103 protein-coding genes, 1 tRNA gene, 2 pseudogenes and 1 CRISPR repeat array are annotated in these 92,172 nt (G+C 49.4%); of the genes and pseudogenes, 36 read left to right on the top strand and 70 right to left on the bottom strand.

Annotated features, from left to right (window positions below):
- Positions 1-185: 185 nt before the first annotated feature.
- A complete protein-coding gene (locus ACTHR2_RS09615) occupies positions 186-998 on the bottom strand; it encodes a cytochrome C assembly family protein (protein WP_003749434.1) in 813 nt (270 codons plus the stop codon).
- Positions 999-1,179: 181 nt separating this feature from the next.
- On the opposite strand from ACTHR2_RS09615, the gene ffh reads away from it, so the two are divergent.
- Positions 1,180-2,550 (top strand): signal recognition particle protein, encoded by a 1,371-nt coding sequence (gene ffh, locus ACTHR2_RS09610; RefSeq protein WP_003684000.1) that lies wholly within the window; start codon positions 1,180-1,182, stop codon positions 2,548-2,550.
- 172 nt (positions 2,551-2,722) lie between these two features.
- Here ffh and ACTHR2_RS09605 read toward each other — a convergent pair whose 3' ends face one another.
- From ACTHR2_RS09605 to ACTHR2_RS09545, 13 genes are all read right to left on the bottom strand, one after another.
- Entirely contained in the window at positions 2,723-3,418 is a 696-nt protein-coding gene (locus tag ACTHR2_RS09605; RefSeq protein ID WP_263338704.1) for a thiol:disulfide interchange protein DsbA/DsbL, read from the bottom strand.
- Between the two features lie 170 nt (positions 3,419-3,588).
- Positions 3,589-5,700, bottom strand: a complete 2,112-nt coding sequence (locus ACTHR2_RS09600; protein ID WP_263338706.1) for a TonB-dependent receptor — start codon at positions 5,698-5,700, stop codon at positions 3,589-3,591.
- Between the two features lie 160 nt (positions 5,701-5,860).
- Positions 5,861-6,394, bottom strand: a complete 534-nt coding sequence (locus tag ACTHR2_RS09595) for an alpha/beta hydrolase (protein ID WP_263338709.1) — start codon at positions 6,392-6,394, stop codon at positions 5,861-5,863.
- A 10-nt stretch (positions 6,395-6,404) separates the two neighbouring features.
- On the bottom strand, positions 6,405-6,749 hold the full coding sequence (locus tag ACTHR2_RS09590) for a hypothetical protein (RefSeq protein ID WP_440375671.1): 345 nt from the start codon (positions 6,747-6,749) through the stop codon (positions 6,405-6,407).
- Complete coding sequence (locus tag ACTHR2_RS09585; RefSeq protein ID WP_263338713.1) at positions 6,736-7,515, bottom strand: exodeoxyribonuclease III; 780 nt, start codon at positions 7,513-7,515, stop codon at positions 6,736-6,738. The genes ACTHR2_RS09590 and ACTHR2_RS09585 overlap by 14 nt, the downstream gene beginning before the upstream one ends.
- Positions 7,516-7,560: 45 nt before the next feature.
- Positions 7,561-8,874 (bottom strand): amino-acid N-acetyltransferase, encoded by a 1,314-nt coding sequence (gene argA, locus ACTHR2_RS09580; protein ID WP_440375670.1) that lies wholly within the window; start codon positions 8,872-8,874, stop codon positions 7,561-7,563.
- Positions 8,871-9,266 carry an MJ0042-type zinc finger domain-containing protein gene (locus ACTHR2_RS09575; protein WP_036493714.1) on the bottom strand — a complete coding sequence of 132 codons (396 nt, stop codon included), beginning with the start codon at positions 9,264-9,266 and terminating at the stop codon, positions 8,871-8,873. Before ACTHR2_RS09575 ends, argA begins: the two co-directional genes overlap by 4 nt.
- A gap of 100 nt (positions 9,267-9,366) precedes the next feature.
- Entirely contained in the window at positions 9,367-10,008 is a 642-nt protein-coding gene (pyrE, locus tag ACTHR2_RS09570) for an orotate phosphoribosyltransferase (RefSeq protein ID WP_003682682.1), read from the bottom strand.
- Positions 10,009-10,178: 170 nt separating this feature from the next.
- Positions 10,179-10,649, bottom strand: a complete 471-nt coding sequence (gene rlmH / locus ACTHR2_RS09565) for a 23S rRNA (pseudouridine(1915)-N(3))-methyltransferase RlmH (RefSeq protein ID WP_440375669.1) — start codon at positions 10,647-10,649, stop codon at positions 10,179-10,181.
- Between the two features lie 162 nt (positions 10,650-10,811).
- Entirely contained in the window at positions 10,812-11,531 is a 720-nt protein-coding gene (gene pyrH, locus ACTHR2_RS09560; RefSeq protein WP_003708812.1) for a UMP kinase, read from the bottom strand.
- 218 nt (positions 11,532-11,749) lie between these two features.
- Positions 11,750-12,604, bottom strand: a complete 855-nt coding sequence (gene tsf / locus ACTHR2_RS09555; protein ID WP_440375668.1) for a translation elongation factor Ts — start codon at positions 12,602-12,604, stop codon at positions 11,750-11,752.
- 123 nt (positions 12,605-12,727) lie between these two features.
- On the bottom strand, positions 12,728-13,456 hold the full coding sequence (gene rpsB / locus ACTHR2_RS09550; RefSeq protein ID WP_002230071.1) for a 30S ribosomal protein S2: 729 nt from the start codon (positions 13,454-13,456) through the stop codon (positions 12,728-12,730).
- Between the two features lie 177 nt (positions 13,457-13,633).
- Complete coding sequence (locus ACTHR2_RS09545; RefSeq protein WP_440375667.1) at positions 13,634-13,876, bottom strand: hypothetical protein; 243 nt, start codon at positions 13,874-13,876, stop codon at positions 13,634-13,636.
- A 78-nt stretch (positions 13,877-13,954) separates the two neighbouring features.
- On the opposite strand from ACTHR2_RS09545, the gene ACTHR2_RS09540 reads away from it, so the two are divergent.
- The gene (locus ACTHR2_RS09540; RefSeq protein WP_440375666.1) at positions 13,955-14,545 is read left to right on the top strand and encodes a 5-formyltetrahydrofolate cyclo-ligase; all 591 of its coding nucleotides are present in this window, start codon (positions 13,955-13,957) and stop codon (positions 14,543-14,545) included.
- A 95-nt stretch (positions 14,546-14,640) separates the two neighbouring features.
- The gene (locus ACTHR2_RS09535; protein ID WP_440375665.1) at positions 14,641-15,228 is read left to right on the top strand and encodes a GNAT family N-acetyltransferase; all 588 of its coding nucleotides are present in this window, start codon (positions 14,641-14,643) and stop codon (positions 15,226-15,228) included.
- 157 nt (positions 15,229-15,385) lie between these two features.
- Here the strand turns inward: ACTHR2_RS09535 and mnmG are convergent, their stop codons facing one another.
- Positions 15,386-17,281 (bottom strand): tRNA uridine-5-carboxymethylaminomethyl(34) synthesis enzyme MnmG, encoded by a 1,896-nt coding sequence (gene mnmG / locus ACTHR2_RS09530; protein ID WP_440375664.1) that lies wholly within the window; start codon positions 17,279-17,281, stop codon positions 15,386-15,388.
- A gap of 82 nt (positions 17,282-17,363) precedes the next feature.
- Positions 17,364-18,368 carry an N-acetylmuramate/N-acetylglucosamine kinase AmgK gene (gene amgK / locus ACTHR2_RS09525; protein ID WP_440375663.1) on the bottom strand — a complete coding sequence of 335 codons (1,005 nt, stop codon included), beginning with the start codon at positions 18,366-18,368 and terminating at the stop codon, positions 17,364-17,366.
- A 69-nt stretch (positions 18,369-18,437) separates the two neighbouring features.
- Here amgK and ACTHR2_RS09520 point away from each other — a divergent pair, with 69 nt between their 5' ends.
- The 3 genes from ACTHR2_RS09520 (at position 18,438) to ACTHR2_RS09510 (ending at position 22,741) form a co-directional block, all read left to right on the top strand.
- Positions 18,438-20,837, top strand: a complete 2,400-nt coding sequence (locus ACTHR2_RS09520) for an LPS-assembly protein LptD (RefSeq protein WP_440375662.1) — start codon at positions 18,438-18,440, stop codon at positions 20,835-20,837.
- A complete protein-coding gene (locus ACTHR2_RS09515) occupies positions 20,834-21,823 on the top strand; it encodes a peptidylprolyl isomerase (RefSeq protein ID WP_254321163.1) in 990 nt (329 codons plus the stop codon). The genes ACTHR2_RS09520 and ACTHR2_RS09515 overlap by 4 nt, the downstream gene beginning before the upstream one ends.
- Positions 21,824-21,931: 108 nt before the next feature.
- Entirely contained in the window at positions 21,932-22,741 is an 810-nt protein-coding gene (locus tag ACTHR2_RS09510) for an alpha/beta hydrolase (protein ID WP_263338745.1), read from the top strand.
- A gap of 156 nt (positions 22,742-22,897) precedes the next feature.
- Here the strand turns inward: ACTHR2_RS09510 and rsmI are convergent, their stop codons facing one another.
- Entirely contained in the window at positions 22,898-23,776 is an 879-nt protein-coding gene (gene rsmI, locus ACTHR2_RS09505) for a 16S rRNA (cytidine(1402)-2'-O)-methyltransferase (protein ID WP_128581356.1), read from the bottom strand.
- A 65-nt stretch (positions 23,777-23,841) separates the two neighbouring features.
- Here rsmI and ACTHR2_RS09500 point away from each other — a divergent pair, with 65 nt between their 5' ends.
- The 6 genes from ACTHR2_RS09500 to ACTHR2_RS09475 all read left to right on the top strand — a co-directional run bounded on the left by ACTHR2_RS09500 (position 23,842) and on the right by ACTHR2_RS09475 (position 27,687).
- Complete coding sequence (locus ACTHR2_RS09500) at positions 23,842-24,189, top strand: YraN family protein (protein ID WP_128581357.1); 348 nt, start codon at positions 23,842-23,844, stop codon at positions 24,187-24,189.
- Between the two features lie 4 nt (positions 24,190-24,193).
- Positions 24,194-24,787 (top strand): phosphoheptose isomerase, encoded by a 594-nt coding sequence (locus ACTHR2_RS09495; protein ID WP_107724192.1) that lies wholly within the window; start codon positions 24,194-24,196, stop codon positions 24,785-24,787.
- A gap of 73 nt (positions 24,788-24,860) precedes the next feature.
- Positions 24,861-25,472, top strand: a complete 612-nt coding sequence (locus tag ACTHR2_RS09490) for a BON domain-containing protein (RefSeq protein WP_039862284.1) — start codon at positions 24,861-24,863, stop codon at positions 25,470-25,472.
- A gap of 67 nt (positions 25,473-25,539) precedes the next feature.
- A complete protein-coding gene (locus tag ACTHR2_RS09485; protein ID WP_263338757.1) occupies positions 25,540-26,145 on the top strand; it encodes a hypothetical protein in 606 nt (201 codons plus the stop codon).
- Positions 26,146-26,187: 42 nt separating this feature from the next.
- Positions 26,188-26,988, top strand: a complete 801-nt coding sequence (gene map / locus ACTHR2_RS09480; protein ID WP_223168821.1) for a type I methionyl aminopeptidase — start codon at positions 26,188-26,190, stop codon at positions 26,986-26,988.
- A 405-nt stretch (positions 26,989-27,393) separates the two neighbouring features.
- Positions 27,394-27,687: a helix-turn-helix domain-containing protein gene (locus tag ACTHR2_RS09475; RefSeq protein ID WP_003684039.1), complete on the top strand. Its 294-nt coding sequence runs from the start codon at positions 27,394-27,396 to the stop codon at positions 27,685-27,687.
- Between the two features lie 95 nt (positions 27,688-27,782).
- Here the strand turns inward: ACTHR2_RS09475 and ACTHR2_RS09470 are convergent, their stop codons facing one another.
- Genes ACTHR2_RS09470 through ACTHR2_RS09460 form a run of 3 tightly spaced genes read right to left on the bottom strand, consistent with a single transcriptional unit; the run spans position 27,783 to position 30,172 of the window.
- Positions 27,783-28,733, bottom strand: a complete 951-nt coding sequence (locus ACTHR2_RS09470; RefSeq protein ID WP_440375661.1) for a YheT family hydrolase — start codon at positions 28,731-28,733, stop codon at positions 27,783-27,785.
- A gap of 12 nt (positions 28,734-28,745) precedes the next feature.
- Positions 28,746-29,372 carry a phosphatase PAP2 family protein gene (locus tag ACTHR2_RS09465; protein WP_440375660.1) on the bottom strand — a complete coding sequence of 209 codons (627 nt, stop codon included), beginning with the start codon at positions 29,370-29,372 and terminating at the stop codon, positions 28,746-28,748.
- Positions 29,372-30,172 (bottom strand): competence/damage-inducible protein A, encoded by an 801-nt coding sequence (locus tag ACTHR2_RS09460; RefSeq protein ID WP_440375659.1) that lies wholly within the window; start codon positions 30,170-30,172, stop codon positions 29,372-29,374. The genes ACTHR2_RS09465 and ACTHR2_RS09460 overlap by 1 nt, the downstream gene beginning before the upstream one ends.
- Before the next feature lie 110 nt (positions 30,173-30,282).
- On the opposite strand from ACTHR2_RS09460, the gene argG reads away from it, so the two are divergent.
- From argG to ACTHR2_RS09435, 5 genes and pseudogenes are all read left to right on the top strand, one after another.
- Positions 30,283-31,626, top strand: coding sequence for an argininosuccinate synthase (gene argG, locus ACTHR2_RS09455; RefSeq protein WP_440375658.1), 1,344 nt, complete (start codon positions 30,283-30,285; stop codon positions 31,624-31,626).
- Positions 31,627-31,671: 45 nt separating this feature from the next.
- Positions 31,672-31,887 carry a DUF4177 domain-containing protein gene (locus tag ACTHR2_RS09450; RefSeq protein WP_003749376.1) on the top strand — a complete coding sequence of 72 codons (216 nt, stop codon included), beginning with the start codon at positions 31,672-31,674 and terminating at the stop codon, positions 31,885-31,887.
- A pseudogene (locus ACTHR2_RS09445) lies at positions 31,880-32,096 on the top strand (hypothetical protein). Before ACTHR2_RS09450 ends, ACTHR2_RS09445 begins: the two are co-directional and overlap by 8 nt.
- A gap of 129 nt (positions 32,097-32,225) precedes the next feature.
- Positions 32,226-32,675 (top strand): DUF3290 domain-containing protein, encoded by a 450-nt coding sequence (locus ACTHR2_RS09440; RefSeq protein WP_049336847.1) that lies wholly within the window; start codon positions 32,226-32,228, stop codon positions 32,673-32,675.
- Positions 32,676-32,689: 14 nt separating this feature from the next.
- Positions 32,690-33,322 (top strand): DUF421 domain-containing protein, encoded by a 633-nt coding sequence (locus tag ACTHR2_RS09435; protein WP_049336846.1) that lies wholly within the window; start codon positions 32,690-32,692, stop codon positions 33,320-33,322.
- 72 nt (positions 33,323-33,394) lie between these two features.
- Here ACTHR2_RS09435 and ACTHR2_RS09430 read toward each other — a convergent pair whose 3' ends face one another.
- The 3 genes from ACTHR2_RS09430 to ACTHR2_RS09420 form a co-directional block, all read right to left on the bottom strand.
- Complete coding sequence (locus tag ACTHR2_RS09430) at positions 33,395-33,766, bottom strand: DUF488 domain-containing protein (RefSeq protein ID WP_440375657.1); 372 nt, start codon at positions 33,764-33,766, stop codon at positions 33,395-33,397.
- Positions 33,767-33,829: 63 nt separating this feature from the next.
- A complete protein-coding gene (gene trpC, locus ACTHR2_RS09425; RefSeq protein ID WP_440375656.1) occupies positions 33,830-34,612 on the bottom strand; it encodes an indole-3-glycerol phosphate synthase TrpC in 783 nt (260 codons plus the stop codon).
- 143 nt (positions 34,613-34,755) lie between these two features.
- Positions 34,756-36,228 (bottom strand): malate:quinone oxidoreductase, encoded by a 1,473-nt coding sequence (locus ACTHR2_RS09420; RefSeq protein ID WP_049329291.1) that lies wholly within the window; start codon positions 36,226-36,228, stop codon positions 34,756-34,758.
- Between the two features lie 430 nt (positions 36,229-36,658).
- On the opposite strand from ACTHR2_RS09420, the gene ACTHR2_RS09415 reads away from it, so the two are divergent.
- The 3 genes from ACTHR2_RS09415 (at position 36,659) to ACTHR2_RS09405 (ending at position 38,703) form a co-directional block, all read left to right on the top strand.
- Positions 36,659-37,153: a hypothetical protein gene (locus ACTHR2_RS09415; protein WP_070712209.1), complete on the top strand. Its 495-nt coding sequence runs from the start codon at positions 36,659-36,661 to the stop codon at positions 37,151-37,153.
- 82 nt (positions 37,154-37,235) lie between these two features.
- Positions 37,236-37,865, top strand: a complete 630-nt coding sequence (gene rsmG / locus ACTHR2_RS09410) for a 16S rRNA (guanine(527)-N(7))-methyltransferase RsmG (RefSeq protein WP_263338802.1) — start codon at positions 37,236-37,238, stop codon at positions 37,863-37,865.
- Between the two features lie 67 nt (positions 37,866-37,932).
- Positions 37,933-38,703 (top strand): ParA family protein, encoded by a 771-nt coding sequence (locus ACTHR2_RS09405; RefSeq protein ID WP_049336841.1) that lies wholly within the window; start codon positions 37,933-37,935, stop codon positions 38,701-38,703.
- Positions 38,704-38,868: 165 nt separating this feature from the next.
- Here ACTHR2_RS09405 and ACTHR2_RS09400 read toward each other — a convergent pair whose 3' ends face one another.
- The 7 genes from ACTHR2_RS09400 to ACTHR2_RS09370 all read right to left on the bottom strand — a co-directional run bounded on the left by ACTHR2_RS09400 (position 38,869) and on the right by ACTHR2_RS09370 (position 49,006).
- A complete protein-coding gene (locus ACTHR2_RS09400; protein ID WP_440375655.1) occupies positions 38,869-41,772 on the bottom strand; it encodes an RNA-directed DNA polymerase in 2,904 nt (967 codons plus the stop codon).
- A 12-nt stretch (positions 41,773-41,784) separates the two neighbouring features.
- A complete protein-coding gene (locus ACTHR2_RS09395; RefSeq protein WP_440375654.1) occupies positions 41,785-44,721 on the bottom strand; it encodes a DUF3418 domain-containing protein in 2,937 nt (978 codons plus the stop codon).
- Between the two features lie 179 nt (positions 44,722-44,900).
- A complete protein-coding gene (locus tag ACTHR2_RS09390; protein ID WP_263338826.1) occupies positions 44,901-45,716 on the bottom strand; it encodes a hypothetical protein in 816 nt (271 codons plus the stop codon).
- A gap of 133 nt (positions 45,717-45,849) precedes the next feature.
- Entirely contained in the window at positions 45,850-47,244 is a 1,395-nt protein-coding gene (gene hrpA, locus ACTHR2_RS09385) for an ATP-dependent RNA helicase HrpA (protein WP_440375653.1), read from the bottom strand.
- A gap of 108 nt (positions 47,245-47,352) precedes the next feature.
- On the bottom strand, positions 47,353-47,739 hold the full coding sequence (gene rsfS, locus ACTHR2_RS09380; RefSeq protein WP_440375652.1) for a ribosome silencing factor: 387 nt from the start codon (positions 47,737-47,739) through the stop codon (positions 47,353-47,355).
- Positions 47,740-47,797: 58 nt separating this feature from the next.
- Complete coding sequence (nadD, locus tag ACTHR2_RS09375; protein ID WP_440375651.1) at positions 47,798-48,403, bottom strand: nicotinate-nucleotide adenylyltransferase; 606 nt, start codon at positions 48,401-48,403, stop codon at positions 47,798-47,800.
- Between the two features lie 18 nt (positions 48,404-48,421).
- A complete protein-coding gene (locus tag ACTHR2_RS09370; protein WP_049336840.1) occupies positions 48,422-49,006 on the bottom strand; it encodes a beta-class carbonic anhydrase in 585 nt (194 codons plus the stop codon).
- Between the two features lie 120 nt (positions 49,007-49,126).
- Between ACTHR2_RS09370 and ACTHR2_RS09365 the strand changes: the two genes are divergently transcribed.
- On the top strand, positions 49,127-50,017 hold the full coding sequence (locus tag ACTHR2_RS09365) for an NUDIX domain-containing protein (protein ID WP_440375650.1): 891 nt from the start codon (positions 49,127-49,129) through the stop codon (positions 50,015-50,017).
- A 15-nt stretch (positions 50,018-50,032) separates the two neighbouring features.
- Positions 50,033-50,974: an ABC transporter ATP-binding protein gene (locus ACTHR2_RS09360; protein ID WP_440375649.1), complete on the top strand. Its 942-nt coding sequence runs from the start codon at positions 50,033-50,035 to the stop codon at positions 50,972-50,974.
- A gap of 74 nt (positions 50,975-51,048) precedes the next feature.
- On the opposite strand, the gene ACTHR2_RS09355 is transcribed toward ACTHR2_RS09360, so the two are convergent.
- The 8 genes from ACTHR2_RS09355 to ACTHR2_RS09320 all read right to left on the bottom strand — a co-directional run bounded on the left by ACTHR2_RS09355 (position 51,049) and on the right by ACTHR2_RS09320 (position 60,455).
- Positions 51,049-51,621: a hypothetical protein gene (locus ACTHR2_RS09355; RefSeq protein WP_440375648.1), complete on the bottom strand. Its 573-nt coding sequence runs from the start codon at positions 51,619-51,621 to the stop codon at positions 51,049-51,051.
- Positions 51,622-51,710: 89 nt separating this feature from the next.
- Complete coding sequence (locus tag ACTHR2_RS09350) at positions 51,711-52,175, bottom strand: hypothetical protein (RefSeq protein WP_440375647.1); 465 nt, start codon at positions 52,173-52,175, stop codon at positions 51,711-51,713.
- A 98-nt stretch (positions 52,176-52,273) separates the two neighbouring features.
- Positions 52,274-52,501 carry an enterochelin ABC transporter gene (locus ACTHR2_RS09345; RefSeq protein ID WP_070645656.1) on the bottom strand — a complete coding sequence of 76 codons (228 nt, stop codon included), beginning with the start codon at positions 52,499-52,501 and terminating at the stop codon, positions 52,274-52,276.
- Positions 52,502-52,576: 75 nt separating this feature from the next.
- Entirely contained in the window at positions 52,577-55,408 is a 2,832-nt protein-coding gene (locus ACTHR2_RS09340) for a valine--tRNA ligase (protein ID WP_440375646.1), read from the bottom strand.
- Positions 55,409-55,504: 96 nt separating this feature from the next.
- The gene (gene zupT, locus ACTHR2_RS09335; RefSeq protein WP_002220178.1) at positions 55,505-56,314 is read right to left on the bottom strand and encodes a zinc transporter ZupT; all 810 of its coding nucleotides are present in this window, start codon (positions 56,312-56,314) and stop codon (positions 55,505-55,507) included.
- A gap of 182 nt (positions 56,315-56,496) precedes the next feature.
- Positions 56,497-57,753: a D-amino acid dehydrogenase gene (locus tag ACTHR2_RS09330; protein ID WP_440375645.1), complete on the bottom strand. Its 1,257-nt coding sequence runs from the start codon at positions 57,751-57,753 to the stop codon at positions 56,497-56,499.
- An 83-nt stretch (positions 57,754-57,836) separates the two neighbouring features.
- Positions 57,837-59,228: an alanine/glycine:cation symporter family protein gene (locus ACTHR2_RS09325; RefSeq protein ID WP_440375644.1), complete on the bottom strand. Its 1,392-nt coding sequence runs from the start codon at positions 59,226-59,228 to the stop codon at positions 57,837-57,839.
- A gap of 369 nt (positions 59,229-59,597) precedes the next feature.
- Positions 59,598-60,455: an ATP-grasp domain-containing protein gene (locus ACTHR2_RS09320; RefSeq protein WP_440375643.1), complete on the bottom strand. Its 858-nt coding sequence runs from the start codon at positions 60,453-60,455 to the stop codon at positions 59,598-59,600.
- Positions 60,456-60,580: 125 nt separating this feature from the next.
- On the opposite strand from ACTHR2_RS09320, the gene ACTHR2_RS09315 reads away from it, so the two are divergent.
- The 5 genes from ACTHR2_RS09315 to ACTHR2_RS09295 all read left to right on the top strand — a co-directional run bounded on the left by ACTHR2_RS09315 (position 60,581) and on the right by ACTHR2_RS09295 (position 64,716).
- Positions 60,581-61,816 (top strand): FAD-binding domain-containing protein, encoded by a 1,236-nt coding sequence (locus tag ACTHR2_RS09315; protein WP_440375642.1) that lies wholly within the window; start codon positions 60,581-60,583, stop codon positions 61,814-61,816.
- A gap of 147 nt (positions 61,817-61,963) precedes the next feature.
- On the top strand, positions 61,964-62,683 hold the full coding sequence (minC, locus tag ACTHR2_RS09310; protein WP_263338865.1) for a septum site-determining protein MinC: 720 nt from the start codon (positions 61,964-61,966) through the stop codon (positions 62,681-62,683).
- 26 nt (positions 62,684-62,709) lie between these two features.
- Positions 62,710-63,525, top strand: coding sequence for a septum site-determining protein MinD (minD, locus tag ACTHR2_RS09305; protein ID WP_049348491.1), 816 nt, complete (start codon positions 62,710-62,712; stop codon positions 63,523-63,525).
- A 3-nt stretch (positions 63,526-63,528) separates the two neighbouring features.
- Positions 63,529-63,792 (top strand): cell division topological specificity factor MinE, encoded by a 264-nt coding sequence (gene minE / locus ACTHR2_RS09300; RefSeq protein ID WP_003680625.1) that lies wholly within the window; start codon positions 63,529-63,531, stop codon positions 63,790-63,792.
- A gap of 3 nt (positions 63,793-63,795) precedes the next feature.
- Complete coding sequence (locus tag ACTHR2_RS09295) at positions 63,796-64,716, top strand: hydrogen peroxide-inducible genes activator (protein WP_003749313.1); 921 nt, start codon at positions 63,796-63,798, stop codon at positions 64,714-64,716.
- A 63-nt stretch (positions 64,717-64,779) separates the two neighbouring features.
- Here ACTHR2_RS09295 and ACTHR2_RS09290 read toward each other — a convergent pair whose 3' ends face one another.
- Positions 64,780-64,992, bottom strand: a complete 213-nt coding sequence (locus ACTHR2_RS09290) for a glycine zipper 2TM domain-containing protein (RefSeq protein ID WP_003684747.1) — start codon at positions 64,990-64,992, stop codon at positions 64,780-64,782.
- A gap of 254 nt (positions 64,993-65,246) precedes the next feature.
- On the opposite strand from ACTHR2_RS09290, the gene ACTHR2_RS09285 reads away from it, so the two are divergent.
- Both ACTHR2_RS09285 and ACTHR2_RS09280 read left to right on the top strand, forming a co-directional pair.
- A complete protein-coding gene (locus ACTHR2_RS09285) occupies positions 65,247-65,696 on the top strand; it encodes a CopD family copper resistance protein (protein ID WP_263338876.1) in 450 nt (149 codons plus the stop codon).
- A gap of 33 nt (positions 65,697-65,729) precedes the next feature.
- Positions 65,730-66,704, top strand: a complete 975-nt coding sequence (locus ACTHR2_RS09280; protein WP_222571311.1) for a TerC family protein — start codon at positions 65,730-65,732, stop codon at positions 66,702-66,704.
- A 63-nt stretch (positions 66,705-66,767) separates the two neighbouring features.
- Here ACTHR2_RS09280 and ACTHR2_RS09275 read toward each other — a convergent pair whose 3' ends face one another.
- The gene (locus ACTHR2_RS09275) at positions 66,768-67,154 is read right to left on the bottom strand and encodes an Ag473 family lipoprotein (RefSeq protein WP_263338882.1); all 387 of its coding nucleotides are present in this window, start codon (positions 67,152-67,154) and stop codon (positions 66,768-66,770) included.
- Positions 67,155-67,336: 182 nt separating this feature from the next.
- Here ACTHR2_RS09275 and ACTHR2_RS09270 point away from each other — a divergent pair.
- The 7 genes from ACTHR2_RS09270 to cas2 all read left to right on the top strand — a co-directional run bounded on the left by ACTHR2_RS09270 (position 67,337) and on the right by cas2 (position 77,354).
- Positions 67,337-67,412: transfer RNA gene (locus tag ACTHR2_RS09270), tRNA-Lys, on the top strand.
- A gap of 300 nt (positions 67,413-67,712) precedes the next feature.
- Positions 67,713-69,155, top strand: coding sequence for an aldehyde dehydrogenase (aldA, locus tag ACTHR2_RS09265; RefSeq protein WP_263338885.1), 1,443 nt, complete (start codon positions 67,713-67,715; stop codon positions 69,153-69,155).
- Positions 69,156-69,334: 179 nt separating this feature from the next.
- Positions 69,335-70,846, top strand: a complete 1,512-nt coding sequence (lysS, locus tag ACTHR2_RS09260) for a lysine--tRNA ligase (protein ID WP_107858168.1) — start codon at positions 69,335-69,337, stop codon at positions 70,844-70,846.
- A gap of 265 nt (positions 70,847-71,111) precedes the next feature.
- On the top strand, positions 71,112-72,536 hold the full coding sequence (locus tag ACTHR2_RS09255; RefSeq protein ID WP_263338891.1) for an alanine/glycine:cation symporter family protein: 1,425 nt from the start codon (positions 71,112-71,114) through the stop codon (positions 72,534-72,536).
- A gap of 269 nt (positions 72,537-72,805) precedes the next feature.
- Positions 72,806-76,054 (top strand): type II CRISPR RNA-guided endonuclease Cas9, encoded by a 3,249-nt coding sequence (gene cas9, locus ACTHR2_RS09250; protein WP_263338894.1) that lies wholly within the window; start codon positions 72,806-72,808, stop codon positions 76,052-76,054.
- 66 nt (positions 76,055-76,120) lie between these two features.
- The gene (gene cas1 / locus ACTHR2_RS09245; RefSeq protein WP_263338897.1) at positions 76,121-77,035 is read left to right on the top strand and encodes a type II CRISPR-associated endonuclease Cas1; all 915 of its coding nucleotides are present in this window, start codon (positions 76,121-76,123) and stop codon (positions 77,033-77,035) included.
- A complete protein-coding gene (gene cas2, locus ACTHR2_RS09240) occupies positions 77,028-77,354 on the top strand; it encodes a CRISPR-associated endonuclease Cas2 (RefSeq protein WP_033912916.1) in 327 nt (108 codons plus the stop codon). The genes cas1 and cas2 overlap by 8 nt, the downstream gene beginning before the upstream one ends.
- Before the next feature lie 64 nt (positions 77,355-77,418).
- Positions 77,419-77,784: direct repeats of the CRISPR family, unit length 36 nt; unit sequence ATTGTAGCACTGCGAAATGAGAAAGGGAGCTACAAC.
- 49 nt (positions 77,785-77,833) lie between these two features.
- On the opposite strand, the gene rplQ is transcribed toward cas2, so the two are convergent.
- The 30 genes and pseudogenes from rplQ to ACTHR2_RS09090 all read right to left on the bottom strand — a co-directional run.
- Positions 77,834-78,208 carry a 50S ribosomal protein L17 gene (gene rplQ, locus ACTHR2_RS09235; RefSeq protein ID WP_003684792.1) on the bottom strand — a complete coding sequence of 125 codons (375 nt, stop codon included), beginning with the start codon at positions 78,206-78,208 and terminating at the stop codon, positions 77,834-77,836.
- Positions 78,209-78,232: 24 nt separating this feature from the next.
- On the bottom strand, positions 78,233-79,219 hold the full coding sequence (locus tag ACTHR2_RS09230; protein WP_263338905.1) for a DNA-directed RNA polymerase subunit alpha: 987 nt from the start codon (positions 79,217-79,219) through the stop codon (positions 78,233-78,235).
- A gap of 25 nt (positions 79,220-79,244) precedes the next feature.
- Positions 79,245-79,865 (bottom strand): 30S ribosomal protein S4, encoded by a 621-nt coding sequence (gene rpsD, locus ACTHR2_RS09225; protein ID WP_003749296.1) that lies wholly within the window; start codon positions 79,863-79,865, stop codon positions 79,245-79,247.
- A gap of 19 nt (positions 79,866-79,884) precedes the next feature.
- A complete protein-coding gene (rpsK, locus tag ACTHR2_RS09220; protein ID WP_002216249.1) occupies positions 79,885-80,280 on the bottom strand; it encodes a 30S ribosomal protein S11 in 396 nt (131 codons plus the stop codon).
- 19 nt (positions 80,281-80,299) lie between these two features.
- Positions 80,300-80,662 carry a 30S ribosomal protein S13 gene (gene rpsM / locus ACTHR2_RS09215; RefSeq protein WP_003749295.1) on the bottom strand — a complete coding sequence of 121 codons (363 nt, stop codon included), beginning with the start codon at positions 80,660-80,662 and terminating at the stop codon, positions 80,300-80,302.
- 67 nt (positions 80,663-80,729) lie between these two features.
- Positions 80,730-80,843 carry a 50S ribosomal protein L36 gene (gene rpmJ / locus ACTHR2_RS09210; protein ID WP_003697674.1) on the bottom strand — a complete coding sequence of 38 codons (114 nt, stop codon included), beginning with the start codon at positions 80,841-80,843 and terminating at the stop codon, positions 80,730-80,732.
- An 18-nt stretch (positions 80,844-80,861) separates the two neighbouring features.
- On the bottom strand, positions 80,862-81,080 hold the full coding sequence (infA, locus tag ACTHR2_RS09205; RefSeq protein WP_003684714.1) for a translation initiation factor IF-1: 219 nt from the start codon (positions 81,078-81,080) through the stop codon (positions 80,862-80,864).
- A 4-nt stretch (positions 81,081-81,084) separates the two neighbouring features.
- Positions 81,085-82,398 (bottom strand): preprotein translocase subunit SecY, encoded by a 1,314-nt coding sequence (gene secY / locus ACTHR2_RS09200; RefSeq protein ID WP_150537965.1) that lies wholly within the window; start codon positions 82,396-82,398, stop codon positions 81,085-81,087.
- A gap of 13 nt (positions 82,399-82,411) precedes the next feature.
- Positions 82,412-82,846, bottom strand: coding sequence for a 50S ribosomal protein L15 (gene rplO / locus ACTHR2_RS09195; protein ID WP_150537964.1), 435 nt, complete (start codon positions 82,844-82,846; stop codon positions 82,412-82,414).
- A gap of 1 nt (position 82,847) precedes the next feature.
- Entirely contained in the window at positions 82,848-83,033 is a 186-nt protein-coding gene (rpmD, locus tag ACTHR2_RS09190; RefSeq protein WP_003684808.1) for a 50S ribosomal protein L30, read from the bottom strand.
- Positions 83,026-83,544: a 30S ribosomal protein S5 gene (rpsE, locus tag ACTHR2_RS09185; RefSeq protein WP_003684704.1), complete on the bottom strand. Its 519-nt coding sequence runs from the start codon at positions 83,542-83,544 to the stop codon at positions 83,026-83,028. The genes rpmD and rpsE overlap by 8 nt, the downstream gene beginning before the upstream one ends.
- A gap of 17 nt (positions 83,545-83,561) precedes the next feature.
- Positions 83,562-83,915, bottom strand: a complete 354-nt coding sequence (rplR, locus tag ACTHR2_RS09180) for a 50S ribosomal protein L18 (protein WP_150537963.1) — start codon at positions 83,913-83,915, stop codon at positions 83,562-83,564.
- 13 nt (positions 83,916-83,928) lie between these two features.
- Positions 83,929-84,462, bottom strand: a complete 534-nt coding sequence (gene rplF / locus ACTHR2_RS09175) for a 50S ribosomal protein L6 (RefSeq protein ID WP_004464590.1) — start codon at positions 84,460-84,462, stop codon at positions 83,929-83,931.
- A gap of 13 nt (positions 84,463-84,475) precedes the next feature.
- A complete protein-coding gene (gene rpsH, locus ACTHR2_RS09170) occupies positions 84,476-84,868 on the bottom strand; it encodes a 30S ribosomal protein S8 (protein ID WP_003684738.1) in 393 nt (130 codons plus the stop codon).
- 14 nt (positions 84,869-84,882) lie between these two features.
- Positions 84,883-85,188, bottom strand: a complete 306-nt coding sequence (gene rpsN / locus ACTHR2_RS09165) for a 30S ribosomal protein S14 (protein WP_003684736.1) — start codon at positions 85,186-85,188, stop codon at positions 84,883-84,885.
- Positions 85,189-85,190: 2 nt separating this feature from the next.
- Complete coding sequence (gene rplE, locus ACTHR2_RS09160) at positions 85,191-85,730, bottom strand: 50S ribosomal protein L5 (RefSeq protein ID WP_003684750.1); 540 nt, start codon at positions 85,728-85,730, stop codon at positions 85,191-85,193.
- Positions 85,731-85,739: 9 nt separating this feature from the next.
- Positions 85,740-86,063 (bottom strand): 50S ribosomal protein L24, encoded by a 324-nt coding sequence (gene rplX / locus ACTHR2_RS09155; RefSeq protein ID WP_263338943.1) that lies wholly within the window; start codon positions 86,061-86,063, stop codon positions 85,740-85,742.
- Positions 86,064-86,074: 11 nt separating this feature from the next.
- Positions 86,075-86,443: a 50S ribosomal protein L14 gene (gene rplN, locus ACTHR2_RS09150; RefSeq protein WP_002215434.1), complete on the bottom strand. Its 369-nt coding sequence runs from the start codon at positions 86,441-86,443 to the stop codon at positions 86,075-86,077.
- Between the two features lie 227 nt (positions 86,444-86,670).
- Positions 86,671-86,934, bottom strand: a complete 264-nt coding sequence (gene rpsQ, locus ACTHR2_RS09145; protein ID WP_263338948.1) for a 30S ribosomal protein S17 — start codon at positions 86,932-86,934, stop codon at positions 86,671-86,673.
- Positions 86,934-87,125, bottom strand: a complete 192-nt coding sequence (gene rpmC / locus ACTHR2_RS09140) for a 50S ribosomal protein L29 (protein WP_003684705.1) — start codon at positions 87,123-87,125, stop codon at positions 86,934-86,936. The genes rpsQ and rpmC overlap by 1 nt, the downstream gene beginning before the upstream one ends.
- A complete protein-coding gene (gene rplP, locus ACTHR2_RS09135; RefSeq protein WP_003749279.1) occupies positions 87,125-87,541 on the bottom strand; it encodes a 50S ribosomal protein L16 in 417 nt (138 codons plus the stop codon). Before rplP ends, rpmC begins: the two co-directional genes overlap by 1 nt.
- Entirely contained in the window at positions 87,525-88,217 is a 693-nt protein-coding gene (rpsC, locus tag ACTHR2_RS09130) for a 30S ribosomal protein S3 (protein ID WP_003684753.1), read from the bottom strand. Before rpsC ends, rplP begins: the two co-directional genes overlap by 17 nt.
- A gap of 9 nt (positions 88,218-88,226) precedes the next feature.
- On the bottom strand, positions 88,227-88,556 hold the full coding sequence (gene rplV / locus ACTHR2_RS09125; RefSeq protein ID WP_003749277.1) for a 50S ribosomal protein L22: 330 nt from the start codon (positions 88,554-88,556) through the stop codon (positions 88,227-88,229).
- A gap of 8 nt (positions 88,557-88,564) precedes the next feature.
- Positions 88,565-88,843, bottom strand: coding sequence for a 30S ribosomal protein S19 (rpsS, locus tag ACTHR2_RS09120; RefSeq protein ID WP_002215422.1), 279 nt, complete (start codon positions 88,841-88,843; stop codon positions 88,565-88,567).
- Between the two features lie 5 nt (positions 88,844-88,848).
- Positions 88,849-89,682, bottom strand: a complete 834-nt coding sequence (gene rplB, locus ACTHR2_RS09115; protein ID WP_440375641.1) for a 50S ribosomal protein L2 — start codon at positions 89,680-89,682, stop codon at positions 88,849-88,851.
- Positions 89,683-89,687: 5 nt separating this feature from the next.
- A complete protein-coding gene (gene rplW / locus ACTHR2_RS09110; RefSeq protein ID WP_002243944.1) occupies positions 89,688-90,002 on the bottom strand; it encodes a 50S ribosomal protein L23 in 315 nt (104 codons plus the stop codon).
- Positions 89,999-90,619: a 50S ribosomal protein L4 gene (gene rplD / locus ACTHR2_RS09105; protein WP_049343704.1), complete on the bottom strand. Its 621-nt coding sequence runs from the start codon at positions 90,617-90,619 to the stop codon at positions 89,999-90,001. Before rplD ends, rplW begins: the two co-directional genes overlap by 4 nt.
- The gene (gene rplC / locus ACTHR2_RS09100; protein WP_004464584.1) at positions 90,619-91,263 is read right to left on the bottom strand and encodes a 50S ribosomal protein L3; all 645 of its coding nucleotides are present in this window, start codon (positions 91,261-91,263) and stop codon (positions 90,619-90,621) included. Before rplC ends, rplD begins: the two co-directional genes overlap by 1 nt.
- A 250-nt stretch (positions 91,264-91,513) precedes the next feature.
- Positions 91,514-91,825 carry a 30S ribosomal protein S10 gene (gene rpsJ, locus ACTHR2_RS09095; RefSeq protein WP_002642322.1) on the bottom strand — a complete coding sequence of 104 codons (312 nt, stop codon included), beginning with the start codon at positions 91,823-91,825 and terminating at the stop codon, positions 91,514-91,516.
- Positions 91,826-91,842: 17 nt separating this feature from the next.
- Positions 91,843-92,172: pseudogene (locus ACTHR2_RS09090) on the bottom strand (hypothetical protein); the annotation flags it as partial.

The following is a 92,172-nucleotide window of genomic DNA, read 5'->3' as shown; positions in this document are numbered from 1 at the left end:
ATAAAACCAGTCAACACCTTTCGCAAAATTATTTCTAGAAATTTAACCACCACCCTGTTTTAACAGGGTTTTTATTTTTCTAAAAACACCTCAGATCTTCCCTATTCTCTTTCCAAATCCAACCCTATTCAATACTAAGGCCGTCTGAAATTTTGGTTTCAGACGGCCTTTTTTATGTTTTCCATTTATCCAATACGGTGAAGGATAATTTCTAAGACAAATTTACTGCCTATATAGGCAAAAATCAGACTAACAAATCCGACAATAGTCCAAACAGCGGCTTTTTTACCCCGCCATGCGGTCATACTGTGTTTCAACAATAATGCGCCATAAATCAGCCACGACATAATACTGAAGATGGTTTTATGCGTGAAGGTCATGGGTTTGCCGAAAACGGCTTCGGCAAAAAACGTCCCGCTGATAACTGAATAGGTCAATAAAATGAAACCTGCCCAAATACCTTGGAACATGAGTTTCTCCAAACTTAATAAAGGTGGCAAGAAGCTGACCAATGCGGAAAAACGGCGTTTGTGCAAATTACGGTTGATTAAAAGGATTAGGATGGCAAATAAGGTAACGATGCCAAACAATCCGTATGCGAGCAATGATGATGCGATATGCGACAGCGGCAATAAGTCTACGATTTGACGGCCTGTGAAATCTCCCGGGAAAAGGAAACCCAGCAATAAGGTCAATGCGGCACAGGGATACAATAAGAGTTGCACACCGCGCAGACAATAAAAGAAGCTGCCTAAGCAGTACATCATCAGCATCAGCCAGACTATCAGGCTGAGCGAATAGCCAAAACCGGTAATCAATACCCTATCCTGCAATACAGGGAACATCAATGCTGCGCCATGTACCAATAATGCGCCGCTCAAAATCAGCAGCTCGGTTTTCAACGGGTAAGACTTATTATTGTGCTTTTTATGTTGCAACCAGGAAAATGCGCCCAATCCGGCATACACCAGCATAAGGCAGATTAAGACAATCGGCATAAATATCTTTCTCAATAGACGTGTGAACACTTGACGGACACCCGGCAGGGTTTCAGACGGCCTTGGTGTCGTGTTTGTGTTCTTGAAGCATAACTTCGGACTATCGTGTAAAATAATCCGAATTTTATTTTAACAAAGAATGCCCTGTATTGGGCAGCTATTCTCATTATCAAGGATAAGTATGTTAGACAACCTGACCAACCGCTTCAGCAAGGTACTTAAAAATATTCGCGGCCAATCAACGCTGACCGAAGACAATATTAAAGAAGCCTTGCGTGAGGTTCGTCTTGCCCTGCTGGAAGCCGACGTTGCATTGCCCGTCGTTAAAGAATTCGTCAACACAGTCAAAGAACAGGCCCTCGGTCAAGAAGTCGTCGGCAGCCTGACGCCTGACCAAGCCTTTATCGGCGTGGTCAACCAAGCCTTAGTCGAACTGATGGGCAAGGAAAACAAAACGCTGGACTTATCGGTTTCACCGCCTGCCATTGTTTTGATGGCTGGTTTGCAAGGTGCCGGTAAGACAACAACCGTCGGCAAACTTGCCCGCCTGCTGAAAAACGATCAGAAGAAAAAAGTTTTGGTGGTATCTGCCGACGTTTACCGCCCTGCTGCGATTGAACAGCTGCGCCTGTTAGCCGAACAGGTCGGCGTGGACTTTTTCCCGTCTGATACCAACCAAAAACCGGTTGAGATTGCAACTGCCGCCGTCGATTACGCCAAAAAACATTTTTACGATGTCTTGATGGTCGATACCGCCGGCCGCCTGGCAATCGATGAAGAAATGATGAACGAAATCAAAGCGCTTCATGCTGCGGTCAACCCGGTTGAAACTTTGTTCGTCATCGATGCCATGTTAGGTCAGGATGCTGTGAACACTGCTCAGGCATTTAATGAAGCCCTGCCGCTGACCGGTGTCGTATTGACCAAGATGGACGGCGACTCGCGCGGCGGTGCGGCATTGTCCGTACGCCATGTAACCGGCAAACCGATTAAATTTATCGGCGTCGGCGAAAAAATCAACGGCCTCGAACCTTTCCACCCCGACCGTCTTGCCAGCCGTATCCTCGGCATGGGCGACGTATTGACCCTGATTGAAGACGTTCAAAAAGGTATTGATGAAGAAGCCGCCGCCAAAATGGCGAAAAAGCTGCAAAAAGGCAAAGGCTTCGACCTCAACGACTTTAAAGAACAAATCCAACAGATGCGCAATATGGGCGGCTTGGAAAACCTGATGTCGAAAATGCCGGGCGAACTGGGGCAAATATCGAAACAAATCCCCGAAGGTACAGCTGAAAAAGCGATGGGCAAAGTGGAAGCCATCATCAACTCGATGACCCCTAAAGAACGCGCCAACCCCGCCCTGCTCAAAGCCAGCCGCAAACGCCGTATTGCAATGGGTGCGGGTACGACCGTGCAGGAAGTGAACAAATTGCTCAAACAGTTTGAACAAATGCAACAAATGATGAAGATGTTCAGCGGCAACGGCTTGGGCAAACTGATGCGTTTGGCCAAAGGCATGAAAGGAATGAAAGGCATGTTCCCGGGTTTGTAAGCTAATTTGACCGAAAACGCCGTCTGAAAAGTTTCAGACGGCGTTTTTGTTTTGTATTCAGATTTAAAATCATGAGGCCTTAAGCAACCATTTCTTCTATAACATCTAACTATCTATAAAAGGCCGTCTGAAATCCTATTTTCAGACGGCCTTTACTCATTCAACCTTCAACTTATTGTGGCTTTTTCTGCTCTTCGCGTACTTTGTCCACCAACTGGTCAATCGTGGTCATGCCGGACTGCCAGTCTTTAAATTCAACTTGATATTTGCCACCAACGATCACAGTCGGTGTGCCGCTGATTTGGAATTTATTGGTCAATTCTTCCATTTGGGCCGCACGTGCTTGGCTTTCGGGCGCTTCAAATGCAGCCAATACTTTTTTGCCGTCAAATGCAGTTTGCTCAGACAACCATTTTTTCAGGGTATCGGTATCGGCCAGATTGATTTTTTGATTAACCATCGCATCGAAAATATGGCTGTTGGCTTTATCTGATTCACCGGCCATTTCCACTGCGGCCGCCAAACGTGCCAAAGGTTTCATTTCATCACCCCAAACAACATGCTCCCGGCGCATATAGGTATCGTCTTTAAACGTTTTAATGTGTTCGCTCAAAACCGGCTCCAAATGGGCACAATGCGGGCAGAAGTAGCCGAAGAATTCCAATACTTCGATTTTGCCGGCCTGCTGTTGCGGAATCGGATTGGACAATACGGTGTAATTGACACCTTCGGTCAATGCGGCAGGGGCTGACGGAGCGGATGTGTTGCTTTGGGCGCTGTCTGCCGGAACGCTGGTTTCCGCCTGTTTGCCGCAAGCGGCCAATGCCAACAGGGTTAATGAGGTCAAGGCTAAGGTTTTCAGTTTCATAGGTATCTCTTTACATTCAAATCAATGGGCGGATTTTATGGCATTTTGTTGGAGGTGTGTTCGATTTGAGTGAAAAAATGTGTTTAGTTTTATTTCAACCTTTATAAAAGGCCGTCTGAAATATGGCTTAGATCATAGCCTTATTTTCAGACGGCCTTTGCCTGATTTTATCAGAAACGATAATTTACCCGGGCAGTATAGCCGCGCGGATTACCCGGCATGGCATCCGAACGCCAATATTTTTGATTGAGCAGATTGGCCGCGGCAAAGGTAACGTTGACGTTTTTATGGTTCCAGCCGAGCATGGCATCAACTCGGGCAAAGCCGGGAAGCGTAGTCACTTCTTTATTTCTTGAGTCGTAACCGTAGCGTTTGCCTGTACCGGTTACGCCGATTTCGCCATAGAGGTTTTCGGTTGGTGTGTAACGGAAAAACAGGTTGCCGGTAACGTTACTGGTGTTGTCCAAATGGATGCCCACGCGGTTGGGATTTTCCTTGTCCTCAACCACTTTCGCCTGCATCACGCCCAACGATCCTCGCAGGTAGAGTTTTTTGGGGATGATTTGCCCGATGGCGGACAATTCCACGCCACGCGAACGGTGTTTGCCGCTAACCGCATAAGTATAAGGGTCGTTTTTTGGATCGGGGCGGTAGCGGATATTGAAGCGTTCTATTTGGTAGGCAGACAACGTAGTGCTGAGGCGATCGTCCAGCCAACTGCTTTTCACGCCGGTTTCGTATTGGCGGGTGTACTCGGGGTCAGCGTTGAATACGGCAGAAGACGACGTATCGATGCTCAAATAGCCGCCGCGTCCGCCATAAGGCGCGAAACCTTTGTTATAAGAGGCGTAAAGTGTGTGGACGGGGTTGATGTTCCACACTGCGCCGATGTTGGGGCTGAACGAGTGGCCGCTGTACTGGCGGCTGCTGCCGGTAAGTTTGTTTTCGGAATTAAAGGTGTATTTGTCGTAACGGCCGCCGAGGACGAATTTCAAATCGGGGGTGGCGGAGAAGATGTTTTGCACGAAGATGCCGTAGGAATCGGCTTTGTGGCGGTTTTGGGTGAGGACGGGTTGCAGCCTGCCCGAAGCCGGCCAGCTTGCGCGGTCGTATGGATCGATGGAGGCGGAAAAGGCGCGGCTGTAACCCAATGTCGGGTTGCGGTGTTCGCGGCTGTAGTCCATGCCTACGGTCAGGTGGTTTTCAAAACGGCCGATGTTGTAGTCGCCGTTGAGCGTGAAGTTGGACGACAGGGTTTTGTTGTCGGTCTGTTGCCAGGCGTAGTTGCGTTTGATTAAGCTGCCATTTTCGCTGCCTGCATAGAAATGGTCGAAATCCTGTGCCGCCGTACGGTGGGCGAGCTGCCATTGGGCGCGCCATTTGTCGTTGAAGGCGTATTCAAGGTCGGAACGCCAAACTTGCAGCTTGTCTTTCACAAAATCGTTCGGGTGGGCAAAACCCATGCGATAAGGCAGTCCGAAGCGGTCGTACACAGACTTGGTTGGGCTACGGTCGGGTGTGCGCTCCACATTGTCGTAGGTGTATTGCCCCGTCCATTTCAAGCCGTTGTCGAGTTTGACGGTAATGCTGGGCGAAACCATGACATTTTTGCTGTCTATGCCGCTGCGGAACGAATTGGCGCGCCCGACTTCGCCGGTGAGGCGGATGGCGACGTTTTTGTTCAGCACTTCGTTGATGTCCATATTCAGGCTGCGGTTTGCCCACGAGCCGTAAACCGCACCGATATTGCGGTTTTGTTTGAAGTTGGCGTATTTGCTGACCATGTTGATGACGCCGCCGCCGTTGGTGCGGCCGTAAAGCACGGAAGACGGGCCTTTCAGGATTTCCACGCGCTCGATGTTGGCGGTACTGCGGCGCACTTGTCCACTTTCACGCACGCCGTCGCGGTAAATATCGGATGCATCGGCTTGAAAGCCGCGCAGGAAAATGCTTTCGCCGCGCATATCGTAGGCAGCATCAATGCCAGCATTGCCTTCGAGGATGGAACTCAAATCGTTCGTACCGTAATTTTTGTTTTTCTGGATATTGAGCGTATCGACGGTTTGCGGCGTTTCTTTGATGAGCTGTCCGTTGCGGGTAACGGCGGCTTCGTCGTAGTTGATGTAGCCTTTGAGTACACTGGTATCGGACTGTCCGACCACGGTAACGGTGGGCAGAGTGGCGGTGTAATGTTCACCATTGTCCTGCGTATCGGCGGCAGCGACAGGGAAGGAAGCGATAATCAGCGTGGGTAATAAAGCTAAATGAAATGGTATTTGCATTTTTATACTCAATTTAACGGAACAACCGAATTATATTGCCTCATAAAAGAAATGAGAATAGTTTTTTTTAATTATATTTAACATGATATTTGCAAACAAAGGCCGTCTGAAACTCATATCGGTTTCAGACGGCCTTCGTTTATTAATAGACACTTCTAAACTACTTACTCAACAGCATTTCCTGCATTAGCTTCATACCCCATTGCCAGCCGCCGAGTGCGCCGTTTAACCGGCCGGAATGCGGCGATTGAAGCAGGCGTGCATGCCAGCGGTCAGCCTGTTCTTGCGCCCAATCGCGTGGCGTGCCGTTTGTTTCAGCGATAACCAACGCTGTACGGCAAGGGCAGCGGACGCGTTGGAACGTATGGATTCCGTCCTCGGGAAAAGCTTCTGGACGCGGCGAGACCAAAATAATATTGGTCAGGCGTTTTTGCGTCAGGATGTCGGTTTGATACAGCCATGCCAAAAATGCGGACACGCCGGCACCATGAGCCACGACGGCAATATTTCTGCTGACGATATGGTCGAAGGCCGTCTGAATGGCGTGTTGCCATTCGGAAATGGTTTGCCGACTATCGGCTTCGGCAGTTTGAACAATCGGATAGCTGACCGCCCAGCGGTCTATCCACATTTCCGCTTCATCTGCATCACGTATCAGAAACAGTGCCATTTCTTCGAGTTCGAAGCTCTGCATTTCAGACGGCCTATTTGAGCAAGTCGTTGAGTGTAAATGCAATCAGCAATGCGGCTGGCACGCTGAGGATGGCACAAGTCGCCAGACAAAGTACGATGTTGGCCACCAGCCGCCAGCCCTTCCAAGCAAAGCATTTGGCCGCAATCAGCAGGCAAGGCAGGGAAAACAGCAGCCATACCAACGCCCATGTCGAATTGGCCTTGGTCGGGGCAACCCAGCCGGACATCCGTGCCAACATAAACACCGCCCACACCAGCATAGGCAATACAAATGCCGCCACGACCCACGCCGCGCCTACGCCGGTTTTGCCGTTTATATTCCAATCATATTTACCAAAAACCTTATTCGGCAACATAGTCATACTCCACAACTAAAGGGGCGTGATCCGAGAATTTCTCGTCTTTATAAACATGTGCGGAAACGGCTTTGGCGGCCAACTCCGGCGTCACCATCTGATAATCGATACGCCACCCGACATCTTTCGCATACGCTTGTCCGCGGTTGCTCCACCAGGTATAGCCCGGCACATCGGGATAAAGTGTGCGCCACATATCCGTCCAACCGAGCCTGTGAATGACTTTGCCTATCCATTCGCGTTCTTCAGGCAAGAAGCCCGAATTTTTCTGATTGCCCTTCCAGTTTTTCAAGTCGATGTTTTGGTGGGCAATATTCCAGTCGCCGCAGACGACGATGTCGCGTCCTTCGTTTTTCATGGCTTCGAGCATGGGATAAAACGCGTCTAAAAAGCGGTATTTCACTTGTTGGCGCTCTTCCGCGCTGCTGCCGCTGGGCAGATACAGCGAAATTACCGACAACTTGCCGAAATCGCAACGGACAAAACGGCCTTCTCTGTCAAATTCTTCAATGCCCATGCCGATTTGCACATTGTCGGGTTTGCGTTTGCTGTACACCGCCACGCCGCTGTAACCGCGCTTTTCGGCGCAATGCCAGTAGCCGTGCATACCGTGCGGATTTTTCATATCGTCTGACAGGTCGGCCTCTTGTGCCTTCAGTTCCTGCACGCAGACGATGTCGGCACCGGAAGCGGCGATGTATTCATAAAAACCTTTTTTATAGGCGGAGCGGATGCCGTTGACGTTGGCAGAGATAATTTTCAACATAAGATTTAAGTGATTTTTAAAAACGGATAATAGGATTGAAGTTTTTCAGACGGCCTGCAAGTCATAAACAAATACTTTAGAATTGCGGCCGTTGGCATTGTATTCCTGCCGGCGTTCGGCAGGCAGGTCATCGGCTGAGGCCGTCTGAAAGCCCCGTTCGACAAACCATTCGCCTGTATGTGTGGATAAGGCGAAAAGCGTTTTGATATTTAAGGCGCGTGCTTTCTGAAACAGATGTTCCAACAGCAATTCGCCGTAGCCGCCATCGCGTGCTTCGGGCGACACCACCAGACAGGCCAATTCGCCGCAATCAGGCTCGGAAAAGGTTTTCAACGCCACGCAGCCGTAAATGTTTTGATCGTGTTCCAATACGGAAAAACTGGAAATATGGTTTTCCAAATACTCGCGGCTACGGTGTAACAAGATGCCTTGTTCTGCCAAAGGACGGATTAAGGCGATGATGTGCGGAATGTCGTCGCTGCGTGCCTGACGGATGGAAACAAACGGCTCGCGCGCAATAGATGTACCGCTGCCCTCGCGGGTAAACAGCTCGCGCAACAGGCTGCCGTCTTCACGGCCGTTGAGAATCTGCACCCGCGATACGCCGTTTTCCAACGCGCCTACCGCCGCATGCAGCAAATCGGCCGGCGCATCGGGATTGTCGTGTATCAATTCCTGCACTTCGCCGACAGACAAAGTATTGGCCAACGAGCCGTCGGCACGACGAATACCGGCTTCTTCGGTCAAGAAAACCAGTTTCTCCGCCTGCAAAGCCATGGCCACTTCCTGCGCGGTTTCGCACATACTCAGATTGAAGGTTTTGCCGCTGTACGAATGCCCCAAAGGACTGATAAGCACCACCGCGCCACTGTCCAAGCGCAAACGGATTTCTTCCGCGTCGATTTTGCGGACGGTACCGGTATAGCCCATGTCCACGCCGTCGATAACACCCAACGGACGGGCGGTAATAAAGTTGCCGCACGCGATAACCGGCGGCTTGCTCCGTTGCGGTGCGGATACGCTGCTGAACAAGGCGGCTTCCACATCACTGCGGATAATCCCCGCTACCTGCTTCACTTCCATTAAAGTCGCTTCATCGGTAATCCGTCGGCTACCGCTGTATTTCGGAACAAAATCCCGGCCCGAAGCCAATTTGTCGAGCAAATGCCGCGAACCGTGTACCAAGACCAAACGCAAGCCCAAGCTGGCCAACAGGTTCAAATCTGCGGCCAAACGAATCAGGGTTTCGCCTTCCAACAGGCTGTCGGTTACGCCGACCACCATGGTTTTTCCGCGCAAATATTGGATATAGGGCGCGGCCTCGCGAAAGCTGGCGACAAAATGGACGATAGCACTCATAGCAGGGCAAGATAAAAGAGTTGCATAATCAAAACCGTCAGCGCAATCAGCGATGCCAACGTCCAGTTAAAACCGTCCTTGCGCGTTTTAACCGCTACCTGCTCTTCCGCCTTAGGCTCTTCCTTGAGTGCGCTGTTGAGCAAATCGGAAATTTCTTTGCGCGAGAGTTTGGAATGTTTGAGGATTTGCGCGCCGATGTTATGCACGAGGCGCACATCCGTTACCGCCACAGGCAGATGGGCCGGATCGGCCGGCAGGTTGCCCGACAGATAATCCTTGGCCTTAAACATCCCCGAACAACGCGTGCAGACCACGAAACCCTGCGCCACGTTCAACTGGGCATCTTTCACCCAATGCGGTGTTTTACAATGAGGACAAGAACAAGCAGGCATGAGTATTTCCGTAAGTGTATTGAATCAAAAATATATATTTTAGCCAATGCTTCAGGCCGTCTGAAAACTGTTTCAGACGACCTGAACATGATGTTATGGTTTAAACCGCGCCGTAACGTTCGCGATAGGCTTTGACCGGCTCGAAGAAGCCGCCAAATTCAGCATTGTTTTGCAAGAGCGTGAACAAGTCGTTCAGGTTGGCAATCGAAACCACCGGCAGGCCGTATTGTTTTTCAACTTCCTGCACCGCCGACAATTCGCCCGTGCCTTTTTCCATGCGGTCGAGCGCAATGGCCACTGCGGCAGGCGTTGCACCTTCGGCTTCAATCAATTTTACCGACTCGCGCACGGATGTCCCGGCGGAAATCACATCATCGATAATCAGCACGCGGCCTTTCAAAGGCGCGCCCACCAACACGCCGCCCTCGCCGTGGTCTTTGGCTTCTTTGCGGTTGTAGGCAAACGGTACGTTTACGCCTTTTTCCGCCAACATCATCGCTGTTGCCGCCGCCAAAATAATGCCTTTATAGGCTGGGCCGAACAACATATCGAACTTCACGCCGCTGGCAATAATGGCTTCGGCGTAAAACTTCGCCAGTTGCAAAGTCGATGCGCCGTCATTGAACAAACCGGCATTGAAAAAATAAGGCGACTGACGGCCGGCCTTGGTCGTAAATTCGCCGAATTTCAACACGTTTTGTGCCAAAGCGAATTTGAGGAAGTCTTGACGGAAATCGGACATTTGGGTTCTCCCGAAAGATGTTGATTTATCAAAGAAACGATTATAAAGGATTCATGCGGAAAAATCAGGCCGTCTGAAAGCAGGTTCAACCCCGCTTTAAACCGACTTGCCCTATTCCCTTTCAAACCGACAAGGCGGCATTGCCGTCTTATCCCGGCAATCAAAACAGATTATTCCCGATGATACGGATGGTTGTGCAAAATCGAAACGGCGCGATAAAGCTGCTCGGTCAATAAAACGCGCACCATGCCGTGTGGCAAAGTCAGGCTGGAAAGGCGCATCATCATGTTTGCCTGCTGTTTCAAACGGTCGGTCATGCCGTCTGCACCGCCGATAATAAAGCAGACGTGTTCGCCGTTTTGCTGCCAGCTTTTCAAATGTTGCGCCAATTCGACCGAAGTCAGCGCTTTGCCGCGTTCGTCCAATACCACCAAAAACGCGCCCTGCGGTATGGCTTCCAGCAGGCGTTTTTCTTCAGCCGCCATGCCCTGAGCCGCATTCACACCCGCGCCGCGTTTCTCTGGCTTGATTTCTTTCAGCGCATAATTGACATCGCGCCCGAAGCGTTTGGCGTACTCGCCGACGGCTTCATCCACCCAACGCGGCATTTTCGTGCCGACAGCCAAGACGGTGATATTCATGGGGTATCCTTTTATTATCAAATTGTCGGTTGGATATTATGGTCAAGCAAGCTCTTAACCTTTTCAAACCATGAGCCAATACCCACGCAACCGACTGAAAATAAAAGGCCGTCTGAAAGCCGAATGTATCCCGTTCGGCTGTTTCAGACGGCCTTTCAATGATTAGCAGTGAACCAGTGTACCTTCGTTTTCACCGGTTACTACGCGTTTGAGCGAGCCTTCTTTAGCAATTCCGAATACCACGATATTGAGTTTGCGTTCGCGGCAGAGGGCGAAAGCGGTGGCATCCATCACTTTGAGGTTTTTCAACAAGGCTTCGTCAAAAGTAATGGTTTCGTAGCGTGTTGCAGATGGGTCTTTTTTCGGGTCTGCGGTGTACACGCCGTCAACGTTGGTGGCTTTGAGCATCACGTCGCAGTTCATTTCCGCGCCGCGCAATGCAGCGGCAGTGTCGGTCGTGAAGAATGGGTTACCGGTACCGGCGGCAAAAATCACGACTTTGCCTTCTTCCAAATATTGAATGGCTTTAGGACGGGCGTAAGTTTCAGCGATTTGCTGCATAGACAGTGCGGATTGTACGCGCGCTTTGATGCCCAAAGTTTCAAATGCGTCTTTGAGTGCCAACGCGTTCATCACGGTTGCCATCATGCCCATGTAGTCGGCAGTGGCGCGGTCCATGCTGCCCGCTTGTGCAGATACGCCACGGAAAATGTTACCGCCGCCGACAACGATACCGACTTGCACGCCCATTCTCACGATTTCGGCAATTTCGCCGACAGTTTGAACGATGGTATCGTGATTGATGCCGAACGGATCGGAACCCATCAGGGATTCGCCGGAGAGTTTCAGTAATACGCGTTTGTATTTGATTTGCTGTGTCATGGGATACCTTGCTTTCTTGAATGTCGTCGGTCGGAGTTCGGGCCGTCTGAATTTTCAAACGGTCGGATTACAATGATATTGTGTGTCGTTCTATTATTGTTTTGTTTTCAGACGGCCTTTATATTCAGCCGTCTTAAAATAGGTACCGTAAACGGTTTTCTCAAAAAAAAGCACCCTGATTCGTTTGGAATCTAGGTGCTTTCTTTTTCATAAGTGCCTTACACTTTAGCAGCGGCAGCAACTTCGGCTGCGTAGTCAACAACAGCTTTCTCGATACCGTCGCCTACTTTGTAGCGTACGAAGCTGATCACTTCAGTGCCGTTTTCTTTAGCGAATTGGGCAACAGTTTGGTCAGGGTTCATCACGAACGCTTGGCCGTTCAGAGTGATTTCAGCCAAGAATTTGCGGATACGGCCTTCAACCATTTTAGCGGCGATGTCGGCAGGTTTGCCGGAAGCGATAGCTTGTTCGGTGTAGATGTGGCGTTCTTTTTCAACGGTTCCAGCATCTACTTCGGCTTCGCTTACGCATTGTGGTTTAGCGGCAACGATGTGCATACCGATTTTGCGTGCTACGTCTTCAGAGCCTTTATACTCAACCAATACGCCTTCGGTAGCCAAAGCACCGTGGATGTAGGCAACCAGTTGGTTGGCAGTGTCAATCACTTGGAAGCGGCGAACAGACATGTTCTCGCCCAATTTAGCGATGATGGCTTTGCGTTCTGCTTCAACCAGTTCGCTCAGTTCTTCAACAGAAGCCGGTTTTTTCTCAGCAGCAGTTTTAGCAACGAAGTTGGCAAATTCTACGAAGCCGGCGTCTTTAGCAACGAAGTCGGTTTCGCAGTTTACTTCAACCAATGCACCAACATTACCGTTGATTGCATAAGCCAATACGCCTTCGGCAGCAGTACGGCCAGCCAGTTTACCGGCTTTCGCACCAGATTTAATACGCAGGATTTCTTCGGCTTTGTCGAAGTTGCCTTCAGCTTCAACCAAGGCTTTTTTGCATTCCATCATGCCCAGGCCGGTAGCGGCGCGCAGGTCGGCAACCATTTTTGCAGTAATTTCTGCCATTTTGAATCTCCTAGATTTTTGGGAACACGGCCATTGCCGTGTTTGGAAATAGTGGCCGTCTGAAACGGATTTCAGAACGGGATTTGAGAAAAGGGGCATAACGCCCCTCTTCTGTGTACCGAATTACTCGGCAGCAGCTTCTTGGGCAGCGGCTACAGTTTCTTGCAGCGCTTGGTTTTTGCCTTCCAAAACTGCGTCAGCGATGCCGCGGCAGTACAGGCGGATAGCTTTAGCGGAGTCATCGTTACCAGGGATAACGTATTTCACGCCGTCAGGGCTGTTGTTGGTATCGACTACGGCGATAACAGGGATGCCCAATTTTTCAGCTTCAACCAGAGTACCTTTTTGGTAGCCGGTATCGATAACGAAAATCGCGTCAGGCAGGCCTTTCATGTTTTTGATACCGCCCAAAGAACGTTCCAGTTTTTCAACGTCGCGTTGCATTTCCAGAATTTCTTTTTTGTTGAAACCGCCTTCGGCAGCGTTTTCCAGGGCAGCAGTTTTTTCTTCCAAGCGTTTGATGGATTGCTTAACGGTTTTGTAGTTAGTCAGCATGCCACCCAACCAGCGGTAATCAACGAAAGGCATACCGGCACGGGTAGCTTCTTCGCGGATGATGTCGCGGGCTTGGCGTTTGGTACCTACGAACAATACTGTACCTTTGTTGGCAACCAGACGACGTACGGCTTCTTGCGCCTCTTGGAACATCGGCAGGGTTTTTTCCAAGTTTACGATATGGATTTTGTTGCGCGCACCGAAAATGTATTGAGCCATTTTCGGGTTCCAGAAACGGGTTTGGTGACCGAAGTGAACACCGGCTTCAATCATCTGACGCATAGTAATTTGAGACATGTTATTTCCTTGAAAGGGTTAAAGAGCACACATTCAATCGCATAGAACTTGATAGGCGGCGCCTATTGTCAAGCACCCTTCGGCGAAAGTGGGCATAAGTTTTAAAAAATAAAAGAGTGTTTCCGAAATGGAAAACTTATGGATTATAGCGGATAAGAGGCCGTCTGAAAAGGGATTTTATACCTTTCCGTCCTGTTTTTCATCCGCCTGTACCGCCTTTTGTCGGGCCGCCTCAAACTCCGCCTGCTCCTGCCGTTTCATCAGGCGGTTGCGGCGGCGGATGATCACGACAAAGACTGTGAACACAGTGGGCAACACCGCCCAAAAAAACAAATAAATCAACGCGCGCGCAATACTCGGCTGCGCGGCGGAAAACATCACGGCAACAAAAAGATAGCCGATGGCGACAATATGCCACATCGTGTGCGTCCTGTTTGAATGTTAACAAAATCGTTATAATCGCAACATTCTACCGCAATCCCGAAAGGCCGTCTGAAAATGAGGAATCCCGAAAAATCGGCATTACGCAAACAGTTCCGCCGCGCACGCGCCCAAATGAGCACAGACGAGCGAAACGCCGCCACCGAAACCATCAACCGCCTGCTCAAGCCCTACATCAAAAAAGGACGGAAAATCGGCGTGTATTGGCCGATGGGCAAGGAATTGCGATTGGACGGCTTTGTCCGTGCCGCACAAAAACGCGGCGCAAAACTCTACCTGCCCTATATCGAACCGAACACGCGGCGGATGTGGTTTACCCCCTACCCTGCCGACGGTGCCAAACAAGAACGCAAACGCGGCCGCGCCAAATTGAGCGTACCCCAATTTACCGGCAAAAAAATCCGCGTCCACCAACTCAGCCTACTGATTGTCCCCATCGTCGGCATCGACAAACGCGGCTACCGCCTCGGACAAGCCGGCGGCTATTACGACGCCACCCTCTCCGCCGTGAAATACCGCCTGCAAACCCAAACCCTGGGCGTAGGCTTCGGCTGCCAACTGACCGACACACTGCCGACCGAACCCCACGACCTGCCGCTGAACGGGTTTGTATCGGAGTCGGGCGTGCTGATGTTCAAACATCATTAATCAATAGCTTTCAGACGACCTCAGAGATGCCGTCCGTTAAGACACTATAAAAGGCCGTCTGAAAACTCAAACCATCAAATACAAAGGAAACCCCCATGACTGATTTCTCATCCACTCCCGTTTTATCCTTCGACCGCGTCCGTCTCGAACCTTTAACAACGGCACACGAAGCCGGTTTGCGCGAAGCAGTTTGCGACGGCGAAGTTTGGAAGCTGAACGTAACCACCGCGCCCGAACCCCACCAAGTAGCTGACTATATCCGCACCGCCATACAAACCCGCCTCGCCTTTGCCGTCATCGACGAAGACACGGGAAAAATTATCGGCTCGACTTCGCTTTACCACATCGACCCCACCATCCCACGCCTCTACATCGGTTTCACATGGTATGCCCTGTCGGCACGGCGCACGCGTATCAATACCGCCTGCAAAATCATGTTGCTCGACTACGTTTTCGACACTTTAAACTGCCGTTGCGTCTGCTGGCAGACCGACAACCTCAACACCGTCTCCCAACGCGCCATCGAACGCTTGGGCGCACACCAAGACGGCATCTTGCGCTGCCACAAGCTGCGGAAAGACGGCAGCGTGCGCGATACGGTTGAATACAGCCTGCTGCGTGAGGAATGGCCACAGGCAAGGGTAAAACTGCTCGAAAAAGCGGCAGCTTATGACGCGTCCTGAAAAAACGTTTTCTTCTTCATTTTTTCATCAGAACACGCCCATCTTGCTGACAATCCGAACTCTTTAAAAAATTAATGAAATAAGGTGCAACACCGTCAATCTCCTGATAAATAAAGGCCGTCTGAAACTTTCAGACGGCCTTTATTCGGATTAAACCTTACTTAGCATCTTTAAATCCGCGTTTCAAATGCACCATCAGCAATGCGACGGCGGCAGGCGTGACGCCGGAGATGCGGCTGGCTTGACCGACGGTTTCGGGTTTGTGCTGGTTGAGCTTTTGCTGCACTTCGGCGGACAAACCTTTAACTTTACTGTAATCGATATCCTCAGGCAGCTTTAAGGTTTCGATGTCGCGGCGGCTGTCGATTTCTTCGTTTTGGCGGTCGATATAGCCTTGGTATTTGACTTGGATTTCGACTTGTTCGACTACGCTGTCGGCAAGTGCGGCTTCAGGTTGGGCGTCGGGCAGGGTCATCAGCGCGGCGTAGTCGAGGTTCGGACGGCGCAGGAGGTCGTGCAGGTTGGCTTCGCGGCTGAGTTTTTGGCCGAATACGCGCAGCTGCTCTTCTTCGGCGAGTTTTTGCGGCGTGTACCACGTTGTTTTCAAACGTTGGATTTCGCGTTCGATGGCTTCGCGTTTTTCGTTGAACATACGCCATTGCTCTTCACCCACCAAGCCGATTTTGTAACCGTCTTCGGTCAGGCGCATATCGGCGTTGTCTTCCCTAAGTTGCAGGCGGTATTCGGCGCGGCTGGTGAACATTCGGTAAGGCTCGTTCACGCCTTTGGTGATGAGGTCGTCCACCAATACACCGAGATAGGCTTGTTCGCGGCGCAGCAGGAGTGGGTCTTGTTCGCGGATGTATTGCACGGCGTTTGCGCCTGCGAGCAGGCCTTGTGCGGCGGCTTCTTCGTAGCCGGTCGTGCCGTTGATTTGTCCGGCGAAAAAGAGGCCTTGGATGGTTTTGGTTTCGAGGCTGGCTTTGAGGTTGCGCGGGTCGAAGTAGTCGTATTCGATGGCGTAGCCTGGGCGCAGGATATGGGCGTTTTCGAGGCCTTTCATGCTGCGCACGAGGGCGATTTGGATGTCGAACGGCAGGCTGGTGGAGATACCGTTGGGGTAGTATTCGTGCGTGGTTAGGCCTTCGGGTTCGAGGAAAATCTGGTGGCTGTCTTTGTCGGCGAAGCGGTTGATTTTGTCTTCAATAGACGGACAATAACGCGGACCTACGCCTTCGATTTTGCCGGTAAACATCGGGCTGCGGTCGAAGCCTGAGCGGATGATGTCGTGGGTTTGCGTGTTGGTATGCGTAATCCAGCAGGACACTTGGCGAGGATGCATATCGGCGCTGCCGCGTACGGACATTACGGGAACGGGTGTGTCGCCGGGCTGTTCGGTCAGTTGGGAGAAGTCAATCGTGCGTCCGTCGATACGCGGTGGCGTGCCGGTTTTCAGACGGCCTTGCGGCAGGTTCAATTCACGCAAACGGCCGCCCAAGGATTTGGCGGCGGGATCACCGGCGCGGCCGCCTTCGTAGTTTTCCAAACCGATGTGGATTTTGCCGGACAAAAACGTGCCGGCGGTCAATACGACGGCGCGTGCTTTAAACTCCACGCCCATCGCGGTAACCACGCCGCTGATGCGTTCTCCATCGAGCGTGACGTCTTCGACGGCTTGTTGGAAAAGGTCGAGGTTTTCTTGGTTTTCCAACATTTCTCGGATGGCGGCTTTATATAGGATACGGTCAGCCTGCGCGCGCGTGGCTCGCACTGCCGCGCCTTTGCTGGCGTTCAAGCGGCGGAACTGGATACCGGATTTGTCGGTTGCCAATGCCATTGCGCCGCCGAGCGCGTCGAGTTCGCGTACGAGGTGGCCTTTGCCGATACCGCCGATGGAAGGGTTGCACGACATTTGGCCGAGGGTTTCGATGTTGTGTGAGAGCAGCAGGGTTTGCGCACCCATGCGTGCGGCGGCAAGCGCGGCTTCGGTACCGGCATGGCCGCCACCGACGACAATCACGTCGTAGGTTTTGGGGTAAATCATGTAAGTCATTTTTATGTGTTCTGTAAAGGTTTCAGACGGCCTTTTGTTGATCAGACCGTCTGAAAAGTGGAATCAAATCTTAAAACCAAGCTTAGAAGGTATAGCCTGTTTCCAATTCGTCATCGCCGACCAATTCGACCAGCAACGCATAAAGCGGCGCCAAATCGTTGTAACGGCGGGATACACGGCGCAAATAGTTCAAGAAGCGCGGGATTTCAGGGCGGTATTTGTCTTTGCCGTCGCGGTAGTACAGGCGGGCAAAAATACCGGCCACTTTCAAATGGCGTTGTACACCCATCCATTCAAACCAGCGGTAGAACTCGTCAAACTCGGCAGGTACAGGTAACTCGGCAGCGCGTGCTTTTTCCCAGTAACGGATGACCAAGTCCAATACAAATTCTTCTTCCCATTCGATAAATGCATCGCGCAGCAGCGACACCAAATCATAGGAAATCGGGCCGTAAAGCGCGTCTTGGAAGTCCAACACGCCCGGGCGGCCTTTTGCCAGCATCAGATTGCGGACGATAAAGTCGCGGTGAACATACACTTTGGGCTGAGCCAACAAGGGCGGCAGCAGCGTATCGACGGTTTGCTGCCACAACTGGCGTTGTTTGAAGGTCAGCTTGCGGCCCAATTCTTTGGCTACAAACCATTCGGGGAACAAGTTAATCTCGCGCAGCATGACTTCGCGGTCGTATTCCGGCAGTTTGCCGGGCTGACTGGCTTTTTGCAGTTCGATCAGTTCGTCGATGGCTTCGAGCAGCAGGGCTTTGTGGGCGGTTTCACTGTTTTCCTGATTCATGGCGGTCAGGAATGTGGTATTGCCCAAATCGTTCAACACCATAAAGCCCAACGCTTCATCCACATGAAGCACTTGCGGCACATTGACCATGTTAAACAGTTTTTGCACTTTCAAATAAGGCGCAACACTCATCTTCTCAGGAGGCGCATCCATACAGATAACGGTCTGTCCGTCTGAAAACGTTGCGCGGAAATAACGGCGGAAGTCGGCATCGGCTGCCGCAAAGCTCAATTCGAACGGCTGGTTCGGGTAAACAGACTCCAGCCAGTTTTGTAATTCGGTTTGTCGTTGCATAGCGGTATCGCAGAATTTCAGGTTACAATAACCGCTATTCTAACTGGCAAACCGATTTAAGGGGCGATTTTGGCTCGTTTATTTTCACTCAAACCCTTGGTACTCGCCTTAATTATGGGCTTTGGCGCAACAGCCGTGCGCGCGGAAGATGCTTCTGTTCCGCAGGCGGAAGACTATACCCCTGCCCACACTGCTGCATCCAAACCGGCAAAAACCAGCCAAAGCGAAGCCGATCCGCTTTCTTTGGGCAGCACTTGCCTGTTTTGCGACCACGAAGATGCCAAGCCGGCCGAAACCGCCGAAATCAAACGCAGCGGCGAGCCTGCCCTGCCTGCCGATTACACCCGCGTCAACGCCGATAAAATAGAAGGTCAGACCCAAGTCGGCGTCCGTGCCGAAGGCGACGTCATTGTCGAGCGCAATGCCGATGTTCTCAACGCCGATTGGGCGCAATACGACCAAGCCACCGACACCGTTACCGCCGGCGACCGCTTTACCCTGTATCAAAACGGTTCGACCGTATCCGGCGACCAATTGGTTTACAACCTCAAAGACCAAACCGGTTCCGGCACCGCCGTGCGCCTCAATACCGAACAAGGCGGCCGCCACCTTCAAAGTGTCAGTGAAAAAGCCGAACTCAAAGGCAAAGGCCTCTACAAACTCATCAATACCAAATTCAACACCTGTTCGCCCGGCGATGCCAGCTGGTATATCCAAGCGCAAAGCATTGAAGCCGATGAATCGACAGGTATCGGCGTGGCCAAACACGCTTCGCTGGTATTCGGCGGCGTCCCCGTCCTCTACACGCCTTGGGCGGACTTTCCCATCAACGGCAACCGCAAAAGCGGCCTGCTCGTTCCGACCATTGCCACGGGTTCAGACGGCCTTGAGCTGAGCCTGCCCTACTACTTCAACCTTGCCCCAAATTTGGATGCCACCATCCGCCCGGGCATCATCAGCAAACGCGGCGTGCAACTGGGCGGCCAAGTCCGTTATCTGCAACCGAATTACAGCGGCGAAGTCGATGGCGACTGGATGCCCAACGACCAAAAAAGCGTCCACAACAACCGCTACCAGTTTAAATGGAAACACCAGCAGCAGCTGAACAGCAAAATCAGCGGCGGCATCGACTACAACCAAGTTTCCGATGACGATTACTACCGCGACTTCTACGGCCGCGAAGACATTGCGCGCAACGTCAACCTTGACCGTCAGGCATGGCTCAATTACAGCGACAAACTGCTAGGCGGCAGCTTCGACGGCTCGTTGCGCGTACAAAAATACCAAACGCTTGCCAACCAAGACGGTTATAAAGACGAGCCTTATGCCATCATGCCCCGCCTGACCGGCCGTTGGCAAAGCCATATCGGCAAGGCGCAACTTAACGTATTAGGCCAATTCACCCGCTTTGACCACGATACCAAGCAAGACGGCAGCCGCGTAGTACTCTACCCGAGCGTCAAATGGGATTTCCACAACCAATGGGGCTACATCCGGCCTAAAGTCGGCGTACATGCCACTTATTACAGCCTCAACAGCTTCAATGGTCAAAGCGGCCGCAATGTCAGCCGCGTCCTGCCGATTATCAACGTCGACAGCGGCCTGACTTTCGAGCGCAGGGCCCAGCTCTTCGGCGGGGAATACCTGCAAACGCTTGAACCGCGCCTGTTTTACAACTACATTCCGACCAAGTCCCAAAACGACCTGCCTAATTTCGACAGCTCTGAAAACAGCTTTAGCTACTCGCAGCTGTTCCGCGAAAACCTGTATTCGGGCAACGACCGCATCAATTCGGCCAACAGCCTGACACTGGCCACACAAAGCCGTATCCTCAACCCCAATACCGGTGCGGAACTCTTCCGTGCAGGTATCGGCCAGAAGTTTTATTTCAAAAAAGACAGCGTCCTGCCTGACGGCAGCGTCAGCCGTTATCCGCGCAGCCAGTCCGACTGGGTAGCCTTTGCACACGGCAACATTACCCCGAGCATCCGCATCGACTTGGACATCCACTACAACCAAAACCAAAGCCGTGCCGAAAGCTACGCCGCAGGGATTGCCTACAACCCCGAACCCGGCAAAGTTTTAAGCGCGCGCTACAAATACGGACGCAACGAGCGCATCTATCTGCAAGCCAACGGCGACTATTTCTACGACAGGCTCAGCCAAATCGACCTTGCCGCCCAATGGCCGTTGAGTAAAAACCTGTACGCCGTTGCCCGTTACAACTACGAAATCGAAGCCAAAAAACCGCTGGAAATGCTCATCGGTGCAGAATACAAAAGCAACTGCGGCTGCTGGAGCGCAAGCTTGGTCGGCCAACGCTATGTTACCGGCGAAAACAGCCACAAAAACGCCGTATTCTTCAACCTCCAACTCAAAGACTTGAGCAATATCGGCAACAACCCATTCGAAAAACTCCGCTTAGCCATCCCCGGTTACAGCAAAACCAACGAGGTAGTCAAACAATGAACTTCAAACCCCTGATTCTCGTCGCCGCACTCACTCTCGCAGTAGGCGCACACGCCGCTCCTAAAGCCAAAGCGACCAAAGCGCGTGCCAATAAAACTCCAGTCGTCAGCGCCACCACCATGCCTGCCGTACAAAGCGGCGTACATCTTTCAGACGGCATTGCCGCGGTTGTCGACAACGAAGTCATTACCCACCGCCAAGTCGCACAAGCCGTAGCGCAAGCGCGTCAAACCATGCCTAAAGGCACGCAAATGGACGCCAACGAGCTGCGCCAACAGGTTTTGGCACAAATGATCAACCAATCCCTGATCCTCCAAGCAGGCAAACGCCGCAACATCCAAGCGACCGATAGCGAAATCGAAGCCGTTATCGCGCACAACCCCAACATCAAAAATCCGTCTGCCGCCGTCCGTCAAGACATCGCCGACAGCATTATTGTTGAAAAAGTGCGCCAACAAGCCATCATGCAAAACAGCCGCGTGAGCGACTCCGAAGTGGCACGCTACATCGAGCAGGCCAAACAACAAGGCGTCACCCTGCCTGAAGCAGACCCTGTGCGCCAATACCATGCCCAACACATCCTCATTAAAGCCGACAACGACAATGCCGCCGTCGGCGCAGAAAGCACCATCCGCAAAATCTACTCGCAAGCCCGCAGCGGCGCAGATTTCGGCGGTTTGGCACGCCAATACTCGCAAGACAGCAGCGCCGGCAATGGCGGCGATTTGGGCTGGTTTGCCGACGGCATGATGGTTGCCCCATTTGAAGAAGCTGTCCACAAACTTAAACCCGGCCAAATCAGCGCCCCTGTCCGCACCCAATTCGGCTGGCACATCATCAAGCTGAACGACGTCCGCGAAGCAGGTACGCCTGAAGAGCGCCAACAAAACGCCGTCCGCCAATACCTGTCCCAACAAAAAGCGCAACAGGCGACCACCAACCTCCTGCGCGAACTGCACAGCAGCTCCTACGTTGACGTACGCTAATCGCGCGTATTGTTAAAAAGGCAGAAATCCGTACAATAAGGCCATCTGAAATCCATTGTTCAGACGGCCTTTTTTCCTTAAGTAACCCATTGATTAAAGCACCCCATCATGCCCATCCGCCCCAACTGGCAAGCCGCCACCCTGCTGCAAGCCGAAGAAACCGCCCTTACTTCTGCCCACACCGGCCGCACCTACCGCATTCAAGCCGCGGCACTCGGCGAGCGTCCGACAAGCGGCTATCCCGTGCTGTATATTCTTGACGGGGATGCCTTTTTCCCCGCCATCCTCAATATGGCGCAATCCCTGCTCATCAACCCCATCACCAAAAGCCATGCCGCCTGTCTGATTGTCGGCATCGGCTACACCGGCGGCACCATCCGCGACTTAAGCCAACGCGCCCTCGACTACACGCCGCCGCTGCCCGACAACGCGCCCGAATCCGAACGCAAACAATACGGCCAAGCCGACCGCTTCAGCCGCTTTATCGACGACGAACTCTCCGCCCTGCTCAACAGCAAATACCGCATCGATACCCAAAACCAAGCCGTCTTCGGCCATTCGTTCGGCGCCTTGTACGGCCTCTATTCCCTGTTCACCTGCCCCGAACGATTCCGCTATTATTTGCTGGTTTCGCCGTCTATCTGGTGGCAAGACCGCCGTGTACTCGATTGGTTGCCCGGCACATTGCCGCAAGGAATCGGCATCCGCCTCGGTGCAGGCGAACATGAAGGCAGAAACAACCGCCCCGACCAAACCAGCCGTGGCATGGTTGCACAAGCCAAAATCCTTGCCGGCACTTTGCACCACCTCGGCGCGGATGTCCGCTTCACCCTCTACCCCAACGCCAATCACGGCAACGCCCCGTTTTACGCCCTGACCGACTGCATCGAATATTTGCGTAGCGCATGGCAGCGTTAAAACAGGTTTGCCAAACATTGAGGCCGTCTGAAACGCAAACACCAAAGCGTCTTGAACCTATTGGATCAGTTTTAAACCCTCTAAAGTCTAATCAAAAAAGGCCGTCTGAAATCTATTGTTCAGACGGCCTTTGATATACGGTTTGCCAATCAGCCATTACCCCTGCTTTTTCCATTCCAAAGCCAAATCATACAGCGCCTTTTTATTCTCACCGGTAATCTTGGCGGCAAGCTCGGCTGCTTGTTTGGTCGGCAACTCGGCCGCAAGGATTTTCATGGTATTTTGCGCCGCCTCGGGCAAATCGCTGTGCTTCTCTTTTACCGCAGGGTGCAACACCAGCACCATCTCGCCACGCGTTTGGTTGCTGTCGTTTTTAAGGGCGGCTTGGATTTCGGCAACCGTGCCGCTGAGGAAAGTTTCAAATGTTTTGGTGATTTCGCGCGCCAAAGTCAAACGGCGATCGGGGAACTGTGCAGCCATATCCGCAAGACTTGCTTCGATACGGTGCGGCGTTTCAAACATCACAATCGGAAAATCGGATTCCGCCCATTTGGCCAGCAGCTTTTGGCGTTCGCCGGCCTTAGGCGGCAGAAAACCATTGAAGTAAAAATCGGATTCCGTCACCCCGGCCACGCTCAACGCCCCCATGACCGCACTTGCGCCAACCACAGGCACCACTTTAAATCCGGCCTCGCGCACGCGGGCGGCAAGTTTCGCACCAGGATCGCAAACCGCAGGCGTACCCGCATCCGAAACTTGGGCGACGCTCAGGCCATCTGAAAGATGGGCGATGATTTTATCGGCCATTTGCTGCTCGTTGTGTTCGCGCACGCTCACGAGTTTACCCTGAATACCGTACGCACTCAAAAGCTGGGCGGTAACACGGGTGTCCTCGGCGCAGATCATGTCGGCCTTTTGCAGAACGGCCAGCGCGCGCAGCGTTATGTCGGCTAAATTGCCGATGGGTGTGGCGACAACGTATAATGTCTGTTTTTCGATGCTGTCGACGGCTTTTTGCAGGTGTTTTGTGTACATAGATTCAAGGCCGTCTGAAACGGCGTCTCTTTAAAAACAATGATTATATAACGGGTAAACTTTTCATGCGCTTAAACCACAAACAGGGGGCGGCGGCCGAAGATGCGGCGCTGGCATTCCTGCTGGGCAAAGGCTACTCGCTGCTGGCGCGGAACTGGCATTGCGCCTACGGCGAAATCGATTTAATCGTCAAAAACGGCAGTACGATTGTGTTTGTTGAAGTAAAATACCGCAAAAACCGAGGTTTCGGTGGTGCCGCATACAGCATCTCGCAGTCCAAATTATTGAAATTGCAACGAAGTGTAGAGTATTATCTGCAAAAGCACGGGTTAAACCATGCGCCCTGCCGCCTGGACGCGGTATTGATTGAGGGCGACGGCCCGCCCGAATGGATTCAAAATATTACAGGTTAACCTCATGACAACATTACAAGAACGCGTTTCCGCACATTTTGCCGAGAGCATCCGCTCCAAGCAAGAAGCCGAAAAAGTACTGGTCGAGCCGACCGCACAGGCCGCCGAGCTGATGCTGCAATGCCTGATGAACGACGGCAAAATCCTGGCTTGCGGCAACGGCGGTTCGGCTGCCGACGCGCAACACTTCGCCGCAGAAATGACCGGCCGTTTTGAAAAAGAACGCATGGAATTGGCCGCTGTCGCGCTGACGACAGACACTTCCGCCCTGACCGCCATCGGCAACGACTACGGTTTCGACCATGTATTCAGCAAACAAGTGCGCGCGCTCGGACGTGCAGGCGACGTATTGGTCGGCATCTCCACCTCCGGCAATTCCGCCAACGTCATCGAAGCCATCAAAGCGGCACACGAGCGCGATATGCACGTCATCGCCATGACCGGCCGCGACGGCGGAAAAATCGCCGCCATGCTCAAAGATACCGACGTTTTGCTCAACGTCCCTTATCCGCGCACTGCCCGCATTCAGGAAAACCATATTTTGCTGATTCACGCCATGTGCGACTGCATCGACTCCGTCCTGCTCGAAGGCATGTAACCCTTTCTTTTCAGACGGCCCATCCCTTAAAGGCCGTCTGAACGCCCAACCGTCCATACCCAAGGAAAAGGATATGAAGAATATCAAACGCTACGCCCTCCCCGTTCTGACCGCGACCCTCTTGAGCCTGAGTCTGAGCGGCTGCGTCGGCGCACTGATCGGCGGTGCTGCCGTCGGCACCAAATCCGCCGTCGACCGCCGCACCACAGGCGCGCAAACCGACGACAACGTTATGGCCTTGCGCGTCGAAACCACCGCACGCTCCTACCTGCGCCAAAACAACCAAGTCCAAGGCTACAAGCCCAAACTGAACGTTGTCGGCTACAACCGCCACCTGCTCCTGCTCGGCCAAGTGGCTACCGAAGGCGAAAAACAATTTGTTGAACGCATTGCCCGTTCCGAACAAGCCGCAGAAGGCGTGTACAACTACATCACTGTTGCCTCACAAGCGCGTTCGCTCGGTGATGTGACCAACGATACTTGGGGTACATCCAAAGTCCGCGCCACCCTGTTGGGCCTCAGCCCGGCCACCCAAGCACGCGTCAAAATCGTAACTTACGGCAACGTGACCTATGTGATGGGCATCCTCACGCCTGACGAACAAGCCCGCGTGACCCAAAAAGTCAGCACGACCGTCGGCGTACAAAAAGTCGTGACCCTCTATCAAAACTACGTTGCCAACTGATTCACAGGCAACCCGGGGCCGTCTGAACATTCAGACGGCCATTCCTCCAACGATTACCCGCCCCATCATGTCCAAGAATAATAAACCCCCTTTCCAACTTAAGCCCAAACACCTAATCCGCGCTTTATTCCTTGTCAGCTTTATCGCCGTCGCCGCCCTTGTCGCCGGCGTATTCAGCACCCTAAACTCCGGTAAAACCGACGTACCCGAAAAAAGCCCTGCCGAACAAACCGACACACGCATTGAAGTTTGGCGCCCCAACGGCACTGTCGAACCTGAAACCGTTCAGCCTACCAAAGACGGCGACGCAAAAACCGCCTCCGGCAATCCTGTCGTCCCACAAAACGAAAAAAGCGACAACGCCGAAGAAGGTGCAAAAAACGACCGTCCTGCCGCACACCGCGGCAAACGCACAGAAAACAAACGCGCCGAAGCCGACAAATCAGAAAACACACAATCCGACAACAGCAGTTCTGCCGCTCCAAACAAACCGAAAGCAGACAGCCAGCCGGTAGAAAACAAAGCCGCAAGCAATAAACCTACCGCACAAGCAGTAGAAAACAAACCGGAAAAAGCCAAAGCCCCCGAGTCCAAACCGACTCCGAAAGCCGAGCCCGAGGCCAAACCACAAGCCAAACCGCGCAATAAAGACAATCTCGACAACCTGTTTTAAACAGACGGCACACCCGTCCCGTTCAGACGGCCTCCATACTGTCTGAAACAAGAAGGAAACCTCATGGACAAAGTCATCATCAAAACCCCCGAAGAAATCGAAAAAATGCGCGAACTCGGCCGCTTGGTCGCCGAAGCCCTCGATTACATCGGCCAATTCGTCAAACCCGGCGTAACCACCAACGAAATCGACAAACTCGTTTACGACTACCACGTCAACGTTCAAGGCGGTTATCCGGCCCCACTCAACTACGGCAACCCGCCTTACCCGAAATCCTGCTGCACCTCCGTCAACCACGTCATCTGCCACGGCATTCCCGACGACAAGCCGCTGAAAGAAGGCGACATCGTCAACATCGACCTGACCATTAAAAAAGACGGCTTCCACGGCGATTCCAGCCGTATGTTTACCGTCGGCAAAGTCTCCCCGATTGCCCAACGCCTGATCGACGTGACCCACGCCTCCATGATGGCGGGTATCGAAGCGGTCAAACCCGGCGCCACTCTCGGCGACGTCGGCTATGCCTGCCAACAGGTTGCCGAAAATGCCGGCTACTCCGTTGTACAGGAATTCTGCGGACACGGCATCGGCCGCGGCTTCCACGAAGCGCCGCAAGTAGTCCACTACGGCCGCAAAGGTGAGGGCCTCGTCCTCAAACCGGGCATGATTTTCACCATCGAGCCGATGATCAACCAAGGCAAACGCCATCTGCGCATCCTGAACGATGGTTGGACAGTGGTCACCAAAGACCGCTCCCTCTCCGCCCAATGGGAACACGAAGTCTTGGTTACCGAGACCGGCTACGAAATCCTTACCATCAGCCCAGCCAGCGGTAAGCCTTAATCTTGAAAAACTCTTCAGGCCGTCTGAAAATACAAATTCAGACGGCCTGAAATTTATTCGCATTCTCAACCTAGAAAACCGAATAAAAACTCGAAATTAAGTTTTTATCTAAATTGAATTGTTTAATTATGTAAAAATTTGCTTATGCCATATTTAAGATAAACGCATAATTTAATGATTTATATAATGAAAATTTACCGAAATAATGAATTAAGAAATATTTACACAAATTATGGCAGACAGCGGAAAACTTCTTTCGAATATACTGTCTAATTATCTAGATCAGTCATTTGCAATACGCCCACATATCACCCCAAAAGCCTACAGGAAAAGGGATGCCGGCATTCTTGCAGACCCATTTTTATGCCTAGAGGCATGCAACAAATACCACAATAAGGAAGATTCATGAAATCGTTCGAAAAAATTGAAAACATCCGCGATATCCGTAAAAAACTCGGCCTAAACCAAATGGACTTCTGGAGCCGCATTGGTGTGACTCAATCCGGTGGTTCCCGTTACGAATCCGGCCGCAACATGCCTAAACCTGTACGCGAATTGCTGCGTTTGGTACACATTGAGCGCGTAGATTTGGCTAAAGTTAACCGTGACGACTTGGCCGTCGCGTCCCTGCTGAAAAACCGCGACCCTGAGTTGTACGCTTCTCTGAAAAAAGAAGCCAAAGCCGACAAAGGCAAATAATCAAGCCATTCAAAAGGCCGTCTGAAATTCGTTTTCAGACGGCCTTTTTACTTTCTACACTCTAAGGACATGTCGGCATACATGCCCTTTTTTATTTACGGCTGATACTGTTTGAAATAGTCCAACACCGTTTGCGGCAGCCATTGCAGATTCAGACGGCCTTGATCGCGGCTGACAAAGCCGACATGACCGCCGTATGCCGGTTGCAGCAGCGTAACAGCTGAGGACACGTCCCGCCCGGTCGGCAGGGCTTCCGGCGGCAGGAAAGGGTCATTGACGGCATTGAGCAACAGCAACGGCGTATCCACGCCTTTCAGAAACGGTTTGCAGGAATTGCGGCGGTAGTAATCGTGGCGGTCGGCAAAACCGTGTAGCGGCGCGGTAAAGCGGTCGTCAAAATCGCCAAGCGTTTTGCAGTTTTGCTGGCTTAAGGCCGTCTGAAACCGGGGAATCGCCTGGGCTTTCGGCAACAGCGAATTTAAAAAATAGCGAGTGTAAATCAAGCGCGTCATGCCCTGATCAAAACGCGTACCGGCCGCCACGGCATCGACCGGCGCGGAAACGACGGCAGAAGCACGCGGAACGGCATTGCTGCCCTGCTCGCCCAAATATTTGGCCAAGGCATTGCCCCCCAAAGAAACGCCGACGGCGTAGATGGTTGAATAGCGTTGTGCCAGCGTGTTGAGCATAAAGGCGATTTCGGGCGTATCGCCGAGGTGGTAAAACACGGGCGCGGTGTTTTCTATGCCGCCGCAACTGCGGAAATGGGCAACCACGCCGTTCCAACCGCGCTGCTGTACGGCTTTCATCAACTCAACCGCGTAATGGCTCTCGCTGCTGCCTTCCAGTCCGTGGAACAAAACCACCAACGGCGCATCAGGATCGGTGCTGTCGACAAAATCGTAGGCAACTTGGGTTTTGCCGGTACTGTCGGGCAGAAGCTCGCGACGGTAGTCGGGCGCCTTGCCTTGCAGCAGCTTGGCAAACAGGGTGTCGGCATGGCCGTTTCTGAGCCAATAAGGCGTGTTGGGTGAACGTGTATTCATGATTTATTTCTTCTATTTTTCAGACGGCCTGAAGATGAGCATATACACCAGCAAGGCAGTCAGCGTGCCGTTTGTCCAGCCTGCCCAAACGTCGGTGGGATAATGCACGCCCAAATAAATGCGTGAAAACCCGGTCAACAGGGCAAAGGAAATACCGCCTATCCAAGCGGCGCGGCGGTAGCGCGTGCGGCGGCAAAGCAATATCAGCATGACGGCAATAGCGGCGGAAAACGTACTGTGGCCGCTGGGGAAAGAAAAATTGCTCTCTTCAATCAGACGCGGCCAAAGCAGCGGACGTTCGCGGGCAAACCATACCTTCACAATCAGCATGTTCAAAGTCGGCACCAATGCCTCCAACACGCAAAACAGTGCCTCGCGCTTCTTATCGGCAAAATACAGGGCGGCGGCGACTGCGCCGATCAGCGGCACGGCAATCGCGGTTTTGCCCAGATAGTGCAACACGGTGGCAATCGGATCAAACCATGTGCCTGCGTGAGCATGGACGGCGTGCATCAGCGGCGGCTCAAAAGCGAAGCCGCCATATTGCGCCAGCCAAATGCCGATGATGAGGGTCGGCGGTAAAAACAGCAAAGAAGCGAAAGCCAGTGCGCGTCTGGATTGGGCTGGGGATAAGTGCATTATTCCACCGTTTCTTTCAAAGTCGCGCCAATCGCCTGCAAACCCTGCAACGCATCTTCCCACGCCGCATCCAGCAAGCGGCAGGCCTCGCCTTCCGCCTTGATGCCGAACTCGATATGCGGCGGAGTGTAACGGCCGTCTGAATCGGTACGGCCCACGGTGGGCAGGCTGTACGAACGGACACCGGCGTAGGTACGCTCAAGATGTTCCATAATCGGCGTAATGCGCGATTCGGGTTGGTCGAACACATACACGCTGCGGCTGCCGCGTTCGGTTTGGTTGAAGCGGTCGGCGTAATAAGTTTCCAATACCCATTCGGCCATCGGGTGCGCCATCACAGGGAAACCGGGAAAGAAATAATGCTCGCGGATGGAAAATCCGGCGATGTTGTTAAACGGATTGGGCACCAATTCCGCGCCTTCGGGAAAATCTGCCATTTTCAGGCGTTGGGCGTGTTCCGGCGAATCGAGCGGCTCGCCGCGTTTTTGGGTCACACCTTCGATAAACTTGGCGGCTTCAGGATGGCGGACGACAGGTAAATCCAAAGCAGCCGCGGCGGCTTGGCGCGTATGGTCGTCAGGCGTAGAACCGATGCCTCCGGTAACGAAAGTCGGCAGGCCGTCTGAAAAACTGCGGCACAGTTGTTTGACCAGCAAATCGGGTTCGTCAGGCAGGTATTGCACCTGATTGAGCTTCAGCCCGTGCGATTCCAATAAAGATTTAAAAAAGGCGAAATGCTTGTCTTGACGGCTGCCGTGCAGGATTTCGTCGCCGATGATAATGAGGTTAAAAGCGTTCATGATGAGGTTTCTTTAATACGGCCCTCCGAACATTCAGACGGCCTAATTGCTGACAATGTATTCCATTTATAAGATAATGGTTTCAACTTTTCAAGTCTGGAGGAATCCCAATGAGCCAAAACCATACCATTTTACAAAATCTCCCCGTCGGTCAAAAAGTCGGCATCGCCTTCTCCGGCGGTCTTGATACCTCTGCCGCACTGCTGTGGATGAAACTCAAAGGCGCACTGCCTTACGCCTACACCGCCAACCTCGGCCAACCTGACGAAGACGATTACAACGCCATTCCTAAAAAAGCGATGGAATACGGCGCAGAAAATGCCCGCCTGATTGACTGCCGCGCGCAGTTGGCACACGAGGGCATCGCCGCCATCCAATGCGGCGCGTTCCACGTTTCCACCGGCGGCATCGCCTACTTCAACACCACGCCTCTGGGCCGCGCCGTGACCGGCACCATGCTCGTTTCCGCCATGAAAGAAGACGATGTGAATATCTGGGGCGACGGCAGCACTTATAAAGGCAACGACATCGAGCGTTTCTACCGCTACGGCCTGTTGACCAACCCGGCGCTGAAAATCTACAAACCCTGGCTCGACCAACAATTTATCGACGAACTCGGCGGCCGTCACGAAATGAGCGAATTTCTGATTGCCAACGGCTTCAACTACAAAATGTCGGTTGAAAAAGCCTACTCTACCGACTCCAACATGCTGGGTGCCACCCACGAAGCCAAAGACTTGGAATTCCTCAACAGCGGCATCAAAATCGTTAAGCCCATCATGGGCGTTGCCTTCTGGGACGAAAGCGTCGAAGTCAAACCCGAAGAAGTCAGCGTACGCTTTGAAGAAGGCGTGCCGGTTGCATTAAACGGCAAAGAATACGCCGACCCTGTCGAACTCTTCCTCGAAGCCAACCGCATCGGCGGCCGTCACGGCTTGGGCATGAGCGACCAAATCGAAAACCGCATTATCGAAGCCAAATCGCGCGGCATCTACGAAGCCCCAGGCATGGCGTTGTTCCACATCGCCTACGAACGTTTGGTGACCGGCATCCACAACGAAGATACCATCGAACAATACCGCATCAACGGCCTGCGCCTCGGCCGCCTGCTCTACCAAGGCCGCTGGTTTGACAGCCAAGCCCTCATGTTGCGCGAAACCGCCCAACGCTGGGTCGCCAAAGCCATTACCGGCGAAGTTACCCTTGAACTGCGTCGCGGCAACGACTACTCGATTCTGAACACTGAATCACCCAACCTGACCTACCAACCGGAACGCCTGAGTATGGAAAAAGTCGAAGACGCAGCGTTCACACCGCTCGACCGCATCGGCCAACTGACCATGCGCAACCTCGACATCACCGACACCCGCTCCAAACTGGGTATTTACTCGCAAAGTGGTTTGTTGGCATTGGGCGAAGGTTCCGTATTGCCGCAGTTAAACAATAAAGAGTAGAATCGTGGGGGCCTTTAAGGCCCCCTTATTTTTCAAAGGAATAAAATGAAAGAATATAAAGCAGTCATTTATCAAGAGAACCTGCTTTCCAGTTTGGTTTTCGGCAGCGCCAAAATCAATCCAGTCAAATTCAGCGATTTCCTCAACAGCCACGCTTCACAAGGCTGGAAGGTCGTTACCATGGAAAAAGACCAACGCCGCATGCTGCTGTTTTTCGTGCGTGAAGCCTACGTCGTCATTTTGGAAAAAGAACGTGTTTAAACTCGGCGTCTATGCCTGTCTCGGATTGTTTGTCAGCTGGGTGTTGCTCTTGATTTTGCAACTTTGGTTTTCCTTCGTCGATGCCGATTTGTTTCTCAAAATCACCCTGACCATGGCAGGTCTTTTCATTATCATTTTGGCCAGCTTACTGGTCATCAGCCAGTATTTTTCCGAAAAAAAAAATGAAGGACGACGGATTTATCAACTGATACTACTTCGGGAAGCGCCATGTATGCTTTATCCGAAACCTTGACGCAACATCCTTGTTTAATAGACGAGGCCGTCTGAAATTTAAGTTTCAGACGGCCTGATTACCCTTCCCAAATTTATCAAATACCATGAAATTCTTTTCTCACTTTTATCTTGAAAATCATATGTATTTCCACGACTACTTGAAATATATCCTGATTTTCGCCGCCCTCGTCATCCTCCTGCTCGCCGTATCGCAATACCTGCGCCACCGCATGGACACCAAATACCGCGACCTGAGCATTATTGCGCTGTTGTTGCTCATTCTCATCTGCGGCACGCAATATCTTTCATACAGCGAGCGTCAAAACTTTGCCGCCGATACTTCGCGCATGGTGGGTTTTCTCAATGCCTTGATTGAAAACCAAAAAGTTGAAAAACAAGACATCATCGTCAACAGCACGCGCCTGTTCAACGGCATGATTATCGGCATCAAAAACCAATACTACGAAGTCCATTTCAATCAAGACTTCTCCGCCTACACGCTGACACCCATCAATTTGGTCAACAACAATATCGAACTCATCGATAAAGAATAACAGGATACACACACATGGAAGCATACTCCCTGCTCGCCCTCAAACTACTGATGGGTATTTTAGGTTTGATTTTGCAAATCAACCTCTTAGGTAAAGGCAACCTCGCGCCGACCTCCGCCATGGACCAAGTGCAAAACTATGTACTCGGCGGCATCATCGGTGGCGTGATTTACAGCGACAGCGTCGGCCTGTTGCAATTTTTCCTCGTGCTGATTTTGTGGACGCTGTTGGTCTTGAGCCTGAAATTCATCAAAAACCACAACCGCTGGGTCAAATCCATCATTGACGGCAAATCCGTCTGGGTTATCGTCAACGGCAAAATCCAAACCGATGAATGCATGAAAAACGGCATCAGCGCACACGACCTCATGTTCAAACTCCGCGCCGCCGGCATCTACGAAATCTCTGCCGTCAAACGTGCCGTGATGGAACAAAACGGCCAGCTCGCCGTCATTAAGTACGGCGACGAAAGCCTGCGCTATCCACTGATTACAGACGGCCAAGTTGACCCCGACATCCTCGAAATCATTAAGCGTGATGAAGAATGGCTGCAACAGGAACTTGACCGCCTCCACCTTGAAGCCTCGCAAGTCTATATCGGCGAATACATAGATGGAAAATTGGTGGCACACCGTTATCCTTCTTGATTTGAAAATAGCAGGCCGTCTGAAACCTTAATTTCAGACGGCCTTTTTATATCCGGTTCAAACACTGATTTTTTAATCGCGATATTCAAACGTTGTGCCCAAAAATTGAGCCAGCGCAGAGACGTGGGAATGTCGGGGATCTTTGACGGCGGTCAGCAGCAGGATATTGCCGTGTTGCCGCTCCAAATCCAGCAGCCGCTTGATGGCGGCCTGCTCGGCATCGCCTTGCAGCTCTTCATGATAACGGCTGACAAAACCGTCAAAATTCTCAGCCGGATTTTCGTGATACCAGCGACGCAGGTTTGCACTGGGCGTAATGTCTTTCAGCCAAAGTGCAGTGGCAAAAACCTCTTTGCGGACGCCGCGCGGATAGAGGCGGTCGATAAAGACGGCGGTCTGTTCGGGATTCGGCTGATAAGCATAAATGCGTTGTACGGTAAACATTTTTTCTCGTCTCCAATGGATTCAGGCCGTCTGAAAATTCAGACGGCCTGATGTTTTTTAGGTTTAGAACAATTTTTTGACTTCGGCTTTAATATCTTCGGCTCTCATAAAGGTTTCGCCGATCAGGAAAGTATGCACGCCGTGGCCGCGCATGAAATCGACGTCTTCTTTGTTGCGGATGCCGCTTTCGGTTACAACGGTTTTACCGCTCAACTCAGGCAAGAGGTCGAGGGTTTGTTGCAGGGTCACTTCAAACGTACGCAGGTTGCGGTTGTTGACACCCCACAGCGGCGTGGTCATGTTGCGGCATTTTTCCAGCTCGGATGCATCGTGCAATTCCAACAAGACAGTCATGCCCAATTCGTGGGCAACGGCTTCAAAACGCTCAAGCTGCTCGGCTTCCAGTGCAGCAGCAATCAGAAGAACCGCATCCGCACCCCACGCGCGCGCCTGATAGATTTGGTATTCGTCGATGATGAAATCTTTACGCAAGACCGGCAGTGCCACGGCCGCACGCGCCTGTTTCAAATACTCGGGCGAGCCTTGGAAATAAGGTTCGTCCGTCAACACGGACAAACAGGCCGCACCCGCTTTTTCATAGGCAACGGCGATTTCGGCAGGATGAAAATCAGGACGGATCAGGCCTTTGCTCGGGCTGGCTTTTTTGACTTCGGCAATAATGGCGGGCAGGTTTTGTGCGTGTTTTGCACGGATCGAGCCGATAAAGCTGCGAACCGGCGCAGCAGCCTGCGCTTGGGCTTTGATGTCTTCCAAGGAAACGGCGGCTTTTTGGGCGGCCACTTCTTCTGTTTTGGTGGCAAGGATTTTGTTGAGAATATCGGTCATGGCGTTTTTCTATTGGGGCTGATTTTCGGGTTTGAATCGTGCAACATGCTGCCGCAGATTAGATTTCAGACGGCCTGAATGCCGCTATTTTAATGGTTTGAAAAAAGGCGGGCAAGAATGCCCGCCTTTGTGTCTGCTTCAATTTAGTGATGAATGCCCAAAACGGACGCGTTGTGGCTGATGATTTCGTCCGCCAAAGACGGATTGTCGTTCAGCTTGATACCGTAGCCGGGCACCAATTCTTTCAGACGGCCTGACCATGATTCGGCATGATCTGGGAAGCATTGGTTGATCAGCTTAATCATCAAAGGTACGGCGGTTGATGCACCTGGGGACGCGCCCAGCAATGCGGCCAGCGAGCCGTCGGCATGGGCGACGATTTCGGTACCGAATTGGAGTACACCGCCTTTTTTCGGGTCTTTTTTGATGATTTGCACACGCTGACCGGCGGTAATCAGTTCCCAATCGTCAGGATTGGCTTCCGGATAATACTCTAAGAGCGAAGTGAAGCGTTCTTCTTTGGTTTTACGCAATTCGCCCAAGAGGTATTTGGTCAGCGGCATATTAGCCCAACCGGCGCGGAGCATAGGATAGAGGTTGTCCATGTGGATGGACATCGGCAGATCCATGAGCGAGCCTTGTTTGAGGAAGTTGGGGCGGAAGCCTGCATACGGGCCGAACATCAAATGGCGTTGGCCGTCCACGTTGCGGGTATCCAAATGCGGAACGGACATAGGGGGCGCGCCGACGGAGGCTTGGCCATACACTTTGGCGTTGTGTTGCGCGGCCGTTTCGGGATTGCTGTTGCGGAAGAAGAGGCCGGAAACCGGAAAGCCGCCGTAGCCTTTGCCTTCGGGGATACCGGATTTTTGCAGCAGGGTCAGTGCGCCGCCGCCTGCGCCGAGGAAGACGAAACGGGTGCGGAGTGTCAACGGGTCGTCATCGTCTTTGGTGCTGCTGGTTTTCAGCACCCATGCGCCGTCCGATTCGCGGTTGAGGTCGTCGACATGACGGTTAAATTTGATTTTTACGCCTTTGTCGCTCAAGTATTTAACCATCTGGCGGGTCAGGCTGCCGAAATCGACATCTGTGCCTTCGGCGGAGTAGTTGGCGGCGATGGATTGGTTTTCATCACGGCCGTTGACAACCAGCGGTGCCCATTCGGCAATTTTGGCGCGGTCGGTAGAAAACTCCATTTTTTCAAAGAGTTTTTGGTTTTTGAACACGTCGAAACGTTTTTGCAGATAACTGCAATGATCGGCGTTCATCACCAGCGACATATGGGGAACGGAATTGATGAAAGTGCGGTCGGTCAGTTTGCCTTCTTCGACCAAAGTCGCCCAAAATTGGCGGCTGATATGGAATTGTTCGGCAATATTGAGGGCGCGGGTCGGATCGATCGTGCCGTCGGCAGTCAGGGGCGCATAGTTCAATTCACACAGCGCAGAGTGTCCCGTACCGGCATTGTTCCATGCATTTGATGATTCCAACGCTACATCTTCCAAGCGTTCGATCAGGGTGATTTCCCAAGATGGTTCGAGTTCTTTGAGCAATACGCCCAAAGTGGCGCTCATAATGCCGCCGCCTACTAATACGACATCGGTTGCTTCAGCCATGGTTTTACTCCTACTAAAGTCAGGCATGGTTTGCCTTGTGGTTATCTATCATTATAAACAACTGATTTCAGAGGAATTGCTTTGTTTTTGTAGTGTGTGAAACTTTTGTTGCCTGCTGAGTTTCCGAGCGTAAATGGCGGAAGGCAGTTTCGGTTTGGGTTCCAGATTTCAGGTCTTTATAATATGTTATTGAGAATTTAGTAGATTTTACGGAGAAATGCAAAGATTTTCTGTTCGGTTCATATAAAAATAAGAGATTAGGCCGTCTGAAAACGTTTTCTTAACCTTTATCCGCCAACGTTTGCCAAGAAAAAAGAATTTTTCATTTCTTTTTTAATTGACCGTTTTTGTCAGCAATTTCAGCGCTAACAAACGTGAATCAACCGCCAATCTGCTATCATTTCAACTTATTTTCCCAAGGCAAACCGCCATGTATCTGACACAAGAAAAGCCCTACCGCCCCCTATTGGTCGCACTGATGTTCCTCACCCTGCCGCTGGCGATGATATTGCACAATATCGTGCAAATCGCCTTTTCAGACGGCCAAGGCCTGCTGATAACGGTCAAAGACGGCGCGTGGGCATGGCAAAGCGGTTGGCAGGACTCCGTCGCATGGTTTGTCTGCGGCATGTTTGCCTTCCTCAACCTGCCGATTGCCGGCGGACTGACCAAGCTGGCGTATAAAAAAATGATGCGACGGCATTCGCGTTACGCCATATTCCTTGCCGGGGTCGCAGCGTGTGCCTCGGCGGCGGCAGGTTTGATTTTTGAAGCCATCTTAGGCAATGCCGCATTGGCCGGTATGCGTGGGCAAGGCGTGTTCTACTACACCCTCTCCGTATGGATCATCGCCATGCTGACCCTGCCCAAACAGCTCACGCGCGCGCCGGAGCAGCCTATCGTCTTTCACAAAATGAAACGTTGATTCAACAGGCGCAAACATTTTCAGACGGCATGCTTTCCGTTACCATTACATCCAACGCGTTTTAACCAATAAGGAATAACAAATGAATCAGGCGCAACAGCTCCGCGACGGCATACAGGCACTGGATTTGGACATCGACGACGCCAAACAAGCCAAACTGCTAGACTATGCCGCCCTGCTGCAAAAGTGGAACAAAACCTACAACCTGACCGCCCTGCGCGATCCCGCCCAAACCGTCAGCCATCACTTGCTCGACAGCCTGACCCTCTTGCCCTATATCGAACACGCCCAAACCATGCTCGACGTCGGCTCCGGCGGTGGACAGCCCGGCATACCCACCGCCATCTGCCGCCCCGACCTTGACATCACCCTCCTCGATGCCAACACCAAAAAAACCGCCTTTTTACAACAAGCCGTGATCGAACTCGGCCTAAAAAACGTCCGCGTCATCAGCGGCCGCGTAGAAGCCGCCGCCAACTGCCGCGCCGACGTCATCACCAGCCGCGCCTTTGCCGAACTCGCCGACTTCGTCAACTGGACCGAGCACCTCCTCAAAGACGGCGGCTACTGGGCGGCCATGAAAGGCGTATATCCGCAAGAAGAAATCGACAAACTGCCCGAAAGCGTCGCCGTCGAAAAAGTCGAAGCATTGCACGTCCCCCAACTCAATGCCGAACGCCATATCGTCATCATCCGCAAAAAGGCCGTCTGAAAACAACCCAAGCATACCGAATAACGGTACAATCCAGCCATCCACACTTAACACGACAGCAAAGCACATGAGCGCACAAATCCTCGCCGTCGCCAACCAAAAAGGCGGAGTCGGCAAAACCACCACCACCGTCAACCTAGCCGCCTCCCTAGCCTCCAAAGGCCGCCGCGTCCTCGTCGTCGACCTCGACCCCCAAGGCAACGCCACCACAGGCAGCGGCATCAACAAAGCCACCATCGAAAACGGCGTTTACCAAGTCGTCCTCGGCGAAACTGACATCCCCAACGCCGTCGTACGCAGCAAAGAAGGCGGCTACGACGTATTGGGCGCCAACCGCACACTGGCCGGCGCAGAAGTCGAACTCGTCCAAGAAATCGCACGCGAAATCCGCCTCAAAAACGCCCTGCAGCTCGTTGCCGACGACTACGACTACGTCCTCATCGACTGTCCCCCGTCCCTGACCCTGCTCACCCTCAACGGCTTAGTCGCCGCCAACGGCGTCATCGTCCCCATGCTTTGCGAATACTACGCCCTCGAAGGCATTTCCGACTTAGTGGCCACCGTCCGCAAAATCCGCCAAGCCATCAACCCCGACCTAGACGTAACCGGCATCGTCCGCACCATGTACGACAGTCGCAGCCGCCTCGTCGTCGAAGTCAGCGAACAGCTCAAACAACACTTCGGCAACCTACTCTTCGACACCGTCATCCCCCGCAACATCCGCCTCGCCGAAGCCCCCAGCCACGGCCTCCCCGCCCTCGCCTACGACGCCCACGCCAAAGGCACCCAAGCTTATCTGGACTTAGCTGATGAACTGATTGCACGGTTGGAAAAATAAACAGAAATATGAATATAAAAAGGCCGTCTGAAAGTTGGGAAATACTTTCAGACGGCCTTTGGTTTGATTGGGAAAACATTTTTTTAAAAGACCGCGTGCGTACCGCACACACGCAGTTGGACATTAGGATACGACTTACTATACAGGCAGGCTACGCTAGCCATATTACTTGAAACCTGGAGGTAATGGTTTGAATTTATCCCCATCTAATGGATTATATTGGTAATGGAACTTACGTAATGCCTGTATATCAAGATCTGTAGTTAAAATGCAAGGATTACTTCCTCCTTTCACATAAAGGAGAGTTTTTTGTTCCGTTTTTGTTGGTTGTAAAACACATGAACCACCATATTGAGATGTATTTACCTGGATAGTATAACAATGTAAATCTCTCACTGCAGATTCTAATATATGTTGATAGTAATTAGTATCCTTATTCCATACACAAGCAATTAATAAGTTAATTTCCGATTTAAATAAAACGCGATGTGTAATATCTGCTAATTCAAAGCAATTATAAGTTGCAAAGCAAGCTCCTCTCCAATTAACCTTATGATAAGAATATCTATTCCCATCATTGCCAGCAAACAATCCAAAACTATTTATATACTTAAGTTCTGCAGGAGCATAATGATTTTTAACTCTTGCCGTTATATAACAATTCCTAAAACCTTCTTTTTGACTAAATGGTAACAATTCAATCAAAATATTAAATGCAAATTTATCAATTACCCAATGTTCTAATCCAAAAATTAATCCTATTTGGTTTCTACGAGAAAAAGATGCCATAAATGGTAGCCAACTGACAGGAATAGATACTTCTGGTAAGACCAATAGATCCACTTTTTCTTTTACGGCAGCATTCAGAATTTGATATATTATTTTTTGCCTATCAAAACTTAAATTAGGTTTTTCATCATCCCTTAGTGCATGAATAATATCATTCTGATTTACAATTAAATTTGCAATAGCTAATTTGAAATAATTATTTCTTCGAGATACATCATTGATTGATAATAAAAATTTATCAATGTTTTTATTATTATTAATTTCTTCTTCATTCTCCCATTTCACAAAACCACTACGCATTTTTGCAAATTCAGCTTGCCAATCACTCAAGCTATTACATCTTAGTCTCTGTGATAATTCGAATATTTGCAACTCATCAATATGGAGAAATCTGGGAGAGTATTTCTTTTTTTGACTATTAATTTCATGATGAGATTGTTCCTTTGAAGATATATCTTCCAATATCTTATTTTCATCAATCAAACTTCCTTTATATTCAGTATAATTTGATAATGGCCATGCAACTAAATGATGTCTAATTAAATTAGAATACCTGAATCCATTCGCCAATTTCATTAAATTATTTAAATCAGGAAATTTATAAAAGAATTTTTTAACTTCCAGACTTTCTTTATGAATTGGAAATTTAATTAATGCCAAGGAAAGAGAAAAAGAAATTTGGTTATAAAAACATAAATCTTTCCTGATTTTTTCTACGAGAGAGCTATTCTTATCTTCTGAATGGCCAATTATGTTTATTTCTTTAACTAAATGATTATAAAAGGTAATTGCAAAATTTATATCATTTACAACAAAAGAATATTGATATACCTTTTCCCATAGCCTACTAAATTTTAATGAATTACATCCTTTAAAAAACAACATTAGCTGTGAAATTACTATATCTTTATCCTTTTTGCTTGTTTTACACAATCTATTTGCCGTTATGCAGTTAGATAGGTATTGTGAAAGCTTAGTTTCATTTTCAACTACACCAATAACATTACGTAACTTATTAGATGATCCACTAAATAATATTTCATAAGCAAACTCATCCATCTCTCGGTAAAAGTGCTCTGTTGGTAAAAATTTAAACGCACTACTTTGTTCATCTAATTCTTGTTTAAATAGTTCTAATCCAGCTTTGCTATTAGCTTTATCAAAAAATTGAAATACAACTTTCTTTTTTTGAATAGAAATATCCTTTCCTTCTATGATATAACTTTCGTCGTCTTTACCGCTTACTAAAATATGGGTACTCAAGAAATATTTTTCATATAGGCTTTTTAAAGGGTCATCTTCATCAAAAATAGGATTTGACAATACAATTAATATATCATCCACATATCTTCCATAATAAATTGGTTTCAATACTTCCTGTATTTTTTCATCAAAATCAATCATATACCAATTTGATAAAATAGATGATGATGTGAGCCCTATCGGTAGTATTTCTTTATCTTTACATTCATTATGCGTAACACTTAATTCACTCTTGATCACCTCATGATACTTTTTAAAAATACGTTTTAATAAGCGATTTAACTTTAAGGCATCATCCATAATCTCCCTAATGCATTCTCTTTCAATAATTTCATCAACCTTATCTAAATCTATATCAACATTGTAAAAAAATTCTTTTAAATCTAATGAAATAACTCCAACACTATCATTATTATCAGATAATAATCTTGCTTTATTTATGGCATTGTTTCTCCATTTATTATACTGATCTATATAGCGAATAAATAAGTTATTATGTCCTGATCCATCTCTTGTGTCATCACATTCAGCGTACTTTTTTATAAATTCTTTAGTATGATTTCGTAATCTATTTCCATAACAATCCTCTGTAAGTATACCATCCAAAATTGGTCCAACATACAGGCTCCACAACATATCTATAATATAAACTTCAACATCAGCATCAATAAAATAATTTAACTTTACAAGATTATGTGTATCCGTACTTTTATCATTACTGATGAATCTACCTTCTGTATTATGTGTATTTTCGTGAGAATTATCTTTAAAACTTTTAGGAATAATTCTAAATGAAATACTATCTATCCATTTATCTAGCTTATCCGTATTATTATTATCAGATATAACTTTAGCAATTTCCTCAAAAATATTTCTACCCACATCTTCATCTAATAGGTTATGTTCTTTCTCAAAAGAGGATATCCGTTCTCTCATAAAAAGATTTAGGTTTTCATAATAAATATGATTTTTTAGATAAATATAAGCAATTTCAATAAGTTTTCCATCTATTTTCATTTTTTCGTTTCCTTAATTTAAAGAATTTAATTCTTTCAAAAGTCTCTTCACCGACACCGGATACGGTGTCTTCAATTCCTGTGCAAACAGTGACACTCTCAATTCTTCAATCATCCATTTAAACGCGGCAAGGTCGTCTGAAATAGGGAGGCCTTGTTTGATCAGGCTATCTGTTTTTTCCTGCCACATTTGTTCCAGCTCTTGAATATCGGCTTCGCGGGCTGCGTCGCGGGCGGGGTTGCTGCTGTATTTTTCGAGGCGCAGGGTCATGGCTTTGAGGTAGATGGGGAGGCGCGGCCATTGTGCCCACGGGGTACGGGTGGCGAAGCCGGCGGCGAGCAGGGTTTGCAGGCGTAGTCTTAGAAGGTGGGTCAATGGGTGTTTGCCGAGTTTGCCGTTGAGTTCGGCATAGGCGGCTGCGGTTTCCTGCAAGTAGCGGCTGAGGGCTTCTTTGACGGCGGGCAGGCGGCTGCGGGCGCGTTTGATTTGCTCTTTGAAGGCTTTTTCGTTGCGCGGCAGCTCGTCTTCGCCGATAAAGGCGCGGTCGCAGACGGCTTGGGTGAGGTCGTCGCGCAGGGTGTCGGCGTTGATGTGTTTGAGCAGCATGGCGGCTTGGGTAAAGCCTTGGATGCCTTTGTTCAAATCTTTTACCTGCTCTTTTAATTGCAGCTTCATCAATTCGATTACGCCTTGACGGTGTGCCTGCTCGGCGGCTTCGGTGGTGTCAAACAGGCGCAGGGCGATGCGGCCGTCTTTTTCTTTTTGTAGGCCAAGGTAGCCGGTAAGCTGTTGTTTGCCGCGTGCGAATTTGATGGATTCGGGCAGGGTGCCGATGTCCCATGTGGTCACGTTATCGCGCTCGAATTCTTGGGTATTGTCGCGGAATGTAACGGCGGCGGCTTGGCCGAGTTGTTGTTGCAATTCGTGCAGTTTACGGCCGCCGGCAAGCTCTTGTCCGCCATCGTCGATAATGCGCAGATTCAGATAGCAGTGTTCGGGCAATTCTTGCGCCGCCCATGCGTCTTGGTCGATTTGCTCGAGAATCCGCATATCGCCGGCGCTTCTGGCGATAAAGTGCGCCAACTGGGGAATGATGGCCGCTTGACGGTCGGGATTGCTTTCGAGAAATTTGGTGATGAAATCGGGGACGGGCACGCAAATGCGGCGAATTTGCTTCGGCAGTGCTTTAATCAGCAGCTGGATTTTTTCGCGCAACATACCGGGCACCAGCCATTCGAGCGACGGCGCGTGCAGGCGGTTGAGGACGGTCAGCGGCACGGTCATGGTCACGCCGTCAAGCGGATGGTGCGGCTCGAAGCGGTAGGAAAGTTTGAACTTGCCGTCTGCGGTTTGCCAGAATTTGGGGAATTGCTCTTCGGTAATGTGCGCGGCGGCGTGTTGCATCAAATCGTCGCGGCTGAGAAACAGCAGGCGCGGATTGTCGCGTTCGGCGGTTTTGAGCCAGGCTTCAAAGGTGCGGATATCGGCAAGGGGCAAAGGTTTCAGACGGCCTTTTTGAGATGCAGGCTGCTTTTTGGGTTTGGGGTCGTCTGAAACATTTTGTCGGGTGTGTGAACTCGGTTCACGCTCGCGGTTGGACGCATCTTTGGAATCCGCGTGCGCGGCTTGCGCCACGCGCCCTGCGTTGCGCTGGTTTGCTTGTCCGTTTTGATCGGCTGTCTTGTCCGACTGGGTTTGTCCGCCCTCTTCGCTTCCCCAAACTCCGCCTTTCGCGTCTTTCCACACCAGCTCGGGCAGGCGTTCGTGATAAAACGCAAACAGGGCTTCGTCGTCGACCAATACGTCTTGCTTGCGCGATTTGTGTTCGAGTTCGGTAATTTCTTTAATCAGCTTTTTATTGTGGGCAAAAAAGGCCGTCTGAAGATTGCTTTCCTGCGCCACCAATGCGCCGCGGATAAAGATTTCGCGCGCTTCTTCGGGCGCAACTTTGCCGTAAGACACGGGGCGGCGCGGCAATACGGTCAGGCCGTAAAGCGTCACGCGTTCGCTGGCGACGACTTCACCGCGTTTTTGCTCCCAATGCGGCTCGAAATAATGGTAGCGGACGAGGTGCGGCGCTTCCTGCTCTATCCATTCGGGCTGGATAACGGCGACGTCGCGCGCGTAAAGGCGCGTGGTTTCAACCAATTCTGCCGCCATTACCCATTTGGGCTTGGCTTTGAACAGGGCTGAGGCGGGGAAAAGGTGGAAGCGGCTGCCGCGTGCGCCGGTATAGTCGTTGCCGTCGGGTGATTTCATGCCGACGTTGGCGATAAGGCCGGTCAGCAAGGCACGGTGGATTTGTTCGTAGCCGGCTTCTTTGGCGGCGCGGATTTGGGCGCGGTGTTGCTTCTTGTCCAGTTGTTTTTGTTTGAGTTTGGCCGCCAAATCTTGGTCGCCTTGGCTTTCAGACGGCCTTAATTGTTCTTGGGAAGGAGGTTGTCTAAACGCGGCTTCTTTGGTGGTCAAACCCATTTCAATCGCGGTTTGGGCAAGCTGGTGGTGCAGCTCGCGCCATTCGCGCATACGCAGGTGCGACAAGAAATATTGACGGCACCATTGCACCAGCTGCTTGTTGGACAAGCCTTTATCACGCTCGCGCTGGAAGCTATCCCAAATGTTCAGATAGGCAAGAAAGTCGGACTGCTTGTCGGTAAAGCGTTCATGCGCCTTGGCGGCGGCATCGCGCGCTTCCAGCGGCCGCTCGCGCGGGTCTTGAATCGATAGCGCGGACGCTATCACCAATATTTCCGCCATGCAGTCGTGTTTCTTCGCCGCCAGCAAAATACGCGCGATTTTCGGGTCGATGGGCAGGCGTGCCATTTGTTCGCCGAGGCGGGTTAAGCGGTAGCGGGGTTTGGTGAGTGTTTTCAGGCTGCCTGAAAAATTTTTGCTTTGCGAAAACTCGTTTCGCCCGTTTTCAGACGACATATGGATATGGCTTTTCATGTTTTGTATAACAGATGTGTAGGGCGGGTATTGATGCCGACCTACGCATTGGATTTAGATAATATTTATTCTGTGAATTGAATTTCAGATGGCCTGAAATTCAATTCAACAATGCCGATAAACCTTGTTTTGGGAAATGAAAAAGTAGAAGCCGCTTTTTATTGATGTGCATCAAGCTACTAACCCGGCAGTTTACCAATTATGCTTTCTTCAAAATCAAGAAGGTTTTTGATATTTCTATTCAAATTTGAATAATTTAATTTTAAATTGGGTCGACGCTCCTTAATTAAATGTAAATATTCAACACAATTTTTCTGCAATACTTCCAAATTTTCTATTTCCTCATGAAAATTAAAAAATATTTCCATATACTTATAATAACTCCCCTTTTTGATTGAGTCATGGGAAAAAGAAAACTTACCATACGTTTGTTCATTAATTTCTTTGTAATCCTCTATATTCATAGTATTAAAATGATAAAATATTTCATATTCAATGCATAATCGTAAGTCGTTAAAAATATCATCAATTTTACTTTCTATATTTTCTTTATCCTTATCAAGTACACTTCTAAGCAAATTTCTCCAATCAGTACAAGATAAATTTCTGATATATCTATATTTTTTATAATATGAATCGTAGGGGTTATATTTTAAAATATTACTAATAGAAAACGGCGATGAAGGATTTATTGTTATATTATTAAACTTATTGAACCCGTCACTGATATTTTTAAATGCATTAAATATGATTTCTCTTAATTTGTTTTGCTTATCTTTATTAATGATGAAATCTATTTCATCAGATAAGTTATTACTACATGCAAAGATATCCCTTGCGCATAATGCAAATCCATCAGATAGAAACAAAACCTTATCATCATCTGAATATTGCTGATGCCAATATTCAGCACGCTCTAATAACAAACAACGAAGCTCATCAAATTTTTTATTTTTAAGAAATTTTTCTACTTCTTGCATACGAAGTTGATTCATCCGTAGTATCCTTAATGTTTAAATTAATATAACTTAATGTGTTTTCGAGGAAAACTTTTAGCCCAACATGGTTTATTGTTTATCTGTTTTCGTCGGGCATAAATGCCTGATTTTCAAGCTACCTGAAAGATTTTCAGACGGCCTCCACCGCCCCCAATTCCAGCAATACCTGAAAACCGTCATTGATATACCGCGAATCGGGCATTTCTAAAAATGGGAATGCCGCCACATCACCCAAGTTCAGCGCTGCCATGCGCAGGATGACGGCGGCGAGGTTGCTGCGGACGATTTCGGGGTCGGTAAATTCGGGGCGGCTGTTGAAATCTTCTTCTGAAAACAGTCGGATACACACGCCTGCGGAGACGCGGCCGCAGCGGCCGGAGCGTTGGCGGGCGGCGGCTTGGGAGATTTTTTCGACATGAAGCTGCTCCACTTTCGCCCGTGCGGAATAGCGTTTGACGCGCGCGAGGCCGGTGTCGATGACGTATTTGATGCCCGGCACGGTGAGCGAGGTTTCGGCGACGTTGGTTGCCAGCACGATGCGGCGTTTTGCGCCTGAGAGGTGGAAGATTTTGTGCTGTTCGGCGTGCGACAGGCGTGCGAACAGGGGCAGGATTTCGTCGTTGCGGCGCAGCGTGGATTTGCGCAGGGCTTCGGCGGCTTCTCGGATTTCGCGTTCGCCCGGCAGGAACACCAAAATATCGCCTTCGCCGTAGCGCGCCAATTCGTCGGACGCATCGACAATCGCGTCGGTCAGCTCGACTTCCGCGTCGTCTTCGTCTTTGCTGGTCAGCGGTCGGTAGAGGATTTCGACAGGGTAAGTGCGCCCGCTCACTTCTAAAACAGGGGCGCCGTTGAAGTGTTGGGAGAAACGTTCTGCGTCTATCGTTGCCGAGGTGATGATGATTTTCAAATCGGGGCGGCGCGGCAGCAGCTGTTTCAAATAGCCCAAAAGGAAGTCGATGTTCAGGCTGCGCTCGTGCGCTTCGTCGATGATAATCGTGTCGTATGCGGCGAGATAACGGTCGGTCTGGGTTTCTGCCAGCAGGATGCCGTCGGTCATCAGCTTGACGCAAGCATCGCGCGAGGTATGGTCGGTAAAGCGCACTTTATAGCCGACCGCGCTGCCGATTTCCGATTTCAACTCTTCGGCAATCCGCTCTGCTACGGAACGCGCAGCCAAACGGCGCGGCTGGGTATGCCCGATCAAGCCTGCCGCCCCGCGCCCGAGTTCCAAACAAATCTTGGGCAACTGCGTGGTTTTGCCCGAACCGGTTTCGCCGCAAATAATCGTTACCTGATTCTCGGCAATGGCTTTTTTGATTTCGTCGAGTTTTTCGTGAACGGGCAGCGTGTTGTCGAATTCGGGCTTGGGCAGTTTGGACAGGCGTTGCAGATAGAGGTCGTGCGATTTTTTGTATTTTTCCTCAACCTTGGCCAAGCCGCCGTATTTATTGGGGTTTTTAAAGGCAGATCGCAGAAAATGGCGGTCTTTGGAGAGGATTTGGGCGAAATCGGGTTGCGGCATGATGGTGCAATAAATTAAATAATGTGAAAAGAATGGAATTATAGCAAAAGGCCGTCTGAAACTTGCTTGCTTTCAAGTTTCAGACGGCCTTTGTATGGATAAACCGTTTTAGTCGACGGCGTGCCAAGGTTTTTGCATACCGGCGTGGAAACTCGGTTTTTCTCCGCCCCACAAGGTGTCGATGTCGTAGAAGTCGCGCACGGCAGGGAGCATGACGTGGACAACGAGGTCGCCTGCGTCGACGAGCGTCCATTCGCCGGTGTCGCCTTCGGTGCTGAGGATTTCGAAACCGGCTTCTTTCAAATCGACGGCAACGTTGTTCGCCAGTGCTTTGACTTGGCGTGTGCTGTCGCCGCTGGCAATAATCATGCGGGCGAACAGGGAGGTTTTGTCTTGGGTTTCCAAAACAGAGATGTCTTTGGCTTTAATGTCTTCGAGGGCGTTTACGGCCACTTCGACCATTTTTTGCAGGTCTTGCAATTCTTGTTCGTTCATTGTTTTCCTAGTTGAAATGTTTTCAGACGGCATTATAGCTTATCTGCCTGAATAAACGCTATTTTTCATAGAGTTTGTGTTGGCGGATGTATTGGGCGACGGGTTGCGGCAGGCCGTCTGAATGGTGGGTTTTGGCGAGATTGGCGCGGATTTGGGTGGAGCTGGTGTTGTGCAGCGGCGCGTTGAGGATGCGGACGCTGCCGTTTTGCAGGGCTTCGCCGAGCCATGCGTGCAATTCGCGCGGGGTTTTGTTGAGGTTGTCGCCTTGGCGCATGGCGATGGCGATATGGGTCTGGCGCACGAGGGTTTGCCATTTTTTCCATGTGTGCAACTGCATCAGGCTGTCGCTGCCCATCAGCCACCACAATTGCGCGCCGGGAAACTGCTGGCGGAAGATTTGGACGGTGTCAAACGTATAAGTTGCGCCGTCGCGGACGATGTCACAGTCGCTGGCGGCTAATTTCGGCTCGTCGGCGATGGCGAGTTCAACCATATTGAGGCGCTCTTGTGCCGGCGTGCGCGTGCTGTCTTTGTGGTACGGGTCGCCTGCCGGCAGGAAGACGACGAGATCCAAACCGATTTCGTCGGCGAAGGCGCGGGCGATGTGGAGGTGGCCGTTGTGGATGGGGTCAAACGTGCCGCCGAATAATCCGATGTTTTTCATTTCGTGGTGGTGTCTGCGTTAGATGTTTTGGCCGTCTGAAGCAGGCAGGCTGCCGTCAACAATCAGGTTGAGCTTGCCTGTGGTCGGATGGATGACCAGGCCGTGGATGGCGATATTGTCGGGCATCAGCGGATGTTTGCGAATCAGCTCGACGGTATGGCGCACACTGTCTTCGACATCGTCAAAACCGGTCAGCCAGCCGTCCAAATCGATACCGGCATTGCGCAGGGTTTCGATACGGTCGTCGGGGATATTGCTGTCGTGTACGCGTTGGAGGAACTCTTCGGCGTGCAATCCGCGCATACCGCAGTCGTGGTGGGCAATGACCATGATTTCTTTGACTTTGAGTTCAAATACGGCCACCAACAAACTGCGCATCACAGAACCCCAAGGGTGGGTCACCAGCGCACCGGCGTTTTTGATGAGCTTGGCATCGCCGTTTTTCAAGCCCAACGCATTGGGTAGCAGCTCGATAATGCGTGCGTCCATGCAGGAGAGGATGGCCAGCTCGCGGCCGGGGTATTTGTTGGTAAAGTATTTTTCGTATTCGCCCGTTTCGACGAAATGTTGGTTATAGGCGAGGATTTCGCTCAATTCGCTCATGATGTGCTCGTTTCGGATGGTTTACTCTATTATAGCGGTTTTTAGGGGGTATGGTCGTTTTGCAAATTCGCCGTAAACGGCTAAAATCGACGTATCTTTAGTTCTTTTGGAGGATGCGCCATGCCTCAGTCTTTCCGTTTTGAACAAGTATTCACACCCGATGTCCACGACGCATTGTGGGATTGGGCGCAGACAAGCTATGGCGCATCCGACGATTGGTGCATTCTGTATCTCAACGGCCTGCCTTTAGGTCGTCTGAACCCGTTATGGCGCGAACGCCTCGGGCAAGATTGGACAGGCAGGCAGTCAACCCTTTCAGACGGCCTGAATTTGGAAACGGACAGCTGGGCTCAGATGGGCGACAGTTTGCAAACGCTGGCGCAACAATGGCGCGAATGCGGTTGGCTCAAGGGTTGGCGCGGTGAAAAGTTCGACATCTGCGACCAGTCGGGCAAGCCTTTATGCGCACTCGAACGCGCCGCCTTCCGTCCGTTCGGCCTGATGAGTCAGGCAGTGCATTTGAACGGATTGGTCGAAACAAAAGACGATTTGCGCTTTTGGATAGGCCGCCGCAGTCCGCACAAAGCCGTTGATCCAAACAAACTCGATAATCTGACTGGAGGCGGCATCAGCAGCGGCGAGAGGCCGTCTGAAGCCGTCTGCCGCGAGGGTGAAGAAGAAGCAGGCATTCCCGCTTCGTTAACACCCCATATCCGATCGACCGCCCAAATATATAGTTTGCGCCCCGTTAATCGCGGTGTCCACAACGAAATCCTGTATATCTTCGACATCGTCCTGCCCGAAGGCTTCCAACCCGCCAACCAAGACGGCGAAGTCGCCGGTTTTGAGCTGATGGACATCCCCACCCTGCTCGATGCCATGTTGGGCGGACACATGATGCACGATGCCCAGCTGGTCACGATCGAAGCCTGCCGTCGATACGGCCTGATCGACCCCAAACATCCGCTGTCCGCATGGCTCGACAGCATCCGTTGCCGACCACATTTTTAAAGGCCGTCTGAAACCATGTTGCAACTCAAAAACATCAACAAACGCTTCGGCAGCAAAACCGTTGCCCAAGACATCAACCTAAACGTCGAAGCAGGCGAAATCCTCGCCGTACTTGGCCGCTCCGGCTGCGGTAAATCCACCCTGCTCAAAACCATCGTCGGCCTGGTGCGTCCCGACAGCGGCGAAGTCTGGCTCAACGGCGACAACATCACCGACATGCCGTCTGAAAAACGCAATATCTCGCTGATGTTTCAAGACTACGCCCTTTTGCCGCATTTAACCGCCCTCGACAACGTCGGTTTCGGCCTCAAAATGCGCCGTCTGCCCAAAGCCGAAATCGAAGAACAATCCATGCAGGCCTTGCGCGACATCGGTTTGGAACACGAAGCGCAACGCAAACCCGAAAGCCTCTCCGGCGGCGAACAGCAACGCCTCGCCCTCGCGCGCGCCCTCATCACGCGCCCGTCGCTGTTGCTCCTGGACGAAGCCTTCTCCAGCCTCGACACCCACCTGCGCCACCACCTGCGCACCCTGACCGCCGAACGCATCCGCAGTCAAAACATCCCCGCCATCCTCGTGACCCACTCCGCCGAAGAAGCCTGCACCATGGCCGACACCATCGCCATCATGCACGAAGGCCGCATCCTCCAACACGGCACGCCGGAAACCCTTATCCGCCGCCCCGTCAACGCCCAAGCCGCCCTGCTGCTCGGTTTGGCCAACACCGGCGACACACGCTACATCCCCCAACACGCCATCCGACTCGACCCGAACGGCACAGCCGTCCGCATCAGCGAAGCCGTCCCCCTCGCCGAAGGCACACGCCTTACCCTCGCCCATCCGCAATACGGCGATTTGATTTGGTACCCCCACACCGACCAAAATACGGACAAACCACTAACCGGACAGGAAATCCGCATCAGCGTGGATGAAAGTCAGATTGTTTGGTTTGATTGAATTTGATGGATTGAAAAAGAAAAAGGCCGTCTGAAATTTAAGTTTCAGACGGCCTTTGTTATTATCAAGAACAATTAAGAGACCTCGTGTATAGTCACACAAGGGATGCCTGCAAATTCAGCAATTTTCTTGCACAAGCTGCTAGATGACACTTTGCAAACATCCGGGAAAACAACAGCAAAATCGGAATAAGCCATATCGGCATCAGTGGTATTCGACGGTAAAAAGCAATAATACAAATCTTCAGTTCCACAAACAGAACAAGTGAGATGGCCACCTTCGTCATCAAAATCAAATGAAGGCAATAGCTCTTCTATATTCATCTCTTCACCTCGAGCATAATGTTGACTGCAATGCGGACAAACAAGCTCGCCTTCTCCAAAGTTTTCCAAAGCAGTGAACAGCGTCGGCTCATCTTCAATCTGAAAGTAGATGCCATGGGAATATTGGGCATTTTTTTCACCTAAAATTTCAATAATTCCTTTATTGGTAAACGTATAACCTAGTTCTCCATAATAAAAAACTTCTTGCAACTCAGGATAAATCCAACCTTGCTCCAGCATATAATTTCGGATCTGTTCTGCAAGCTCCTTTTTTTTCTCCCCTACGGGAGATACAGGAACTATATAGTAGCGATGTTCAGACATTTTTTTCCTTTCTTAAAAGAGGCCGTTTCAAACGGCCTTTGTTATCTCAGCCATCAATCAGACAAACCTATCTGACCTATGGTTACTTTTTACTTTACTTTCGTACATACCTCACGGGAAGTTCCATCTTCAGACACCAATTTGCCTGTTTTATCCAGTTGATACACTTCATCTTCACCAGGCTTGTCCATCTGCGCGACCAATCCGGTGTATATCATGCTTTCCAAGAATTGGCCGTCTTCGGATTCTTCCAACCATGCCAATGTTTCAGGGCTGTGGAGTCGTGAAACTTCGCTGTACTTGATTTGGCTTTGAGTTAAGGCATTGTTCGCAAAACGCCATTTACCCCCACCGACAACATGGTACGCTAAGACATTGCCGTCATCGTCCACTTTGAGCTTAGCGTCGCCACGGAAACTGCCGTCCTGAAGATATTCGACTTTTGTATCACTGTGAATGTTTTCATCAGCGCCAACGCAATGCCATGTACCGACAATCGGAGAAGCCAGGGCAGTTGTTGCGGATAAAAGCACCGGCAGAATAAAGAGTTTCATCTATTTCCTTTCTTAAAAGAGGCCGTCTGAAAAGTTGCAACGACATTGAAGCTGCATTTTCAGACGGCCTTTGCGAGTATTTTACTGCAGGCGGACGTTCAAGAAATATAAATCACGAGACCGGCAATCAGCACCAGCTGGACACCCAACTTCATCAGTGCGGTACGACTGACGAAGTAGATAAACCAAGTGCCGGTCAAAATCAACAGTAGAATAATCAACCACGGCCGCCATTTGTTGAGGTGGACGGCTTCGGTAAAGCAGGTATAAATATGAAGTACGACGATGGCGACGATGAACAATATAGGCACGATGAAGTCCATCATTTGATTTCCTTTTAATGAGACCGTCTGAAAACCCTGGTTTCAGGTTTTCAGACGGCCTTGTCTATTCAATCAAAATCAGTCTTTCAACTTCGCCAACTGAGTTTGAACTTTCGCCATTTTGTCTTCCAATTCCGCCAAATCGGCTTTGTCTTTTTCCACCAAATGTGCCGGGGCTTTTTCGGTGTAGCCGGGTTTGGAGAGTTTGGCATTGAGTTTGTCCAAGGCTTTTTGCAGCTTCTCGGCTTCTTTGCTCAAACGGGCGGTTTCGGCGGCTTTGTCGATTTCGACTTTCAACATCAGGCGCGCGCCGTTGCAGACGGCGACGGGGGCGTCTTCCGCTTCGGGCAGGCTGTCCACCAGCTTGGCTTCGGTCAGTCGGGTCAGCGACGGCAGGTATTTGAGCAGGCCTTCGAGTTCTGCACTGCCTTCGACAAAGAGCGGTGCTTTGACGTTTGGCGCGATACCCATTTCACCGCGCAGTTTGCGCACTTCTTCCACCAAGTCTTTCAATGCGGCCATTTTGTCGAAGGCCGTCTGAACGATTTGTTCTTTATCGGCTTGCGGATAGGCGGCCAACATGATGCTGTCGGCGGTTTTGGCATTGGCCAGAGGCGCAACGACCTGCCACAGCTCTTCGGTAATGAAAGGCATGATTGGGTGCAACAGGCGCAGGATGGTTTCGAGTACGCGCACAAGGGTGCGGCGTGTGGTGCGCTGGGTTGTCGGGCAGCCGGTTTGGATTTGCACTTTTGCCAGCTCGATGTACCAGTCGCAATATTCGTTCCACACAAATTCGTACAGCGTTTGCGCAGCAAGGTCGAAGCGGTAGGTTTCAAAGGCTTCGGCAACGGCGGCTTCGGCTTGTTGCAGTTTGCCGATAATCCATTGGTCGGCAAAGGTAAACGCCAACGGCTGCATTTCGTCTTGACCGCAGTCTTTGTCTTCGGTGTTCATCAACACGAAGTTGGTGGCGTTCCACAATTTATTGCAGAAGTTGCGGTAGCCTTCGGCGCGTTTGAAGTCGAAGTTGACGCTGCGGCCCAAGCTGGCGTAGCTCGCCATGGTGAAGCGCAATGCGTCCGCGCCCATGCTCGGAATGCCTTCGGGGAAGAGTTTTTTGGTGGCTTCTTCCACTTTCGGCGCGGTTTCGGGTTTGCGCAAGCCGGTGGTACGTTTCACCAGCAGTTTTTCCAAGTCGATGCCGTCAATCAAATCCACAGGGTCGATGACGTTGCCTTCGGATTTGGACATTTTTTTGCCTTCATGGTCGCGCACGATGCCGTGGATGTACACGTCTTTAAACGGCACTTTGCCGGTGAAGTGGGTGGTCATCATAATCATGCGCGCCACCCAGAAGAAGATGATTTCGTAGCCGGTTACCAAGACGTTGGACGGCAGGAAGGCTTTAAGTTCGTCGGTTTCAGACGGCCAGCCGAGTGTGGAAAACGGCACGAGCGCGGAGGAGAACCATGTATCCAATACGTCTTCTTCGCGGGTCAAACCTGTTTTGCCGGCTTGTTTTTCGGCTTCTTCCTGATTGCGGGCGACGTACACATTGCCTTCGTTGTCGTACCATGCAGGGATTTGATGGCCCCACCACAGTTGGCGCGAAATACACCAGTCTTGGATGTTGTTCATCCATTGGTTGTAGGTATTGACCCAGTTTTCAGGGATAAAGCGTACCGCGCCGCTGTCGACGGCTTTTTTGGCTTTGTCAGTAAGGCTTAAGCCTTTGAATTCGCTGTCAAGCTCGCCGCCGTTTGGTGTGGCGGACATGGCGACAAACCATTGGCTGGTCAGCATCGGTTCAATCACTGAACCGGTACGGTCGCCTTTCGGCGTCATCAGCGTGTGCGGTTTGATTTCGACCAAGAAACCTTGTTCCTGCAAATCGGCAACCATTTGTTTGCGCGCGGCAAAGCGGTCCAAGCCAGCGTATTTTTCAGGCAGGGCAAAGCCTTGTTGCGCTTCACCTTTGAAGTTGAACACTTCGGCGTTTGCCAGCACTTTGGCTTCCAAATCGAACACATTAATCAGGCGCGTGTCGTGGCGTTTGCCGACTTCGTAGTCGTTAAAGTCGTGCGCAGGCGTGATTTTCACGCAGCCGGTGCCGAAGTCTTTTTCAACGTATTCGTCGGCAATCACGGGGATGGTGCGGCCGGTCAGCGGCAGGATTAATTCCTTGCCGATTAAGTGGGTGTAACGTTCGTCTTCAGGGTTGACGGCAACGGCCACGTCGCCCAGCAGCGTTTCAGGACGGGTGGTCGCCACGATAACGGCTTCGGCGGGATTGTCTGCCAGCGGATAGCGGATGTGCCACATAGAGCCTTGTTCTTCCACGCTTTCCACTTCCAAATCCGATACCGCCGTGCCAAGCACGGGATCCCAGTTCACCAAGCGTTTGCCGCGGTAAATTAAGCCCTGTTCAAACAGGCGCACGAACACTTCGGTCACGGTTTTGGCGCGCACATCGTCCATCGTGAAATACTCGCGCGTCCAGTCGGCAGAACAGCCCACGCGGCGCATCTGCTGCGTAATCGTACCGCCGGAAACTTCTTTCCATTCCCACACTTTTTCCAAGAATTTCTCGCGGCCCAAGTCATGACGGGACACGTTTTGCGCGGCAAGCTGACGCTCGACCACGATTTGCGTGGCGATGCCCGCGTGGTCGGTACCGGGAATCCAGGCAGTGTTGCAGCCTTTCATGCGGTAGTAGCGGGTCAGCCCGTCCATAATGGTTTGGTTGAAGGCATGGCCCATATGCAGCGTACCGGTTACGTTGGGCGGCGGCAGTTGGATGGAGAAAGACGGTTTGGTCAAATCCATATCAGGCTGGAAATAGCCCTGCTCTTCCCAGTTTTGATAATGTTTGGATTCGATTTCGGCTGGATTGTATTTGTCTAACATGATGGAACTTTGTGAAATTAAGGTTATTTTTGATGTGCGGATTATAACGCAAAAAGGCCGTCTGAATCATTTCAGACGGCCTTTGACATACGGGTTTTAAAAACGGAACAATACCAGGCTGACGGCAATCACCGCCATACCCGTTGTCAGGCCGTAAACGGTTTCGTGGCCGTCTGAATAGCGTTTGGCGGCCGGCAGCAGTTCGTCCAACGCCAAAAACACCATCACACCGGCTATCACGCCGAATACCGAACCAAACACGGCAGGCGACAAAAACGGCTGCAAAACCAAATAGCCCAAAGCCGCCCCCAAAGGCTCGGCCAAGCCGGATAGCAGACACGCCCATACCGTTTTCTTACGGCTGCGGGTGGCAAAATAAACCGGCGCGGCGATAGAAATGCCCTCCGGAATATTATGGATGGCAATCGCCAAGGCCAAAGGCATCCCGACCGCCGGATTTTCCAAGGTGGCAAAAAACGTCGCCAAACCTTCGGGAAAATTGTGCGCAGTAATCGCAAACGCCGCCATCATGCCGACTCGCGCGATGTGGCGGCGTTTGCTTTCTTGAAACGACGGGTCTTGCGCGTCTAAGGTTTCATGCGGGTTCGGCACCAGGCGGTCGATCAGCGCGATGCCGCCCATCCCGGCCAAAAATGCCATGGTCGCCGCCGCAAACGCGTGGTCTTTATCATAAATTTCAGCGAACGCCTCACTGGATTTACTGAAAATTTCCGTCAGAGAAACATAAACCATCGCACCGCCGGCAAATGCCAAACCAAACGACAACACACGCGGATTGGGCGTTTTGGAAAACATCACCAGGCCGCTGCCTAATACGGTAAACAAACCGGCAGCCAACGTGATGGAAAAGGCAACGGCCAAATTGGACATCGAAAAATCGGGCATGAGAAGACCTGCGCTATAAAGCTGGGACAGGTTCAGACTAACACTTTTTTAATGCGCATGATAATAGTTATTATTTATTTTATTGATTGGATACACGGATTTTGAAACAAAAGGCCGTCTGAAAAATGGTTTTCAGACGGCCCTTAAGTTTGAAATGTCACTAAACCTTATCGCTTTCCAGCTTAAGCCTGATAGCGCGACAGGCTCAAGTCATCGCTGCGGATTTCGGTGTCTTTGCTGCTCACGATATCGGCGGTTAATTTTGCCGAGCCCAGCGACATGGTCCAGCCCAAAGTACCGTGGCCGGTATTCAGGAATAAGTTTTCAAAGCGGGGGCGCCCGATTAACGGCGTGCTATCGGGCGTCATCGGTCGGAGGCCGCTCCAGAACAATGCTTGGCTCAAATCGCCGCCTTCCGGGAACAAATCGTTGACGACTAAAGCCAAGGTTTCGCGGCGTTTTTCGGGCAGTTTGATTTCGTAGCCGGACAATTCCGCCATGCCGCCGACGCGGATTCTGTTATCAAAGCGCGTGATGGCGACTTTGTAGCTTTCATCCAAAACGGTGGACACCGGTGCGCCGTCTGAATTGGTGACCGGCAGGGTCAAGGAATAGCCTTTGACGGGATAAATCGGCAGATTGAGATCCAACTGCGCCAAAACCGTTCTGCTGAAGCAGCCGAGCGCGCAGACGAAGGCATCTGCTTCAAACCGTTCTTTTTCGGTTTCGACTGCGCTGATGCGCTGTCCGTTGTGGTCGATGCGGCGGATGGTTTGCTTGAAATGGAACTGTACACCTTTTTCCAGACAGAGTTGGTACAGGTTTTGAGTGAAGAGATGGCAGTCGCCGGTCGCATCCGCAGGCAGGTGCAGGCCGCCGGCAATTTTGGCGGTAACACGTGCCAGTGCAGGCTCAAATTCTGCGCATTCTTCAGGTTTCAGACGGCGGTACGGCACGCCGTAGCGTTCCAAAACGGCAATGTCTTGTTCTGCCGCCTCGACTTCTTTGGTTTGGCGGAAAATCTGCAACGTCCCTTTTTTGCGCCCTTCAAAATTCATGCCGGTTTGCGCTTCAAAACGGCGGAACATTTCACGGCTGTATTCGGAAATCCTGACCATGCGCTCTTTGTTGGTTTGATAGCGCGCTGTCGTGCAGTTTTGCAGCATTTGCCACAGCCATTCGATTTGATACAGGCTGCCGTCAGGGCGAAACAGCAAAGGCGGATGGCTTTTAAACAGCCATTTCAGCGCTTTGGTCGGGATACCGGGTGCAGCCCACGGCGTGGTATAGCCGTAGGAAAGCTGGCCTGCATTGGCAAAACTGGTTTCCATCGCCACGCCCTCGGCGCGGTCGATGACCGTTACTTCATGCCCTGCCTCTGCCAGATACCACGCGGAAGATACGCCGGCAACACCAGCACCTAAAACAAGCACTTTCATTTTTCTCCTCCTCTGACTTTTTTCCAAACAGACTTAATATACATCGGGCCGTCTGAATGTTCAGGTTCAGACGGCCTTGGACATTAATGCGGCAATTCGCCGTTTTTGATTTTTTGTTTGAAGTCGCGCGTTTCATTGACGATGACTTTCGCCATCAACAGAAGCGCAATCAGGTTAGGCAAGGCCATCAAGCCGTTGAATGTGTCCGAAGCCAGCCACACCAAATCAAGACTCAACACGGTTCCCAGCATAACTGAAGAAACGTAGCCCACGCGGTACAGGGCGGCAAACTTCTCGCCGAAGACGTAAACCGCACATTTCTCGCCGTAATAACACCAGCCGAGAATGGTTGAGTAGGCAAAGAAAATCAGGCCGATGGTGACAATCCAGCCGCCGATGCCGGGCAGCATTTTTTGGAAAGTGACGGTTGTCAGCGCCGCGCCACTTAATTCAGGTTTGACAAACTCGCCGCCTGCACCGAGCAGACCCATGACCAACACGATACCGGTAATCGAGCAGACAACGATGGTGTCCAAAAACGTACCGGTCATGGAAACCAAAGCCTGACGGACGGGATGGTCGGTTTTCGCTGCTGCGGCGGCAATCGGCGCAGAACCCATGCCCGCCTCATTGGAGAACACGCCGCGCGCCACGCCGTAGCGGATTACCGTACCGATGGCACCGCCTGCCACAGCTTGTGCGCTAAACGCATCGGAGAAAATCAGTTTGACGGCAGGCATCAATGCGTCAGAATTCACGACAATAATGGAAATACCGCCCACTACATAAAACACTGCCATGGCAGGTACGATAAAGGACGCGGCTTTGGCAATACCCTTAATGCCGCCCAAAAGCACAATGGCCGTTAATACAGTCAATATCACGCCGGTGTAGGCAGGTTCGACACCGAAGCTGGTTTGCACTGCCTGCGCAACCGAGTTGGACTGCACCGAGCTGCCGATACCGAAGGAAGCGAATGTGCCGAACAGGGCAAACGCGACGGCCATCCATTTCCAGTTTTTGCCTAAACCTTTTTCGATGTAATACATCGGGCCGCCGGACATTTCGCCTTTGGAATTGGTGACGCGGTATTTCACCGCCAACACACCCTCGCCGTATTTGGTGGCCATACCGAAAATGGCGGTCATCCACATCCAAAATACCGCGCCCGGGCCGCCGGTTACCACCGCAGTCGCCACACCGGCGATGTTACCCGTACCGATGGTGGCGGAAAGCGCGGTCATCAACGCCGCGAAATGGGAAATATCGCCTTCGTGGTCTTCGCCGTTTTCATGCTTCTTTGACGGCACAAACGCCTGTTTCAGCGCATAACCCAACATGGTGAACTGCAAACCTTTCAGCAAAACGGTCAGCAAAATGCCCGTACCGACCAGCAGCATCAACATAATAGGTCCCCAGACCCAGCCGCTGATGGTTTCGAAAAAGGCTTTGAGATTGTCTAAAAACAATTGCATGGCTTTCTCCTTTGTCTGTTTTATTTTTTATGCACTACTTTTTGTAGTGTCATGTAATTTCAGCACAGAATATTCAATAAGACAATATCTTTCTTTTTAAAAAGATTTTTGAGGTTTTACCCTAAAATGATATCTATTTAGACCGGCCAGATTGTTTACAATCCGCTAAAATAAAGGCTGCGGCCGAGATAAAATGCCAAATGAAAGTTAATCAACCATCAATTAAGACTGCAACAATTAAAATGACACAATCGACAAATGGCACATTATTGAAAAATACAAACGCGCAAATCTTGTTTTAAAAAAGCCTCAGGCCGTCTGAAAGATGGTTTTCAGACGGCCTGAGGCTTGCTATTTATATTGATAAAGTCAGGTTGATGAATGTTGCCCAAGCAACTGCGCCAACAGTCGGGCAAAGCGTTCCGTCGCGGCTTCGCTGGTGTGCAAATACAGGGCGGGCTCGATGAGTTCCAATTCATTGAGCAGGAAAGTGTCACCGACTAATGTACCGTCCACTCTGGCATAAACCGGCATTTGCGGCAAAGCGGCCAGTACGTCTTGCGCGGCACTGATGGCAAACTCGGGCGGCTCAATACCGAACACCGACACGCCATAGGCCGAGTTGGCGCGCCATTCGCCTTGGGGCGGCTGACGGCGCACAGCATGGCTGAATGCGCCGTTGAAAAACACCAGCGAGGTTTCGCCTGCTGTTTCGATTTCGCGGATATAAGGTTGAACAATCATGCCTTGCGGATAATCCGCCATGTTCACGTCCAATACCTCCGCACAAACTTTGACTACACCTTTGCCGCTCTGCCCGAATGCCGGCTTGATGACCGCTTCCGTCCAGCCCTGTTGGTTCAGTATGTCCGCCAATTCGGCTTTTTGCGGCGGAACGAACACACTGGGAATCACTTGCGCGCCGCGCGCCGCCAAATCGCACAAATAAGTCTTTTCCATATTCCAAGCCATCAGCTCGGGCGGATTGATAAAACGCTGCCCCGCCCGCTCGGCTTGCTCCAGCCATTGGCGGAAGGCTTCGGGTTCGGCGGCATAATCCCATGCGCACAAAGGCAGTAAAAACGGCGCGGACGGATGGTTTTGCCACGCATCAAATACGGTTTTCACGCCCATGCTTTCCAAGCATGCCGCCAATGTTTTCAGGTTGTCCGATGGTTCGGGATAAGTTTGGCAGGTAATGAGTGCCAAAACGGTTTGCTCGGTCATGGTTGCCGCCTCATTGCTAAAACCAAAATTATATAGCGAAATCAAACCAAAAGATTTTTCAGACGGCCTGATACATGAGGCTGATTCTGATAAAATGGTTTTCCCTTTTTCGTCGGAACATGCTCATGAAATCTGCTCACGTCCTTGTCTGGTTCCGCCGCAACCTCCGCCTGCACGACAATGCCGCGCTTAATGCCGCCGTTGCAAGCAGTTTGCCCATCGCCTGCGTCTGGGTCAGCCAAAGGCCGTCTGAAAACCACAATCCGCGTCAAAGCCTGTTCCATTATCAAGCCGCGCAAGAGCTGCATACCCGTCTGGTGGCGCACCATATTCCTTTATATGTCGTCGCCTCCGACGAAGACCTCCTCCCCTTGGCTGCTGCGCTCAATGCCCATACCGTCATCACAGACGAAGCCTACACCGAAGCCGAAATCCGCCAAGACAACCACCTCTGGCACAATTTCGACCGAGCAGGCATTGCCCTGCAACACGCCAACGATCGCGGTATCTTAGCCAAAGCTCCCCTCATGGATGCTAACGGCCTGCCCTACACCGATTTTGCCGCCTATAAACAAGCATGGTTGCAGGCTTATTCAGGACAAAGGCCGTCTGAAACCGAATTGCCTGTTCAAACCGAACAAAACGTTCCACTGTTTCCAGCCCATACCGGCGCAGTATTGCCTGCCTATCAACAGGGCGGCGAAACCGCAGCCTTAACACAATGGCACGCGTTCAAACAGAATTTGGTTCACTACCCGATTACCCAAAACTTTCCGACACGAAAAAACACCAGCCTCCTCAATGCCTACCTGTCCGCAGGCTGCATTTCCCCACGCCTGCTGGCTGCCGAAAGCTTGGCAAACCGACATTTCGAGTGGCTGGACAAACTCATTTTCCGCGACTACTGCTACCAGCTCGCCTACCACCGCCGCCTGCCCGAAACAACCGATGCCGCCCCGGTACGCGAATACTGGCGACACGGCCAAACCGGCGTGCCCATCATCGACGCCTCCATCCGCGGCCTCGAAGCCACCGGCCACTTACACCCCGTTCTCCAGCAGCTGTGCGCCCACTATTTCTGTCATGCCCTCAACTTCGACCCCAACCAAGGCATCGCGTGGACAGCCTCCGTCCAAACCGGCACCGACCCCGCGCTCAACCAAGCTAACTGGCACCTCGCCGCACAAGACACAGCCACCGTCCGCTATGCCCACCGTTCACATCAAATCGATCCCGACGGCAGCTACATCCGCAGTTACCTCCCCGAATTGGCGCACCTGCCGTCTACCCTTATCCACACGCCGTGGGCCGCCGCCGATGACATCGACACACACGGCTACCCCTTTCCCAAGGCTGTCTGAAACCTGCGCTCACACCAAAAAACCACACTAGATACAGCTGAAAAACATTCAAACAAAATATTTTGGTTTCAGACGGCCAAACAGATTGAATAGCCAAGATTTACACGGTAAACTTACGTCATTAAAAAATTTTATTATTTCATTACAATGAAACCCGCATTCGACATAAAAACGTCACGTTTAGACGTCTTATCCATCCATCTGCACACCGCAGATCTAACCGAATTGGAAGAATTCCTGCGCCAACTGGCAGGCCAATCCCAAGACGAATTCGTTCCTTTCATTTTAGACGTACAAGATTTCGACCATCCCGAATCCATCGATTTGGGCGGCATGATTTCCCTGTTTGCCCGTTACGGCATGCAAATTTTAGGGCTGCACCACACCAGCGACACATGGGCGGCAGCGGCGACGCGTTACCACTTGGTCTTCAAACAAGGTAACTCCACCCAGGCAGCCGACACACAGGCAGCGCCTACCCCGCGCCAAGCACCGCAACCGCAAGACGTACAGGCCACCGTTATCAATAATCCGACCGTATTGGTCAGCACGCCCGTGCGTACCGGCCAGCAGGTTTACGCTGAAAACGGCGACCTCATCGTTACCGGCATCGTCAGCCAAGGTGCGGAACTTATCGCCGACGGCAACATCCATATTTACGCCCCCATGCGCGGCAGAGCGTTGGCCGGTGCAAAAGGCAACACCAACGCGCGCATCTTTATTCATTCCATGCAGGCCGAATTAGTCTCCGTTGCCGGTATCTACCGCAACTTCGAGCAAGACCTGCCCGAGCATCTGCACAAAAAACCCGTACAAGTATCATTGCAAGACAACCGACTGGTTATCAGCGCAATCGACGCCGAATAAACATCAGTACTTAAAAAGGAAATATCGTGTCCAAAATCATCGTAGTAACTTCAGGTAAAGGCGGCGTAGGCAAGACTACTACCAGCGCCAGCATCGCAACCGGCTTGGCCCTGCGCGGCCACAAAACCGCCGTGATCGACTTCGACGTCGGTTTGCGCAACCTCGACCTGATTATGGGTTGCGAACGCCGCGTCGTGTATGACCTCATCAATGTCATCCAAGGCGAAGCCACACTCAACCAAGCCCTGATTAAAGACAAAAACTGCGAAAACCTCTACATCCTGCCTGCATCGCAAACCCGCGATAAAGACGCTCTGACCCGCGAAGGCGTGGACAACGTGATGAAAGAGCTGGCCAGCAAAAAAATGGGCTTCGAATTCATCATCTGCGACTCCCCTGCCGGTATCGAACAAGGTGCGCTAATGGCACTCTACTTTGCCGACGAAGCCATCATTACCACTAACCCGGAAGTATCCAGCGTCCGCGACTCCGACCGTATCTTGGGCATTTTGCAAAGCAAATCCCGCAAAGCCGAACAAGGCAGTACTGTTAAAGAGCACCTGCTGATTACCCGCTACTCCCCTGAGCGCGTGGCTAAAGGCGAAATGCTGTCTGTACAAGACATCTGCGATATCTTGCGCATCCCGTTGATCGGTGTGATTCCTGAATCACAAAACGTTCTGCAAGCTTCCAACGCCGGCGAACCTGTCATTCACCAAGACAATGCTGCAGCAGCAGAAGCCTATAAAGACGTTATCGCCCGCCTCTTGGGTGAAAACCGCGAAATGCGTTTCCTCGAAGCTGAGAAGAAAAGCTTCTTAAAACGACTGTTCGGAGGTTAATACATGTCACTGCTCGATATGCTGTTCGGCAGAAAGCCGAAAACCGCCACAGTCGCGCGCGACCGCCTGCAAATCATCATCGCGCAAGAGCGCGCACAAGAAGGCCAAGCTCCAGACTATCTGCCGACCTTGCGTAAAGAGTTGTTGGAAGTTCTGTCCAAATACGTCAACGTATCATTGGACGACATCCGCATCTCCCAAGAAAAACAAGACGGCTTGGACGTTCTTGAGCTGAACATCACCCTGCCGGAACAAAAAAAGGCTTAACACATGACCTTGACCGAATTGCGTTACATCGTAGCCGTCGCACAAGAACGTCACTTCGGACGTGCCGCACGACGCTGCTTTGTCAGCCAGCCCACCCTCTCCATCGCCATCAAAAAACTGGAGGAAGAGCTGTCGGTATCCCTGTTCGACCGTAGCAGCAACGACATCATCACGACCGAAGCAGGCGAGCGCATTGTCGCCCAAGCCCGCCGGGTTCTGGAAGAAGCAGAACTCATCAAGCACCTTGCCAATGAAGAGCAAAACGAATTGGAAGGCGCGTTCAAACTCGGCCTGATTTTCACCGTTGCCCCCTACCTTCTGCCCAAGCTCATTACCGCGCTGCGTGAAACCGCGCCGAAAATGCCGCTGATGCTGGAAGAGAACTATACCCACATCCTGACCGAGTCGCTCAAACGTGGCGATGTCGATGCAATCGTCGTTGCCGAACCGTTCCAAGAGCCGGGCATCGTAACCGAGCCTCTGTATGACGAACCTTTCTTCGTCATCGTTCCCAAAGGACATCACTTTGAAGAACTCGATGCCGTTACGCCTCAACTTTTGAGCGAAGAACAAGTGTTGCTGCTGTCCGAAGGCAACTGTATGCGCGACCAAGTGTTGGCAAGCTGTTCCGAATTGGCTTCCAAGCAAAAAATCCAGGGCTTGACCAATACCCTGCAAGGCAGCTCCATCAACACCATCCGCCACATGGTTGCCAGCGGTTTGGCCATCAGCGTCATGCCGGCTACCGCCTTGACCGAAAACGACCATATGCTTTTCAGTATTATCCCGTTTGAAGGCACTGCACCGCACCGCCGTGTCGTTTTGGCCTATCGCCGCAACTTTGTCCGACCGAAAGCACTGACTGCTTTGCGCACTGCCATTTTGCAATCGCAACTGACCGGTGTAACCTTCGTCAACGAATAAACCGCAAAACAAAAGGCCGTCTGAACATTCAGACGGCCTTTTTATTTTTAACCGAATAAAGGATTAGTAGCGGGTATGAACTTGACTGCCGATAACACCACCCAAAGCCGCACCACCCAAGGTAGAGCCGGTATCGCCACCAATCAAGTTACCTGCCACACCACCCAATACCGCACCAGCAGCAGTGTTGCGTTGGGTTTGAGTCATATTGGCACATGCACCCAAAGAAGCGGCCAGCATGATCAAGGTCACAGTTTTTGCAAAAGTTTTCTTCATGGTTTGATTCTCCATCAGGGGTTAAGCTCTATATGGAACAGTATGGCACAACCTTTCATTAATATATTTTCTGATAAGTAAAGACAGATTAAACTAAGATAACGCCCTTAATGAACGGTTAACTTCAAAAATAAACGGAAATTCCAATAGAATATTTATAAAATTTAATATATTTGGCATAAAATTGCGCATACATCAACCGCATTCGGTAGTGATACAATGACGACTTGTCTGAATTACCGGAAACACCCGTCATGAGTATCTACGCACTGGCACACATCATCCACGTTTATTGCGCGATTGCCTTTGTCGGCGGCGTATTTTTCGAAATGCTGGTTCTCTCCGTTTTGCACACCGGCCGCGTTTTGCGCGAATCGCGCCGCGAAGTCGAACGTGCCATGTCCTATCGTGCCGTCCGCGTAATGCCGCCTGTCGTCATTACCTTGTTCATCAGCGGCATCGTGATGGTGTACAACCGCTACCTGCCGATACTGCACCACCCATTCGACAGCTCCTTCGGCATCATGCTGAGCATCAAAATCCTGTTGGCAGTAAGCGTTTTGGTACATTTTGCCATCGCCGTTGTCAAAATGGCTCGACACACCCTCACCGTCGGCTGGTCGAAATACATACACGCCGTTGTCTTCAGTCATATGCTGTTTATCGTCTTTTTTGCCAAGGCGATGTTCTACCTGTCTTGGTAAACCTTACCTATACCCCACACACAAGGATTTTTTATGACCCAATACCCGTCCGTCGGCTCGCCGATGTTTTACGGCATTTTCTTTATTGCCGTCTTAATCATGATCGCCATCGATATGGTATCGCTGAAAAAAAACGGCGCCCACAAAGTCAGCATCAAAGAAGCCCTCGCTTGGAGCGGCATTTGGGTGGCCGTATCCTGCGCATTTGCAGGCTGGCTCTATTTCGAACTGGCGGGCAACCCGGCTTACGGTGCCGTTGTCGCCAAAGAAAAAGTCCTCGAATTCTTCACCGGCTATGTGCTCGAAAAATCCCTCGCCGTCGATAACATCTTTGTCTTCCTGATGATTTTCGGCTACTTCAAAGTCGAACCCAAATTCCAACACCGCGTCCTGCTCTATGGCGTATTCGGCGCCATCGTCCTGCGCGCCATCATGATCTTCATCGGCGCGGCACTGGTACAGCAATTCGAATGGATTCTCTACCTTTTCGGCGCATTCCTGCTCTATACCGGCATCCACATGATGAAACCCGAATCAGACGAAGAGGAAGACCTTTCCCAAAACAAGATCCTGACCCTGCTCAAAAAAGTCATCCCGACCAGCCCACAGTTTGACGGTGAAAAATTCTTTACCATTGAAAACGGCAAACGCATCGCTACGCCGCTTTTACTGGTATTGATTATGATCGAATTGAGCGACGTCATCTTCGCCGTGGACAGCATCCCCGCTATTTTTGCCGTAACCACCGACCCTTTCATCGTCCTCACTTCCAACATTTTTGCCATCTTGGGCCTGCGTGCCATGTACTTCTTACTGGCAGACTTTGCCGAACGCTTTATTTTCCTCAAATACGGCTTGGCTTTCGTGTTGAGCTTTATCGGTATCAAGATGCTGATTATGCACTGGGTGCATATCCCGATTTCCATTTCCCTGTCCGTCGTCTTCGGCGCACTGGGCGCGTCCATCCTGACTTCTTTGGTGTACACGCGTCAGCAAGAGAAGAAATAATCTGCCGATATAAAAAGGCCGTCTGAACATTTCAGACGGCCTTTTCAAATATCAAACACCAGCTTATTTAGCAGCGTCTTTCAATTTGTCGGCAGCTTCTTGAGTCGCATCGGCTGCTTTACCCATAGCGTCTTTGGCAGCATCTTTAGCTTCACCCACAGCAGCTTTTGCATCGTCCAAGGCTTTGTCGCTGGCTTCTTTAGCACCATCGATGGCTTTACCGGTAGTTTCTTTAGCATCGGAAATTGCTTTCTCCGCAGTTTCCTTCGCATCGGCACCGGCTTCTTTAGCGTCAGAAACAGCCTGTTCAGCAGCGCCTTTAGCTTCGGAAGCAGCAGCGTTCACATCAGAAGCAACGGCAGAAGCCGCTTCTTGAGTTTCCTGTTTCGCCTCTTGAGAACAAGCAGCCAAACCAGCCACCATCATCGCAGCAATCAATAATTTTTTCATGTTGTATATCCTTTGGTCTAAAAAATATCCATCAGAACTGACAGATTAGAAAATCATAACATAATTAATACTCGAAAACGGGAGAATTAACGCCAAATAACAGCCGGTTTACGTTTTTTGAAAAAAATTTCAAAAAAACAGTTGACGAAAAGAAACAAGCTCCCTATAATACACAGCTTATCGGGTCGTTAGCTCAGTCGGTAGAGCAGCGGACTTTTAATCCGTTGGTCGAGCGTTCGAATCGCTCACGACCCACCAAATATGAAAACCTACTTTGAAAAAAGCAGGTTTTTTTTATATTCTCCATCAAGCCTTTCTTCACTTGATACCTTTCTCATCATCAAAGTCAAGCAATATCCGAGCTTTGTCACAATGCTGTTATGGATGCAACTCAAGGCATCACACCAGTACCAACCTCTTATCCAACTCCCCCACCCATCATCTTTTTCTAAAAGCTTCCAAATACCTATCATCAACCCACGCTAAATCCTCTTGTATGCCAGACAATTTAGGCATAGACTAAAACTACATCCAACTACAACAACAGGAGAAGGTTTGATGAAACAACTGTCTATGTATATCAACGGCCGCTTTGAAACCGACTTTAACGGCACATGGCGTGATGTATTGAATCCGGCAACCGAAGAAGTCATCGCGCGTGAGCCTAAAGGCGGAAAAGCTGATGTTGATCGTGCCGTTGCCGCGGCCAGAGATGCGCAAACTGCATGGGAGCGTTTGCCTGCCGTTGAGCGCGGCGCATACCTGCGCAAAATTGCCCAAGGCATCCGCGAACGCGCCGACGAGCTGACCGACACCATTGTCGCCGAAGGCGGCAAAACCAAAGATTTGGCACGCATAGAAGTTATGTTCACTGCCGATTATCTCGACTACCAAGCCGAATGGGCGCGCCGTTATGAAGGTGAAATCATCCAAAGCGACCGCCCGCGCGAAAATATTTTATTGTTCAAACGCCCTTTAGGCGTGATCGCCGGCATTTTGCCGTGGAACTTCCCATTCTTCCTGATCGCCCGAAAAATGGGCCCGGCTTTGGTAACCGGCAATACCATCGTCGTCAAACCAAGCAGCGTTACCCCGATTAACTGCCACATTTTTGCTGAAATCGTTCATGCTTCAGGCTTACCGGCCGGCGTATTCAACGTCGTCAACGGTCCAGGCGCAGAAATCGGCAACGCCTTGGCATCGCATCCGCAAGTCGATATGGTCAGCCTGACCGGTTCTGTCGATGCAGGCCGTCAAGTGATGGAAGCGGCCGCCGCCAATATTACCAAAGTCTCACTGGAACTGGGCGGCAAAGCCCCTGCCATCGTTCTGAAAGATGCCGACTTGGATTTGGCCGTCAAATCCATCTTGGCTTCACGCGTGGGCAATACCGGCCAAATCTGTAACTGCGCCGAACGCGTATATGTCCACAGCAGCCTGAAAGACACATTTATCGAAAAAATGACCGTCGCCATGAAAGGCGTGCGCTACGGCAATCCTGCTGAGGCCGAACCTGGCGCACTGGAAATGGGCCCGTTGATTGAAGAACGCGCCGTCAAAGCCGTTGCCAAAAAAGTCGAACGCGCAGTTCGACAAGGCGCTACCTTGGTTTGCGGCGGCAAACGTGCCGACGGCAAAGGCTACTTCTTCGAACCTACCCTGCTGACCGATACCGACAACAGCATGGACATCATGAAGGAAGAAACCTTCGGCCCAGTCCTGCCGGTTGCCACTTTCGACACACTCGATCAAGTCATCGCCTTGGCAAACGACAGCGAATTCGGCCTGACCAGCTCCGTCTATACCACCAATCTGAATGAAGCGTTTTATGTAACCCGCCGCCTGCGTTTCGGCGAAACCTACATCAACCGCGAAAACTTCGAAGCCATGCAGGGCTTCCATGCCGGTTGGAAAAAATCAGGTATCGGCGGCGCGGACGGTAAACACGGTTTGGAAGAATATCTGCAAACCCAAGTCGTTTATTTGGAAACCGATATCTAACTGCCGATACGGCCCTTCATGAAACAAAAGGCCGTCTGAAACTGATTTTTCAGGTTTCAGACGGCCTTTCTACCTTTATAGAAAAAAACACCGACATCGCGTAAAATAGAGCCAATTTTTCACTTTATTCAGGCCGTCTGAAAACTCCGGCAGCCTGACTCATTTTTCCGGAAAACACCATGAGCGAACAAAACAATCCTCAAATCGAGCCGCAGTTGGACGAAAACCAAATCATCGCCCTGCGCCGCGAGAAACTGCACAACATCCGCAAAGAACGCAACGCCTACCCTAACGATTTCAAACGCGACAGCTTTGCCGCCGACCTGCATACCCAATACGGTGAAATCAGCAAAGAAGAACTCGACCCGCAAGGCATTCCCGTCAAAGTGGCTGGCCGCATGATGCTCAAACGTCAAATGGGCAAAGCCAGCTTCGCCACCATTCAAGACGTTACCGGTCAAATCCAGCTTTATTTGAACAACAAAGGCGTGAGCCAAGAAGTTTTGGACGACTTCAACCACTGGGACCTGGGCGACATCGTTGGCGCGGAAGGTACTTTGTTCAAAACCAACCACGGCGAATTGACCGTGCGCGTGTCCAACATCCGCCTGCTGTCCAAATCCCTGCGTCCTCTGCCCGACAAACATAAAGGCTTGAGCGATCAGGAAACCAAATACCGTCAACGCTACGTCGATTTGATTGCCAACGAAGAATCGCGCAATACCTTCATCAAACGCAGCCAAATCATCCAATCCGTGCGCAATTTCATGGTCAACGAGCATTATTTGGAAGTTGAAACCCCAATGATGCACCCGATTCCAGGCGGTGCGACGGCAAAACCGTTCGTTACCCACCACAATGCCTTGGACATTCCACTCTATCTGCGCATTGCGCCCGAGCTGTATCTGAAACGCTTGGTTGTCGGCGGTTTGGAACGTGTGTTTGAAATCAACCGCAGCTTCCGTAACGAAGGCATGTCCGTACGCCACAACCCTGAATTCACCATGATCGAATTCTACGAAGCCTTCTCCGACTACGAACGCATGATGCAAATGGCGGAAGACATCATCCGCAACGCTTCCCGCGCAGTAAACGGCACAGCAAAAATAAGCTACAACGGCAAAGAAGTCGATTTGGAAAGCCCGTTTGAACGCCTGACCATTCTCGGCGCCATCAAAAAATACAATCCGCACTACACCGATGAGCAGTTGAACGATGAAGAATGGCTGAAAAAAGAAATCGTCAAACACGGCGAAAGCCTGCCTCCTTCTCCAGGTATCGGCAGCCTGCAACTTGCCCTGTTTGAAGGTTGCGCCGAGAGCAAACTGTGGAACCCGACTTTCATCATCGATTACCCTGTCGAAGTATCACCATTGGCACGCGCATCCGACAGCAAACCGGGCTTGACCGAACGCTTCGAGCTTTTCGTTGTCGGCCGCGAACTGGCAAACGGCTACTCTGAGTTGAACGATCCGGAAGATCAAGCCGAACGCTTCAAGGCGCAAGTGGCGCAAAAAGATGCTGGCGACGACGAAGCCATGCACTACGATGCCGACTACATCCGCGCCATGGAATTCGGCCTGCCGCCGACCGGTGGCTGCGGCATCGGTATCGACCGCTTGGTAATGTTGCTGACCGATTCGCAAACCATCCGCGACGTGATTCTGTTCCCGCAAATGCGTCCCGAATAACGCATTGAAATAAAATCAAGGCCGTCTGAAAACAAGACTCTGTTTTCAGACGGCCTTTTTGTTCAAATATGTAAAACGGAAAAATTAAAATCGATAATTCCTTTACATTATAAAAATAATAAAATCCCATGATAATCAAAAGCATAATATAAAAAAGAATATGTAAACGTTTTTCAGTTTGTTGACAGTCTGCTAGAATACATCCAATTACAGACAGCCCACACACACAGGCCGTCTGAAAATGCAAAAACTCTGAAAGGTTTGTATGGATCAATTTTTCGAACAGCTTCACGGCTGGGTAAACGACATCAACGACCCAATGTGGTCGGGGTTGGTATATATGCTTTTAGGCGCAGGCCTCTTTTTCACCGTTACCACCGGTTTTGTACAATTCCGCCTCTTCGGCCGCAGTATCAAAGAAATGCTGGGCGGTCGCAAACAAGGTGATGATCCGCACGGAATCACACCGTTCCAAGCATTCGTTACCGGTTTGGCCAGCCGCGTAGGTGTGGGCAACATCGCCGGTGTGGCGATTGCCATCAAATTCGGCGGGCCGGGCGCGGTATTCTGGATGTGGGTAACCGCCTTAATCGGCATGAGTTCGGCGTTTGTCGAATCTTCACTGGCCCAACTCTTTAAAGTCCGGGACTACGACAACCACCACTTCCGCGGTGGTCCTGCCTACTACATAACTCAAGGCCTGGGACAAAAATGGCTGGGCGTTTTGTTCGCCCTGAGCCTGATTTTCTGTTTCGGCTTTGTATTTGAAGCCGTACAGACCAATACCATCGCCGATACCACCAAAGCGGCATGGGGCTGGGATCAACACTATGTCGGTGTCGCCCTAGTCATTCTGACTGCCCCTATTATCTTCGGCGGTATCCGTCGCGTATCTAAAGCCGCGGAAATTATCGTTCCGCTGATGGCGGTTTTATATCTCGTCATAGCACTCTTCATCATCGCTACCAACATTTCCCTGATTCCTGACGTGTTCGGTCAGATTTTCTCCAACGCGTTCAACTTCGATTCGGCTGCAGGTGGTTTCCTCGGCGGTCTGATTTCGACCACCATGATGCAGGGTATCAAACGCGGCCTGTATTCCAATGAGGCGGGTATGGGTTCCGCGCCGAACGCCGCAGCCGCAGCCGAAGTGAAACACCCCGTCTCCCAAGGCATGATTCAAATGCTGGGCGTTTTCGTTGATACCATCATCGTCTGCTCATGCACCGCCTTTATCGTCTTGACCTATCAACAGCCTTACGGCGACCTGAGCGGTGCGGCGCTGACCCAAGCGGCAATCGTCAGCCAGGTAGGCGAATGGGGCGCGGGCTTCCTTGCCGCCATCCTGTTTATGTTTGCCTTTTCAACCGTTATCGGCAACTATGCCTATGCTGAGTCCAACGTCCAATTCATCAAGAGCCATTGGCTGGTTACCGCCGTTTTCCGTATGCTGGTTTTGGCATGGGTCTACTTCGGCGCAGTTGCCAACGTACCCTTGGTATGGGATATGGCAGACATGGCCATGGGCATCATGGCATGGATTAACCTCGTTGCCATCCTGCTCCTGTCCCCACTTGCCTTCCTACTGTTGAAAGACTACACAGCCAAGCTGAAAATGGGTAAAGACCCGGAGTTCAAACTCTCTGAACACCCGGGCTTGAAACGCAAAATCAAATCCGATATCTGGTAAAACCAAAGGCCGTCTGAAATTTCAGACGGCCTTTTTAATCCCTGCCATCTAGATAAAACGATGCCCCTTAAAGCAGAAGCCTTAAGGGGCAGAGCGTTGCGGCACATCTTTTCAGACGGCCTTATTGTAGCAACGTTTCTCATTTCGCAGTGCAACAATATGTTCAAATTCTAATTCCAAATCGACACCCAGTCAAGCATTTCATTTGCATGGAAATACTTACCTAGGATATATTTATACTTACCAAACATCATATTATGGAGAAACTGATGGCTGCCTTCAAACCCAACCCAATCAACTACATCCTCGGTCTCGATATCGGCATTGCATCCGTCGGCTGGGCGATGGTAGAAATTGACGAAGAAGAAAACCCCATCCGCCTGATTGATTTGGGCGTGCGCGTATTTGAGCGTGCAGAAGTACCGAAAACAGGCGACTCTCTCGCAGCGGCAAGACGCTTGGCACGCAGTGTTCGCCGCCTGACCCGCCGTCGCGCCCACCGTCTGCTTCGGGCCCGCCGTCTATTGAAACGCGAAGGCGTATTACAAGCCGCCGATTTTGATGAAAACGGCTTGATTAAATCCTTGCCGAATACACCATGGCAACTTCGCGCAGCCGCATTAGACCGCAAACTGACGCCTTTGGAGTGGTCGGCAGTCTTATTGCATTTAATCAAACATCGCGGCTATTTGTCGCAAAGAAAAAACGAGGGCGAAACTGCCGATAAGGAGCTTGGCGCTTTGCTTAAAGGCGTAGCCGACAATGCCCATACCTTACAGATAGGCGATTTCCGCACACCGGCCGAATTGGCTTTAAATAAATTTGAGAAAGAAAGCGGCCATATCCGCAACCAACGCGGCGATTATTCGCATACGTTCAGCCGCAAAGATTTGCAGGCAGAGCTGAATTTACTGTTTGAAAAACAAAAAGAATTTGGTAATCCGCATGTTTCAGACGGCCTTAAAGAAGGTATCGAGACCCTGCTGATGACGCAACGCCCCGCCCTGTCCGGCGATGCTGTTCAAAAAATGTTGGGACATTGCACCTTTGAGCCGACAGAACCGAAAGCCGCTAAGAACACCTACACAGCCGAACGTTTCGTCTGGCTGACCAAGCTGAACAACCTGCGTATTTTAGAGCAAGGCAGCGAGCGACCATTGACCGATACCGAACGCGCCACGCTTATGGATGAACCATACAGAAAATCCAAACTGACTTACGCACAAGCCCGTAAGCTGCTGGGTTTAGAAGATACCACCTTTTTCAAAGGCTTGCGCTATGGTAAAGACAATGCCGAAGCCTCGACATTGATGGAAATGAAGGCCTACCATACCATCAGCCGTGCGCTGGAAAAAGAAGGATTGAAAGACAAAAAATCTCCATTAAACCTTTCTCCCGAATTACAAGACGAAATCGGCACGGCATTCTCCCTGTTCAAAACCGATGAAGACATTACAGGCCGTCTGAAAGACCGTGTTCAGCCCGAAATTTTAGAAGCGCTGTTGAAACACATCAGCTTCGATAAGTTCGTCCAAATTTCCTTGAAAGCCTTGCGCCGAATTGTGCCTCTAATGGAGCAAGGCAAACGTTACGATGAAGCCTGCGCCGAAATCTACGGAGACCATTACGGCAAGAAAAATGCGGAAGAAAAGATTTATCTGCCGCCCATCCCTGCCGACGAAATCCGCAACCCAGTCGTCTTGCGCGCCTTATCTCAAGCCAGAAAAGTCATTAACGCTGTTGTACGCCGTTACGGCTCCCCTGCACGTATCCATATTGAAACGGCAAGGGAAGTAGGAAAATCGTTTAAAGACCGCAAAGAAATCGAAAAACGCCAAGAAGAAAACCGTAAAGACCGGGAAAAAGCCGCCGCCAAATTCCGAGAGTATTTCCCCAATTTTGTCGGCGAACCCAAATCCAAAGATATTCTGAAACTGCGCCTGTACGAGCAACAACACGGCAAATGCCTGTATTCGGGCAAAGAAATCAACTTAGGCCGTCTGAACGAAAAAGGCTATGTCGAAATCGACCATGCCCTGCCGTTCTCGCGCACATGGGACGACAGTTTCAACAATAAAGTGCTGGTATTGGGCAGCGAAAACCAAAACAAAGGCAACCAAACCCCTTACGAATACTTCAACGGCAAAGACAACAGCCGCGAATGGCAGGAATTTAAAGCTCGTGTCGAAACCAGCCGTTTCCCACGCAGTAAAAAACAACGGATTCTGCTGCAAAAATTCGATGAAGATGGCTTTAAAGAACGCAATCTGAACGATACGCGCTACGTCAACCGTTTCCTGTGCCAATTCGTTGCCGACCATATGCTGCTGACAGGTAAAGGGAAAAGACGTGTCTTTGCCTCAAACGGACAAATTACCAATCTGTTGCGCGGCTTTTGGGGATTGCGCAAAGTGCGTGCGGAAAACGACCGCCATCACGCCTTGGACGCAGTCGTTGTTGCCTGCTCGACCGTTGCCATGCAGCAGAAAATTACCCGTTTTGTACGCTATAAAGAAATGAACGCGTTTGACGGCAAAACCATAGATAAAGAAACAGGAGAAGTGCTGCATCAAAAAGCACACTTCCCGCAACCTTGGGAATTTTTCGCACAAGAAGTCATGATTCGCGTCTTCGGCAAACCGGACGGCAAACCCGAATTTGAAGAAGCGGATACCCCCGAAAAACTGCGTACCCTGCTCGCAGAAAAATTATCTTCTCACCCCGAAGCCATATACGAATACGTTACGCCACTGTTTGTTTCACGCGCGCCCAATCGGAAGATGAGCGGGCAAGGCCATATGGAGACCGTCAAATCCGCCAAGCGACTGGACGAAGGCATCAGCGTATTGCGCATACCGCTGACACAGTTAAAACTGAAAGACTTGGAAAAAATGGTCAATCGGGAGCGCGAACCTAAGCTATACGAAGGACTGAAAGCACGTTTGGAAGCACATAAAGACGATCCTGCTAAAGCCTTTGCCGAGCCGTTTTACAAATACGATAAAGCAGGCAACCGCACCCAACAGGTAAAAGCCGTACGCGTAGAGCAAGTACAGAAAACCGGAGTATGGGTGCGCAACCATAACGGTATTGCCGACAACGCAACCATGGTGCGCGTAGATGTGTTTGAGAAAGGCGGCAAGTATTATCTGGTACCGATTTACAGTTGGCAGGTCGCAAAAGGGATTTTGCCGGATAGGGCTGTTGTTGCTTATGCAGATGAAGAGGACTGGACTGTAATAGATGAAAGCTTCAGATTTAAATTTGTACTTTATTCGAATGAGTTAATAAAAGTAACTGCTAAGAAAAACGTATTCTTTGGTTATTTTGTTAGTCTAAATAGAGCCACAGGAGCGATTGATATCCGTGTACATGACACAGATAGCACCAAAGGGAAAAACGGCATTTTCCAAAGTGTTGGTGTCAAAACCGCCCTTTCATTCCAAAAATACCAAATTGACGAACTGGGCAAAGAAATCAGACCATGCCGTCTGAAAAAACGCCCGCCTGTCCGTTAAATTAATCTATCCCTGTTTCAGACGGCCTGAAGCAGGGATTTTTTATATCAAGATAAGGGAAAAAACATGACTTGGCGCAGCCTGCTTATTCAAAACGGCGGCAAACTATCCTTGCAACGCCGGCAACTGCTGATTCAACAAAACGGCGATTCCCATACCGTACCATTAGAGGACATCGCCGTTATCATCATCGAAAACCGCGAAACCCTGATTACTGCCCCGCTCCTATCGGCCTTAGCCGAGCATGGCGCAACCTTACTGACATGTGACGAACAGTTCCTCCCCTGCGGACAATGGCTGCCTTATGCCCAATATCACCGCCAACTTAAAATCCTCAAGCTGCAGCTGAATTTAAGCGAACCCTTAAAAAAGCAACTCTGGCAACATATCGTCCGCCAAAAAATCCTGAATCAAGCATTTGTCGCAGATGAAACAGACAATGATCTTGCAGCCAAACGGCTGCGCACTTTGGCAGTCGAAGTCCGTTCAGGCGATACAGGAAACTGTGAAGCCCAAGCTGCCGCCCTCTACTTCCAAGTCCTCTTTGGAGAAAAGTTTACCCGTAATGACAACAATGCCGTCAATGCCGCATTGAACTATACCTACGCCGTACTCCGTGCAGCAGTAGCACGCGCCCTGACCTTATATGGCTGGTTACCTGCATTAGGCTTGTTTCATAGAAGCGAACTAAATCCATTCAACCTCGCCGATGACTTTATCGAACCCTTACGCCCATTGGCCGACCTGGTCGTTATACATTTGCATGAACAAGGCCGTCTGAAAACTGATCTGACCCCTAACATCAAACAAAACCTTATCAAGACCCTTCACTGTCAAATCTGTATCGAACGGCAACATTTCAGCACCTTGGCTGCCATCGACAAAATGATTTCTTCATTTCAAACCAGCGTAACTAACAAAAACGCCAAACAGCTGAAACTGCCTGAAATCTTGCCATTGAAAGAATACCAATATGAGTGAGGCCAAATTTATGAGGATTATCGTCTTTTTCGACCTACCTGTTACCACGGCGGCCAAGCGCAAAGCCGCCAATCAATTCCGCCAGTTTCTATTAAAAGATGGATACCAAATGCTCCAACTTTCCGTATACAGCCGTATTGTCAAAGGTCGAGATTCGTTGCAAAAACACCACAATAGGCTATGTGCAAACCTACCGCAAGAAGGCTCAATCCGCTGTTTGGAAGTAACAGAAAAGCAATATGCCACCATGAAACTACTGTTGGGAGAGCTGAAAACCCAAGAAAAAAGGGTAAATTCCGACCAACTATTATTATTTTAAGCCTATTTTTTTCAGACCAAATAAAACGGGAAACCCTTACATAATAAGGATTTCCCGTTAAGGTATTGTAGCACTGCGAAATGAGAAAGGGAGCTACAACAAGAATGGCTGCGGCAATGCTGACGAGCGTATTGTAGCACTGCGAAATGAGAAAGGGAGCTACAACCTACGGAATATAGCGCTCCTTGGGATTCCCATTGTAGCACTGCGAAATGAGAAAGGGAGCTACAACTACATACCGGATACATACAGGTTAGATACAATTGTAGCACTGCGAAATGAGAAAGGGAGCTACAACCCCAGATGGCGAGACTATGCAAACGTGGCAATTGTAGCACTGCGAAATGAGAAAGGGAGCTACAACCCTATCGGCTGGCTCATTGCGCTGTTGGCAATTGTAGCACTGCGAAATGAGAAAGGGGCTATCCAAATAAAAAAGCACCACCTAAACAACAGGTAGTGCTTTAATATTAATTTGCTTATTCAGCAGAATCAGCTGCTTTATCAACCAATTCAACCAATGCCAAAGGAGCATTGTCGCCTTTACGGAAACCGTATTTCAGTACACGAACATAGCCGCCGTTACGAGCAGCAAAGCGTGGACCCAATTCGTCAAACAATTTAACTACAACATCACGATCGCGAGTGCGGTCAAAAGCCAAACGACGGTTTGCCAAAGAAGGTTTTTTACCCAAGGTAATCAAGGGCTCAACTACGCGGCGCAATTCTTTTGCTTTAGGCAAAGTTGTCACGATGGTTTCGTGAGTCAACAAGGAATTCGCCATATTGCGCAGCATCGCAGCACGGTGGCTGCTAGTACGGTTTAATTTGCGGTTGCCATTACGATGACGCATGTCATTATCCTTTAATCTTCAAACTTACGGCTTTTCTAAGCCTACAGGCGGCCAAGCTTCTAATTTGGAACCTAATGTCAGACCTTTAGAGGCCAACACTTCTTTGATCTCATTCAAAGATTTACGACCCAAATTAGGGGTCTTGAGAAGCTCGGTTTCAGTACGTTGAATCAAATCGCCAATATAGTAAATATCTTCAGCTTTCAGACAATTAGCTGAACGTACGGTTAATTCCAAATCATCTACAGGACGCAACAAGATAGGATCGATAGGAGGCGCTTTTTCTTCAACCTCTTCAACCGGAGTACCTTGCAGATCTGCAAAAATAGACATTTGGTCAATTAAGATACGTGCGGCACTACGTACAGCTTCTTCTGGATCAATAGAACCATTGGTTTCAATATCTAAAACCAATTTATCCAAATCCGTGCGTTGCTCTACGCGTGCAGGTTCAACTTCAAAGCTAACACGACTGATGGGCGAAAAGCTCGCATCCAACTGAATCGCACCAATCTGTTTGTTCTCATCACGCAATACGCGACGGCCTGAAACAGATTGATAACCACGACCTTGCTCTACTTTAATTTCCATGTCGATTTGGCCATTGTCAGCCAAGTGGCAAATAACATGCTCAGGATTGATGATTTCCACATCATGTGGCAAATCAATATCACCGGCTACAACAGCACCGGCACCTGCTTTTCTCAAAGTCAACTGAACTTGATTACGACCGTGAAGCTTAAATACTATACCTTTGATGTTCAAGAGAACGTCAACAACATCCTCCTGAACACCATCAATAGTAGAGTATTCGTGCAATACGCCAGAAATAACTACTTCAGTTGGGGCAAAGCCATTCATGGATGACAGTAAGATACGACGCAAAGCATTACCTAAAGTATGACCAAAACCACGCTCAAATGGCTGCATAGACACCTTGGCCCGAGTGGAAGACAAGGTATCTACATCGATTTGACGAGGTTTCAAAAATTCGGTTGTGCTATTTTGCATTTAACTGTCCCTCATTGAGCTAGCATTATTTAGAGTAGAACTCTACCACCAGCTGTTCATTAATATCGCCAGACAATTCTGAGCGATCCGGCATATTTTTGAATACACCTTCCAATTTGTCGGCATCAACAGATACCCAGCTTGGCAAGCCAATTTGAGTAGCCAAGCTCAATGCCTCTTGGATACGTACTTGTTTCTTAGCTTTTTCACGAACAGCTACGACATCACCTGCTTTAACTTGGAAAGAAGGGATATTAACAACCTGACCGTTTACAACGATAGCTTTATGAGAAACCAATTGACGTGCTTCAGCGCGGGTAGAGCCAAAACCCATACGATAAACGACATTGTCCAAACGGGACTCCAGCAATTGCAACAGCAATTCACCGGTAGAACCTTTACGACGATCAGCTTCCGCAAAGTAACGACGGAATTGGCGTTCTAACACGCCATAAATACGACGGATTTTTTGTTTTTCACGCAATTGCAAACCGTAGTCTGACAAACGTGGTTTTTTCGCACCGTGCTGACCAGGTGCAGAATCCATTTTACATTTGGAATCCAAAGAGCGACGTGCACTCTTCAAAAACAGATCCGTACCTTCGCGACGTGCTAATTTACATTTAGGGCCAATATAACGTGCCATGTTTTAAATCACTCCAATATTAAATACGACGTTTTTTAGGCGGACGGCAACCGTTATGAGGCAACGGGGTAACGTCAGTAATGCTGGTAATCTTGAAACCAAGAGCGTTTAAAGCACGTACAGAAGATTCGCGACCAGGGCCAGGGCCTTTAATGCGAACTTCTAAATTTTTAACGCCATACTCTTGGGCAACTTTACCAGCTGCTTCTGCTGCAACTTGTGCTGCAAATGGTGTACTTTTACGAGAACCTTTAAAACCAGCGCCGCCAGAGGTAGCCCAAGACAATGCATTGCCTTGACGGTCAGTGATTGTAATGATGGTATTGTTGAAAGATGCATGAACGTGCACAATACCCTCGCTTACGGTTTTACGTACTTTTTTACGTACACGCGAAGCTGTGTTTGCTTTAGCCATTAATCAAATTCCTTAAAATTTATTTCTTACCGGCAATCGCTTTGCGCGGACCTTTACGGGTACGAGCATTTGTGCGAGTGCGTTGACCACGACAAGGCAAGCCACGACGATGACGGAAGCCGCGATAGCAACCCATATCCATCAGTCGTTTAATGCTCATCGTTACTTCACGACGCAAATCGCCTTCAACTTCATATTTAGCAACTTGCTCACGCAAAGCGTCTAATTGAGCCTCGTCCAAATCTTTTGCTTTAGTAGTAGGAGCAATATTTGCTGCCTCACAAATCAATTTAGCACGAGTCGCACCAATACCATAAATAGCCTGAAGGCCAATTACGATATGGGCATTATTAGGGATATTTACCCCTGCAATACGAGCCATATTTTTTCCTTTTTAGGGCAAAGTATGTCACTATACCACAAAATCAATAGTTAAGAAAACTAGCTTCTTAACCTTGACGTTGTTTGTGACGTGGGTCAGTACAAATTACGCGAACTACACGATTACGACGAATAATCTTGCAATTGCGACAAATTTTCTTTACAGAAGGTTGTACACGCATTTTATTTCCTTTTATCGTTTATCTTGCTCGGAAAACAATCCGAGCACGGGTTAAATCATAAGGAGTTAGTTCAACTGTTACCTTATCACCTGGAGAAATACGAATATAGTGCATTCGCATTTTTCCAGATATATGACCAAGTACTACATGATCATTTTCCAGTTTTACTTTAAACGTTGCATTGGGCAAAGTCTCAAGGATTTCGCCCTGCATCTGAATGGTATCTTCTTTAGCCATAAGCCTACTTACGTGATAAAGATTTCATATCTGGACGACTCATCAAATCCTCATACTGACTACTCATTACGTAGGAATTGATTTGTGTCCTAAAATCCATTGTAACGACAACCAAGATAAGCAAAGACGTCCCTCCTAAATAGAAAGGCACATTCAATGCTGTCGTTAAAAATTCAGGTATCAGACAGATTGTAGTGATATACAAAGCACCAAATAATGTCAGTCTCAGTACAACTTTTTCCAAATATCTAGAAGTTTGCTCACCTGGGCGGATCCCAGGTACAAATGCACCACTTTTCTTCAAATTCTCAGCCATTTCTTTGGGGCTAAATACTAAAGCAGTATAGAAATAGCAGAAGAAAATAATAGTTGTTGCAAATAATACAATATACAAAGGCTGTCCATGTTGCAGCATTGCAGCAATCTTGTGAAGAATAGAATTCGTACTATTTGAACCAAACCAACCTAAAAGAGTAGATGGGAAAAGGATAATACTGGAAGCAAAAATAGGAGGAATAACACCGGCCATATTTAGCTTGAACGGCATATGAATGCTTTGTCCCGGCATCATTCCAGAGCCAAACTGTCTTTTAGCATAATGCACAGGAACTTTACGCTGAGCACTCTCAAAATAAACTACAGCATAGATCAACAGCAAAATACCAATCACAATTGATACCGCCATCAACATACTCATAGAGCCTTGTTCAGTCAAAGTTAATAACCGAACAATACCGGATGGGATACCCGATACAATGCCTGCCGTAATAATTAAAGAAATACCATTACCAATACCACGCTCGGTAATTTGCTCCCCTAACCACATCAGAAACATAGTACCTGTAACCAAACAGACTACTGTAGAAATATGAAACTCAAGCGAACTCGTTACAACAACACCTTGTTGATAAACAAATGTTGCAACACCAAAGCTTTGCAATACAGCCAATAATACCGTCCCATACCTAGTATATTTCGTAATTATTTTCCTACCAGCCTCACCTTCCTTCTTTAAAGCTTTTAAAGAAGGAACAATTTCAGAAGCAAGCTGAACAATAATCGACGATGAAATATAAGGCATGATACCAATTGCAAATATACTAAAGCGCTCCAACGAACCACCCGAGAACATATTTAACATTCCGAATATGCCGTTTGCAGCGCCTTCGTATAACTTAGCTAATGCAACAGCATCTACGCCCGGTACCGGTATATGAGCACCAATACGGAAAACGACTAAAGCACCTAAAAGGAACACCAGACGTTTTTTCAGATCACCAAATTTGGATAATCCTGATAAAGATTGTTGATTAGCCACTGTAGTGCAAGCCTTATTCTTCTACTTTACCACCGGCAGCTTCAATAGCAGCTTTAGCACCTTTAGTAGCTTTTACACCTTTCAAGGTAACTGCTTTTGAGATTTCACCAGAAGCAATAACTTTTACATTAGAAGCAGTTGCAGGAATCAGACCAGCTTGTTTAAGAACCAAGACATCAATCTCGTTCACAGCAATCAGATTCAATTCACCCAAACGAACTTCAGCATTAGTGGCTGCAGTCAAAGATTTGAAACCACGTTTCGGCAGACGACGTTGCAAAGGCATTTGACCGCCTTCAAAACCTACCTTGTGGAAGCCACCAGAACGGCTTTTTTGACCTTTATGACCACGACCACCTGTCTTACCTAAGCCGCTACCAATACCACGGCCTACACGACGACTAGCGTGAGTAGCACCCTCAGCAGGTTGAATAGTATTCAAAAACATATTAAGACTCCACTTTCAACAAGTAGCTGATTTTATTGATCATGCCACGGTTTTCAGGGGTATCCAAAACCTCTACAGTATGCTCACGACGGCGCAAACCTAAACCGCGAGCACATGCACGATGAGATTCAATTGTACCGATCAGGCTCTTAACCAATGTAACTTTAATCTTTTTTTGCTCAGTCATGGTTAGCTCCCAAAATATCTTCTACTGTCAAGCCACGTTTAGCAGCAATATCAGCAGGAGTATACAGTTTAGACAAACCGTCTAATGTAGCGCGTACAATATTGTAAGGATTAGTAGAACCATGTACTTTAGCTGAAATGTTATGAATACCCATAGCATCAAATACTAAACGCATTGGACCACCAGCTTTCACACCACTACCTTCTTTAGCAGGTTGCATAAATACCTTAGTAGCACCATGACGACCAATAACTTCATGATGAATAGTACCGTTTTTCAAAGGTACTTTAATCATAGAGCGTCGAGCTTGATCCATTGCTTTTTGAACAGCAACTGGTACTTCTTTTGATTTACCTTTGCCCATACCGATGCGACCATCACCATCACCAACAACAGTCAGTGCAGAGAAAGCCATGATACGGCCACCTTTAACTACTTTAGTCACGCGATTAACTGCGACCATCTTTTCAATCAGGCCGTCACCGCGTTCTTCAATTTCATGTTTTGCCATCTGAAAGTCTCCAAATATTAGAAGCTTAAACCATTTTCACGTGCAGCTTCAGCCAAAGCTTTCACACGACCGTGATATTGGAAACCTGAACGGTCAAAAGCAACTTTTTCAACACCTACTGCTTTAGCTTTTTCAGCAATACGCTTACCAACTACAGCTGCTGCTTCAACGTTGCTACCTGATTTCAGGCTACTACGTACTTCAGCTTCCAATGTAGAGGCTTGAGCCAATACTTTATCACCTTCAGCACTAATTACTTGAGCATAAATATGATTATTGCTGCGGAACACACATAATCTTACCATTTTCAAGTCCGCAATACGCACACGGGTTTTGCGTGCACGACGGAGTCGGGTTGTATGTTTATCCATTAGTGAACCTCAATTATTTTTTCTTGGCTTCTTTCATCACTACTACTTCACCCACATAACGAACACCTTTACCTTTATAAGGCTCAGGAGAACGGAATGCACGAATTTCAGCAGCGACTTGGCCAACCACTTGTTTATCTGCACCAGTCAAAACGATTTCTGTTTGGCTAGGAGTTTGAACAGAAACACCTTCAGGCATTTCGTATACGATTGGATGAGAGAAACCCAAAGACAAGTTCAAAACTTTGCCTTGAGCTTGGGCACGATAACCGACACCAATCAATTGAAGTTTTTTCTCAAAACCTTCAGAAACACCCTTAACCATGTTATTAACCAATGCACGAGCAGTACCAGACATAGCATTAGCCTGTTTACTGTCATTTTTTGCAGCAAAAGTCAATTTACCATCGTTCAGTTCAATAGCAACATCGGAATGCAAAGGAAAAGACAATTCGCCGTTTTTACCTTTGATAACCAATGCATCTGTTCCGAATTTTACTTCTACACCAGCAGGAACAGTCACTGGGTTTTTTGCGACGCGTGACATTTACTTTTCTCCACTAGGCTACGATGCACAACAACTCACCACCCACACCCTCAGAACGGGCTTTGCGATCAGTCATTACACCTTTAGAAGTACTAACAATAGCGACACCCAGGCCATTCATTACACTAGGGATCTCACTTGATGCTTTGTAAATACGCAAACCTGGACGTGAAACACGTTTAATTTGCTCAATCACAGGACGACCTGCATAGTATTTCAATTGAATTTCCAATACCGGTTTTGCATCAGCAGAAACCGCAAAATCCTCGATATAACCTTCTTCTTTCAGAACTTTTGCAATTGCACATTTCAATTTAGAGGAAGGCATGGCAACTGCTGCTTTATTAGCACGTTGCGCATTGCGAATACGAGTCAACATATCGGAAATAGGATCATGCATACTCATTATTTATACTCCTATTACCAGCTAGCTTTAACAACACCAGGGATCTCGCCACGCATAGCGATTTCACGGATTTTAATACGGCCCAAACCAAATTTACGGAAAGTGCCACGAGGACGACCTGTTAAAGCACAACGACGACGTTGACGTACAGGTGCTGCATTACGAGGAATGGATTGAAATTTCAAACGTGCTTCAAAACGTTCTTCTTCAGTCGCATTAGCATCATTAATAACAGCGAAAATTGCCTCACGTTTAGCTGCAAACTTTTTCGCCAATGCTTGACGTTTCAGCTCACGATTAATAAGTGCTTTCTTAGCCATGATTATCCTTTAAACGGAAACTTGAACAGTGACAACAAAGCTTTCGCTTCTTCATCAGTTTTTGCAGTAGTTGTAATAGTAATATTCAAACCACGCAAAGCATCGATTTTATCGTATTCAATTTCCGGGAAAATAATTTGCTCACGAACACCCATATTGTAATTGCCACGACCGTCAAATGATTTACCGCTCACACCACGGAAGTCACGTACGCGAGGCAACGCAATAGTAATCAAACGATCCAAGAATTCAAACATTTGATCACGACGCAATGTTACTTTGCAGCCAACTGGATAGTTATCACGGATTTTAAAACCTGCGATAGATTTACGAGCAACAGTAACAACTGGTTTTTGGCCAGCAATCTTCTCTAAATCAGAAACAGCGTGTTCCATAACTTTTTTATCAGCAACAGCTTCACCCACGCCCATATTCAAGGTGATTTTTTCAATACGTGGAACTTCCATTACTGATTTGTAACCAAACTGTTTAACCAATTCAGGAACAACTGTATCTTTATAAAACTCTCTCAAACGAGCCATGTTATCTCCTTATGCTCCAATGATAGAGCCGTTTGATTTGAAGAAACGAACGCGTTTAACTTTGCCTTCATTTTCAATCAGCTTAATACCAACACGGTCTGCTTTATTAGTTTCCGGATTCAGGATTGCAATATTAGAAATATCCAAAGGCATTTCTTTAGTAATAATACCACCCTCAATACCACGAATTGGATTAGGTTTTTGATGGCGTTTTACAACATTAACACCCTCAACAACAACTTTATCACCCAACACTTGAACTACTTGACCTTGCTTACCTTTATCTTTACCGGTAATCACCACAACCTGATCGCCTTTAATGATCTTATTCATCGCGCTATTCCTTATAATACTTCAGGCGCCAATGAAACGATTTTCATAAATCGCTCAGTACGCAATTCACGGGTTACCGGACCAAAAATACGGGTACCCAGAGGTTCAAGTTTATTATTCAACAACACAGCAGCATTGTTATCGAATTTAATTAACGCACCATCAGGACGACGCACACCCTTAGCAGTACGAACAACTACCGCATTGTATACATCACCTTTTTTGACACGACCACGTGGGGCTGCATCTTTAACTGCAACTTTAATAATGTCGCCAACAGAAGCGTAGCGACGCTTAGATCCGCCCAATACTTTGATGCACATTACACGACGTGCACCAGAGTTATCAGCCACATCTAAGATGGTCTGCATTTGAATCATATTAGTACCTTTAAATTAACCAACTTAATTTACCACTTTCATATAACTCGCACCTTACTTTAAGCTGCTTATTAAATGAAACCATCACGGTTCTAGTAAACCAGTCTTGGATCCCGAAGGGAGAGAAACTTCCATAAGAAGCTGGAAGATAAGAAACGAAGTTTACACGCAAATTAACTTTGCTGCAAGACTTCGTTTCTTATTAAGCTACATTACTGTGTTTTAAATCAAACAGTACGTGCTTTCTCAACCAATTCTTTTACAACCCAAGACTTGGTTTTTGACAAAGGACGAGATTCCTCGATTACCACTAAATCACCAATGCCATATTGATTGTTTTCATCATGAGCATGGATTTTAGTTGATAAACGAATAATTTTACCGTACAGAGGGTGTTTAACTTTACGCTCAACCAATACTGTAACAGTTTTGTCCATTTTGTCGCTTACCACTTTGCCTTGCAAAGTACGAACATTTTTAGCTTCGCTCATTACTTAGCACCTTTTTCAGTTAAAATGGTTTTAATACGAGCAATATCGCGACGTACACGTTTCAACTCGCTAGATTTACCCAACTGACCGGTTGCATTTTGCATGCGTAAGCCAAACTGAGCTTTCAACAAGTCCAACAAATCAGAGTTTAATTGCTCAATAGATTTGTCTTTCAATTCATTTGCTTTCATTATTGACCCACCTGTCTTACTACAAAGGTTGTAGGAATAGGCAATTTGGCAGCGGCCAATTCAAATGCTTCACGAGCCAAAGACTCAGGAACACCGTCCATTTCGTACAATACTTTGCCTGGTTTAATTTCAGCAATGTAATATTCCACATTACCTTTACCGCCACCCATACGAACTTGGATAGGTTTCTCAGTAATTGGTTTATCAGGGAATACACGAATCCAAATGCGACCGCCACGTTTAATATGACGAGTCATAGTACGACGAGCAGCTTCGATTTGGCGGGCAGTCAAACGACCACGGCCTACGGCTTTCAAACCGAACTCACCGAAACTTACTTTGTTACCGCGAGTAGCAATACCGGTGTTACGGCCTTTTTGTTGCTTGCGATATTTCAGTCTAGTTGGCTGCAGCATTACGTCCACCTGCCTTTCTTTGTTTCTTCTCATGCTCAGGTTTAGAAGATTTAATATTACCTTCTGTATAAACCCAAACTTTCAGACCCAGTACACCATAAGTAGTGTGCGCTTCGCTAGTTGCATAATCTACATTTGCACGCAAAGTATGCAAAGGTACGCGACCTTCACGGTACCATTCGCTACGAGCGATATCAGCACCATTCAGACGGCCTGAAGTCATGATCTTGATGCCTTTGGCACCAGAACGCATTGCATTTTGCATTGCACGTTTCATTGCACGACGGAATTGGACGCGTTTTTCAAGTTGCTGAGCAATACCATCAGCAATAATTTGTGCATCCAACTCAGGACGGCGAATCTCTTCAATATTTACATGAACTGGCACACCCATCAGAGCTTGCAAGTCACGTTTCAAGATTTCGATATCCTCACCTTTTTTACCAATAACCACGCCTGGACGAGCAGAGTGAATGGTAATACGTGCAGATTTAGCAGGACGCTCGATCACTACACGACCAACTGAAGCATTAGCCAGTTTTTTACGCAAATAGTTACGAACATCAATATCTTGTTTCAAAACAGTAGAAAAGTCGGTGCTTTTAGCAAACCATTTTGAAGCCCAGTCTTTAGTTACCGCCAGGCGAAAGCCTGTAGGGTTAATCTTTTGTCCCATAGCTTTTCCTTAGTTGCCCACTGTCACATTAATATGACAAGTTTGTTTCTCGATACGGTTACCGCGACCTTTGGCACGAGCTTGGAAACGTTTCAAGCTTGGGCCTTTGTCAACAAAGATAGTTACCACTTTCAGTTCGTCAATGTCTGCACCATTGTTGTGCTCGGCATTGGCGATTGCTGATTCCAATACTTTTTTAATCAGCTCAGCACCTTTTTTAGGGCTGAATGCCAAGATATTCAAAGCTTGGGCAACGTCTTTACCACGAATCAAATCAGCTACCAAACGAGCTTTTTGAGCTGAAATACGGGCGTTTTTATGTTGTGCACTTACTCTCATGATTCACCTTATTTCTTTTTAGCCTTTTTATCAGCCAAGTGGCCTTTAAAGGTACGGGTCAATGAGAACTCACCTAATTTATGACCAACCATGTTGTCGCTGATGAATACAGGCACGTGAGTGCGACCGTTGTGAACAGCGATAGTCAGACCGATGAAATCAGGCAAAATGGTAGAACGACGTGACCAAGTTTTAATTGGGCGTTTGTCGTTGCTTGCACGAGCAGCATCTACTTTTTTCAGCAAATGCAGGTCTACATATGGGCCTTTTTTTAATGAACGAGCCATACTAATTAACCTTTATTTGAGTAACGACGACGAACAATCATGTTATCCGTGCGTTTGTTATTACGAGTGCGGTAGCCCTTAGCAGGAGTACCCCATGGGCTAACCGGTTCGCGAGCCTCACCAGTACGGCCTTCACCACCACCATGTGGGTGATCAACAGGGTTCATTACAACACCACGAACGGTCGGACGAATACCACGCCAGCGGTTAGCACCAGCTTTACCGATTTTTTTCAGGCTTTGTTCTTCGTTACCAACTTCACCGATAGTTGCACGGCAATTTACGCTAATTTTGCGCACTTCACCAGAACGCAAACGAACTTGTGCGTAAGCACCTTCTTTTGCAAGCAATACCGCAGAAGCACCAGCAGAACGTGCAATTTGTGCACCTTTACCTGGTTTCATTTCGATACAGTGAATAGTTGTACCAACAGGAATATTGCGGATCGGCAGAGTGTTACCTACTTTGATAGCAGCTTCAGCACCGGAAACCAATACTGCACCGGTTTGAATACCACGAGGAGCAATGATGTAGCGACGCTCACCATCTGCATAGCACAACAATGCGATAAATGCAGTACGGTTAGGATCATATTCGATACGCTCTACTTTTGCAGGGATACCGTCTTTGTTACGTTTAAAATCTACGACACGGTAATGATGTTTATGACCACCACCTTTATGACGGGTAGTGATATGACCATTGTTGTTACGACCGGCAGTAGAATTTTTCTTTTCCAGCAGAGGTGCATAAGGTGCACCTTTGTGCAAACCTTCTGTTACCACGCGAACCATGCCGCGACGGCCTGCAGAGGTCGGCTTCATTTTAACGATTGCCATTTTGTTTATTCCTTATCTGCAGCTGCAGCAGCGGCTTCCAAATCCAACTCTTGACCGGCAGCCAGGCTTACATAAGCCTTTTTAACATCGCTGCGACGACCTAAAGTGCGACCAAAACGTTTAACTTTACCTTTAATGGTAACAGTAGTAACGTCTGCAACTTGAACGCCGAACAGCAGCTCAACAGCCGCTTTAATTTCAGGTTTGGTTGCATTTGCCAAAACTTTAAACGTCATTTGGTTACGTTTTTCAGCCAATACGTTGCTTTTTTCAGAAACGATAGGTGCCAAGATTACTTGAGTCAAACGTTGTTGATTCATACCCATTGCTCCTCTAATTGTGCAACTGCATCTTTAGTGATAACGACTTTTTTGTAACGCAACAAGCTGTAAGGATCAACTTGTTGAGCTTCCAAAACCAATACGTTAGGCAAGTTGCGTGAAGCCAAGTAAACATTCTCGTCGAGCTGTTTAGTTACAAACAGAACTTGCTCCAAACCCAAATTTTTTACTTGTTCAGCAAAAACTTTGGTTTTAGGAGTTTCAGCAGTCAATGCTTCGATTGCAAACAAACGTTCATCACGAGCCAATTGGGACAAAATAGTTGCCATACCGGCACGGTACATTTTACGGTTCACTTTTTGAGTGAAGTTTTCATCAGGTTTGTTTGGGAATGCACGACCACCTTTACGCCACAGCGGAGAAGAAGTCATACCGGAACGAGCACGACTGGTACCTTTTTGGCGCCATGGTTTTTTAGTAGAGTGGTTTACTTCGGCACGAGTTTTTTGAGCACGATTACCAGAACGGGCATTTGCCAAGTAAGCAGTAACCAGTTGGTGAACCAGAGCTTCATTGTATTCACGAGCAAACAAAGCATCAGAAACAGCCAAGCTGCCAGACACTTGTCCTTTAGCGTCAATTACTTTCAATTCCATTACGCACCTACTTTCACGCTAGGACGAACCACGACGTCGCTGTTAACCGAACCCGGAACAGCACCTTTAACCAACAAGAGTTGGCGTTCAGCATCAACACGTACAACTTCCAATTTTTGAACAGTTGCTTTAGTGTTACCGTATTGACCTGCCATACGTTTACCAGGGAACACGCGACCAGGGTCTTGTGCCATACCGATAGAACCAGGAACACGGTGAGAACGGGAGTTACCGTGGGAAGTACGTTGAGCACCGAAGTTATGACGTTTGATCGTACCAGAGAAACCTTTACCTTTAGAGGTACCGGTTACATCTACCAATTGACCAACTTCAAACATAGAAACGGTAATTTCATCACCGGCTTTCAATTCAGCCAGTTTTTCTTCAGTCAAAGCAAACTCAACCAAACCGCGACCAGCTTCAACACCTGCTTTAGCAAAGTGACCAGCTTCAGTTTTGTTGACACGATTAGCTTTTTTCTGACCAAAGGTAACTTGTACAGCAGTGTAGCCGTCAGTATCTTTGGATTTCACTTGTGTAACGCGGTTGGCAGACATATCCAAAACAGTTACCGGAACAGAAACACCCTGTTCGTCGAACACGCGAGTCATACCAACTTTGCGTCCAACCAGACCTAAAGTCATGATTATTTTCCTTTTAAGTAAAGGGGCGGGCTACGATTGGCCTGCCTTTCAGACAAAGTTAAACTTGATACGGATGTACCAAGTCCGCCATTATAATTGACAAATCAAAGAAATATCAACAAAAATTTCATTTTAACTTCTTAAAACCATCATTTTTTTCGGATGAAGTGTTGCCAAATATCTGAAAATTTTCAGACGGCCTAAGAATTCTATAAAAAACCGAACAGCCAAGCTGTTCGGTTTTCAGTTCTTATTGAACTTTAATTTCTACATCTACACCTGCTGGAAGATCCAGTTTCATCAGTGCATCAGTAGTTTTGTCAGTCCAGTCCACGATGTCCATCAGACGCAAGTGGGTACGGATTTCCAATTGTTCACGAGAAGTTTTGTTCACGTGAGGAGAACGCAAGATGTTGAAACGTTCGATTTTAGTTGGCAAAGGAATCGGACCTTTAACAACAGCGCCAGTACGTTTGGCAGTTTCAACGATTTCTTGTGCAGAACGGTCAATCAGACTGTAATCATAAGCTTTCAGGCGGATACGGATTTTTTGGTTTGCCATTTATCAATATCCCTCAATTAAGCGATGATAGAAGAAACCACACCCGCACCTACGGTACGACCACCTTCGCGAATCGCAAAGCGCAGACCTTCTTCCATAGCGATAGGCGCAATCAGTTCTACAGTAATGGTTACGTTCTCACCCGGCATTACCATTTCTACGCCTTCTTCCAAAGTAACTGCACCAGTTACGTCAGTAGTACGGAAGTAGAATTGTGGACGGTAGTTAGCGAAGAATGGAGTGTGACGACCACCCTCTTCTTTGCTCAGCACGTATACTTCTGCTTTAAATTTGGTGTGAGGAGTGATAGTACCTGGTTTAGCCAATACTTGACCACGCTCTACGTC

Source organism: Neisseria sp. P0006.S004, from assembly GCF_051963015.1.
GTDB lineage: Bacteria > Pseudomonadota > Gammaproteobacteria > Burkholderiales > Neisseriaceae > Neisseria.
Note: the sequence above shows the minus strand (reverse complement) of the source record. Positions and strands in the feature narration are given on the sequence as shown.

Coding starts and splice junctions, on each gene's coding strand:
- ACTHR2_RS09470 (WP_440375661.1), bottom strand. CDS start 28,733: ATGAATACACGTTCACCCAACACGCCTTATTGGCTCAGAAACGGCCAT.
- cas9 (WP_263338894.1), top strand. CDS start 72,806: ATGGCTGCCTTCAAACCCAACCCAATCAACTACATCCTCGGTCTCGAT.
- nadD (WP_440375651.1), bottom strand. CDS start 48,403: ATGAAAAACATCGGATTATTCGGCGGCACGTTTGACCCCATCCACAAC.
- rpsH (WP_003684738.1), bottom strand. CDS start 84,868: ATGAGTATGCATGATCCTATTTCCGATATGTTGACTCGTATTCGCAAT.
- ACTHR2_RS09465 (WP_440375660.1), bottom strand. CDS start 29,372: ATGCACTTATCCCCAGCCCAATCCAGACGCGCACTGGCTTTCGCTTCT.
- ACTHR2_RS09405 (WP_049336841.1), top strand. CDS start 37,933: ATGAGCGCACAAATCCTCGCCGTCGCCAACCAAAAAGGCGGAGTCGGC.
- ACTHR2_RS09390 (WP_263338826.1), bottom strand. CDS start 45,716: ATGAATCAACTTCGTATGCAAGAAGTAGAAAAATTTCTTAAAAATAAA.
- ACTHR2_RS09360 (WP_440375649.1), top strand. CDS start 50,033: ATGTTGCAACTCAAAAACATCAACAAACGCTTCGGCAGCAAAACCGTT.
- rlmH (WP_440375669.1), bottom strand. CDS start 10,649: ATGAATATCACCGTCTTGGCTGTCGGCACGAAAATGCCGCGTTGGGTG.
- ACTHR2_RS09320 (WP_440375643.1), bottom strand. CDS start 60,455: ATGACCGAGCAAACCGTTTTGGCACTCATTACCTGCCAAACTTATCCC.
- ACTHR2_RS09440 (WP_049336847.1), top strand. CDS start 32,226: ATGAAATTCTTTTCTCACTTTTATCTTGAAAATCATATGTATTTCCAC.
- ACTHR2_RS09450 (WP_003749376.1), top strand. CDS start 31,672: ATGAAAGAATATAAAGCAGTCATTTATCAAGAGAACCTGCTTTCCAGT.
- rplE (WP_003684750.1), bottom strand. CDS start 85,730: ATGGCTCGTTTGAGAGAGTTTTATAAAGATACAGTTGTTCCTGAATTG.
- argA (WP_440375670.1), bottom strand. CDS start 8,874: ATGAGTGCTATCGTCCATTTTGTCGCCAGCTTTCGCGAGGCCGCGCCC.
- ACTHR2_RS09515 (WP_254321163.1), top strand. CDS start 20,834: ATGAACTTCAAACCCCTGATTCTCGTCGCCGCACTCACTCTCGCAGTA.
- ACTHR2_RS09585 (WP_263338713.1), bottom strand. CDS start 7,515: ATGTTGAAAATTATCTCTGCCAACGTCAACGGCATCCGCTCCGCCTAT.
- ACTHR2_RS09460 (WP_440375659.1), bottom strand. CDS start 30,172: ATGAACGCTTTTAACCTCATTATCATCGGCGACGAAATCCTGCACGGC.
- tsf (WP_440375668.1), bottom strand. CDS start 12,604: ATGGCAGAAATTACTGCAAAAATGGTTGCCGACCTGCGCGCCGCTACC.
- lysS (WP_107858168.1), top strand. CDS start 69,335: ATGAGCGAACAAAACAATCCTCAAATCGAGCCGCAGTTGGACGAAAAC.
- amgK (WP_440375663.1), bottom strand. CDS start 18,368: ATGCAACGACAAACCGAATTACAAAACTGGCTGGAGTCTGTTTACCCG.
- zupT (WP_002220178.1), bottom strand. CDS start 56,314: ATGCCCGATTTTTCGATGTCCAATTTGGCCGTTGCCTTTTCCATCACG.
- ACTHR2_RS09370 (WP_049336840.1), bottom strand. CDS start 49,006: ATGAGCGAATTGAGCGAAATCCTCGCCTATAACCAACATTTCGTCGAA.
- rpmJ (WP_003697674.1), bottom strand. CDS start 80,843: ATGCGTGTACAACCTTCTGTAAAGAAAATTTGTCGCAATTGCAAGATT.
- rpsM (WP_003749295.1), bottom strand. CDS start 80,662: ATGGCTCGTATTGCAGGGGTAAATATCCCTAATAATGCCCATATCGTA.
- ACTHR2_RS09420 (WP_049329291.1), bottom strand. CDS start 36,228: ATGGCTGAAGCAACCGATGTCGTATTAGTAGGCGGCGGCATTATGAGC.
- rsfS (WP_440375652.1), bottom strand. CDS start 47,739: ATGAACGAACAAGAATTGCAAGACCTGCAAAAAATGGTCGAAGTGGCC.
- ACTHR2_RS09495 (WP_107724192.1), top strand. CDS start 24,194: ATGACAACATTACAAGAACGCGTTTCCGCACATTTTGCCGAGAGCATC.
- ACTHR2_RS09485 (WP_263338757.1), top strand. CDS start 25,540: ATGTCCAAGAATAATAAACCCCCTTTCCAACTTAAGCCCAAACACCTA.
- ACTHR2_RS09500 (WP_128581357.1), top strand. CDS start 23,842: ATGCGCTTAAACCACAAACAGGGGGCGGCGGCCGAAGATGCGGCGCTG.
- ACTHR2_RS09295 (WP_003749313.1), top strand. CDS start 63,796: ATGACCTTGACCGAATTGCGTTACATCGTAGCCGTCGCACAAGAACGT.
- hrpA (WP_440375653.1), bottom strand. CDS start 47,244: ATGCCGCAACCCGATTTCGCCCAAATCCTCTCCAAAGACCGCCATTTT.
- rplP (WP_003749279.1), bottom strand. CDS start 87,541: ATGCTGCAGCCAACTAGACTGAAATATCGCAAGCAACAAAAAGGCCGT.
- ACTHR2_RS09280 (WP_222571311.1), top strand. CDS start 65,730: ATGACCCAATACCCGTCCGTCGGCTCGCCGATGTTTTACGGCATTTTC.
- ACTHR2_RS09290 (WP_003684747.1), bottom strand. CDS start 64,992: ATGAAGAAAACTTTTGCAAAAACTGTGACCTTGATCATGCTGGCCGCT.
- rpsQ (WP_263338948.1), bottom strand. CDS start 86,934: ATGAGCGAAGCTAAAAATGTTCGTACTTTGCAAGGCAAAGTGGTAAGC.
- rpsK (WP_002216249.1), bottom strand. CDS start 80,280: ATGGCTAAAGCAAACACAGCTTCGCGTGTACGTAAAAAAGTACGTAAA.
- rpsC (WP_003684753.1), bottom strand. CDS start 88,217: ATGGGACAAAAGATTAACCCTACAGGCTTTCGCCTGGCGGTAACTAAA.
- cas1 (WP_263338897.1), top strand. CDS start 76,121: ATGACTTGGCGCAGCCTGCTTATTCAAAACGGCGGCAAACTATCCTTG.
- ACTHR2_RS09330 (WP_440375645.1), bottom strand. CDS start 57,753: ATGAAAGTGCTTGTTTTAGGTGCTGGTGTTGCCGGCGTATCTTCCGCG.
- rpmC (WP_003684705.1), bottom strand. CDS start 87,125: ATGAAAGCAAATGAATTGAAAGACAAATCTATTGAGCAATTAAACTCT.
- ACTHR2_RS09545 (WP_440375667.1), bottom strand. CDS start 13,876: ATGTGGCATATTGTCGCCATCGGCTATCTTTTTGTTGCCGTGATGTTT.
- mnmG (WP_440375664.1), bottom strand. CDS start 17,281: ATGACTTACATGATTTACCCCAAAACCTACGACGTGATTGTCGTCGGT.
- ffh (WP_003684000.1), top strand. CDS start 1,180: ATGTTAGACAACCTGACCAACCGCTTCAGCAAGGTACTTAAAAATATT.
- ACTHR2_RS09595 (WP_263338709.1), bottom strand. CDS start 6,394: ATGCAGAGCTTCGAACTCGAAGAAATGGCACTGTTTCTGATACGTGAT.
- rpsE (WP_003684704.1), bottom strand. CDS start 83,544: ATGGCAAAACATGAAATTGAAGAACGCGGTGACGGCCTGATTGAAAAG.
- rpsS (WP_002215422.1), bottom strand. CDS start 88,843: ATGGCTCGTTCATTAAAAAAAGGCCCATATGTAGACCTGCATTTGCTG.
- ACTHR2_RS09345 (WP_070645656.1), bottom strand. CDS start 52,501: ATGATGGACTTCATCGTGCCTATATTGTTCATCGTCGCCATCGTCGTA.
- rpmD (WP_003684808.1), bottom strand. CDS start 83,033: ATGACTGAGCAAAAAAAGATTAAAGTTACATTGGTTAAGAGCCTGATC.
- rpsD (WP_003749296.1), bottom strand. CDS start 79,865: ATGGCACGTTATATTGGCCCTAAATGTAAATTAGCACGTCGCGAAGGT.
- ACTHR2_RS09600 (WP_263338706.1), bottom strand. CDS start 5,700: ATGCAAATACCATTTCATTTAGCTTTATTACCCACGCTGATTATCGCT.
- ACTHR2_RS09400 (WP_440375655.1), bottom strand. CDS start 41,772: ATGAAAATAGATGGAAAACTTATTGAAATTGCTTATATTTATCTAAAA.
- ACTHR2_RS09535 (WP_440375665.1), top strand. CDS start 14,641: ATGACTGATTTCTCATCCACTCCCGTTTTATCCTTCGACCGCGTCCGT.
- rplO (WP_150537964.1), bottom strand. CDS start 82,846: ATGTTTTTGAATACTATTCAACCTGCTGAGGGTGCTACTCACGCTAGT.
- ACTHR2_RS09540 (WP_440375666.1), top strand. CDS start 13,955: ATGAGGAATCCCGAAAAATCGGCATTACGCAAACAGTTCCGCCGCGCA.
- pyrE (WP_003682682.1), bottom strand. CDS start 10,008: ATGTCCGATTTCCGTCAAGACTTCCTCAAATTCGCTTTGGCACAAAAC.
- rpsJ (WP_002642322.1), bottom strand. CDS start 91,825: ATGGCAAACCAAAAAATCCGTATCCGCCTGAAAGCTTATGATTACAGT.
- ACTHR2_RS09575 (WP_036493714.1), bottom strand. CDS start 9,266: ATGCCTGCTTGTTCTTGTCCTCATTGTAAAACACCGCATTGGGTGAAA.
- infA (WP_003684714.1), bottom strand. CDS start 81,080: ATGGCTAAAGAAGATACCATTCAGATGCAGGGCGAAATCCTTGAGACT.
- ACTHR2_RS09475 (WP_003684039.1), top strand. CDS start 27,394: ATGAAATCGTTCGAAAAAATTGAAAACATCCGCGATATCCGTAAAAAA.
- ACTHR2_RS09325 (WP_440375644.1), bottom strand. CDS start 59,228: ATGCAATTGTTTTTAGACAATCTCAAAGCCTTTTTCGAAACCATCAGC.
- ACTHR2_RS09615 (WP_003749434.1), bottom strand. CDS start 998: ATGCCGATTGTCTTAATCTGCCTTATGCTGGTGTATGCCGGATTGGGC.
- ACTHR2_RS09605 (WP_263338704.1), bottom strand. CDS start 3,418: ATGAAACTGAAAACCTTAGCCTTGACCTCATTAACCCTGTTGGCATTG.
- ACTHR2_RS09340 (WP_440375646.1), bottom strand. CDS start 55,408: ATGTTAGACAAATACAATCCAGCCGAAATCGAATCCAAACATTATCAA.
- ACTHR2_RS09275 (WP_263338882.1), bottom strand. CDS start 67,154: ATGAAAAAATTATTGATTGCTGCGATGATGGTGGCTGGTTTGGCTGCT.
- ACTHR2_RS09590 (WP_440375671.1), bottom strand. CDS start 6,749: ATGTTGCCGAATAAGGTTTTTGGTAAATATGATTGGAATATAAACGGC.
- minC (WP_263338865.1), top strand. CDS start 61,964: ATGAAACCCGCATTCGACATAAAAACGTCACGTTTAGACGTCTTATCC.
- trpC (WP_440375656.1), bottom strand. CDS start 34,612: ATGACCGATATTCTCAACAAAATCCTTGCCACCAAAACAGAAGAAGTG.
- ACTHR2_RS09230 (WP_263338905.1), bottom strand. CDS start 79,219: ATGCAAAATAGCACAACCGAATTTTTGAAACCTCGTCAAATCGATGTA.
- ACTHR2_RS09255 (WP_263338891.1), top strand. CDS start 71,112: ATGGATCAATTTTTCGAACAGCTTCACGGCTGGGTAAACGACATCAAC.
- ACTHR2_RS09365 (WP_440375650.1), top strand. CDS start 49,127: ATGCCTCAGTCTTTCCGTTTTGAACAAGTATTCACACCCGATGTCCAC.
- rsmI (WP_128581356.1), bottom strand. CDS start 23,776: ATGTACACAAAACACCTGCAAAAAGCCGTCGACAGCATCGAAAAACAG.
- ACTHR2_RS09315 (WP_440375642.1), top strand. CDS start 60,581: ATGAAATCTGCTCACGTCCTTGTCTGGTTCCGCCGCAACCTCCGCCTG.
- rpsB (WP_002230071.1), bottom strand. CDS start 13,456: ATGTCTCAAATTACTATGCGTCAGATGATTGAAGCCGGTGTTCACTTC.
- ACTHR2_RS09430 (WP_440375657.1), bottom strand. CDS start 33,766: ATGTTTACCGTACAACGCATTTATGCTTATCAGCCGAATCCCGAACAG.
- ACTHR2_RS09355 (WP_440375648.1), bottom strand. CDS start 51,621: ATGTCTGAACATCGCTACTATATAGTTCCTGTATCTCCCGTAGGGGAG.
- ACTHR2_RS09435 (WP_049336846.1), top strand. CDS start 32,690: ATGGAAGCATACTCCCTGCTCGCCCTCAAACTACTGATGGGTATTTTA.
- rplD (WP_049343704.1), bottom strand. CDS start 90,619: ATGGAATTGAAAGTAATTGACGCTAAAGGACAAGTGTCTGGCAGCTTG.
- rplW (WP_002243944.1), bottom strand. CDS start 90,002: ATGAATCAACAACGTTTGACTCAAGTAATCTTGGCACCTATCGTTTCT.
- rplB (WP_440375641.1), bottom strand. CDS start 89,682: ATGGCAATCGTTAAAATGAAGCCGACCTCTGCAGGCCGTCGCGGCATG.
- rplV (WP_003749277.1), bottom strand. CDS start 88,556: ATGAGAGTAAGTGCACAACATAAAAACGCCCGTATTTCAGCTCAAAAA.
- rplQ (WP_003684792.1), bottom strand. CDS start 78,208: ATGCGTCATCGTAATGGCAACCGCAAATTAAACCGTACTAGCAGCCAC.
- ACTHR2_RS09490 (WP_039862284.1), top strand. CDS start 24,861: ATGAAGAATATCAAACGCTACGCCCTCCCCGTTCTGACCGCGACCCTC.
- argG (WP_440375658.1), top strand. CDS start 30,283: ATGAGCCAAAACCATACCATTTTACAAAATCTCCCCGTCGGTCAAAAA.
- rplX (WP_263338943.1), bottom strand. CDS start 86,063: ATGAATAAGATCATTAAAGGCGATCAGGTTGTGGTGATTACCGGTAAA.
- rplC (WP_004464584.1), bottom strand. CDS start 91,263: ATGACTTTAGGTCTGGTTGGACGCAAAGTTGGTATGACTCGCGTGTTC.
- rsmG (WP_263338802.1), top strand. CDS start 37,236: ATGAATCAGGCGCAACAGCTCCGCGACGGCATACAGGCACTGGATTTG.
- rplR (WP_150537963.1), bottom strand. CDS start 83,915: ATGGATAAACATACAACCCGACTCCGTCGTGCACGCAAAACCCGTGTG.
- ACTHR2_RS09415 (WP_070712209.1), top strand. CDS start 36,659: ATGTATCTGACACAAGAAAAGCCCTACCGCCCCCTATTGGTCGCACTG.
- ACTHR2_RS09350 (WP_440375647.1), bottom strand. CDS start 52,175: ATGAAACTCTTTATTCTGCCGGTGCTTTTATCCGCAACAACTGCCCTG.
- ACTHR2_RS09510 (WP_263338745.1), top strand. CDS start 21,932: ATGCCCATCCGCCCCAACTGGCAAGCCGCCACCCTGCTGCAAGCCGAA.
- rpsN (WP_003684736.1), bottom strand. CDS start 85,188: ATGGCTAAGAAAGCACTTATTAATCGTGAGCTGAAACGTCAAGCATTG.
- aldA (WP_263338885.1), top strand. CDS start 67,713: ATGAAACAACTGTCTATGTATATCAACGGCCGCTTTGAAACCGACTTT.
- minE (WP_003680625.1), top strand. CDS start 63,529: ATGTCACTGCTCGATATGCTGTTCGGCAGAAAGCCGAAAACCGCCACA.
- ACTHR2_RS09395 (WP_440375654.1), bottom strand. CDS start 44,721: ATGAAAAGCCATATCCATATGTCGTCTGAAAACGGGCGAAACGAGTTT.
- ACTHR2_RS09285 (WP_263338876.1), top strand. CDS start 65,247: ATGAGTATCTACGCACTGGCACACATCATCCACGTTTATTGCGCGATT.
- rplN (WP_002215434.1), bottom strand. CDS start 86,443: ATGATTCAAATGCAGACCATCTTAGATGTGGCTGATAACTCTGGTGCA.
- cas2 (WP_033912916.1), top strand. CDS start 77,028: ATGAGTGAGGCCAAATTTATGAGGATTATCGTCTTTTTCGACCTACCT.
- rplF (WP_004464590.1), bottom strand. CDS start 84,462: ATGTCACGCGTCGCAAAAAACCCAGTGACTGTTCCTGCTGGTGTAGAA.
- pyrH (WP_003708812.1), bottom strand. CDS start 11,531: ATGACACAGCAAATCAAATACAAACGCGTATTACTGAAACTCTCCGGC.